The following is a 112,143-nucleotide window of genomic DNA, read 5'->3' as shown; positions in this document are numbered from 1 at the left end:
GTGCAGCAGGTTGCGAAGAGAGCCATGACCGACACTCCCGACGATCGAACCGGAGATGCCTCCGGTCTGTCGAAGCGCCAGGCATTCCATCGGCAGCACCGGCAACGGGCGGAGGAAGAGGCGCGGCGCCTGCTCGACGCCCGCGCCGAACAGGGTGGCCGCTGGCTGGACTGGGTCGCGGGCCAGCTCTACCTCCTGCGTCCGCCGGAATACGCGGCCATGGTGCGTCGCGAACTGCAGCGCCTGAGCGGCGACTGAAGCTGGCGAATTTGTCAGCGCGGATTGCAGTTTCGCCAGGAAACCCATGCCACTGGTAAGGTGGCGATCCCAGAAGATCAGAGGAGGCGGTATGCCTTTGAAGCAGTTTTCCAGTGCACTCGTTCTCGCGGCCCTGCTCGCCGGTTGCAGCAGCAACGGCGACGGCCCGTCCACCGAAGGCGCCAGCGTAGCCACCGGCAGCGCCAGCGCGCCCGCGGCCACCCCGGCAGCGGACGGCCGTTGCGACGCCAATGCGGTGCAGGCCTATGTCGGCAAGCAGGCTTCCGCGGCCATCGTTGAGGAGGCCCGCCGCGCCGCCGGAGCGGAAGTCGCCCGGGCGCTGCGCCCGCACGATGCGGTGACCATGGACTATAACCCGCGCCGGCTGAACATCGATGTCGACGACACGCTGGTGATCAAGCGCCTGTCCTGCGGCTGACCGCCCAGCCCCGAATACGAAGAAGCCCCGCATCGCGGGGCTTTCTCTTGGCCGTTCGACGAGGCCTCAGATGGCGGTACTGCGTAGGGCGGCGTTGGACTGGCTGACGGCGGTTTGCGGTTTTTCCTCGAGAATTGCCTGACGCTTGGCCTGGTATTCCTCGAACGACAGGCTGCGTCGGGCCAGGTCCTCCAGCGCCAGTTGCCTGACCTCGTCGCTGCTGTACGGGCGAGAGGGGTTGTAGTCGCTGGCGCAGCCGGCGAGGGCGAGGGAGAACAACAGTACGCTGATGAGTGCCTTGGCCATGACCGGCTCCTGGATTCGCTTTCCTGGGGGAATGGTCGAAAGGCTAACAACCGCGCCGCTGCGCTAGAAATCATCCTGCTCGATAGTGCTTATTCGTTCGGCTGAACGCGGGAAGAAGCGCTGCCGGCGGCGGCAGGCGCCAGCCGGGCCGTGGGGTGGACGACGCGATTGGCGCCGCCCGCCGGCATGTCCCGCGCTCGGCCGGGAGAACAAGCGGCAGGCCGCTGGGGCCTGCTCAGGCGGCGACTTGCGCAGGCTTGCCCAGCAGGCGGTCGACCAGGCTGCAGGCGGCGAGAGTGGCGACCGAGGGGATCAACCAGGCCAGGCCCTGTTCGGCCAGCGGCAGGTGCAGCAGCCATTGCGGGAAGTCCTGGCCCAGGCCCGCCGCCTTCAGGGCATCGAGCACGCCGAACGCCAGGGAAACCAGCATCACCGGGGCGAGGATGCGCGTCGCCGAATGCCAGAGGCCGATGCAGAAGCTCAGCGCCACCAGCACGATGCACGGCGGATAGATCGCGGTGAGCACCGGGATCGAGACCTGGATCAGCTTGGTCAGGCCGAGGTTGGAAACGATGAAGGAGAACCCTGCCAGGATGATCACCAGGCTGCGGTAGGACAGCGGCAGGCGCTGGCAGAAGTACTCGGCGCAGGCGCAGGTCAGGCCGACCGCGGTGACCAGGCAGGCCAGCGCGATAAGTCCCGCCAGGAACGAGCTGCCGAGGCTGCCGAAGGTATGTTGCACGTAGGCATGCAGGACCGCCGCGCCGTTGCTGGCGTCGGCGGCGATGGCATGGCTGCCGGCGCCGAGCCGGAACAGGCTGACGTAGACCAGCACCAGGCCGACACCGGCGATCAGCCCGGCGACGATGGCATAGCGGGTGATCAGCCGCGGCGACTGCACGCCGCGGGAACGGATGGCGTTGACGATGACAATGCCGAAGACCAGCGCGGCGAGGGTGTCCATGGTCAGGTAGCCGTTGACGAAACCCTGGGAGAACGCGGCCTGGGTGTACTCCGGCTGGGCCGTGCCGATCGGGCCGGCGGGCCAGAGGAAGGCGGCGACGCCGAGAATCGCCAGGGCAAGGATCTTCAGCGGGGCGAGGAAGCGTCCGACGGTGTCCAGCAGGCGACCGGGGTAGAGGGAGATGGCCAGGGCCAGAAGGAAGTACGCCAGGCTGTAGACGAACAGCGCCGTGCCGCTCTCGCCGAGCAGCGGCACCACGCCGACCTCGAAGGACACCGTGGCGGTGCGCGGAATGGCGAACAGCGGGCCGACCGCCAGGTAGCAGACCGCCGCCAGCAGGCCGCCGGCATACCTGCCGATCGGATGGCTGAGGGCGTCGACCGAACCGCCGACCTTAGCCAGGGCGATCACGGTGATCACCGGCAGCCCCACCGCGGTGATCAGGAAGCCCAGCGCCGCCAGCCACACATGGGGGCCGGACTGCAAGCCGACGATGGGCGGGAAGATGATGTTGCCGGCCCCGACGAACAGGGCAAAGGTCATAAAACCAAGCGCCAGGATGTCCCGGCCTTTCAAAGCGTTCATGCTGGAGAGGTACCGCGCTGCTCGAGGAAATTCACAGAAGGGTTTCCCGGGGGGTAGGGGAAACGGCACTCATCTGGATGGGACGAGCAGGGGAGGCGGCCGCCGTCCTTGTGGGAACCGGGCCGTAAGCTTGGCATGCTAACGAAAATGCCGTGGTCGCGGGATAGACATTGGTCTGGCTGTCCTTTTGTTGAAAAACGACGTCGCAATCAGAACAGTCCGTAGGCACTGGCGCCGGAGCGCTCCGCGTTCCTTGCCGCTTGCTGTCTTCCGCCCGCATCGGCGGCGCCATGCGGGGGGATGCCGGCGAACCCGGAGAGCGCCCGGAAAGCTTCCCGCGAACTTTTTGCAATCCGGCTGAAAGCCCCGGAATACAAGGGTTGCGGCGCTTTCGGAGGGTTACGTTTTCTGTAGGTATTCTTCACGAAAGATTGACGGATCGCCGAGCAGACTGCCGCCGTCGTCGAGTGCTGCCAGGGGCAACGCTGCGCACGGCAACCCGGAAGTCAGTGAAGATCCGTGCCCATGTCGAAAGCCCGCGCCGTCCGTCCCGAACTGCTGACCCTGCTGGTCAGCCTCGCCTTCCTGCTGTTCTACAACCTGCCGCTGTGGCAACGCCTGCTGGCGATCACCCCGGGGGGCTGGCAGGGCCTCGGCATGATGCTGGCGGTCGGCCTGATGATCGCCGCGATCTTCAACCTGGCGCTGACCCTGCTGGCGTTCCGCTGGCTGCTCAAGCCGGCGCTGACCCTGCTGATCCTGGCGGCCGCCGGTACCACCTACTTCATGACCCAGTACGGCGTGCTGATGGACGTCGGCATGCTGCGCAACGTCATGCAGACCAACCCGGCCGAGGTCGCCGACCTGCTTTCGCCGAAGCTCGCCGTCTACCTGGCGTTGCTTGGCGCGCTGCCGGTCTGGCTGCTGTGGCGCACGCCGGTGCGCTACCGGCCGTGGCCACGCGAGCTGCTGAGCAAGCTGCTGGTGGCGCTCGCCTGCCTAGCCCTGCTTGCCGGGGTGGCGCTGGCCAATTACCAGGGGCTGTCCTCGCTGTTCCGCAACAACAAGGAACTGCGCCTGCAGGTCACCCCGAGCAACCTGGTCGGCGCCGCCATCGGCTACGCCAAGGGCCAGGCCCAGGCCGCCAGCCAGCCGCTGCGGCCGATCGCCGTCGATGCCCGGCGCGCCGACCTGTGGCAGGGCCATGCGCGCAAGTCGCTGACCGTGCTGGTGGTGGGTGAGAGCGCGCGGGCACAGAACTTCGGCCTCAACGGCTACGCTCGCGAGACCAACCCGCGGCTGAAGGCCGAGGAGGGCCTGATCAACTTCTCCAACGTGCACTCCTGCGGTACCGAGACCGCGGTGTCGGTGCCCTGCATGTTCTCCAACCTGGGCCGCGCGGACTACAGCGACGCTCGCGCGCGCACCCAGGAAGGCCTTCTCGATGTGTTGCAGCGCGCAGGCCTGCGGGTCCTGTGGCGGGACAACCAGTCCGGCTGCAAGGGCACCTGCGACCGCGTCGCCTTCCAGGACCTGAGCGAGAGCAAGGATCCGGCCCTGTGCGACGGCGGCGAGTGCCATGACGAGATCCTCCTGCGCGACTTGCAGGCCTTCATCGACGGGCTGCAACAGGACACCGTGCTGGTCCTGCACCAGATGGGCAGCCACGGCCCGGCCTACTTCAAGCGCTATCCCAGGGAGTACGAGAAGTTCACCCCGGTCTGCGCCAGCAACGACTTCAGCGCCTGCTCGCGGGACAGCATCATCAACGGCTACGACAACACCCTGCTGTACACCGACCACGTGCTGGCCAGCCTGATCGACCTGCTGCGCAAGAACGAAGAGCGCATCGATACCGGCATGCTCTACCTCTCCGACCATGGCGAGTCGCTCGGCGAGTACAACCTCTACCTGCATGGCACGCCTTACCTGCTGGCGCCGGACCAGCAGAAGCACGTCGGCATGCTGGCCTGGTTCTCGCCCGGCTACCAGAGCGCCTTCGGCCTCGACAGTAGCTGCCTGCGCCAGCGCAGCAACGAGGAGCTGTCCCAGGACAACCTGTTCCACTCGATGCTCGGCCTGCTGGAAGTGCGCACCGGCGCCTACGATCCCGGCCTCGACCTGTTCGCCCCGTGCCGTGCGCCGGAGGTCCTGCAGGCGCTCAAGGCCGACGGCGGACGGGCGCTGTACTCCGAGGAAGCGTCTGGCCAGGAGCCGCCGGCTTCCTGATACGACTCGGCGAAAGGACTATTTCCTTCGCCTCGCGGAAGGGTAAGGTTCAGCCTCGGAACCCGCGAGGACGCCCATGGATCGCCACGCCCAACACCACCCCAGGAGCCGCGCCTGCGTGCTGCCCAACGGCCTGCGCCTGCACCTGGCGCATGATCCGGCGGCATCGCGCGCCGCTGCCTGGCTGCGGGTGGCGGCGGGCAGCCACGACGAGCCGAGCGCGCATCCCGGCCTGGCCCACTTCCTCGAGCACCTGTCGTTTCTCGGTGGCGCGGCGTTTCCCGGCGACGAGCGCCTGATGCCGTGGTTGCAGGTGCGCGGCGGCCAGGTCAACGCCAGCACCCGGGGCAGGACCACCGACTATTTCTTCGAGGTGACGGCGGAGCACCTTGGCGCCGGTCTGGCACGGCTGATCGACATGCTCGCCCGCCCCTTGCTGGACATCGATGCGCAACGGCGCGAGCGCGAAGTACTCGAGGCCGAATACCTGGCGCGCTCGGCCGACGAGCAGACCCTGATCGACGCGGCGCTGGCCCTCGGCCTGCCCGCCGGACACCCCCTGCGGCGTTTCGCTGCCGGGCGCCGCGACAGCCTGGCCCTGGAGAACGATGCGTTCCAGCGGGCCCTGCGCGAATTCCATGCCGCCCACTATCACGCCGGCAATTGCCAGCTATGGCTGCAAGGGCCGCAGGCACTGGACGAGCTGGAGAGGCTGGCGCAGCGTGCCTGCGCCGACCTGCCGGGGCGCGCGCCAGGCGCGAATCCGCCGCCGCCGCCGTTGCTGCCCTTCGCCGGCGAAGCGCTGGCGCTGCGCCTGCCGGGACCGCCGCGGCTGGTGCTGGGCTTTGCCCTCGACGCTTTGTGGGAGGCCGACGAACAGACCCTGCAGGCGTTCGCCGAATTGCTCGGCGATCGCTCGCCGGGCGGGTTGCTGGCGGCACTCGGCGAACAGGGCCTGGGCGAATCGGCGGCGCTGCGGGTGGTTCATCGGGACGCGCGGCAGGCGCTCCTGGCGTTGACCTTCGAACTGTTCGACGGCAGCGCGGCGGCGGCGCTGGAGGCGGCCTTTTTCGACTGGCTGGGCGACCTGCGCGACGATGCCGCCAGCCTGCTGGCGGCGCGCCGGCCGTTGCTGGCGGAGCCCACTGCACCGCTGGAGCGACTACGCCAGCGCGTTCTTGGCCTGCCAGCGGAGATTCGCCCGGCCTGCCTGGACGCGCTGCGCGCCGACCGTTGCCTGCGGCTGCACCTGGACAGCGAACTCGACGGTGCCGAAGCGCGCTGGTCGGCGGGCTTCCGCCTGAGTGTGGCGCCGGTTGCCGCAGCGCCGCCGCTGGCCGCGCAGCGGCATGCCTGGCGCTTCGAACTGCCGTTGCCGCCCAGTGCCGCCGCCGAGGGCGCGCTGTTCCTGCGCTGGCGCTTTCCCGGTGTGCCCGCACGGTCACGCTTCCTGGCGCTGCGCCAGGCGTTGCGTCCGCTGTGCGGCCAGGCGCGCCTGGGGGGAGTGGAGATGGGCCTGGAGGCGCTCGGCGAAGACTGGTCGCTGAGCCTGCTCGGTCCGCGCGATCGCCTCGAGGCCGCCGTGCGCCCGGCCCTGGCCCGGCTCCTCGCGGCGCCGCCCGACTGGCGCGCAAACGGCGAGCGTCTGTCCTCCGCCGAGCGGCGCCGCAGCGCCACTGGCCTGCCGATCCGGCAGTTGCTGGACGCCTTGCCCGGCCTACTCGGCGAGCCGCTGGCGGAGGTCGACGATTGGCGGCGGACGCGCTGGGACGCCTTGGTCATGCAGGCCGCGATGCCAGATCCCCGATGGATGCCCGGCCAGGCTGCCGGCGAGCGCCTGGAGCCTCTGCCGCCGAGGCCCGGACGGCATCGCCGCGAACTGGCCATGGACGGCGAGTCGGCGTTGCTGCTGTTCTGTCCGCTGCCCACGCAGGAGGTGCCGATGGAGGCGGCCTGGCGCTTGCTGGCGCGCCTGCACGAACCGGCCTTCCAGCGGCGCCTGCGCGACGAGCTGCAACTGGGCTACGCGTTGTTCTGCGGCTTCCGCGAGGTCGGCGCCCGGCGCGGCCTGCTGTTCGCCGCGCAATCTCCGCGTGCCTGCCCGGAACGCCTGCTGGAGCATATGGAGACCTTCCTCCAGCGCTCCGCCGAGGCGCTCGCGCAACTGCCGGCGCAACGCCTGGCCGGCCTGCGCGAAGCCCTCGCCGACGACCTGCGCCGAGCGCCGGGCAGCTTCGCCGAGCGAGCACGGCGCGCCTGGGCGGAGCACCTTGGCGGTGGCGCCGGTCGCTCCCGGCTGCTCGCCGAGGCCGCTCTCGGCCTGAGCGGCGACGACCTGCTCGCGGCCCAGGCCCGGTTGCTGGAGGCGCGCGGCGGCTGGTGGGTGCTTTCCAGCCGGCGCTGAAGCGAGCCACGCGGTAACTCGACGACAGCCTTGCCGGCGTCACTGCGGCGTTAGGTCGAAAGCCGCGCTGCTTCGGTGGCGCTCCCGCCGCGACCAAGGTTGCGCTACCGCCGGAGGAGCGCTGCCCGCGCCTTGCGCAGCGGCACCCACGCCCACCATGAAGAAGCGTCGAAGCAGGCCCAAGGAAGCGTATGGCCGGGCTTTCCCGGTTTCGATAATCGGCTCCGCCACGACCGGCCCGGTCGTTTCACCTCGCGGAGTGCGCCATGAACAAGAACAACACCGCCGTTCGCCGAATCCTGCCGCTGACCCTGGCCTCGCTGGGTGCCCTGGGCGGCCTGCAACCGGCCGCCGCCGATATCCTGCTGTACGACAAGGACGAGACCACCTTTTCCACCGACGGCTACTTCAATGCCTTCTACGTCAACAGCGACGTCGACCGCCAGGGCGAGACCTACGATCGCCGCCAGTCGCGGGTGAAGATGGGATTCCTGCCGAACTACATCGGCTTCAACTTCGGCAGGAAGGTCGACGAGCTGAGCCTCGGTGGTCGCGCTTCCTTCTGGGTGACCATCAACGACAGCGAGACCGACGGCACCGATACCGCCATCGACGTCCGTCAGTTCTACGGCACGGTCGCCGGCGACTGGGGCGAGGTGCTGATCGGCAAGGACTTCGGCCTGTTCTCGCGCTCGAACATCTTCCTCGACGAACTGCTGGCCGGTTTCGGCAACCCCAGCGACACCCTCGGCCTGGTGGACGGCAAGGGCGTCTCCTTCGGCAACATCGGCACCGGCTATCCGTACCCGTTCCCCACCTCGCAGATCACCTACCGCAACAACAACCTGCTGCCCGGCCTGCGCATCGCCGTGGGCATCCTCGACCCGATCGACTCCAACCAGATCGACAAAGATGCCAGCGACGGCCTCGACGACAAGGCCTACCAGGACAACCCGCGCTACGAGAGCGAGGTCAGCTACCAGTTCGACCTGGCCGGGGCGCAGGTCTACAGCTGGATCAACGGCGGCTACCAGACTTCGAAGAACACCAGCGACAGCGTCGACAGCGTGACTTCCAAGGGGGTCGGCTATGGCTTGCAGGTGAAGATGGGCGGCTTCTCCGTGACCGGTTCGGGGTTCACCGCCAAGGGCATCAATCCCTTCTTCACCAACAACGCCGGCGAAGCCGCGCTGCGCGAGGTGGACAGCCGCGGCGCATTGCTGCAGGGCTCGTATTCATGGGGCAAGAACCGCCTGGCGCTGTCCTACGGCAAGACCGTCGACGACGGCAACGGCCTGGGTTCCGCGGCCGACTACGAGAGTCGCGGCATCGCCTATTTCCGCACGATCAACGACAACCTCAAGCTGGTCGCCGAGCTGAACCGCTACCGGATCGACGGGCGCGACGGTGCCGCGCTCGACGAGGACACCGACACCGTGGCCCTCGGCGCCGTACTGAACTGGTGATACCGCTACTTTCGAAGGACCCCGCCGCGACCCAAGTAGGATAGGGGCCGCGGCGGCGCCCTTCGTAGAATGCTGGCGAGGCGGAACGACGGGGGAGCGGGCATGTACGAAGGGCAGGGGGAAGGGGTCTGCAGGGGCATGTCCAGCGCGCGCGACGTCGAAGTGGTGGCCCAGGACCTGGCGCGCCAGCTTATCCATCCGCACCTGGGCTTCGTGCTGTTCTTCTGTTCCGCGGAATACGACCTGCCGGCCCTTGCCGAGATGCTCGAACGCTACTTCGGCGGCATCGACCTGGTCGGCTGCACCACAGCCGGCGAGATCACTCCGGCGGGCTACGGGCGCGGCTGCGTCAGCGCGGTGGGCTTCGACGTGCGCAGCTTCGCCATCAGCAGCGCGCTGATCGACGAAATGGAGCGCTTCAGCCTGCTGGACGCGCAGCAGATGGTCGAGACCCTGGTGGCCGGCTGTCGCCGCGGCGGCCTGGCGCCGATCAAGGACCACAGCTTCGCCCTGACCTTGCTCGACGGCCTGTCCAGCCGCGAAGAGGTGGTGCTCGCCGCGCTTGGCGCGGCGCTCGGCGCGATCCCGCATTTCGGTGGCTCGGCCGGCGACGACCGCCACCTGACCCACACCCATGTCTACCACCAGGGCCAGTTCCATACCGGGGCGGCAGTGGTGGTGCTGGTCAACACCTGGCTGGACTTCGAGGTCTTCACCACCCATCACGTGGTGCCGCGCGCCGAAAAGTTGGTGGTGACCCGCGCCGACAGCGGCAGCCGGCGGGTCCACGAACTCAACGCCGAGCCGGCGGCGCTGGAATACGCCCGGCTGGTCGGGGTGGCACCGCAGGCGCTGGATTTCGCCCTGTTCTCCGCGCATCCGCTGGCGGTGCGGGTCGACGAACGCTATTACGTGCGCTCGATCCAGCAGGCCAACGAGGACCTGAGCCTGACGTTCTACTGTGCGGTGGAGAACGGCATCGTTCTCACCGCGATGAGCACCGGTCCGCTGTTGCCCAACCTGGAGGCGCAGTTCCGCCGCCTCCACGAGCGCCTCGGACCGCCGTTGCTGACCATCGGTTGCGACTGCTTCCTGCGGCGCCTGGAGCTGGAGGTCGGCGGTGACACGCAAGCTACCGCCGCGTTTCTCCGCAGCCAGCAGGTGATCGGCTTCAACACCTACGGAGAGCAATTCAATGGCATGCATATCAACCAGACCTTCACCGGGGTCGCCATTGGCCGACCCCGCGGAGGTGTCCGTCGCTGAGCTGCAGGCGCGGGTCGTCGCCCTCGAAGAAGAGCGGCACAAGTTGCAGCGGATCAACCAGGCGCTGATCGGACGCATCGAGTCGAGCGCTGCGCAGAGCGACGAGGCCTACGGTGCCTTCCAGTATTCCGTGGTGTTGGCCGAGCAGGTCCGCGAGCGCACCGACGCGCTGAGCCAGACGATGCTCGAACTGAAGGCCAGCAACCAGTTGCTCAGCGACGCTCGCCTGCGTGCCGAGACCGCCCACCAGCATCTGCTCGACGCTATCGAAAGCATCTCCGACGCCTTCGTCCTGTTCGATCCGCAGCAACGCATCGTGTTGTTCAACGAGCGCTTCCGCGCGCTGTGGATCGACAGCCGGGCGCGGATCGGTCCTGGCATGCGTCGCGCCGAACTGCACCGGCTGGCGCGTAGCGGCGGGCTGATCGTCGAGGAGCAGCGCGGCGGCGACCAGCAGACCCTGTACCGCCTGCGCGACGAGCGCTGGCTGCGGATGAGCGAGCGACCGACCCGCGACGGCGGGCTGGCGGTGCTCTACAGCGACGTCACCGAGATCAAGCTCAGCGAGACCGCGCGCCGCGAGCAGGCGCTGGCGCAGAAGTCGCACCTGTTGCAGCGGGCGGTGGACAATCTCTCCCAGGGCGTGGCGATGGTCGGTGCCGACGGCGTGCTGGAGTTGTGGAACCGGCGCTTCCTGGAGCTCTGCGGGCTGGCCCCGATCGCCGGGCACCGGGCCTTCGCCGAAGTCATGGCGGAGAGCGAATTGCCGTTGCTCACGCCGCGCAGCCAGGACTCCCAGGGGAGTCCGCTGAGCGCCCGCGAGCAGCGCCTGTTCGATGGCCGGGTGCTGGAGATCCGTACCCATGCGCTGCCCACCGGCGGCTTCGTCAACACCTTCACCGACATCACCGAACGCTATCGCCACGCCGAGGCGTTGCGCGCCAGCGAGCGCTGGATCCGCCTGATCACCGACCAGGTGCCGGCGCTGATCGCCTATCTCAGCGACGAACTGGTCTACGAATTCACCAACAAGGTCTACGAGGAGTGGTACCGCTGGCCCAGCGGCTCGATGCTCGGCCGCTGCCTGCGCGACGTGCATGGCGCCGAGCACTGCCGGCGCCTGGAGCCGTACTTCGAGCGGGCCCTGGCCGGCGAAAGCGTGACCTTCGAGATCGCCGAGACCGCGTTGTCCGGCGAGGAGCGCTACATGCAGCGCTCCTACGTGCCGAACCGCCAGGCCGACGGCCGGGTCGCCGGGCTGTTCGTGCTGATTCGGGATATCACCGAGCGCCGGCGGACCGCCGAGGCGCTGCACCAGGCCTACCAGAACCTCGAACAGCGGGTGCGCGAGCGGACCGCCGAGCTGACCACCCTCAACGACCAGTTCAAGCGCGAGATCCACGAGCGCAGCCAGGTCGAGGCGCGCCTGCGCGAGGCCAAGCGCGAGGCGGAACAGGCCAACCTGTCGAAGACCAAGTTCCTCGCGGCGGTCAGCCACGACCTGCTGCAACCGCTGAACGCCGCGCGGCTGTTCACCAGCGCCTTGCAGGAGCGCGGCAGCGCGGCGCGGGACAACGAGGCGCTGGTGAACAACATCAGCCATTCGCTGGAGGACGTGGAGAACCTGCTCGGCACCCTGGTGGACATTTCCAAGCTGGACGCCGGCGTGATCACCCCGGACATCGCCCCGTTCGAGCTTGGCGAACTGCTCGGCAACCTGGCCGCGGAGTACCGCCAGGTAGCCGCCAGCGAAGGGCTACGCCTGGACTTCGTGGCCTGCGGGGCGCTGGTCCGCAGCGACCAGCAACTGCTCGCGCGAATCCTCCGCAACCTGCTTTCCAACGCCATCCGCTATACCCCGCGAGGGCGCGTGCTGCTGGGTTGCCGCCGGCATCGGCAGCGCCTGTCGATCGAGGTCTGGGACACCGGGGTGGGCATCGCCGCCGACAAGCTCGGCGAGATTTTCCAGGAATTCAAGCGCGGCGAGTCACAGCGTTGTCACCAGGACCGCGGGCTCGGCCTGGGATTGGCGATCGTCGACAAGATCGCCCGCATGCTCGGCCACCGGGTCCGGGTCGGCTCGCTGCCGGGCAAGGGCTCATGCTTCGCCATCGAGGTACCGCTGGCCCGCCATGCCCCGCGCAGTCGCGCCGAGCCGCTGGCCAGCGCGGACGACCTGCGCGAGCGCCTGCGTGGTTCGCGGGTGTGGGTGCTGGACAACGATGCGGCGATCTGCGCAGGCATGCGCACGTTGCTCGAAGCCTGGGGCTGCCGGGTAGTGACGGCGCTGTCGGAGGAAGACCTGGCGCGACAGGTCGACAACTACCATGCCGAGGCCGACCTGCTGATCGTCGACTATCACCTCGACGACCAGCGCAACGGCGTCGACGCGGTCGCCGCGATCAACGCCCGGCGCGGCTCGCCGCTGCCGGCGCTGATGATCACCGCCAACTACAGCAACGAGCTCAAGCAGCAGGTCCGCGAGCTTGGCCATACCCTGATGCACAAGCCGGTGCGGCCGATGAAGCTGAAGACCGCGCTCTGCCACTTGCTGGAGCGCGAAGCCTCGGTCTGATTCAGGCGCCTTCGCGCGCCGCGCGGCCCAGGCGCGGGGCGAGGATCAGGGCGATCCCGCCGAGCACCGCCAGGGTCGCCGGCGGCAATCGCGGGGCGAGCGGCTCGCCGAGCAGCAGGGCGCCGCAGAGGGCGGCGAGCACCGGCACGCTGAGCTGCACCGAGGCGCCCTGGATCGCCGTCAGCCCCGGCAGTGCGCTGTACCAGACGGCGTAGCCGAGGCCGGAGGCGAGGGCGCCGGAAAGCAGGGCATAGGCCAGCCCGGCGCCGTCCAGCCGCAACTGTCCGTGGAATGCCAGGAGCAGCAGGGCGGCGAAGGCAAGGGCACGCAGGAAGTTGCCCGCGCTGACCGCCAGCGGATCGCCGCCGCCGCGGCCGAGCAGGGTATAGAGGCCCCAGGCGAGGCCGGACAGGAGCATCAGCAGGGCACCGCCCAGCGGCGGCGCGCTGGCTCCGGGGAGCAACAGGAACAGCAGGCCGCCCAGGGCCAGCAGGAAACCGAGCAGCGCCTGTCCGCCCAGCCGTTCGCCGCGCAGCAGGCCGGCCAGCAGCAGGGTGACCTGTACCGCGCCGAATAGCAGCAGCGCGCCGGTGCCGGCGTCCAGCTGCACGTAGGCGTAGGAGAACGCGGCCGCGTAGACGAACAGCGCCGCCGCCCCGCGCCAGCCGCCGCGCGCGGGCGTGGCCGGGCCCCGGCGCAGATGCAGCAGGATGGCGAGCATGAGGGCGCCGGAGAAGAGACGCAGGGCGGTGAAACTGACCGCGTCGATGGCGGTGTCCTTCAGCGCCGCGCGGCAGAGCAGCGAATTGCCGGCGAAGGCCAGCATCGCCAGGACAGTGAGCAGCAGGGTACGGCGGTCGGGCATCGGCGGGTCTCAGCGGCGCAGGTAGGCGGCGAAGTCGATGTCGCCGGCGCTGAGGATCGCCTGGACCCGGTTGTGTACCTTGAGCTTGCGCAGGATCGCCGAGACGTGCGCCTTCACCGTGGTCTCGGCGATGTCCAGGTTGTAGGCGATCTGCTTGTTCGACTCGCCCTTGGTCATCCGCTCCAGCACCAGCAGCTGCTTGCGGGTCAGGGCCTGGAGCAGTTCCGGGGAGATGCCGTGTTCTTCGTGGCCGCTGCGTCGCGGCGAACTCTTCTGGGTGCGGATCACGTCCGAGGGCAGGTAGACGTTGCCGTTGAGGATCTGCTCGATGGCTTCGGTCATCTGCGCGCGTGGCGAGGACTTGGTGATGAAGCCCACCGCGCCGTAGGTGATGGCCTGTAGCACCACCTGCTTGTCCTGCTCGGCGGAGACGATAACCACGGGAATGGTCGGGGCCTCGTTGCGCAGGTTCATCAGGCCGTTGAGGCCGTGCATGCCGGGCATGTTCAGGTCGAGCAGGATCAGGTCGAGGTCGTCGTGTTCCTGGGTCAGGCCCAGGGCGCTGTCGAGGTCGGCGGTTTCCATCACTTCGCTGCCGGGGAATCCGTCGGCGATGACATTGTGGATGGCCTCGCGGAACAGCGGGTGGTCGTCGGCGATCAGGATCTTGTACATGGCCTGCACCTCGTTATTGTCGTTATGGGCGGCTGGTGGCGGCTCGGGGCACGCGGGCGGATGCGAATGCGCTCACGGTAGCAGTCGTGGGCGCGATAGCCCAGCGGGCGGGCGTTCCGCCGCGCGCTGCCGGGGACGCGTCGCGGAGCGTCGGCGGCCGGGTAGGCGGAGAAGGCAAACTCGGTACTGCGGCGGGACCGCCGCAGGGTAGTCGGGCGCTACGCGGGGCAAGGCAAGGCGGGGCATGGCGGCTTCTCGTCGTTTCTTCTTGTATGCGTCATTACAGGGCAGGCGCGCTGCTTTGGAAATTCGACGTCCGGAGGGGTGAACCAGTACCAAAGTAGCAGGACCAGGCGCTTGCGCAGCGCTCCTGCTGCATCGGCGGCGCCCGCAAGGGCGGCTGGAGGCGGGTGGCCGCGCAAAAGTAGCGGCCCGGCAGTACCAAGGTAGTAGCACGCCGTGGCTCCGCGCGTCCTAGCATGTCTCGACAACGACAATGGACAGGAGTCGCCGCCATGCGCATCGCCGTCACCCTGGTGTTGCCCATCCTGCTGATCCTCAGCCTGCTCGGGTTCGATTTCCTCTATTCCCGCCACCTCGGCCAGGAAAGACCTGCCGCCTGCGCCGTCGGACAGGCCTGTCGGATCGCCCCCTGAGCCACGCCATGGATGACCTGCGACCCGCCGGCCCGGCGGAGTACCGCTGGCTGCTCGCCGTGCAGGAGCGCGAGCGGCGCTTGCTGGCCCAGGCGGTGCATGACGATATCGGCCAGTACCTGACGGGCATCCGCACCCAACTGTTGTTGCTGCGCTGCACGGCAGGCGACGGGCAGCCGGCGCTGGCACGCCTGGAGCGCTACTGCCAGGGGCTGGACGACAGCTTCCGCGCGCTGCTGCGCGGTCTACCGCCGCCGGCCCTGCAACGCCAGTCGCTGGACGAGGCGCTGCGCGCCTGCGTGGCGGACTGGCAGGAAGGCCAGGGCATCGCCTGCGAGCTGCGCCTGGGCGGTCCGCTGCCGCCCCTGGATGCGGCGGCCGGGACCCATCTCTACCGCCTGTTGCAGGAGGCGCTGAACAACGTCGCCCGGCATGCCGGCGCCAGCCGCGTGCGGATCCGCCTGCAATGCCGTGGCGGCTTTCTCTACCTGAGCGTACGCGACGACGGTCGCGGCTGCGCGGCGGACCCGGCACCCGGCTTCGGCCTGGACTCGATGCGCCAGCGCGCGCGCTGCCTGGGCGCTGAACTGAGCCTGCGCAGCCGTCCCGGACAGGGCCTGGCGTTGCGCCTGCGGATGCCGCTGGAACGCGACGACTGAGAGGAGAGGACGATGAAGATCCTGCTGGTGGACGATCATTTCGTGGTCCGCGAAGGGCTGGCCGCGCTGTTGCGCGGGCTGCTCCCCGACGTGGAGGTGAACGAGGCCGGCGACGGCGAAGAAGCCTTGCAGGCGGTGCAGCGGGAAATTCCTTCGCTGGTCATCGTCGATCTCGGCCTGCCGGGCATCAGCGGCCTGGAACTGACTCGCCGGCTGCGCCAGCGCCTGCCGCAGTTGCGCGTGCTGTTCTTCAGCCTCCACGACGAACTGGCCCTGGTGCGCCAGGCGCTGGATGCCGGTGCCCGCGGCTACGTGACCAAGCGCGCGGCGCCGACGGTGCTGCTGGAGGCGATACGGCGAGTGCTCGCCGGCCAGCTCTATCTGGAGCAGCCCCTGGCCACGCGCCTGGCCTGCCAGTCGTGGGAAGAGCAGGGCGGGGCAGCGTTGCGCGGGCTGACCCGTCGCGAGTTCGAGATCTTCCGCCTGCTCGCGCGTGGCCTGGCCCTGCGCGAGGTGGCCGAGCACCTGGGGGTAAGCGCCAAGACCGTGTCCAACCATGTCAGCCTGCTCAAGCAGAAGTTGCAGGTGAGTACCCAGGCGGAACTGGTGCACCGGGCCATCGACAGCGGCGTGCTGCGGCTGGGCCTGCCGCTGCCGCTCGCCGAGGAGGCTCGCGGCAGCCTCGGCTAGGGGGCCGTCGCTGCTGTCCGGCGCTTCACTGCCAGCCCGCGGGGCAATCCTTGCAACCCTGCATGTTGCTGCCCTGGAAGTTGCCGAAGCGCACCTTGCTGCCGCGCAGGTCGGCATCTTCCAGGTTGGCCTCGGCCAGCTTGACTTCCTGCAGGTTGGCGTCGCGCAGGTCGGCGCCCTTGAGATCGGCGCGGGACAGCCAGGTCATCTCCAGGTCGGCGGCGCGCAACGTGGCCTGGTGCAGGCGGCCGCCGCTGAGACGGGCGAACTCCAGGTAGGCGGCGGTGAGGTCGGCGCCTTGCCACTGGGCGCCCTGGGCGAACAGGCCCCAGGCCTGGATCGCCACCGCCCTGGCGCCGGAGAGGTCGGCGCCGCGCAGGTTGGCTTGCTGCAGGCTGGCGCGGGTGAGGTCGGCGCCACGCAGGTTGGCTTTTTCCAGGTTGGCCAGGTCGAGCCTGGCGTGACGCAGGTCGGCGCCGGAGAGATCGGCGCCGGCCAGGTCGATGCGGCCGAGGTCGAGGTTGCGCAGGTCGGCGCCGCGCAGGTCGGCCTTGGCGCAGCGCGCGCCGGGCTCCAGGCGGCAGCCGGCGATGACGCGGACGTCGTCGATGTCGTCGGCGGCCTGGGCCAGGCCGGCGCCGAGCAGGGCGGCGCAGAGGAGGAAGGTCTTCATCGGGATACTCCGCAGGCGGGGAAAGCCGCGCCTCGCAGGGCGCGGCGCGGGGATCAGCGGCTGGCGGTGCGGTTGTCCCAGCTGGGCAGCTTGAATACCCAGAAGGAACCGCCCTGGGCCACCGGCCGGGTCAGGTCGGCCATGTCGCCGCCCCACAGCGGCACGGCGCCGCCGTAGCCGACGGTCACGCCGAGGTACTGCTCGCCGTCCTGTTCCCAGGTGATCGGTGGCGAGACGATGCCGCTGCCGGTCTGGAATTTCCACAGCTCCTTGCCGCTCTTCGCGTCGAAGGCCTTGAAGTAGCCGTCGCCGGTGCCGGTGAACACCAGGTTGCCGGCGGTGGCCAGCACCCCGGCCCAGAGCGGCAGGTGTTCCTTGTGTTCCCAGACCACCTTGCCGCTGACCGGGTCCATGGCGCGCAGGCTGCCGACGTGGTCGTCGTACATGCGCTTGATCCGGAAGCCCATGCCAAGGTAGGCGCTGCCCTTCGTATAGCTGACCTCCTCGGTCCAGTAGTCTTCCTTCCAGTGGTTGGCCGGCACGTAGAACAGGCCGGTGTCCTGGCTGTAGGCCATCGGGTTCCAGTTCTTGCCGCCGAGGAACGGCGGCGATACTTCCACCGCCTTGCCATGCTTCTGCCCCGGTTCCGGCAGCGGCGGGCGCTGGCCCTCGCGCTCCACCGGGCGGCCGGTCTTCAGGTCGATGTGGCTGGCCCAGGTGATGTTGTCGACGAAGGGGAAGGCGTTCTGCAACTTGCCGTTGCTGCGGTCGACCACATAGAAGAAGCCGTTGCGGTCGGCGTGGGCGGTGGCCTTGACGATCTTGCCGTCCTTGGCCTTGTAGTCGAACAGCACCAGTTCGTTGTTGCCGGAGAAGTCCCAGGCGTCGTTGGGGGTGTGCTGGTAGAACCACTTCACCTCGCCGCTGCTCGGGTCCACCCCGACCTGGCCGGAGGTGTAGAGGCTGTCGTAGTCGTGCGGGTTGCCGCCCTTGGCGGTGCGCGCCCAGGTGTTCCACGGGCCGGGGTTGCCGGCGCCGACGATGATGGTGTTGGTCTCGGCGTCGAAGCTGGCGCTCTGCCAGGGAGCGCCGCCGCCGTGGCTCCACGACTCGACCTTGCCGGTCGGCGAGTTGCGATCGTCCGGCCAGGAGGGTGCCTTGACGTCGCCGGTCACCGTGCTGTCCTTGCCGTTCAGGCGGCCCATGTGGCCTTCGACGAAGGGACGCATCCAGATTTCCTCGCCGGTATCCGGATCGCGGGCGAACAGGCGGCCGACCACGCCGAACTCGTCGCCCGAACTGCCGTGGATCAGCAGGACCTTGCCGGTCTTGCCGTCCTTCACGATGGTCGGCGCGCCAGTCATGGTGTAGCCGGCGCCGTGATCGGCGAACTTCTTCTTCCACACCACCTTGCCGGTGTTCTTGTTCAGCGCCACCACCGAGGCGTCGAGGGTGCCGAAGAACACCTTGTCGCCATAGATCGCGGCGCCGCGGTTGACCACGTCGCAGCACGGGCGGATGTCGTCGGGCAGGCGGTGGTTGTAGGTCCACAGGCGCTTGCCGGTCTTCGCGTCGAGGGCGAACAGCCGCGAGTAGGATGCGGTCACGTAGATCACGCCGTCGCTGACGATGGCCTGGGACTCCTGGCCGCGCTGTTTCTCGTCGCCGAAGGAGTACGACCAGGCCGGGGTCAGCTTGAACACGTTGTCGGCGTTGACCTGCTTGAGCGGGCTCCAGCGCTGGGCGTGGGTGCCCATGCCGTACTGCAGCACGTCGCCGGTGGTCTTGTCGTCGTTGGCGATGTCCTCCCAGGTCACATCCTTGGCCAGCGCGGCGCCAGCGCTGCCCAGGGCGACGGCGAAGGCGAGGCAGTGCAGGCTCGGGCGCAGGAGGCCGGCAGGGGCGGGTGAGGTTCTTGTTGTCATGATCGGGTTCCCGTTTGGAGTGAGGGTCGAGAAACGGCAGGCCGCTGCTCGGGCCGCGGCGGCTTCATGGTGGAAGCGGGGCGCGCCGACGGGAACGGAAGATCGCCCGATTCGTCCGGGAAGACTTCCCGGACGGGGCATGACTTGGACTTGCTGCCAAAGCCCCGCGTAAGGCCTTCCGAGGCTCTACTCCGAAGGGAGTAGGCGAGGACGCCCAAAGCAGGATTCGGGCGCGCGGCGGAGCTTCCTAGGATGGCGATGAGCGCCGTTTGGCGCCCGTGCCTTGTCCTGTCTCCCCGGAGGAATGAAGTGATGAACAAGAACAACGCCTTGCGCGGCCTGCTGGTGCTGGCCGGTCTCAGCCTCTCGAGCCTGGCGCTGGCCCACGGCGATGTGACCCCCCAGGCAGTGGACACCAAGGGACTCGAGCCGCTGGGCAAGGAATGGCGCGACACCAACCCCTACCGCAAGCCCTACGCCAAGCACGACCTCGCCGTCGAGATCGGCGCCTCCGCCTACAACCAGAACTGCGCGCGCTGCCACGGCCTGGAAGCCAAGTCCGGCGGCATCGCCCCGGACCTGCGCCTGCTGGAGACCGGCGCCGAGGGCGACGAATGGTTCAAGGAGCGGGTCATCAACGGCGCGGTGCGCGATGGCGCGGTGTACATGCCGAAGATGGCCGACTTCATCAGCCAGGAAGGCCTCTGGGCGATCCGCAGCTATCTGGAAAGCGTGCACGTCGACGAGTGACGCGCCCGACCCTTCGCCGCCGACCGCGGCGCCCTTGCACGAGTCCGCCGCGCCACGGCGGAACGACCACACAGGAGAGCTTCGCCATGATCTACGCAGCGCCCGGAACCCCCGGTGCCGTCGTTACCTTCAAGCCTCGCTACGGCAACTACATCGGCGGCGAGTTCGTGCCTCCGGTCAAGGGCCAGTACTTCACCAACACCTCGCCGGTGAACGGCCAGCCGATCGCCGAGTTCCCCCGTTCCACCGCCGAGGACATCGACAAGGCCCTCGACGCCGCCCACGCCGCCGCCGACGCCTGGGGCCGCACCTCGGTGCAGGAGCGCTCGAACATCCTGCTGAAGATCGCCGACCGCATCGAGCAGAACCTGGAACTGCTCGCCGTCACCGAGACCTGGGACAACGGCAAGGCCGTGCGCGAGACCCTCAACGCCGACATCCCCCTGGCCGCCGACCACTTCCGCTACTTCGCCGGCTGCATCCGCGCCCAGGAAGGCTCCGCTGCCGAGATCAACGACAGCACCGTGGCCTACCACATCCATGAGCCGCTGGGCGTGGTCGGGCAGATCATCCCGTGGAACTTCCCGCTGCTGATGGCCGCCTGGAAGCTGGCCCCGGCGCTGGCCGCCGGCAACTGCGTGGTGCTCAAGCCGGCCGAGCAGACCCCGCTGGGCATCTGCGTGCTGCTGGAACTCATCGGCGACCTGCTGCCGCCGGGCGTGCTCAACGTCGTCCAGGGCTTCGGCAGGGAGGCCGGCGAGGCCCTGGCCACCAGCAAGCGCATCGCCAAGATCGCCTTCACCGGTTCCACCCCGGTCGGCTCGCACATCCTCAAGTGCGCGGCGGAGAACATCATTCCCTCCACCGTCGAGCTGGGCGGCAAGAGCCCGAACATCTATTTCGAAGACATCATGCAGGCCGAGCCGGCGTTCATCGAGAAGGCCGCCGAGGGCCTGGTGCTGGCCTTCTTCAACCAGGGCGAGGTGTGCACCTGCCCGTCCCGCGCGCTGGTCCAGGAGTCGATCTACCCGGCGTTCATGGAAGAGGTGCTGAAAAAGGTCAGGGCGATCAAGCGCGGCGACCCGCTGGACACCGAGACCATGGTCGGCGCCCAGGCTTCCCAGCAGCAGTACGAGAAGATCCTCTCCTACCTCGACATCGCCCAGCAGGAAGGCGCCGAGCTGCTCGCCGGCGGCAGCGTCGAGAAGCTCGAAGGCAACCTGGCCAGCGGCTACTACATCCAGCCGACCCTGCTCAAGGGGCACAACGGCATGCGCGTGTTCCAGGAGGAAATCTTCGGCCCGGTGGTCGGCGTCACCACCTTCAAGGACGAAGCCGAGGCCCTGGCCATCGCCAACGACACCGAGTACGGCCTTGGCGCCGGCCTCTGGACCCGCGACATCAACCGCGCCTACCGCATGGGTCGCGGGATCAAGGCCGGTCGCGTGTGGACCAACTGCTACCACCTGTACCCGGCCCACGCCGCGTTCGGCGGCTACAAGAAGTCCGGCGTCGGTCGCGAGACGCACAAGATGATGCTCGACCACTACCAGCAGACCAAGAACCTGCTGGTGAGCTACGACATCAACCCGCTGGGCTTCTTCTGAGCGGTCCTCAGCCGCCGCGGATCGCTCCGACCCGCGGCCTTTCCGCCAAGGCACCTGCGGGTGCGCTCGTCCCGCGTCCCGACGCGGCTTTCCCCATGGCGGGTTCTGGCGCGACGCGGCCCTGGCCGCGTCTTTTTTTTCGCCTCGCCGCCGCCCCTGCATGGACTAGGCTTCTGCCCTGCACCAGGGCGAACCAGGGGGGCGCAACGGCGTTCTCCCGGCGAACCTTGAGCGGGACAGGCAGTCCCTACCAAATCAGGGGGAAAACTCCTTCGAAAGTCTCATTCGGAGCGAGCCCCGCTGATGTTTAACTCGACCTGCCGGAATCGCCCGGCCCCACCAGAGAGGATCGACCCCATGTGGACCAAGCCCAGCTTCACCGACCTGCGTCTCGGTTTCGAAGTGACCCTCTACTTCGCCAACCGCTGATCCGTTCGGCCCCGGTCTTCCGGGGCCTCCCTCCAGCCCGCGGGGCAGACCCATGCACATCCGTATTCTCGGTTCGGCCGCCGGCGGCGGCTTCCCCCAGTGGAACTGCAACTGCCGCAACTGTCGCGGGGTCCGCGACGGCAGCGTAGCGGCCCAGCCACGCACGCAATCCTCCATCGCCCTGTCCGACGACGGCGAGCGCTGGATCCTCTGCAACGCCTCGCCCGACATCCGTGCCCAGATCGCCGCCTTCCCGGCCCTCCAGCCGGCGCGTCGGCCGCGCGATACGGCGATCGGCGCGATCGTCCTGCTCGACAGCCAGATCGACCACACCACCGGCCTGCTCAGCCTGCGCGAAGGCTGCCCGCACGAAGTCTGGTGCACGCAGATGGTCCACCAGGACCTCAGCGAAGGCTTCCCGCTGTTCCCCATGCTTTCCCACTGGAACGGCGGCCTGCGCCATCGGCCGATCGCCCTCGATGGCGAGCCTTTCGCCATTCCGGCCTGTCCGCGCCTGCGCTTCACCGCGATCCCCCTGCGCAGCAGCGCGCCGCCGTATTCCCCGCATCGCGGCGACCCCCATCCGGGCGACAACATCGGCCTGTTCGTCGAGGACCTCGATAGCGCCGGTACCCTGTTCTATGCGCCGGGCCTCGGCGAGGTGGACGAGGCGCTGCTCGAATGGATGCGCCGCGCCGACTGCCTGCTGGTGGACGGTACGCTCTGGCGCGATGACGAGATGCTGGTCTGCGAGGTCGGCGACAAGCTCGGCCGGCAGATGGGGCACCTGGCGCAGAGCGGGCCGGGCGGCATGCTCGAGGTGCTGGCGAAGGTGCCGGCCGCGCGCAAGGTGCTCATCCACATCAACAACACCAATCCCATCCTCGACACCGCTTCGGCCGAACGCGCCGAACTGGATGCCAGCGGCATCGAAGTGGCCTGGGATGGCATGCACATCCAGCTGTAGGGGGCCAACATGAGCCGTGCCGCCATGGATCGCGCCGAATTCGAACGGGCGCTGCGCGACAAGGGACGCTACTACCATATCCACCATCCGTTCCATGTCGCGATGTACGAGGGCCGTGCCAGTCGCGAACAGATCCAGGGCTGGGTGGCGAACCGTTTCTACTACCAGGTCAACATCCCGCTGAAGGACGCGGCGATCCTGGCCAACTGTCCCGACCGCGAGGTCCGCCGCGAGTGGATCCAGCGTATCCTCGACCACGACGGCGCCCCCGGCGAGGCGGGCGGCATCGAGGCCTGGCTGCGTCTGGCGGAAGCGGTGGGCCTGGAGCGCGAGCAGGTGCTGTCCGAGGAGCGGGTGCTGCCCGGCGTGCGCTTCGCCGTCGACGCCTACGTCAACTTCGCCCGTCGCGCCAGTTGGCAGGAGGCGGCGAGCAGTTCGCTGACCGAACTCTTCGCCCCGCAGATCCACCAGTCGCGGCTGGACAGCTGGCCGCGCCACTATCCGTGGATCGAGGCGGCCGGCTACGAGTATTTCCGCAGTCGCCTGGCCCAGGCCCGGCGCGACGTCGAGCACGGCCTGCGGATCACCCTGGAGCACTATCGGACCCGCGAGGCACAGGAACGCATGCTGGATATCCTGCAATTCAAGCTGGACGTGTTGTGGAGCATGCTCGACGCGATGAGCATGGCCTACGAACTCGAACGCCCGCCGTACCACACGGTGACCCGCGAGCGGGTCTGGCATCGGGGGCTGGCATCATGAGCCTGCCGTCGCTCGACAGCGTGCCGATGCTGCGCCGGGGCTTCCGCTTCCAGTTCGAACCGGCCCAGGACTGCCATGTGCTGCTCTACCCCGAAGGCATGGTCAAGCTCAACGACAGCGCCGGGGAAATCCTCAAGCTGGTCGATGGCCGCCGCGACGTGGCGGCCATCGTCGCGGCGCTGCGCGAGCGTTTCCCCGAAGTCCCCGGCATAGACGAAGACATCCTGGCGTTCCTCGAGGTGGCCCATGCGCAATTCTGGATCGAGCTGCAGTGAAAGCGTGGGGCCGCCGCTCTGGCTGCTGGCCGAGCTGACCTATCGCTGTCCGTTGCAGTGCCCGTACTGCTCGAACCCGCTGGAATTCGCCCGCGAGGGCGCCGAGCTGAGTACCGCGGAATGGATCGAGGTGTTCCGCCAGGCTCGCGAGCTGGGCGCCGCACAGCTCGGTTTCTCCGGCGGCGAGCCGCTGCTGCGCCAGGACCTCGCCGAACTGATCGAGGCAGGGCGCGGCCTGGGCTTCTACACCAACCTGATCACCTCCGGCATCGGCCTCGACGAGGCACGCCTGGCGCGCTTCGCCGAGGCCGGGCTGGACCACGTGCAGATCAGCTTCCAGGCCGCCGACGAAGAAGTGAACAACCTGCTCGCCGGCTCACGCAAGGCCTTCGCCCAGAAACTGGCGATGGCCCGCGCGGTGAAGGCGCACGGCTATCCGATGGTGCTCAACTTCGTCACCCACCGGCACAACATCGACAACATCGAGCGGATCATCCAGCTGTGCATCGAGCTGGAAGCCGATTACGTCGAACTCGCCACTTGCCAGTTCTACGGCTGGGCCGCGCTGAACCGTGCCGGGCTGCTGCCGACCCGCGCCCAACTGGAGCGCGCCGAGCGGATCACCGCCGAATACCGCCAGCGGCTGGCCGCCGAAGGCAACCCGTGCAAGCTGATCTTCGTCACCCCCGACTACTACGAGGAACGGCCGAAGGCCTGCATGGGCGGCTGGGCCAGCGTATTCCTCGACATCACCCCCGACGGCACCGCGCTGCCGTGTCACAGCGCGCGGCAATTGCCGGTGCAGTTTCCCAACGTGCGCGAGCACAGCCTGCGCCACATCTGGTACGAATCGTTCGGCTTCAACCGTTACCGCGGCGACGCCTGGATGCCCGAACCCTGCCGTTCCTGCGAGGAGAAGGAGAGGGACCACGGCGGCTGCCGCTGCCAGGCGTTCCTCCTCACCGGCGATGCCGACGCCACCGACCCGGTCTGCGCCAAGTCGGCACGGCACGACCTGATCCTCGCGGCCCGTCGCCAGGCCGAGGAGGCGCCGCTTGGCCTGGACGCGCTGACCTGGCGCAACCAGCGCGCGTCACGCCTGATCTGCAAGGCCTGAGGCAATGGTCGACTACGGCGGCTGGCCGAGCGACTGGAGCGCCGAGCGCGCGGTGGCCGCCGGGCGCGATTTCAGCGAGCTGAAGGCGGCCCATGGTGGGCTGGCCTGGGTGGAATTCGATCCGGCCAGCGCGCGCTCGCGCCTGTACCTGTGGCGCGACGGCGTGCTGGAGGAGCCCACCGCGCCGGACGGCTCGGTGCGCAGCCGGGTCTACGAGTACGGCGGCGGCGCCTGCTGCGTGACGCTCGACGGGCTGGCCTGGGTCGACGAAACCGACCAGCAGGTACGCCGCTGGCGAGCGGGCCGCGCAGCCCAAGTGCTGGGCGGCGGGGCGCAGTGTCGCTACGGCGACCTGGCCTACGTCGATGCCTGGGATGCCCTGCTGGCGGTGGAAGAGAGCCATGGGCCGACCGGGGTCGTGCATCGCATCGTGCGCCTGGACGCCGATGGCGCGCGCCGGGTGCTGGTCGAGGGCGCCGATTTCTACGCCGCGCCGCGTGCCGCCGGCCAGGGGCGGCGGCTGGCCTGGATCGAATGGGACCGTCCGCACCAGCCCTGGACCGAGACCCGCCTGGGCCTGGCGGAGAATGGGCGTACGCGCTGCCTGGCCGGAGCCGGAGGCGGCGAGTCGATCCAGCAACCACGCTTCGATCCCGCCGGCCGCCTTCACTGGCTGAGCGACCGCGACGGCTGGTGGCGTCCCTGCGCCGAGGTAGCGTTGGCCGGCCGCTTCGCCGATGCCGACCACGCTGGCGCGCCCTGGCAATTGGGCGCTTGCAGCTACCTGCCGCTGGGAGAGGGAAGGCTGCTGCTCAGTCGCGTCGAGGCCGGCGGCGGGCAACTGTTCCTGCGCGAAGCGGACGGCAGCGAGCGGCGCCTGGCCGCGGACTGGAACCGGTTCGCCGGACTGGCCGCGGATGCCCGGGCGTTCTACTGCATCGCGGCGGCGGCCGGGCGCCTGCCGGCGCTGCTGGCGATCCATCGCGACGAGCTGCGTGTCGAGGTGCTGCGTGGCGGCGAGCGACCGCTGGCGGAGGACGACCTGTCGCATCCGCAGGCCTTCGTCTATGGGCTGGGCAACGGCGAAAACGGCCACGGTTTCTTCTATCCGCCGCGCAATGCCCGCCGCCGCGTCGATCCCCGACGACCACCGCCGCTGCTGGTGTGGCTGCATGGCGGACCGACCTCGATGCATTCGCCGGCGTTCGATGCCGGCCTGCAGTTCTGGACCCAGCGCGGTTTCGCCGTGGCCGCGCTGAACTACCGGGGCAGCAGCGGCTACGGCCGCGCCTATCGGCAGCGCTTGCGCGGCCAGTGGGGGCGCCTGGAGTTGCGCGATATCGAGGCCGTGCTGGCGCAGCTGGACGCGGAGGGACGGATCGACCGCGCCCGGGTCTTCGTCCGTGGCGCCAGCGCCGGAGGCTACAGCGCGTTGCGCGCCCTGGCTTGCCTCGATGGCCTGCGCGGCGGCGCCAGTCTCTATGGGGTCAGCGATCCGTTGGCACTGGCGCGTTGCACCCACAAGTTCGAGGGTGACTACCTCGACTGGCTGATTGGCGACCCGCTGCGCCAGCGCCGTCGCTACCTGGTGCGCAGCCCGGTGCTTCAGGTCGGGCGTATCCGCGCGCCGGTAGTGTTCTTCCAGGGCGGGCTCGACGCGGTGGTGGTGCCGGAGCAGACCGAGGCGATGGTCGCCGGCCTGCGGCGCAGCGGCGTGCGCGTGGAGTGCCACCGCTATCCGCAGGAGCGCCACGGTTTCCGCCAGCCGGCCAATCGCGCCCATGCGCTGCTGGCGGAATGGCGCTTCTACCTGGGCCTGCTGGAGGATTGAAAGGGCCGCCAAGGTCGCATTGCAATAACCGACGAATGCAGTAGGCTGCCGGCAATGTCCGATAACAATAAGAATGGTCTGTCAGATGAGCCACGACCTCAGCCAACTGCGTAAATTCGTCTCGCCCGAGATCATCTTCGGCGCCGGCTGCCGGCACAGCGTCGCCAACTACGTGAAGACCTTCGGTGCGCGCAAGGTCCTGCTGGTCTCCGACCCCGGCGTGCTCGCCGCCGGCTGGGTCGCCGACATCCAGGCAAGCCTGGAGGGGCAGGGCATCGACTACTGCCTGTATACCGACGTTTCGCCCAACCCCCGGGTCGACGAGGTGATGCTCGGCGCCGAGTTCTATCGCAGCGAGGGCTGCAATGTGATCGTCGCGGTGGGCGGCGGCAGCCCGATGGATTGCGCCAAGGGCATCGGCATCGTCGCCGCCCATGGCCGCAGCATCCTCGAGTTCGAAGGCGTCGACCGGCTGCGGGTGCCGAGTCCGCCGCTGATCCTGATCCCGACCACCGCCGGGACTTCGGCGGACGTCTCGCAGTTCGTGATCATTTCCAACCAGGACGAGCGCATGAAGTTCTCCGTGGTGAGCAAGGCGGTTGTGCCTGACGTCTCGCTGATCGACCCGGAAACCACGTTGACCATGGATCCCTTCCTTTCCGCCTGTACCGGCATCGATGCACTGGTACACGCCATCGAGGCGTTCGTCTCCACCGGCCACGGGCCGCTGACCGATCCCCACGCGCTGGAAGCGATGCGCCTGATCGATGGCAATCTGGTACAGATGATCGCCAATCCCGGCGACATCGCCCTGCGCGAGAAGATCATGCTCGGGAGCATGCAGGCCGGGCTGGCCTTCTCCAACGCCATCCTCGGCGCGGTGCATGCCATGTCGCACAGCCTAGGCGGCTATCTCGACCTGCCCCACGGCCTGTGCAACGCGGCGCTGGTCGAACACGTGGTGGCGTTCAACTACAGCGCCGCGCCGGAACGCTTCAAGGTGATCGCCGAGACCTTCGGCATCGATTGCCGCGGTCTGACCCAGGGGCAGGTCCGCCAGCGCCTGGTGGACCACCTGATCGCCTTCAAGCACGCCGTGGGTTTTCACGAGAGCCTCGCCCTGCACGGGGTCGGCAGCTCCGACATTCCTTTCCTCTCGCGCCACGCGATGCAGGACCCGTGCATCCTTACCAACCCGCGCGAGTCGAGCCAGCGCGATGTCGAGGTGGTCTATGGCGAGGCCCTCTGAGCAGCAGCAGGAGGCCCTGGCCGGGTTACTCGGCCTGGGCAGCCACTCCGCGCGCAAGAGCCACTACCCGGAGCTGCTGGCGCGCCTGGAGGAGCTGGAGGCCGAGCGCAACCGCTACAAATGGCTGTTCGAGCACGCGGTGCACGGCATCTTCCAGGCCAGCCTCGGCCAGGGGCTGCGCGCCGCCAATCCGGCGCTGGCGCAGATGCTCGGCTACGACGATCCGCAACAGGTGCTCTGGTCGCTGGAGGACATGGCCGGGCAACTGTTCGTCGGCGGCGAGGCCGAGATGCGACGGATCCGCGCGCTGCTGCGCGAGCGCGGCGGCCTGTTCGGCTACGAGACGCGCCTCTGGCGCAGGGACGGCAGTCACATCGAGGTATTGATGAACCTGCTGCTCAGGCACGACGAGGAAGAATTGGTCGAAGGTTTCGTCGCCGACATCACCGAGCGGGTCCAGGCCCAGCAGCGCCTGCAGACCATGAACGAGGAGCTGGAGCGGCGGGTAGCCGAGCGCACCCACGAGCTGGAAGAGCTCAACCGCCAGTTGCGCCAGGCGCGCGACGCCGCCGAAGCCGCCAACCACAGCAAGGACAAGTACCTCGCCGCCGCCAGCCACGACCTGCTGCAACCGCTCAACGCGGCGCGGCTGCTGGTCGACACCCTGCGCGAACGGGGCCTGCCGGCCGCCGAACTGCAACTGGTGGAGCGCACCCACCTGGCCCTGGAAGGTGCCGAGACCTTGCTCACCGACCTGCTGGAAATCGCCCGGCTCGACCAGAGCGCGATCCGTCCGGACCTGGACGACTATTCCCTCGACGAACTGCTCGCTCCGCTGGCCTCGGAGTTCGAGGAAGTCGCGCGTGCCGCCGGCCTGGCCCTGCGTGCGCGGATCCCGCGACTGGCAGTGCGCACCGACGCGCGCCTGCTGTCGCGGATCCTGCGCAACTTGCTCAGCAACGCCTGCCGCTACACCGAGCGCGGCAGCGTGCTGCTGGGGGCGCGCCGGCGTGGCGGCAAGGTACGCCTGGAGGTGTGGGACACTGGCCGGGGCATCCCCGCCGACCAGTTGCAGGCGATCTTCCTCGAGTTCAACCAACTGGACGCCGGGCGCGCTTCCGAGCGCCGTGGCGTCGGACTCGGGCTGGCCATCGTCGACCGTATCGCCGGCATCCTCGGCTACCGCATCGAGGTGCATTCGACTCCAGGCCGAGGCTCGCTGTTCGCCATCGAGGTGCCGCTGGTCCGCAAGCCGGCGCGGCCAGCACCCGGCGAGGCGATTGCGCGGGTTTCGGCTGGTGATCCGCTGCCGGGACGGCGGCTGCTGGTGGTGGACAACGAGACCGAGATTCTCTTCAGCATGTCCGCGCTGCTCGGCCAGTGGGGCTGCGAGGTGCTTACCGCCACCGACCTGGAAGGCGCGCGCAAGGCGCTCGATGGCCGCGCGCCGGATGCGATCCTGGTCGACTACCACCTGGACCACGGCGCTACCGGTTGCCAGTTGCTGGGCGCCTTGCGCGAGGACTACGGCGCGGAGATCGCCGCGGTGATGATCACCGCCGACCGCAGCGACGATTGCCGCCGCGCGCTGGCCCGCCTGGGCGTGCCGCTGCTCAACAAGCCGCTGAAGCCCGGCAAGCTGCGCGCGGCCCTGAGCGCCTTGCTCGGCGAGCTCTAGAACGCGTACCGCCGCCTGGGACGGTGCACGCCCTAGCCGGGCCGGCGGCTGCGCCGGTGCAGTGCGACGGCCAGGGCCAGCCCGCCGAGCGAGGCCAGGCAGGCGAAGAGGAACATCGAGCGGAAGCCGAACAGGTTGGCGACGAAGCCCACCAGCGGCCCGGTGATGCCCAGCGACAGGTCGACGAACAGCGAGTAGGCGCCCAGCGCTGCGCCACGGTTGGAAGCCGGTACCAGGTTCACCGCTTCCACGCCGAACGCCGGGAACACCAGGGAGAAGCCGAAGCCGGTGAGGGCCGCGCCGGCCAGGCCGACCCAGGGATTCGGCGCGCTCCACAGCAACAGCAGGCCGAGGCTTTCGACGCCGAGGCAGATGATCGCCACGCGGAAGCCGCCGAGCCGGTTGATGCTATTGGCGAACAACAGCCGGGCGCCGATGAAGCAACCGCCGAAGGCACTCAGGCAGAGCACTGCGTTGGCCCAGCCACGGCTGGCGTAGTAAAGGGTGATGAAGGTGGCGATGGTGCCGAAGCCGATCGCCCCCAGCGCCAGGCCCATACCGTGCGGGGTGACCCGGCCGAGCACATGGTGGAACGGCAGTCGCTCGCCGTGCACCAGCGGCGCCGGCAACTTCGGCCAGGCCAGGGCGAAGCCGAGCGCCCCGAGCAGGACGATGGACGCGCCCATGCTCCACAGCCCCAGCCACTGCACCAGCAGCACCCCTAGCGGCGCCCCGAGGGCGATGGCGCCATAGCTGGCGATGCCGTTCCAGGAAATCACCTTGGCGGTGTGCGGCGCGCCGACCCGGCCGATGCCCCAGCCGATCGCCGCCGAGCCGACCAGGCTTTCCGCCGCGCCGAGTACCAGGCGGCCGACCAGCAGGCTGGCCAGGCTCAGCGCCGGCCAGCCCTGGATCGCCACCGAGAGCAGCATGAACAGCCCGCTCGCGGCGCTGCCGGCCATGCCGTAGAGCACTGCGCGCTTCGGCCCGAGGCCGTCGATGACGCGCCCGGCGTAGGGCCGGGCGAGCAGGGTGGCGAGGTACTGCAGGCTGATCACCAGGCCGGCCAGCACCGAGCCGTAGCCGAGGTCGTCGTGCACGTAGCCGGGCAGCACCGCCAGCGGGATGCCGATGGTCAGGTAGCCGATGAAGGTGAACATCACCACCGAGACGATCTGCAGGGTGACGTTCTGCCGGGCGCTGTCCTGCGCCGGCGGGGTGGGGCGGATATCGACGGACATGTGGGAAACGCGGTCGCAGTGGGTTGTCGCGGTCCGCCATGATGACCGTTGCAGATGACGAATGAAAGCAGGCTAACGGATTCGCCGGGCTATCGGCGACGCGCGGTGCCCGGCGCTAGCGCGTTCAGAGACGCTGGAAGAGACCCGGGTAATCGATCACCAGGCCCTGTTCGTCCACCAGCAGTACCGCTTTGAACGCGCTGCCTTCGAGGTTCTCGTAGAGGTAGTGGCTGGCGTCCAGGCGGGTGTATGCCTGGCGCATGCTACGCGGCTCCAGGGCCGGGGCCTCGATGTAGAGCGCGCGGATTTCCGCGCGATGGCCATCGGCCAGGCCCAGGCGGCGGATCGGGAAGGTGTTGGTGAAGGGGCTTGGCCAAATATCGATGTCCAGGCAACCGTCGAATGCCGGTAGCGCTTCGCCGTCGCCGTCCTGCCAGTGGCCGCGGCCATCGGCGAGCAGGTGCAGCTTGCGCACCCCGGTTTCGCTTTCGACGTGGAACACCGCCTCACGCAGATGCCAGTCGGCGTCCCAGCGCAGCCGGTAGTCCAATTGGTAGGGCAGGCCGCTGCGTTCGTCCGGCGCGCGCAACTGGCTTTCCGCCTGGTCGTCCTCCAGGCGCAGGGCCTCCCAGCTGGACGACGGCGAGCGCCACAGGCCGGCCCAGGTGTACAGACGGTCGCGACTCATGCGTCGAGTACCAGGCCGAGGCGCTGGCGCTTGGGCAGGCGCGCCACCACCAGTTGATGGGAACGGACCAGGGCCTCGCGCAACTCCGCCGCCTTCATCGGGTAGGGGCGGGCCATGACGATCCAGTGCGCGCGCGCCAGGTAGGGCGCCGGACGGATGCCGGGGCGGTCGACATAGCCGAGGAACAGCTCGCTGCCGACCTTGAAGGCCAGGCCGCCGTCCTTGTCGACGAAGTCGAGGATGGCGAACATCTTGTTGCCGGCCACCGAGAACACCCGGTTCGAACCCCACTTGAGGTCTTCCCGGGCGCCGGGCAGTTGCAGGCAGAAGGCGGCGATCTGGTCGGCGGTCATGGACGCTCCGGTGGCGGTTCAGTCGCGGAAATACACTTCCAGGAGATGGTAGCCGAACTGGCTCTTCAGCGGACCCTGGAGCACGCCAACGGGTTTCCTGAAGATGGCATTGTCGATGGACCTGACCATCTGCCCCGGGCGCACCTCGCCGAGGTCGCCGCCGCGCTTGCCGGACGGGCAGGTCGAATGCTTCTTCGCCAGCGTGGCGAAGTCCTCGCCCTTGGCCAGGCGCTGCTTCAGTTGCGCGGCCTCGGCTTCGGTCTTGACCAGGATGTGGCGGGCCATGGCGACGGGCATGGAATTACCTTTTGCGGTAGGACGGAACGCGCATTCTAGCCCAGGCTCGCCGCGGCTTCAGTCGCGCAGTTCGGCGAGGTCGCGATAAAGCTCCAGCGCCTGCGGGTTGGCCAGGGCGTCGGTGTTCTTCACCGGGCGGCCGTGGATCACGTTGCGCACCGCAAGCTCGACGATCTTGCCGCTCAGGGTGCGCGGGATATCGGCGACCTGGATGATCTTCGCCGGTACGTGGCGCGGCGTGGCGTTGGCGCGGATGGTCTGGCGGATGCGTTCGCGCAGCGGCTCGTCGAGTCGCACGCCGTCGCGCAGGCGGACGAACAGCAGCACACGCACATCGCCCTGCCAGTCCTGGCCGATGGCGATGGACTCGAGGACTTCCTCGACCTTTTCCACCTGGCGGTAGATTTCCGCGGTGCCGATGCGCACGCCGCCGGGATTGAGCACCGCGTCGGAGCGGCCGTGGATGACCAGCCCGCCGTGGGCGGTTTCCTCGGCGTAGTCGCCATGGGCCCAGACGCCGGGAAAGCTGGCGAAGTAGGCGTCGTGGAACCTGGTGCCATCCGGGTCGTTCCAGAAGCCCAGCGGGATCGACGGGAAATGCCGGGTGCAGACCAGCTCGCCCTTGCCGCTGGCGAGGCGGCGGCCGTCGTCGTCCCAGATTTCCACGGCCATGCCCAGCGCCTTGCATTGCAGTTCGCCGCGCCACACCGGCAGCACCGGGTTGCCGATGGCGAAGCAGGAAACGATGTCGGTGCCGCCGGAGATCGACGACAGGCAGAGGTCGCTCTTCAGCTCGCGGTAGACGTAGTCGAAGCTTTCGTGGGCCAGCGGCGAACCGGTGGAGAGCAGTGTCCTCAGGCTGTCCAGGCGGTGGCTGTGGCGCGGGCGCATGCCGGCCTTCTCGAGCGCCGCCAGGTACTTGGCGCTGGCGCCGAACACGGCGATGTCCTCGGCGTCGATGAGGTCCAGCAGGCGCTCGGGGCCGGGGTGGAACGGCGAGCCGTCGTAGAGCACCAGGCTGGCGCCCACCGCCAGACCGGAGGCCAGCCAGTTCCACATCATCCAGCCGCAGGTGGTGTAGTAGAACAGCCGGTCGCCGTCGCCCAGGTCGGTGTGCAGGCCGTGCTCCTTGAGATGTTGCAGGAGCACGCCGCCGGTGGCATGGACGATGCATTTGGGGACTCCGGTGGTGCCCGACGAATAGAGGATGTACAGCGGCTGCTCGAAGGGCACCGGGGTGAAGACCGGCTCGCCCTCGGCCTGGTAGAACCCGTCCCACAGCGCGACCTGCGCCTGGCAGCGGTAGTCCTGCGGCTGCGCCTGCGGACGGTCGTAGGGCACCACCAGCAGTTGCTCCAGGCCGGGCAGGCCGGCGAGCACCTCGTTGAGCTTGGCGGTCAGGTCCAGCGACTTGCCGGCGTAGCGGTAGCCGGCGCAGGCGATCAGCACGCGCGGTTCGATCTGGCCGAAGCGGTCGATTACGCCCTGGGTACCGAAGTCCGGCGAGCAGCTCGACCAGGTCGCGCCGAGGCTGGCGGTGGCGAGCATGCCGACCACGGTCTGCCAGGTGTTCGGCATCAGCGCGGCGACCCGGTCGCCGGGGCCTATGCCCAGGGCGGCGAGGCGCTTCTGCAGGCCCGCCACGTGACGGGCCAGTTCGGCGTGGCTGAGCACCTCGCGGCGACCGTCTTCGCTCACCGCGATCAGCGCCGGGGCATCATCGCGGCGGCGCAGCAGGTGTTCGGCGAAATTCAGCGTGGCGCCGGGGAACCAGCGCGCCGAGGGCATCTGCGCGCCTTCCTCGAGGACCGCACGCGGCGGTTGCTGGAAGCGCACCTCGAAGAAGTCGACGATGGCCTGCCAGAACGCCTCGCGCCGCTGCACGCTCCAGGCATGCAGCGCCGGGTAGTCGACCAGGCCGAGGGCGTGCCGCTGGTTGACGAAGCGTCGGAAGGCCTCCATGCGACTGGCGGCGATGCGTTCGGCGGAAGGGCTCCAGAGCGGTGCGGGCATGGCGTGTCCGTCCTTGTTGTTGTTCCGGGACATGCAGGAAGCATAACCGGACCCGCCGCTGCCTGCCTCACTCCGTGGACTGGTCCTGCGGCAGCGCCAGCGAGCGCCAGTCGGTGCCATGCAGCAGCACGTCGCTGAGGGCCTGGGCGGCGGTGGACAGCTTGTGCTCGCTCAGCCGCAGCAGGCCGACCCGTCGCTGCACCTGCGGCGCGTAGAGCGGCAGGCAGCGCGCGCCGAGTTCCTGCATCTGCTGGATGCACAGGGTCGGCACGGCGCTGACACCGAGTCCCTGGGCGACCATCCGCCCGACCGTGACCAGTTGGTGGCTCTCGAACGCCACCGGCAAGCGACCGTGCTCGGCGGCCACGCTTTCTTCCAGGAGCAGGCGCACCGCCGAGGGGCGTTGCAGGGTGATGAAGGGCTCGCCGAGCAGTTCGCGCCAACTGATCCGCTCCTGCCCGGACAGCGGCGAGCCGGTCGGCACCACGGCGACGAAGCGGTCGCTGTAGAACGGGGTGAACTCGAGGTTTTCCAGGGACTCCGGCTCGAAGGCGATGCCCAGCTCGACGCGTCGGTTGCGGACCATCTCCAGCACCTGCTCGTTGATCACGTCGTGCACCGCCACGTTGACCCGCGGGTGGCGTTCGCGAAAGGTCTTCAAGACCAGCGGCAGCAGGTTGCCGGCGAAGGAGGGCATGGCGGCGATGGAGACCTTGCCCAGTTGCAGGGTGAAGTGCTGGCGCAGCAATTCCTCGGTATTGTCCCAGTCGGCCAGCAGGCGCAGCGCCAGCGGCAGCAGGGTCTCGCCCTCGGGGGTGAGGCTGACGCTGCGGGTGGTACGTTCCAGCAGCGGACCGCCGAGGCTTTCCTCCAGGCTCTTGATCGCCAGGCTCAGGGCCGGCTGGGAGAGGTGCAGGCGTTCGCCGGCCTGGGCGAAGCTGAGGCTCTGCGCCACGGCGAGGAAGGCGCGCAACTGCTTGACGGTCATTTATTTGTTTTTCTCATCAATGGATTGGAAAAACAAACTTAACAAATCAGTCCGCAGCGGAGAAGCTCTGTGCGACCCGGCAGTCAGACTGCCGCACGCACAATCACAAGAGCCGGAAGAGGCACAGCAGCATGAGCGGACTCGACAAGCGAGTAGGCAGTTACGAAGAGGCCCTCGAAGGCCTGACCGACGGCATGACCGTCCTCGCCGGGGGCTTCGGCCTCTGCGGGATTCCCGAGAACCTGATCGCGGAAATCCGCCGGCGCGGGGTCAGGGACCTCACGGTGGTCTCGAACAACTGCGGCGTCGACGGTTTCGGCCTCGGCGTGCTGCTGGAAGACCGGCAGATCCGCAAGATGATCGCCTCCTACGTCGGCGAGAACGCCCTGTTCGAGCAACAACTGCTCAGTGGCGAGCTGGAAGTCGAACTGACCCCGCAAGGCTCGCTGGCAGAGAAGATCCGCGCCGGCGGCGCCGGCATCCCGGCCTTCTTCACCGCCACCGGCTACGGCACCCCGGTCGCCGAGGGCAAGGAGGCGCGCGAGTTCAATGGCCGCCACTACATCCTCGAACCGGCCATCACCGGCGACTTCGCCATCGTCAAGGGCTGGAAGGCCGACCATTTCGGCAACGTCGTCTATCGCCACACCGCGCAGAACTTCAACCCGCTGGTCGCCACCGCCGGGCGCATCACGGTGGTCGAGGTGGAGGAGATCGTCGAGCCCGGCGAACTGGACCCGACGCAGATCCACACCCCCGGCATCTACGTCGACCGGATCATCCAGGGTCGCTTCGAGAAACGCATCGAGAAACGCACGCTGCGCGCCTGACGGCGGCCGCTACAACGACAAGAGGTTTCCCCAGATGGCACTTACCCGCGAACAGATGGCGCAGCGCGTGGCGCGCGAATTGAAGGACGGCTACTACGTCAACCTCGGCATCGGCATCCCGACCCTGGTGGCCAACTACGTGCCGGAAGGCATCGACGTCATGCTCCAGTCGGAGAACGGCCTGCTCGGCATGGGCGCGTTCCCCAGCGAGGCGGAAGTCGACGCCGACATGATCAACGCCGGCAAGCAGACCGTGACCGCCCGCGTCGGCGCGTCGATCTTCGACTCGGCGCAGTCCTTCGCCATGATCCGTGGCGGCCACGTCGACCTCACCGTGCTCGGTGCCTTCGAGGTGGACGTGCGCGGCAACATCGCCTCCTGGATGATCCCCGGCAAGCTGGTCAAGGGCATGGGCGGCGCCATGGACCTGGTGGCCGGCGCCGAGAACATCATCGTCACCATGACCCACGCCTCCAAGGACGGCGAGTCCAAGCTGCTGCCGTACTGCACCCTGCCGCTGACCGGTTGCGGCTGCATTCGCAAGGTGCTCACCGACCTGGCCTACCTGGAGATCGAGGACGGCGCCTTCATCCTCCGCGAGCGCGCCCCCGGGGTCAGCGTCGAGGAGATCGTGGCGAAGACCGCCGGCAAGCTGATCGTCCCCGAGCACGTGCCGGAAATGAGTTTCTGAATCGCGGCCCGCGCGGCCGGCGCCTCCACGCAAGGCGCCGGCCGCGCGGACCGTCCTTTCCAGAGGGCGTAGGATAGGAGGCTGTCGCACCGTCTACGTCCACCCGCAGCGATTCGGCCCGGCCACGGGCGAATCCAGGAGAACCATCCATGCAAGACGTCGTCATCGTCGCCGCTACCCGTACCGCCGTCGGCAGCTTCCAGGGCTCGCTGGCCGGCATTCCCGCCCCCGAGCTGGGCGCCGCGGTAATCCGCCGCCTGCTCGAACAGACCGGTCTCGATGCCGGCCAGGTCGACGAAGTGATCCTCGGCCAGGTGCTCACCGCCGGGTCCGGGCAGAACCCGGCGCGCCAGGCGGCGATCAAGGCCGGCCTGCCGGTCGGCGTGCCGGCCATGACCCTGAACAAGGTCTGCGGCTCCGGCCTCAAGGCCCTGCACCTGGGCGCCCAGGCGATCCGCTGCGGCGACGCCGAGGTGATCGTCGCCGGCGGCCAGGAGAACATGAGCCTGGCGCCCTACGTCATGCCCGGCGCCCGCACCGGCCTGCGCATGGGCCATGCGAAGCTGGTCGACAGCATGATCGAGGACGGCCTGTGGGACGCCTTCAACGACTACCACATGGGCATCACCGCCGAGAACCTGGCGGAGAAGTACGGCCTGACCCGCGAGGAGCAGGACGCCTTCGCCGCCGCTTCGCAGCAGAAGGCCATCGCCGCCATCGAGGGCGGGCGCTTCCGCGACGAGATCACGCCGATCCAGGTCCCGCAGCGCAAGGGCGAGCCGCTGAGCTTCGATACCGACGAGCAGCCGCGCGCCGGCACCACCGTCGAGGCCCTGGCCAAGCTCAAGCCGGCCTTCAGGAAGGACGGCAGCGTCACCGCCGGCAACGCCTCCAGCCTCAACGACGGCGCCGCCGCGGTATTGCTGATGAGCGCAGCCAAGGCCAAGGCCCTGGGCCTGCCGGTGCTGGCGCGGATCGCCAGCTACGCCAGCGCCGGGGTCGACCCGGCGATCATGGGCATCGGCCCGGTCTCCGCCACCCGTCGCGCGCTCGACAAGGCCGGCTGGAGCCTGGAGCAACTGGACCTGATCGAGGCCAACGAGGCCTTCGCCGCGCAGTCCCTGGCGGTGGGTCGGGAACTGGGCTGGGATGCCGCCAGGGTCAACGTCAACGGCGGCGCCATCGCCCTTGGCCACCCGATCGGCGCGTCCGGCTGCCGGGTGCTGGTGACCCTGCTGCACGAGATGATCCGTCGCGACGCGAAGAAGGGCCTCGCCACCCTGTGCATCGGCGGCGGGCAGGGCGTCGCCCTGACCCTGGCCCGCGACTGATCCATCGACCTGCCGCTCGCGGCGTGATCGCGCCATGTCCTTTCGCGGGGGCATGGCGCGCTCGTGTCCAGGGAACGAGCGGCGGACGGCCTTGACCGTCCGACCGGCCCCGTACCGTTCCGCCCCTCGGGACGGCCGGGTGCCCAGGGAGCCGTAGCACACACAGGCGGCCCCGTAGTCCCCGAATAACAATAAAACCGAGAGAATCCGCGATGACCGCTATCCTTCCCATCCAAGAAAGCCGCTCCGCGCGCTTCGCCATGCGTTGCTCGAACTGGGCCGAGCGCTGGTTTCCCGACTCCTGGGTGTTCGCCGCCCTGGCCATCCTCATCGTCAGCCTGGCCGCGCTGGCCATGGGCGCCGGACCGACCGCCACGGCGAAAGCCTTCGGCGACGGTTTCTGGAGCCTGATCCCGTTCACCATGCAGATGGCCTTCGTGGTCATCGGCGGCTATGTGGTGGCCAGTTCAGGCCCCGCCTCGCGTCTCATCGACCTGCTCGCGCGGGTGCCGAAGAATGGCCGCTCGGCGGTCTGCTGGGTGGCGCTGGTGTCGATGCTCGCCTCGCTGCTCAACTGGGGCCTCAGCCTGGTCTTCGGCGGCCTGCTGGTACGCGCCCTGGCGCGCCGCAGCGACCTGCGCATGGACTACCGCGCCGCCGGCGCCGCGGCCTACCTCGGGCTGGGCGCGGTTTGGGCGCTGGGCCTGTCGTCGTCGGCCGCGCAGTTGCAGGCCAACCCGGCCAGCCTGCCACCGTCGATCCTGGCGATCACCGGGGTGATCCCCTTCACCGAGACCATCTTCCTCTGGCAGTCCGGGGTCATGCTGCTGGCGCTGATCCTGGTCTCGCTGGTGATCGCCTACATGACCGCGCCGAGCGCCGCCAGCGCCCGCGACGCCAAGGATTGCGGGGTCGACGTGAGCTTCACCGCTCCGGCCAGGCTGGCGCCGACCCGGCCCGGCGAGTGGCTGGAGCACAGCCCGTTGCTGATCATCCTGCTGGTACTGCTGGCCGGCGGCTGGCTGGTCCACGAGTTCTCGACCAAGCCGGCGATCCTGGCGATCTCCGGGTTGAACACCTATAACCTGCTGTTCCTGATGCTCGGCGCGTTGCTGCACTGGCGCCCGCGCAGCTTCCTCGACGCGGTGGCGCGCGCGGTGCCGACCACCACCGGGGTGCTGATCCAGTTCCCGCTGTACGGCTCGATCGCGGCGATCATGACCACGGTCAACGGCAGCGACGGCGAGACCCTGGCCCACCATATCTCGACCTTCTTCGTACAGATCGCCTCCCACGACACCTACGCGCTGCTGATGGGCGTGTACTCGGCGGTGCTGGGCTTCTTCATTCCCTCCGGCGGCGGCAAGTGGATCATCGAGGCGCCGTACGTGATGCAGGTGGCAAACGAGCTGCAATACCACCTCGGCTGGGCGGTGCAGATCTACAACGCCGCCGAGGCGCTGCCGAACCTGATCAACCCGTTCTACATGCTGCCGTTGCTCGGCGTGCTGGGGCTGAAGGCGCGCGACCTGATCGGCTTCTCGTTCGTCCAGTTGCTGGTGCACATCCCGCTGGTGCTGGTGCTGCTCTGGGCCCTGGGCAGCACCCTGGCGTACATCCCGCCGGTGATGCCGTAGCGCATCGGCGGACCGACCTGGCCCCGATAACTTCCTCTCCCTGAAGGGAGAAGGTTGGGGAGAGGGTAGCCGCGCCGGGAAACGAGGTATCGGCGGATAACGCCTGTGGCGTTATCCGCCCTACGCAATGGGGCGGGCGAACTCCGGATGGTTCCCTCTCCCTTCAGGGAGAGGGTCTGGGGAGAGGCTGGCCGCCCCGGCTACTGCGCCACCCAGCCGCCATCCATGTTCCAGGCCGCGCCGCGCACCTGGTCGGCGGCTTCGCTGCAAAGGAACAGCGTCAGTCCGCCGAGTTGCTCGGGGGTGACGAAGGCCAGCGAGGGTTGCTTTTCCGCCAGCAGGTCGTGTTCCGCCTGTTCGGGCGAGACGCCCTCGGCGATGCGCGCGTCGATCTGCTTCTGCACCAGCGGGGTCAGCACCCAGCCGGGGCAGATGGCGTTGCAGGTCACCGGCGTGCGCGCCGTTTCCAGCGCCACACTCTTGGTCAGGCCGAGCACGCCATGCTTGGCGGCGACGTAGGCGCTCTTCCCGGCCGAGGCGACCAGGCCGTGGGTCGAGGCGATGTTGACGATCCGCCCCCAGCCGCGCGCGAGCATCCCCGGCAGGGCCAGGCGGGTGGTATGGAACACCGAGGACAGGTTGATCGCGATGATCGCGTCCCAGCGTTCCGTGGGGAATTCCTGCACCGGCGCCACGTACTGGATGCCGGCGTTGTTGACGAGGATGTCGGCGCCGCCGAAGGTCCGCTCGGCGAAGGCCATCAGTTCGCCGATCTGCTCCGGGCTGGAGAGGTCGGCCGGGTGGTGCTCTGCGCGCACGCCGCGGGCGCGGACCTGCGCCAGTGCCGCGTCGACCTCGCCGAAGCCGTTGAGGAGCAGGTCGGCGCCGGCCTCGGCCAGGCTCAGGGCGATGCCCAGGCCGATGCCGCTGGTGGAACCGGTGACCAGGGCGGTCTTGCCTTTCAGGGTCATGCTGTTTCTCCCGCTGGATGAAAAAAGGGCGGATCAGACCAGGCCGGTGGCGTAGAACAGCCCGATGACGAAGAACACCGCCAGGGTCTTGATCAGGGTAATACCGAAAATGTCCTTGTACGCCTCCCGATGGGTCAGGCCGGTGACCGCCAGGAGGGTGATCACCGCGCCGTTGTGCGGCAGGGTATCCATCCCGCCGCTGGCCATGGCGGCGACCCGGTGGAGGACTTCCAGGGGGATCTGCGCGGCGTTGGCGGCGGCGATGAAGGTATCGGACATCGCCGCCAGGGCGATGCTCATGCCGCCCGACGCGGAACCGGTGATGCCGGCCAGCAGGGTGACGGTGATCGCTTCGTTGACCAGCGGATTGGGAATGCTCTTGAGCGCGTCGGCCAGCACCAGGAAGCCCGGCAGCGAGGCGATCACCGCACCGAAGCCGTATTCCGAGGCGGTGTTCATCGCCGCCAGCAGCGAGCCGGCCACCGCGCTGCGGGTGCCTTCGGCGAGGCGGCTGCGGATCGCCGCGAAGCCGCTCGCCAGCACCAGCAGGATGCCCAGCAGCAGGGCCGCCTGCACTGCCCAGATCGCGGTGAGCTTGCCGACCTCGGTTTGCAACGGCGTGGCCATGCCGGCCAGTTGCAGGGTATGGACCTGGCCGTACCATTGCGGGATCCAGTGGGTGAACAGCAGGTTGGCGACCCCGACCAGCACCAGCGGCGAGAGCGCCAGCCAGGGATTCGGCAGGCGCAGGTCATCGGCGGTCTCCGGCTCGTTGCGCAGGTCGCTGCCGTAGCCTTCGCCGTTGCGCCGCGCCTTGTTCGCCTGGCGTCGCAGGTAGAGCATGCCCACGGCGAAGACGAACAGCGCGCCGAGGGTGCCGAGCCAGGGCGCGGCCCAGGCGTGGGTGCCGAAGAAGGTCGAGGGGATGATGTTCTGGATCTGCGGGGTGCCGGGCAGCGCGTCCATGGTGAAGGAAAACGCGCCGAGGGCGATGGTCGCCGGAATCAACCGCTTGGGGATGTCGCTCTGGCGGAACATCTCCGCGGCGAACGGGTAGACCGCGAACACCACCACGAACAGCGAGACGCCGCCGTAGGTGAGCAGCGCGCAGACCAGTACGATCACCAGCATCGCCTGGCGGGTGCCGAGCAGGCGGATCGCCGCCGCGACGATGGAACGGGAGAAGCCGGCCAGCTCGATCAGCTTGCCGAACACCGCGCCAAGCAGGAATACCGGGAAGTAAAGCTTGATGAAACCGACCATCTTCTCCATGAACACCCCGGTGAAGGTCGGCGCGACCGCGCTGGGATCGGTGAGCAGGACGGCGCCGAGGGCGGCGAGGGGGGCGAACAGGATGACGCTGTAGCCCCGGTAGGCGGCCAGCATCAGCAGGCCCAGGGCGGCAAGGGCGATGATCACGCTCATCGGGCATATCTCCACGGCGCTGCGGGGCGCGCTTCGCATGGGGAAGGCGCTCCGGGCCTGTTTCTTGTTGTCGAACGGTGCGGGCACCGGCGTGACGGCCTGGAACGGGGCAGGGCCGTCGGAAAGGCACGTTGCGATAACCGTGCCAGGCCCCAGAATCGCGGTTTTCGTGGGCTGCGGCGAGACGAAGGGGAGCGTGGGGAATAGCGTTGTCTCAAAATGGAGACGTAATCGAGCGAAAGTTCCGTGGCTATGCAGGTCTCAGTTCGTCTCTATTTCGAGACGAGTCCCGCTATCGAGACGCATGCCCAGCGCCACGATCTTCTTGTACAGGGTCGAGCGACCCAGGCCCAGGCGTTTCGCCGCTTCCACCACATTGCCGGCACTCTGCGCCAGGGCCCGTCCGATCAGGTCGCGCTCGAAGGCTTCGCGGGCCTGTTGGAAATCCCCGACCGGCCTGTCGTCCGCCGCTCGAGGCAGCTCCGGCAGCGGTTGCAGGGGCCCCAGCGCCGCGCCGAGGGCGGCGGCGTCCAGCAACGGTTGGTCGGCCAGCAGCAGCGCGCGTTCCAGCACGTTGCGCAATTCGCGGACATTGCCCGGCCAGGCATGCCGGGCGAGCAGCGCCAGGGCGTCGTCGCCGAGTTCGTGGAGACGGCCGTGGTCGAGGCTGTCGAGGATCGACTCGCAGAGCGCCGGGAGGTCGTCCAGGCGCTGGCGCAACGGCGGGATCTCGATCGGCAGGACGTTCAGCCGGTAGTAGAGGTCAGCGCGGAAACGGCCTTCGCGCATCGCCTGCTGCAGGTCGATGGAAGTGGCGGCGACCAGGCGGATGTCGCTGCGGATCACTTCGTTGGAACCCACCGCTTCGAACTCTTTCTCCTGTAGCACGCGCAACAGCTTGCCTTGCAAGGCCAGCGGCATGTCGCCGATCTCGTCGAGGAACAACGTGCCGCCCTGGGCCACCTGCAACTTGCCTGGCCGGCCCTTGCGCTCGGCACCGGTGAAGGCCCCCGGGGCGGTACCGAAGAATTCGGCCTCCAGCAGGCTTTCCGGGATCGCCGCGGCGTTCACGCTGACGAAGGCCTTGTGCGCCCGCGGCGAAGCGCTGTGGATGGCGTGGGCGAGCAGTTCCTTGCCGGTGCCGGTCTCGCCGAGCAACAGCACCGGCGCTTCGCTGGCCGCGCCACGACGGGCGCGGCGCTTGACTTCCAGGCTGGCCGGACTGGTGCCGACGAAGTGGCTGAAGCTGTACTTGGCCTGGCGCGCCTGCAATTGCGAGCGGGTCGAGGCCAGTTCGCGCTGCATGCTCAGGTAGCGGGTCACCAGCGGCGACAGCGAACGCAGTTCGTCGAGCAGGGCGAAGCCGATGGCGCCGATCACTTCGCCGGCGTCGTCGTGGATCGGCAGGCGCATCACCACCAGCGGGTCCTTCGCGCTGTCCATCATGTCCAGCAGGATCGGCTTGCCGCTGCCTACCACTTCGCGCAGCAGGCTACCGGGGATCACGCTTTCGCAGGGCCGGCCGATGGCCTGCGCCGGGTCGGCGAGGCCGAAACGCTGGGCGTAGCGCTGGTTGATCCAGACGATGCGGGCCTCGCGGTCGACGATCACCGTGCCTTCGCTGGAGCCTTCGACGATCTCGAACAGCGAACGGATCGCCTGCTGGCGCACGCGTTGGTAATCCTGGAGGCTGTCGGCGTCGTTCATCGGCGGCTCCTGCGGCGGACGGCGAAACGGCCCGCCACTGTAGCCGGGAAGCCGCTCGCGGTGAAGGCTCAGGATTCCTCGACGGCCAGCGCGGCGGCGCTTTCCCGCTGCGCCTGGGCGGCGGGCGAGCGGACCTGGAGGATCAGTAGCGCGGCGAGCCCGGCGGGAATCGCCGCAAGCATGAAGATGTTCTCCACGGATATGTGCATGCCCAGCAGCAGGCTGCCGAACAGTGGGCCGAGGATCGAACCGAAGCGGCCCACGCCCAGCGCCCAGCCGGTGCCGGTGGCGCGTACCTGGGCCGGGTAGAAGTTGCTGGCGAAGGCGTTCAGGGTCAACTGCCCGCCGATGATGCAGAAGCCGGCGGCGAAGACGAACGCCAGCAGCCAGCGCGGCTGGTCGTGGTTGAGGCCGAGGAGCAGGGTGAACAGCGCGGCGCCGGCGAGAATCGCCGCCAGCAGGCGGACCTTGCTGCGCAGGCGGTCGGCGAGCCAGGCAAGGAGCATCGCGCCGAGGGTGCCGGCGAAGAGGAACATCGAGGTCGCCAGGTTCGCCGCATTGCGTGTCAGGCCGCTTTCCTGGAGCAGCGAGGGCAGCCAGCTGACCATGAAGTAGAGCAGGATCAGGCTGACGAAGAAGGTCGCCCAGAGCAGCAGGGTCGGCCGCGCGTAACCGTGGCGGAACAGCTCCAGCACGGTCAGGCTTGCCGCCGGCTCGGCGTCGGCCTGGGCCGGCGGCGGCTGCCAGCCCGGCGCCATACGCTTGCTGAGCTGGCGCAGGCGGGCATAGGGCGGTGCGTCGCGGAGCAGGCGCGGCAGCGACTCCGGGAGGAACAGGAGGAGGAAGGGGAACAGCAGCAACGGGGTGACGCCGCCGGCGAGGAACACCGCCTGCCAGCCGAAGCCGTCCATGAAGGCGGCGGCGACGAAACCGCCGGCGGCGCCGCCGAAGGAGAAACCGCAGGCCGCCAGGGTGACCATCAGGGTACGCAGGCGCGGTGGCGAATACTCGGCCATCAGCGCCATGGCACTGGGCATCGCCCCGCCCATTCCGATGCCGCAGACGAAGCGCGCCAGCATCAGGCTTTCCAGGGAACCGGCGAAGACCATCAGGACGGTCAGGCTGGCGTAGATCAGCACGCAGCAGAGCAGCACCCGGCGGATGCCGAAGCGGTCCGCCAGCGGCGTCACCAGCAGCGAACCGACGGTCAGGCCGAACAGGTTGGCGCTGAACACCGGGCCGAACGCGGCCTTGTCCAGGCCCCATTCCTGGGCCAGGGTCGGCACCACGTAGCCGAGCACCTGGGCATCGTAGCCATCGGTGACCAGCAACAGGGCGAGGAGCAGCAGCAACAGCCACTGGTAGCGGGACACGGGGCGCGCGTCGAGCGCCGCGCGAAAGCTGGCGATCTGGTTGTGCATCGCAAGGTACCTGAGGTTCTTATTGGTGATGGGGCGTCCGGCGGACGCCCCCCTTTATCTTCAGGAGCGGGACTCTGCGGTCCCTCAGGCGGCCGGGGTGTCCGGCTGGTTGGCCGGATGGGCCTGGCGGAACGCCGGATGGGCGGCGGCCAGGTCGGCGACCCGGCGGATCCGTGGCCAGGCGTCCAGCGCCACGCCGAAGCGCTCGGCGGCGTAGAGCTGCGGGACCAGGTAGACGTCGGCCAGGCCCGGCCGGTCGCCGAAGCACCAGCCCTGGTCGCCGATCAGTTGCTCGACGGCGGCGAGACCCTGGCCGACCCAGTGGCCGATCCACTGCCGGACCTGCTCTTCGTCGTGGCCCCACTGACGCAGCAGGTTGAGCACGCTGGCGTTGTGCAACGGGTGGATGTCGCAGCCGACCAGCGCCGCGACTCCGCGCTCGCGGGCGCGGCGCAGCGGATCGCTGGAGAGCAGGGCGGGTTGCGGGTAGCGCTCCTCGAGGTACTCGATGATCGCCGGCGACTGGATCAGCAGCTCGCCCTCGTCGACCTGCAGGGCCGGTACGCGGCCCTGCGGGTTGAGCGCCAGGTAGGCGGGTTGGCGGTGTTCGCCGCCGTCGCGGACCAGGTTGACCGGCAGCGACTGGTAGTCCAGCCCCTTCAGCGCCAGGGCGATGCGCACCCGGTAGGAGGAGGTGGAACGGTAGTAGGTATAGAGCTTCATCCGCGCGCCCCCGGAAGGGCCGCGAGCACCTTGCCGCGACATTCGCCGAAACCGATCGAGACATGTCCCTCGCGCTTGCAGCGGGCGCGGAGGATGACCTCGTCGCCGTCCTCGAGGAAGCGCCGGGTCTCGCCGGAGGCCAGTTGCACCGGCTGCTTGCCGCCAGCGGTGATCTCCAGCAGCGAGCCGAACTGGCCGGGCTCGGCGCCGGACAGGGTGCCGGAGCCGAACAGGTCGCCGGGCTGCAACTGGCAGCCATTGACGCTGTGGTGGGCGACCATCTGCGCCACCGTCCAGTACATGCTCAGGCTGTTGCTCAGGGTCAGGCGCTGCGGCGGCAGGCCTTTCTCGCGCAGGCCCTCGGTGAGCAGCAGGACCTCCAGCTCGATGTCGAAGGCGCCGTGGGCCTGGTCGTTGTCGTCGTAGAGATACGGCAGCGGCCGCGGGTCGCCTTCGGGGCGCGCTGGCTGGGCACGGCGGAACGGCTCCAGGGCTTCGGCGGTGACCACCCAGGGCGAGACGCTGGTGATGAAGCTCTTCGACAGGAACGGGCCGAGCGGTTGGTATTCCCAGGCCTGGATGTCGCGCGCCGACCAGTCGTTGAGCAGGCAGAAGCCGGCGATGTGCTCGGCGGCGCGGGAAACCGGGATGGCTTCGCCGAGGGCGTTGCCCTGGCCGATCCAGATGCCCAGCTCCAGTTCGTAGTCCAGGCGCGCGCAGGGGCCGAACACCGGCTCGCTGGCGCCGGCCGGCAGGGTCTGGCCGTTGGGCCGGCGCACTTCGCTGCCGGAGACGCGCACGGTCGAGGCGCGGCCGTGGTAGCCGATGGGCACGTGCTTGTAGTTGGGCAGCAGTGGGTTGTCCGGGCGGAACAGCTTGCCGACGTTCTCGGCATGGCGGATGCCGACGTAGAAGTCGGTGTAGTCGCCGATCCTGGCCGGTAGGTGCATTTGGCACTCGGCGGCCGGATGGAGCAGTTCCGGGCGCTCCGCGGCGCCTTCGCCGAGCAGCTCCAGCAGGCGCTGGCGCAGCGCCACGCGGGCCGGCTTGCCGAGGGCGAAGAAGGCGTTCAGCGCGCCGCCGCGGGTGGCTTCGGCGGCTTCGCCGGCGGCACCCTCGAACAGCCCGGCGGCCAGCGCCGCGTCCAGGTCGAGGATCGAGTCGCCGATGGCCACGCCGCAACGCGGGCTCAGGCCGGCACGGCTGAAGATGCCCAGCGGCAGGTTCTGCAGGGGAAAGTCGGCATGCCCATTGGCGGAGGCGACCCAGCTACGAGTGGGGGTTGGCTGGTTCATGGGGTTATCTCCGTTGCGGGTTGAAGGTGGATACGAGCGACGCCCAGCAGGCATCGTAGTCATTCTGCAGGGCCGGCGTCTCGAGGGCGGCACGGCTCGGCCGGAGGACCTGGCTGGTCTCGAACATGAAGGCCATGGTCTGGTCGATCCTGTGCGGCTTGAGGTCGGCGGCGATGGCCTTGTCGCAGCTTTCCGCGTCCGGGCCGTGGGCGCTCATGCAACTGTGCAGCGAGGCGCCGCCGGGCACGAAGCCGCCGGCCTTGGCGTCATAGGCGCCCTGGATCAGGCCCATGAATTCGTTCATCAGGTTGCGGTGGAACCATGGCGGACGGAAGGTGTTCTCGGCCACCATCCAGCGCGGCGGGAAGATCACGAAGTCGATGTTGGCCAGGCCGGGGACGCTGGTGGGGGAGGTCAGCACGGTGAAGATCGACGGGTCCGGGTGGTCGAAGCTGACCGTGCCGATGGTGTTGAAGCGGCGCAGGTCGTACTTGTAGGGCACGTTGTTGCCGTGCCAGGCGACCACGTCCAGCGGCGAGTGGTCAAGCTCGCAGGCCCACAGTTCGCCGAGGTATTTCTGCACCAGTTGCAGCGGCTGGCGGCTGTCCTCGTAGCGCGCCACCGGGGTCAGGAAGTCGCGCGGATTGGCCAGGCCATTGCTGCCGATCGGGCCGAGGTCGGGCAGGCGCAGCGGCGCGCCGTGGTTCTCGGCGATATAGCCGCGTGCCTCCCCGTCGAGCAGCTCGACGCGGAACTTCATCCCGCGCGGGATCACCGCGATCTCCAGCGGTTCGACTTGTAGCGCGCCGAGTTCGGTGCACAGGCGCAGACGGCCCAATTGCGGGACCAGCAGCAGTTCGCCGTCGGCGTCGTAGAAGCAACGCTCCATCGAGCGGTTGGCCAGGTACTGGTAGATGCTCACGCCGGCGGGCTTGTCGCCGGGCGCGTTGGCGGCCATGCGCAGCAGGCCGTCGAGGAAGTCGGTGGGCTGCTCGGGCAGTGCCAGCGGGTCCCAGCGCAGGCGGTTGGGAGTCGGCGCATCCAGTTCGGCACCGGCGATCTGTCGTTCCAGGCGGCGGAACGGCGGATGCTTGGCCGACGGCGTGATGCGGTACAGCCAGGTGCGCCGGGCCTCGCTGCGAGCCATGGTGAAGGCGGTGCCGGAGAGCAGTTCGGCGTACAGGCCGTAGGGCGCTTTCTGCGGGGAGTTCTGGCCGACCGGCAGGGCGCCGGGGAGCGCTTCGCTGCTGAATTCGTTGCCGAAGCCCGATTGATAGGCGAGGGCAGTGGAGTCGAGGTTCATCTGAGGCCTCCGGGGAGTGGGGGCAGCTTGCCGCCGATCCGCCGGGGACCTGGCACGCTGGCTGCGTTATTTTTATCGTAATTCAATTACGCATAACGTAATTTGAGTGGAAGGCAGCGTCAAGCTATAACGTCGGCCCCGCCCGCAGGAACCCGCGTCCATGGAAAAGAACAGCAGTCCCGCCGAAACCTCCGGCAAGCAGAAGGTCCGCTCCGCCGAAGTCGGTACCGATATCCTCAAGGCCCTCGCCGAACTCTCCCCGGCGACCTCGCTGTCGCGCCTGGCGGAGCATGTGGGGATGCCGGCGAGCAAGGTCCATCGCTATCTGCAGGCATTGATCGCCAGCGGCTTCGCGGTCCAGGACGCCTCCACCAATCATTACTCGCTGGGGCGCGAGGCCCTGCGCGTGGGCCTGGCGGCGCTGGACAGCATGGACGTGCTGAAGAGCGCCGCCGCGCCGCTGGCCGAGCTGCGCGACGTGCTCAACGAGACCTGCTTCCTCGCCGTCTGGGGCAACCGTGGCGCCACCGTGGTACAGGTGGAACAGGCGGTGCGCGCGGTGACGGTGGTCACCCAGGTCGGCTCGGTGCTGCCGCTGCTCGGTTCGTCCACCGGCCTGGTGTTCGCCGCGTTCCTGCCGGAACGCGAGGTGGCCGAGCTGCGCGAGGAAGAGTTGGCCGGGCGCGCCGACCATCCGCTGGCCGACCCGGCGGCCTACGCGGTGCTCCTGGAGGGCATCCGCGCGCGCGGCCTGCATGCGATCCATGGGCTGCTGATGCCTGGGGTGGAGGCGCTCTCGGCACCGGTGTTCGACGCCCGCGGGCGGGTGGCGGCGGTGCTCACGGTGGTCGGCCCGGCGAGCATCTTCCAGGCCGAGGAGCAGGGGCCGGCGGCGGAACGGCTGCTTGCGACGACTCGGGCTATCAGTTGGCGGATGGGGTATGACGGCACCCAGGGTGGATGATGCAGTCTCCGAGCCTGAGGGTGATGTCAGGTAGGGCGGATAACCGCCCGCGGTTATCCGCCGCTTCTCAGGCCTTGGCCAGCAACGCCTTCGCCGCTCGCGATCCGTTGCTCTTGCCGAGCACCGCGCAGATGCGCTGGCCGGCGTCGACCAGGGCGTGCATGTCGACCCCGGTATGGATCTCCAGGCCGTTCAGCAGGTAGAGGACGTCTTCGCTGGCGACGTTGCCGGTGGCGCCCTTGGCGTAGGGACAACCGCCGAGGCCGGCCACCGAGCTGTCGAATACCGCGACGCCTTCCAGCAGGCTGGCGTAGATGTTCGCCAGGGCCTGCCCGTAGGTGTCGTGGAAGTGCCCGGCGAGGCGCTCGCGGGGAACCTCGCTGGCCACCGCCTCGATCAGCCGGCGGGTGGCACCGGCGGTGCCGACGCCGATGGTGTCGCCCAGGGACACTTCGTAGCAGCCCATCTGCTGGAGTTCGCGGGCGACCCAGGCGACCTGGCGCGGATCGACATCGCCGTCGTAGGGACAGCCGAGCACGCAGGAAATGTAGCCGCGCACCCGCACCTGGTGCTGGCGCGCCGCCTCCAGCACCGGTACGAAGCGCTCCAGGCTGTCCTTGATCGAGCAGTTGATGTTGCGCTGGGAGAAGGCTTCCGACGCGGCGGCGAACACCGCCACTTCCTTCACCCCCGACTCCAGCGCCGCCTCGAAGCCTTTCAGGTTCGGCGCAAGCGCCGCGTAGGTCACGCCGGGACGCTGGCGGATGCCGGCGAACACCTCGGCCGAGCCGGCCATCTGCGGCACCCACTTGGGCGAGACGAAGCTGCCCACTTCGATGTAGTCCAGGCCGGCGGCGCTCAGGTCATCGACCAGGCGGATCTTGTCGGCCACCTCGATCGGCTGTTTCTCGTTCTGCAGTCCGTCGCGCGGACCGACTTCCACCAGGCGGACCTTCTTCGGCAGGTTCATGCTGTTCCTCGTCTTGGCTGTCAGGCCTGGTTCTCGTCCAGCTCCACCAGCGGCGTGCCTTCCTCTACCAGTTCGCCCTCGCTGCAATACAGCGCCTTCACTACCCCGGCGTGGGGCGCGCGGATGCTGTGTTCCATCTTCATCGCCTCCAGCACCACCAGGGCGGTGCCGGCTTCGACCGTCTGGCCGGGCTCGACCAGGACCCGCACGATACTGCCGTTCATCGGCGCGCTCAAACCACCCTGGTGGGCATGGGCGGCCTCGGCCTCGGCGATCGGGTCGACGGCTTCGATGGCCAGCAGTTCGCCCTCCCATTCGAGGAACAACTGGCGTCCGCGGCGCAACGCCGCCGAGCGACGGGTGACACCGTCCACCCGGCTGACCAGGTCGTCGCCGTCCAGGCGATACTGGCTGGGGCTGGCGTGGCGCAGGCGGACGCAGCGGCGTTCGTCGCGGCAGCGCAGCATCAGGTCGGCCTCCCGCGCCAGGGCGCTGCGCCAGCCGTCGTTGCGGCTCCACGGCGAATGCGGGTCGTCGTCGCGACGGTGGCCCGGTTCGCTCTGCAGCCAGGCTTCGGCGGCGGCTTGCCAGAAATGCTCCGGCAGCGCTTGCGGCGCCGGCAGCAGGTCGTCTTGGTGGCGCGCGATGAAACCGGTGTCCAGTTCGGCGGCGGCGAACGCCGGATGGCCGAGGATGCGGCGGAGGAACGCCAGGTTGGTGCGCAGGCCGCCGACCGAGGTTTCCGCCAGCATCGCCAGCAGGCGCTGGCGGGCTTCCTCGCGGGTTTCGCCCCAGGCGATCAGCTTGGCCAGCATCGGGTCGTAGAACGGCGAGACCTCGTCGCCTTCGCGTACCCCGCTGTCGACCCGCCGGCCGGGGCCGGCGCCCGCTTCGCGGTATAGCATCAGGCGGCCGCTGGCGGGGAGGAAGTCGCCCTCGGGGTCTTCCGCATAGAGCCGTACTTCGATGGCGTGGCCGTTCAGCGGTACCTGTTCCTGCGTCAGCGGTAGCGCCTCGCCGCGAGCGACGCGGATCTGCCAGGCGACCAGGTCGAGGCCGGTGATGGCCTCGGTGACCGGGTGTTCCACCTGCAGGCGGGTGTTCATTTCCATGAAGAAGAACTGGCCGCGTTCGTCGAGGAGGAATTCGACGGTACCGGCGCCGACGTAGCCGATCGCCTGCGCCGCGCGTACCGCGGCCTCGCCCATGGCCCGGCGCAGTTCCGCGCCGAGACCGGGGGCGGGGGCTTCCTCGACGACCTTCTGGTGGCGGCGCTGGATCGAACAGTCGCGTTCGTTGAGGTACAGGCAGTGGCCATGGCGGTCGGCGAATACCTGGATCTCCACGTGGCGCGGCTTCAGCAGGTATTTCTCCACCAGCATACGCGCGTCGCCGAAGGCGGCCTTGGCCTCGCGCTGGGCGGAGGAAAGGGCCTCGGCCAGCTCGGCCTCGCGCTCCACCACCTTCATGCCCTTGCCGCCGCCGCCAGCGGCGGCCTTGAGCAGCACCGGGTAGCCGATGCGCCCGGCTTCCCGGCGGAAAGTCTCGAGGTCCTGGGCTTCGCCGTGATAGCCGGGCACCAGCGGCACGCCGGCTTCTTCCATCAGCGCCTTGGCGGCCGACTTGCTGCCCATGGCGTCGATGGCCGCCGCCGGCGGTCCGAGGAAGAGCAGGCCGGCTTCCTCGCAGGCGCGGGCGAAGTCGGCGTTCTCCGAGAGGAAGCCGTAGCCGGGGTGGATCGCCTGGGCGCCGCTGGCGAGGGCGGCGGCGATGATCCTGTCGCCGCGCAGGTAGCTGTCGGCGGGCTTGGCGCCGCCCAGGTCGACGGCGATGTCGGCTTCGGCGACGTGGCGGGCGTGGCGGTCGATGTCGCTGTGCACGGCGACGCTGCCGATGCCGAGGGCGCGCGCGCTGCGCATCACCCGGCAGGCGATCTCGCCGCGGTTGGCGACCAGGAGGCGCTGGATGCTGCGGTAGTCCGGGTTCATGCGTCGTTTCTCCAGGCGGGCGTGCGTTTCTCCAGGAAGGCGCGCAGGCCTTCCTGGCCTTCCGGGCTGATGCGGATGCGGGCGATGGCCGCCTCGGTGTAGCGGCGCAGCGCCGGGCTCAGCTCGGCGGCCTCGACCTCATGGTAGAGCGCCTTGCAGGCGACCAGGGCGCGCGGGCTGTTTTGCAGCAGGTTGGCGATCCAGGCCTCGGCCTGGCTTTCCAGTTCGGCGGCGGGACAGCTTTCGCTGAGCAGGCCCAGTTCGCTGGCGCGGCGTCCGTCGAAGCGCTCGGCGGTCAGCGAATAGCGCCGCGCGGCGCGCTGGCCGATGGCCTTGACCACGAACGGGGCGATGGTCGCCGGGATCAGGCCGATGCGTACCTCGGACAGGCAGAAGGTCGCGTCGTCGCTGCCGATGGCCATATCGCAGCAACTGACCAGGCCGACCCCGCCGCCGAACACCGCGCCCTGGACCACCGCCAGGGTCGGCTTGGGCAGGTTGTAGAGATGGGTCATGAGTTCGGCGATGCGCTGGGCGTCGGCCAGGTTGCCCTGGTAGTCGAGGTCCACCGACTGCTGCATCCAGGCCAGGTCGGCACCGCCGCAGAAGTGCCGGCCACGGCCGCGCAGCACCAGCAGGCGGACCTGCGGGTCGCTGCCGACGCGATCGATGGCCTGCAACAGTTCGTCGATCACGACGGCATTGAAGGCGTTGTTCTTTTCCGCCCGGTCCAGCCACAGGGTGGCTACGCCGCGCGGGTCGATCTCAAGCTGGATGGTCTGGAATTCGCTCATGCTGGTCTACTCGTCACATGCGGAACACGCCGAAGGCGGTCGGCTCGATGGGGGCGTTGAGGGCGGCGGAAAGCGCCAGGGCGAGCACCTCGCGGGTCTGCGCCGGATCGATCACGCCGTCGTCCCACAGTCGCGCGCTGGAGTAGTAGGGATGGCCCTGATGCTCGTACTGTTCGAGGATCGGCGCCTTGATCTTCGCCTCCTCTTCGACGCCGAGCTGCTGGCCGGCGCGCTCGGCCTGCTCGCGCTTGACCTGGGCGAGCACCCCGGCGGCCTGTTCGCCGCCCATCACGCCGATCCTCGCGTTCGGCCACATCCACAGGAAGCGCGGGTCGTAGGCGCGTCCGCACATGCCGTAGTTGCCGGCGCCGAAGCTGCCGCCGATCAGCACGGTGAACTTCGGCACCCGCGCGCAGGCCACCGCGGTCACCAGCTTGGCGCCGTGCTTGGCGATGCCGCCAGCCTCGTACTTCTGGCCGACCATGAAACCGGTGATGTTCTGCAGGAACAGCAGCGGGATGCCACGCTGGCAGGCCAGTTCGATGAAGTGCGCGCCTTTCTGCGCAGCCTCGGCGAAGAGGATCCCGTTGTTGGCCAGGATGGCGATCGGATAGCCGTGCAGGTGGGCGAAGCCGCAGACCAGGGTGGTGCCGAACAGCGCCTTGAACTCGTCGAACTCGGAGCCGTCCACCAGTCGTGCGATCACTTCGCGCACGTCGTAGGGCTGCTTGCTGTCGGCGGGAATCACCCCGTACAGCTCCTCGGCGGGGTACAGCGGCGCGCGCGGTGCACGGCATTGCAGCTGGCCCTGCTTGCGCCAGTTGAGGTTGGCGACGCAGCGGCGGGCGATGGCCAGGGCATGGTCATCGTCCTCGGCATAGTGGTCGGCGACCCCTGAGACCTTGCAGTGCACGTCGGCGCCGCCAAGTTCCTCGGCGCTGACCACCTCGCCGGTAGCGGCCTTCACCAGCGGCGGCCCGGCGAGGAAGATGGTGGCCTGTTCGCGCACCATCACGGTCTCGTCGGACATCGCCGGCACATAGGCTCCGCCGGCGGTGCAGGAGCCCATGACCACGGCGATCTGCGGGATGCCGCGGGCACTCATGTTGGCCTGGTTGAAGAAGATCCGGCCGAAGTGCTCGCGGTCGGGGAACACCTCGTCCTGGCGCGGCAGGTTGGCGCCGCCGGAGTCCACCAGGTAGATGCATGGCAGGCGGTTTTCCAGGGCGATGGCCTGGGCCCGCAGGTGCTTCTTCACGGTCAGCGGATAGTAGGTGCCGCCCTTCACCGTGGCATCGTTGCCGACGATCATGCATTCCACCCCTTCGACCCGGCCGATCCCGGCGACGATGCCGGCGGCGGCGACCTCTTCGCCGTAGACTTCGTGGGCGGCGAGGGCGGAAAGCTCGAGGAACGGCGAGCCGGGGTCGAGCAGGCGGTTGATGCGTTCGCGCACCAGCAGCTTGCCGCGCGCGCTGTGCCGGGCCTGGGCGGCGCTACCGCCGCCTTCGTGGATGCGGCCGAGGAGGGTGCGCAGGGCGTTGACCTGTTCCAGCATGGTCGCGGCGTTGGCCGCGAACTCGGCGGAGCGTGGATTGATCTGGGTGTGCAGGATGGCCATGGCGGTGGCTCCGTGTCGAGGTGGGCGGAAGCGGTTGGCGCCCGCTCCCGACCTGGCGATGCGCCTGTCGATGCAATGGAATGCCCTCTCCCTGGCGGAAAAGGGCCGGGAAGAGCGAGGCTTCAGCGGGTTTCGTTGAACAGCTCGCGGCCGATCAGCATGCGGCGGATCTCGCTGGTGCCGGCGCCGATCTCGTAGAGCTTGGCGTCGCGCAACAGGCGGCCGGTGGGAAACTCGTTGATGTAGCCGTTGCCGCCGAGGATCTGGATCGCGTCCAGGGCCATCTGGGTGGCGCGCTCGGCGCTGTAGAGGATCACCCCGGCGGCGTCCTTGCGGGTCGTCTCGCCGCGGTCGCAGGCGGCGGCCACGGCGTACAGGTAGGCGCGGCTGGCGTTGAGGGCGGTGTACATGTCGGCCACCTTGCCCTGGACCAGCTGGAATTCGCCGATGCTCTGGCCGAACTGGCGGCGGTCATGGATGTACGGCACCACCACGTCCATGCACGCCTGCATGATTCCCACCGGGCCGCCGGAAAGCACCACGCGCTCGTAGTCGAGGCCGCTCATCAGTACCTTGACCCCGCCGTTGATCGCGCCGAGGACGTTCTCCTCGGGTACCTCGACGTCCTGGAAGATCAGTTCGCAGGTGTTCGAGCCGCGCATGCCCAGCTTGTCCAGCTTCGGCCCGCGACTGAAGCCTTTCCAGTCGCGCTCGACGATGAACGCGGTGATCCCGTGCGCGCCCTTGTCCGCGTCGGTCTTGGCGTAGATCACATAGGTATGGGCATCGGGACCGTTGGTGATCCACATCTTGCTGCCGTTGAGAACGAAGCGGTCGCCGACCCGGTCCGCGCGCAGCTTCATCGAGACCACGTCGGAGCCGGCGTTGGGTTCGCTCATCGCCAGCGCACCGATGTGTTCGCCGGATACCAGGGCCGGCAGGTAGCGGGCCTTCTGTTCGGCGTTGCCGTTGCGCTTGATCTGGTTGACGCAGAGGTTGGAATGCGCGCCATAGGAGAGCGCCACCGAAGCCGAGGCCCGGCTGATCTCTTCCATGACCACGGCGTGGGCCAGGTAGCCCAGTGCCGAACCGCCGTACTCCTCGTCGACGGTGATGCCGAGCAGGCCCATCTCGCCGAACTTGCGCCACATGTCCATGGGGAACTGGTTGTCCTGGTCGATCTGCGCGGCGCGCGGCTGCAGTTCGGCGGCGACGAAGCCGCGCACCTGGTCGCGGAGCATGTCGATGGTTTCGCCGAGGGCGAAGTTGAGGCTGGGATAGGTCATGCTTTCACCTGTAATTGTGCTTGTCCGGTTTAAAGCTTTGAATGAGGTTTATGTTTCAACTGTATGTTTATTATAGCTTTTGATAAGCGCCGCTCGACAGCGCTCCTCGGCAGTATCCAGTTCCAGCTGCATCTGTTCGATGTCCAGCAACTGTTGTTCCAGCTGGGCGCGGCGCTCGGCGATCTTCTCCAGCATGGTGTTCAACTGCTTCTGGTTGCCGCTGCTCGGGTCCGGGTCGTAGAGCTCGATCAGTTCGCGGCATTCGGCGAGGGAAAAACCGATGCGCTTGCCGCGCAGGATCAGCTTCAGGCTGACCTTGTCGCGCGGCGAATAGATGCGTTCCTGGCCGCGTCGCTCGGGGGAGAGCAGGCCTTGCTCCTCGTAGAAGCGGATGGCGCGGGTGGTGATGTCCAGTTCGCGGGCGAGATCGGAGATGGTGTAGGTGGTGGACATGCGCAGGCACCTGCTTGTTTACCTTTACGTTAACGTAAAGCTGCACCGAAATCCTGTCAACGCCTGGAACGGGGGAAAAATGACAGCCGTGAAAGATGCTTGTCAGAAATATTTAATCGGCGCCTCATGAAAGGGCACGGATGGCTCTGTTCTGCTTCGCCGAACACTGTGTTTCTCGGAGGAGTCGTAACGATGAGTCGGCTGATGACCTACAGGACGCTGCTGGCTTGCCTGCTCGCCGCGTTGCTTGCGCTGCTGGTGGCGGGCCAGCAGCAGCGCGCGTTCGAGCGAATCTGGTTCAAGCTGGAGCAGCGCTACGGCGGCGATGTTGCGCGCGAGAACGCCCTGCGCCTGGCCGACTATCGGGTCGATATCGAAGCCCGCGTGCTGGGCGCGGAGTCCAACGTGTCGGCGCTGTCCTTCGACCCCAGCCGGCGCAGCCTGGTCAGCGTGACCAACCAGGACCCGCATTTCCTCGAGCTGTCGCTGGACGGCGAATTGCTGCGACGCATCCCCCTGCGCGGTTTCCAGGATCCGGAGGCTATCGAGTACATCCGGCCCGGCGTCTACGTGGTCGCCGAGGAGCGTCGCCAACGCCTGGTGGAGATCCATGTCGACGCCGACACCCGGGTGATCGACATCGACGATCCGCGCAACGCCCGGAAGTTCTCCCTGGGCAGTGCAAACAAGCGCAACAAGGGCTTCGAGGGGTTGGCCTACGACCCGCTGCGCGAGCGCCTGTTCGTGGCCCGGGAAAAGGCGCCGGTGGGCATCATCGAGGTAAACGGCTTCTTCAACGACCGCGGCGAGGCGCTCGACCTGAGTGTCGGCGGCGACCCGCAGCGCGATCGCGGGTTGTTCCTCACCGATCTGTCGAGCCTCTACTACGACAAGGCCAGCGATCACCTGCTGGTGCTTTCCGACGAGTCGCGGGTGGTCATCGAACTGGATCGCGCCGGGGATCCGCTCGGCAGCCTGACCCTGCGTGGCGGCAACCATGGCCTGACGGACGACGTGCCGCAGGCCGAAGGGTTGGCGATGGACGACCGGGGCAGCCTGTACGTGGTCAGCGAGCCGAACCTGTTCTACCGCTTCAGCCGAGCGCTGCCAGCGGCCGACTAGGGCGGGAAAAGGACGGCGGAATTCAGGCTTGCGCGCCGGATAGCGCCGGCGCGTAGCCGATCATCTGTCGCAGCAGCGGGTCGGTGAACTGCTGTTGCCAGTCGTCCAGCTTGCCCCGAAGGTCGGGGCCGTTGGCCGGAACGATGGGGGCCGCGCGCGGCTGCCGAGGCGTCGGCGGACAGGCGCCGAGCAGCCCGACGCACAGTGCCAGGGTGGGGAGCGAGAGTTTCGCTAGGGGCATCAGGCTTGCTCCGTCGGGATCCGGGGCGAGGTGCCGGTGCGCGGCGCCTTGCGTAACCGGAACAGGCGCCCGACCACCAGGAAGAACAGCGGTACCAGGAACACCGCGAGTACCGTGGCGGTGACGATCCCGCCGAGCACCCCGGTGCCGATGGCGACCTGGGCGCCGGAACCGGCGCCGCTGGAGAGCGCCAGCGGGACCACGCCGAAACCGAACGCCAGCGAGGTCATGACGATCGGTCGCAGGCGCAGGCGCGCGGCCTCCAGGGTCGCCTGCAGCAGGCTCATGCCTTCCTGGTAATGGTCCTTGGCCACCTCGATGATGAGGATGGCGTTCTTCGCCGAGAGGCCGATGATGGTGATCAGGCCGACCTTGAAGTAGATGTCGTTGGGCAGGCCGCGCAGGCTCACCCCGAGCAGTGCGCCGAGTACGCCCAGCGGCACCACCAGGATCACCGCCAGCGGGATCGACCAGCTTTCGTAGAGGGCGGCCAGGGCGAGGAACACGATCAACACCGAGAGGGCGAACAGCGCCGGCGCCTGGGCGCCGGACAGGCGTTCTTCGAAGGACTGGCCGGACCACTCATGGGCGATGCCCTCGGGCAGGCCCTGCATCAATTGCTCCATCGCCTGCATGGCTTCGCCGCTGCTGTAGCCCGGCGCGGCCTGGCCCTCGAGGTTGAACGAGGGATAGCCGTTGTAGCGGGTCAGTTGCGGCGGGCCGAGGGTCCAGGCGGCCTTGGCGAACGTCGCCAGCGGGACCATCTCGCCCTGCTCGTTGCGCACGTGAAGCCGGCCGATGTCGTCGATGCCCAGGCGCTTGGCGCCGTCGGCCTGGACCACCACCTTGCGCACCTGGCTGCCGTGCATGAAGTCGCCGATGTAGTCCGAGCCGAACATCACCGCCAGGGTGGTGTTGATCTCGTCCATGCTCACGCCGAGGGTCTCCGCCTTGCGCCGGTCGATGTCCAGGCGGATCTGCGGCGCCTCGCCCTGGCCGGCGAACATCACGTTGGCCAGGCGCGGGTCCTCGGCGGCGCGCGCCAGCAACTGGTCGCGGGCCTTGACCAGGGCCTCGTAGCCAACCCCGCCACGGTCCTGCAGGCGGAAGTCGAAGCCGCTGGTGGAACCCAGGTCCGGCAGCGGCGGCGAGTTCATCGCATACACCGTACGGTTGGGCAGGCCGGCGAAGCGCTGGTTGATGCGCTCGACGATGGCGCCGACGTGCTGGCTGGCCTCCCGGCGTTCCGACCAGTCCTTCAGGGTGGCGAAGATCATCGCCGAGCTGGTGCCGTCGCCGTACAGGCTGAAGCCGCCGACCGCATAGGCGTAGGCCACCGGTTCGTGCTCCGCCAGGTAGCGCTCGACGTCGCCGACGTTGGCCATGGTCTCCGCCATCGGCGTGCCTTCGGGCTGCATCACCATGATCATGAAGTCGCCCTGGTCCTCTTCCGGCAGGAACGCCTGCGGCAGGCGCACGAAGAGCAGGGCGACCACGCCGATGACCAGGGCGTAGACCAGCATCCAGCGGATCGGCCGGGCGAGGATGCCGGCCACCGCGTTGCGGTAGCGTCCGGTCAGGCGCAGGAAGGCGCGGTTGAACCAGCCGAAGAAGCCGCGCTTCTCATGGTGGTCGGCGTCGATCGGGCGCAGCAGGGTGGCGCACAGGGCCGGGGTCAGCGACAGCGCGAGGAACGCCGAGAAGCCGATGGAGACCGCCAGGGTCACCGCGAACTGGCGGTAGATGTTGCCCACCGCGCCGCTGAAGAACGCCATCGGCACGAACACCGAGACCAGCACTACGGTGATGCCGACGATGGCCCCGCTGATCTGGCGCATCGCCTTGACCGTGGCGTCGTGCGGCGACAGGCCTTCCTCGGCCATCAGCCGCTCGACGTTCTCCACCACGATGATCGCGTCGTCCACCAGGATGCCGATCGCCAGGACCATGCCGAACATGGTCAGCACGTTGATCGAGAAGCCCAGGCCGAGCATCACCGTGAAGGTGCCCAGCAGGGCCACCGGCACCACCAGTGTCGGGATCAGGGTGGCGCGGAAGTTCTGCATGAACAGGTACATCACGGCGAACACCAGCAGCATCGCCTCGAGCAGGGTGCTGACCACCTTCCTGATCGAGATCTCGACGAACGCCGAGGTGTCATAGGGGATGTTGTAGCTCACGCCCTCCGGGAAGTAGCGCGACAGCTCGTCGAGGGTGGCGCGGATGCGCTTGGCGGTGGCCACCGCGTTGGAGCCGGGCGCCATCTTCACCGCCAGGCCGGTGGCGGTCATCTGGTTGACCCGCGAGACGAAGCCGTACTCGCTCTGGCCGAACTCGACGCGGGCCACGTCGCGCAGGCGGATCGCGCCGCCGTCGGCGCGGATGCGCAGCGGAATTTCGCCGAACTGCTCGGGCGTCACCAGGGTGTCGTCGACCTTCACCGTGGCGCTGATCGGCGCCGAGTCGGGGACCCCGAGGTTGCCGATGTCGCCCACGGTGAGGCGGGCGTTGTGCCGGCGCACGGCGTTGACCAGGTCGCTGGCGCTGAGGTTCATCGAGGTCAGCTTGGCCGGGTCGGGCCAGATGCGCATGGCGTACTCGGCGCCCCAGGTCTCGACCTTGCCCACGCCCTCCACCCGGCGCAGCGCCTGCAACACGTTGGACGAGGCGATCTCGCCCAGCTCCATGGCGTCGTAGCGGCCGCTGGAGGAGGTAAGGGTAACGATCAGCTGGATGCTGTCCGCCGCCTTCTCCACGTAGATGCCGTCGCGCCGCACCGATTCGGGCAGGCGCGACTCGACGATCTTCAGGCGGTTCTGCACTTCCACCGCGGCGAGGTCGGCGTTCACGCCCTGGCGGAAGGTCAGGGTCAGCGAGGCCTGGCCGGTGCTGCTGGTGGCCTTGGTGTAGAGCAGGCCGGGCGCGCCGTTCATCTCGCGCTCGATGATCGCGGTCACCGCTTCCTCGACCACCTTGGCCGAGGCGCCGGGATAGCTGGCGCTGACGTTGACCACCGGCGGCGCGATGTCCGGGTACTGGGCGACCGGCAGGAAGCGGATCGCCAGGACCCCGGCGAGTACGATCAGCAGGGAGATCACCCAGGCGAAGACCGGCCGGTCAATGAAGAAACGAGCCATTCGTAGCGTTCTCCGTCACTGGCCCGCCGGCGAGGCGGCCAGCGGTGAGGGGGCGTCGGCGCTGGCCGGCTGGCGGACCACCGCCTGGACGCTGGAGCCGGCGGCATGCTGGGCGGCGTTCTCGACGATCACCCGCTCGCCGCCCTTGAGCCCGCGGCTGATGATCCAGTCGCGGCCCTGCAGGGTGTCGGCGCGGACCTCCACGTCTTCCACCACGCCCTGTGGGTTGACCACCTTGACCACGGCGGACTGGGCGGTACGGATCAGCGCGTCGCGCGGGACGGTGATCGCCTGCGGGTTCACCGCGCGCTGCAGGCGCACCTGCACGTAGCCGCCGGGCAGCAATTCGCGATGCGGATTGCGGAACAGGGCACGCATGGCGATGGTGTCGGTGCCGGGGTCGACCGCCAGGTCGGAGAACAGCAGCTCGCCGGCCAGCGGGTACTCGCTGCCGTCGGCCAGGACCAGGCGCACGGCGATGTCCTTGTCGGCGACACCCTTCACCTGGCCTTCGCGGATCGCCCGCTGCATGGCGGCGACTTCGCCGGCCGGCTGGGAGAAGTTCACGTAGATCGGATCGATCTGCTCGACGCGGGTCAGCGGTGTCGGCGAGTCCTCGCCGACCAGCGCGCCTTCGGTGACCAGCGCGCGCCGCGCGCGGCCGTCGATCGGCGCGGTGACCGTGGCGTAGCCCAGGCGCAGGCGGGCCTGCTCCAGTTCGGCCTTGGCCGAGGCGATCTGCGCCAGGGCCTGGCGCGCGTCGGTCTGCGCTTCGGTGTACTCGCGTTCGCTGATGGCGCGGTCCTTGATCAGGTCGGCGTAGCGCTTGAGCTTGTCGGCCGCCGCCGCGTGGCTGGCCTCGGCCCGGGCCAGGGCGCCGCGGCTGATGTCCAGGGCCGCCTTCAAGGGCGCAGGGTCGATCTGGAACAGCACGGTGCCGGCGCGGACGTCCTGGCCTTCCTCGTACAGGCGACGGGTGACGATGCCGGCGACGCGGGCCCGCACTTCAGCCTGGCGGTACGCTTCCAGGCGTCCGGGCAGCTCGCTGGTGATGCCGATAGGCGCCGGCCTGGCGACGATCACGCCGACCTCGGCGGGGGCCTCCGCAGTCTTCCCGGCGTCCGCTGCTTCTTCGCAGCCCAGCAGGAATAGGGCGACCAGGGCCGCCAGCAGCCCGCGCAGCGAGCCGGTCCATTGGATGTGCATGGGTGTCCCTCGATTCGTGAACTCGCGAGCTTGCCCGGGAAAGGGCACCGCAACTCACGAGCGGCGCGACAGTAGCATATAATCAATCATGAGTGATTAATTAATTGGCGTTTCTGTAACATATCCTTATGATCTGCGGCGCCTTTCCCTTGTGAGGACGTTCAGTGGCCAGGAAAACCAAAGAGGAATCCCAGAAAACCCGCGACGGCATACTCGATGCCGCCGAGCGGGTTTTCCTGGAAAAGGGCGTGGGCACTACTGCCATGGCCGACCTGGCGGACGCCGCCGGGGTTTCTCGCGGTGCGGTCTACGGCCACTACAAGAACAAGATCGAGGTCTGCCTGGCGATGTGCGACCGCGCCTTCGGCCAGATCGAGGTACCCGACGAAAACGCCAGGGTGCCGGCGCTGGATATCCTCCTGCGCGCCGGCATGGGCTTTCTCCGCCAGTGCTGCGAGCCCGGTTCGGTGCAGCGGGTGCTGGAGATCCTCTACCTCAAGTGCGAACGCAGCGACGAGAACGAGCCGCTATTGCGCCGCCGCGAGCTGCTCGAGAAGCAGGGGCAACGCTTCGGCCTCCGGCAGATCCGCCGGGCGGTGGAGCGCGGCGAACTGCCGGCGCGGCTGGACGTCGAGCTGGCCAGCATCTATCTGCAATCGCTCTGGGACGGCATCTGCGGCACCCTGGCCTGGACCGAGCGCCTGCGCGACGATCCCTGGAACCGCGCCGAACGCATGTTCCGCGCCGGCCTCGACAGCCTGCGCAGTTCTCCCTACCTGTTGCTGGCGGACGCCTGAGGGCGTCAATCGTCCGCCATCAGGTGCCTGCGCTGGTCCTCGGCGCCGGCGACCACCAGCCGCTGGGCGTCTTCCTCGCTGATGTGCAGGCGCTTGCCGTCGATGTAGAGCACCGACAGGCGCGCCTCGGCGTCGGTACCGATGCGCAGGCTGTCGACCGGCGCGCGATGCCGGCTGCCTTCGATCTCCACGCTGCAGATGCCTTGTTCCGAATCGATTTCGATGGACATGGGAACCTCCCGTTTTCTCCGCCTACCTTGGGTGGACCCCGGGCATCCGCGCGGGTTCTGTCACGGTAGCTTCACGCCAGCGTCACGCGCCTGCCACCGCGCTTGGCTGCAATCGTCCGCAGAGAGAGGGCGAGGCCAGCGGAGGACGACGCCATGCGGCTATGCGTGATTGGTGCGGGCTATGTGGGACTGGTGACGGCGGCCTGTTTCGCCGAGATGGGCAACCAGGTGCGTTGCGTGGAGCGTGACCGCGAGCGGGTCGCGCGGCTGAGACGCGGCGAGATGCCGATCTACGAACCGGGCCTGGAAAGCATCCTGCGCGATCAGCTGGACGCCGCCCGCCTGACCTTCACCGCCAGCCTGGCGGAAGGCCTGGCCGACGCCGAAGTGGTGTTCATCGCCGTCGGCACGCCGTGCGGCGAGGACGGCTCGGCCGACCTCAGCCACGTGATGGCGGTCGCCGAGCAACTTGGCGCGCAACTGCGCCAGGCCTGCATCGTGGTCAACAAGTCGACCGTGCCGGTGGGCACCGCCGAACGGGTCGAAGAGATCATCCGCCTGGGCCTGGCGCGCCGGCGCAAGCGCTTCCGGGTGGCGGTGGCGAGCAATCCGGAGTTCCTCAAGGAAGGTTCGGCGGTGGACGACTTCAGGCGCCCGGACCGGGTCATCATCGGCAGCGCCGAGACGCAGGCCGGGGAAACCCTGCGCCAGCTCTACGCGCCGTTCCTGCGCAATCACGAACGGGTCCTGCTGATGGGGCGCCGCGAGGCCGAGTTCAGCAAGTACGCGGCCAATGCCTTCCTCGCCACCAAGATTTCCTTCATGAACGAGATGGCCGGGCTGTGCGCCCTCACCGGCGTCGACATCGAGGACGTGCGCCGCGGCATGGGTAGCGACAAGCGCATCGGTACCCATTTCATCTACGCCGGCTGCGGCTACGGCGGCTCGTGCTTTCCCAAGGACGTCCGCGCGCTGATCCGCAGCGCCGAGCAACAGGGCTTCGACAGCCAGATACTGCGTGCGGTGGAAGCGCGCAACGCGCGGCAGAAGGAACTGCTCTTCGAGACCCTCGGCGAACTGTTCCAGGGACGCTGGCAAGGGCGCACGGTGGCGCTCTGGGGGCTGGCCTTCAAGCCGGGTACCGACGACCTGCGCGAGGCGCCGAGCCTGGTCCTGCTGGAGGCGCTGCTGCGCCACGGGGTGCGGGTCAGGGCCCATGACCCGGTGGCCAACGCCGGGGTCGCGGCACGCTATCCGGACGCGCTGGCGTGCGCCCAGTTGACGCTCCACGACTCGCCCTACGCGGCCGTCGAGGGCGCCGATGCCCTGGTGCTGGTGACCGAGTGGAAACAGTTCCGCCAGCCGGACTTCCAGAAAATCCGTGGATCCATGCGAACTCCCCTGTTGGTCGACGGTCGGAATCTCTACGCACCGGCGCGGATGGCGGAACTGGGCTTCATCTACCAGGGCATAGGACGTCCAAGGGCCGGGCATTGTAAGGCGAGCGCAGCCTGATTAGACTGCGCGCCATCCGCATACTTCGTCCATGTCGAAGGATTCTCATGATCAAGAAATGTCTTTTCCCGGCCGCCGGTTACGGCACCCGTTTCCTCCCCGCCACCAAGGCCATGCCCAAGGAAATGCTGCCGGTGGTGAACAAGCCGCTGATCCAGTACGCGGTGGAGGAGGCGCTGGAAGCCGGCCTTTCCGAGATCGGCATCGTCACCGGCCGCGGCAAGCGTTCGCTGGAAGACCACTTCGACATCAGCTACGAGCTGGAACACCAGATCCGCAACACCGACAAGGAAAAGTACCTGGTCGGCATCCGTCGGCTGATCGACGAGTGCACCTTCGCCTACACCCGCCAGGTGGAGATGAAGGGCCTCGGCCACGCCATCCTCACCGGTCGTCCGCTGATCGGCGACGAGCCGTTCGCCGTGGTCCTGGCCGACGACCTGTGCCTGAACCTCGAAGGCGACAGCGTGCTGAAGCAGATGGTCAAGCTGTACAACCAGTTCCGCTGCTCCATCGTGGCGATCCAGGAAGTGCCGCCGGAAGAGACCAACAAGTACGGCGTGATCGCCGGCGAGATGATCCGCGACGATATCTTCCGGGTGAACACCATGGTCGAGAAGCCGAAGCCGGAAGAGGCGCCGTCGAACCTGGCGATCATCGGCCGCTACATCCTGACCCCGGACATCTTCGACCTGATCGAGCAGACTGAACCGGGCAAGGGCGGCGAGATCCAGATCACCGATGCCCTGATGAAGCAGGCCCAGGACGGCTGCGTGCTGGCCTACAAGTTCAAGGGCAAGCGTTTCGACTGCGGCAGCGCCGAGGGTTACATCGAGGCGACCAACTTCTGCTACGAAAACCTCTACAAGACCGGCAAGGCTCACTGAGCCTCGCCGTTCCCGATGAAGAATGCCGCGTCCCCGATGGGGGCGCGGCGTTTTTCGTATGAGGCGAACGGCCATGGGGGGTATCCGCCCTACCTGAGCTGTCGGCGGGCGTGGCGTTGTTGGCGTCGGGCCAATAACCCCGCCAGCCTGGCCTGGGCCACGCGGCGCCTCCGCGCCCGGTCAGGGAATCGGCAGCGCCTCGGAACCCGGGCCCAGCGGCTGGCCGTAGCTGAACTCCACATAGTTGCCCGCGGGATCGCGCAGGCCGCAGTAGTAGCCGACCGGATAGGGCTCGTCGCGCGGCGCCCAGACCAGGCAGCCGGCGGCCTCGGCGCGGCGCGCCAGATCGTCTACCGCGGCGCGGCTGGAGAGGGCGAAGCCGAAATGACTGTAATCGTCGCTGGCCAGGTTGCGCGGCTGGCCGCCGGGCATGATGACGAAGATGAAGCGTTGTTCCTGGCCGGGTTCGGCCATCCAGACGATCTGCGAGCCTTTGCCGGGGCGCCGGTGGATCACCCGCATGCCGCAGAAGGTTTCGTAGAAGGCGATGCAGGCGTCGAGGTCGGGGACGTGCAGCGCCAGGTGGGTGAGGGTGGGGGACATCGCGCTTACCTCCACGGACAAGCATAGCCCATCGCCTGCCAGGCCCTGCGCTGAGCCGTTTCGACAGGTTTCTGCGTCGATCCGGCGGGAGCCGACGCTGGTGAATGGGTTATGCTGGAACGCATCTGATCCAGGAGTAGGAACATGTCTTTCGATTTCGATCTGTTCGTCATCGGCGCCGGCTCAGGGGGTGTACGCGCCGCCCGCTTCGCCGCCGGCTTCGGTGCCCGTGTCGCGGTGGCGGAGAGTCGCTACCTGGGTGGCACCTGCGTCAACGTCGGCTGCGTGCCGAAGAAGCTGCTGGTCTATGGCGCGCATTTCAGCGAGGACTTCGAGCAGGCCCGGGCCTATGGCTGGAGCGCCGGCGAGGCGCAGTTCGACTGGGCGACCCTGATCGGCAACAAGAACCGCGAGATCCAGCGGCTCAACGGGATCTACCGCAACCTGCTGGTGAACAGCGGGGTGACCTTGCTCGAAGGTCACGCCCGTCTGCTCGATGCGCACAGCGTCGAGGTGGACGGCCAGCGCTTCAGCGCCAAGCACATTCTCGTTGCCACCGGTGGCTGGCCGCAGGTGCCGGACATTCCCGGCAAGGAACACGCGATCACCTCCAACGAAGCGTTCTTCCTCGAGCGCCTGCCGCGCCGCGTGCTGGTGGTCGGCGGCGGCTACATCGCCGTCGAGTTCGCCTCGATCTTCAACGGGCTCGGCGCCGAGACCACCTTGCTCTACCGTCGCGACCTGTTCCTGCGCGGCTTCGACCGCAGCGTCCGCGAGCATCTGCGCGACGAATTGGGCAAGAAGGGCCTGGACCTGCAGTTCAACAGCGACATCGCCCGTATCGACAAACAGGCCGATGGCAGCCTGGCCGCGACCCTCAAGGACGGCCGGGTGCTGGAGGCGGACTGCGTGTTCTACGCCACCGGGCGGCGGCCGATGCTGGACGACCTGGGCCTGGAAAACACAGCTGTGAAGCTGACCGACAAGGGCTTCATCGCGGTCGACGAGCACTACCAGACCAGCGAGCCGTCGATCCTCGCCCTCGGTGACGTGATCGGTCGCGTCCAGTTGACCCCCGTGGCGCTGGCCGAGGGCATGGCGGTGGCACGGCGATTGTTCAAGCCGGAGGAGTATAGCCCGGTGGACTACAAGTTGATTCCCACCGCGGTGTTCAGCCTGCCCAACATCGGCACCGTCGGCCTGACCGAGGAGGAGGCGCTGAGCGCCGGGCACAAGGTGAAGATCTTCGAGAGCCGCTTCCGGCCGATGAAGCTGACCCTTACCGACGACCAGGAAAAGACCCTGATGAAGCTGGTCGTGGATGCCCACGACGACAGGGTGCTGGGTTGCCACATGGTCGGCGCCGAGGCCGGCGAGATCCTCCAGGGTATTGCGGTGGCGATGAAGGCCGGGGCGACCAAGCAGGCGTTCGACGAGACCATCGGCATCCACCCGACCGCGGCGGAAGAGTTCGTCACCCTGCGCACGCCGACGCGCTGAGCCGCATCTGAACGAAGAAGCCGGCCCCTGGGCCGGCTTCTTTCATTTTCGCGCTCAGCGCGAGGGGGCCTCGGCCAGCGCCGCCGCTGCGTCGTCGCGGCGCCTGGCGTAGCGTTGCGCGAGCACCGCGCAGACCATCAGCTGGATCTGGTGGAACAGCATCAGCGGCAACACCATCGGCCCCACCGCACTGGTGGCGAACAGCACCTTGGCCATGGGCACGCCGGTGGCCAGGCTCTTCTTCGAACCGCAGAAGACGATGGTGATCTCGTCTTCCTTGCTGAAGCCCAGGCGTCGCGCCAGCACCGTGGTCAGCACCAGGGCCAGGGCGAGGATCACGCAGCAGGCGACGGTCAGGCCGAGCAGCGCCAGCCAGGGTACTTCGTGCCACAGGCCCTGGATCACCGCAGCGCTGAAGGCGGTGTAGACCACCAGCAGGATCGAGCCCTGGTCGACATAGCGCAGCACCGGTTTGTTGCGCTCCACCCAGGTGCCGATCCAGCGCCGCAGGACCTGGCCAGCGATGAAGGGTACCAGCAGTTGCAGGGTGATCTTGCCGATGGCGTCCAGCGCGTTGCCGGTCTCGCCTTCGGCGCCGAGCAGCAGCTTGACCAGCAGCGGGGTAAGGAATACGCCGAGCAGGCTCGACACGGAAGCGCTGCATACCGCTGCCGGCACGTTGCCGCGCGCCAGCGAGGTGAAGGCGATGGAGGATTGCACCGTGGCCGGCAGGGCGCAGAGGAACAGGATGCCGAGGTACAGCTCCGGGGTGACCATCGGCGACAGTGCCGGTTTCAGCGCCAGGCCGAGCAGCGGGAACATCACGAAGGTGCAGGCGAACACCAGCAGGTGCAGGCGCCAGTGGGTCATGCCGGCGATGATCGCCTGGCGCGACAGCTTGGCGCCGTGGAGGAAGAACAGCAGGCCGATGCCGATGTTGGTCACCCATTCGAAGACCACGGCGGTCTGGCCGCTGCAGGGCAGGAAAGTGGCGAGAAGGACGGTGGCGATCAGCGCCAGGGTGAAGTTATCCGGAAGGAAACGCGGTCGGGACATGGGCACGCTCTGCAGGATCGGGGGAACACATGGCAGTCTTCTGGCTGCCTGGCGAACCTGCACTGTAGCCATGGGCTGGGCGACCGGCTAACGCCAGAAGGCCAGCCGATGACGCCGAATGGACAGGGCGGCCGCCGCGCCGCCCCGAGGGGCTCAGACGACGCTGGCCAGCAGCGGCTCGCTGACGCTGGGACGGACCTTGCCGGCATGGGGAGAGAACTCCAGGCGGACGGCGAGCACGGTGACCAGCGAGCGCAGCTTCTCCGCGATCACGCTGGCGCGGTGCTGGCTGAGGCCGGGGAAGGTCAGCAGCAGGCGGATCTTGTGGTCCTCGCGGTCGGCGCGAACCCGCTCCGGGGTGAAGGATTGCACGGCGAACAGGTTGAGCACCCGGCACAGCAGGTCCGGATCGGCCATGCCCTCGATATGGAAGATCGACAGGGTCTCGGTATCTGCGCAGGAGGTTTCCCAGACGTTCGGGCGGATCACCTGGCGTTCTTCGCCGTCAGGGTGTTTGGCCAGGAAAAGGGGGGCGAGGGTTGACATGTGACGCTCCAGGCAGTGTTTCGACGAGAGAAATTCTCCCAGAGGCGTGCCGGATTTTTTCTCCTGTTTTTGCGTGATTTTGCGCTATATGTGCATACTTGATTCCTATATTTTTCTTTGTAGGGAATATTTATGTCCATTCCATTGGATATCTACGATCAGCGTATTCTTGCGTTGCTGCAGGAGGAATCCTCGCTTTCCACCGCCGAGATCGCCGAGCGCATCGGACTTTCCCAGTCGCCCTGCTGGCGGCGCATCCAGCGCCTGAAGGAGGAGGGGGTGATCCGCAAGCAGGTGACCCTGCTCGACCGCAAGAAGATCGGCCTGAATACCCAGGTATTCGCCCAGATCAAGCTCAACGCCCATGGGCGCAAGAACCTCACCGATTTCGCCGAGGCGATGCACCAGTTTCCCGAGGTGCTGGAGTGCCACGTACTGATGGGCGCGGTGGACTTCATGCTGCGTATCGTCACCCGCGATATCGAATCCTACGAACGCTTTTTCTTCGAGAAACTGTCGGCGGTGCCGGGCATCCAGGAAGTGAACTCCATCGTCGCCTTGTCGGAAATCAAATCCACCACTACCTTGCCCCTGCTCGCTCCCTGAGCCTTCCCGGAGAACGCCTGCCCATGACCATCAGCAAGACCAAGTCCAGCTTCTACCGCCGCCTCTACGTCGCCTACCTGATCGACAGCGGCACCGCCAGCGTGCCGGAGATCATGGCCGCCACCGGCATGCCCCGGCGTACCGCACAGGACACCATCGCCGCGCTGGAGGAACTGGACATCGTCTGCGAGTTCGAGCAGCGGGAGGGTGCGCGCAACCACCAGGGCGGCTATGTCATCCGCGACTGGGGGGCGGTACGGCGGGAGTGGGTGGTCGAGCAGCATCGGCGAATCGCGGCGGCGCTGGAGTATCCGGCGGAATGAGCCACGCGCTGGCGGCCACATGCATATAAAAGAAGGAGGGGCTCAAACTGCCTCCCCTCCCGAGCATGCGTTCTTCAGATGCCGCTCTGTTCCAGGGTGGCCTGGCGGGCGCGCTGGGCCAGCTCCTCGGCGGGCTGGACGCTGCTGCCGGCGGTAGGCGGCGGTGCCGGCATATGCGGCTTGAGGTAGGCCGCCAGGCTGACGCCGCAGTAGACCAGCAGGGCCATGGCGATCAGCGCCTTGTATGGGTCGATGTCGGAACGGCGCTTGCAGACCATACAGATATGCCCTTCGCTGGCTGGGCGTTCGCCACAGTTGCGACAGCGGATCATGCCTTCCTCCCGCCGGATTTTCCCGCCTGCCAGAACGCCAGCGAGGCTTCCTCGCGGGCCTGCTCGGCGCTCAGGCCGATATCCTTCAGTTCCGCCGCTTCCAGGTCCAGCAGCGCGCGCCGGGTCAGCTGGCGTTGCCGGGCCAGGCGATAGCCGCGACGCAGGGCCTGCGCCAGGTTGTCCATCGCGGCGAGTGGGAAGGGGCCATCGAGGCGTTGGCGGCGCTCGGATTTCGCACTGAGTCGCGTCATGCTGCGTACTCCATATTGATCGGCTGGACGACGGAGATAGAATGGCCATCGCGCGCTGTTCCGTACAGGTCCAGAAAAGGTGGGTTGACTGCATACAGATCAAGCGCTCCCCGGCCTGAATGGTGGATTTCGCCACCATCTGTACCGGTCCCGCTTTCGCTCACCCTGGAGTCCCGCTCATGACCCTTTATCTGCAACTCGCCGAGACCCTCGGTTCGCGCATCGAACAGGGCCTCTACCGTCCGGGCGACCGGCTGCCCTCGGTGCGGGCCATGAGCATCGAGCACGGCGTCAGCCTGAGCACCGTGCAACAGGCATACAGGCTGCTGGAAGATCGCGGGCTGGCCGAGCCGCGGCCGAAGTCCGGCTATTTCGTCCCGGCCGCGCGACAGATGCCGCCGCTGCCGGCGATCGCCCGCCTGGCCCAGCGGCCGGTGGAAATCTCGCAATGGGAGCAGGTGCTGGCCCTGGTCAGCACGGTACCGCGGCCGGACGTGGTCCAGCTCGGCCGCGGCATGCCGGACATCTCCAGCCCTTCGCTGAAACCGCTGACCCGCAGCCTGGCCCGGCTCAACCGCCACGCCGACGCCCGTGCGCTGGCCTACGACGGGATCCACGGCTCGCCGTTGCTGCGCGAGGAAGTCGCCCGCCTGTTGGTGGACTCCGGCTGTCGGGCCACCGCCAGCGACGTGGTGATCACCACCGGCTGCCACGAGGCCCTGTCGGTGAGCATCCGCGCGGTGTGCGAACCGGGCGATATCGTCGCGGTGGAGTCGCCGAGCTTCCATGGCGCCATGCAATCGCTGAAAGGCCTCGGCATGAAGGCCCTGGAGATCCCCACCGATCCGGTCAACGGCATCAGCCTGGAAGCCCTCGAACTGGCGCTGGAACAGTGGCCGATCAAGGCCATCCAGGTGACCCCGAACTGCAACAACCCGCTCGGCTACATCATGCCCGAGTCGCGCAAGCGGGCGCTGCTGGCCCTGGCCCAGCGCTACGACGTGGCGATCATCGAGGACGATGTCTATGGCGACCTGGCCTACACCTATCCGCGCCCGCGCACCATCAAGTCGTACGACGACGATGGCCGGGTGCTGCTCTGCGGGTCGTTCTCCAAGGTCCTGGCGCCGGGCCTGCGGATCGGCTGGATGGTACCCGGGCGCTACGCCGACCGCGTGCTGCACATGAAGTACATCAGTACCGGCGCCAGCGCCCTGCAACCGCAACTGGCGATCGCCGAGTTCATCGGCAACGGCCACTACGAGCCGCACTTGCGGCGCATGCGCGCCCAGTACCAGCGCGGACGCGACCTGATGATCGACTGGGTGGCGCGCTATTTCCCGGAGGGCACCCGCGCCAGCCGGCCCCAGGGCGGTTTCCTGCTCTGGGTCGAACTGGACGAGGCGTTCGACACCCTGCGCCTGGACAAGGCCTTGCGCAACCGCGGCGTACAAGTCGCGGTGGGCTGCATCTTCTCCGCTTCCGGCAAGTACCGGAACTGCCTGCGGATGAACTACGCGGCGTTGCCGACCCCGGCCATCGAGCAGGCGGTCAGGCGAGTAGGGGAGAGCGCTTGCGAGCTGCTGGAGCCTTGCGAGGCCTGAGCGGCAGTCGTGCTTTCGACGCAGTCGACGATTGCACAAATAGCAAATGCTAATCATTCGCATTGTTTGCTAGAGTTGCCTGATGCATGCATCCGCCGGCGCCGCTGGGCGCCGGTCACCAGGAGACCATCGTCATGTCGCAACCCGCCTATCGTCTGTTCAATGTCGAACTCAAGCGCCGCGAGCAACTCAGCCCGGCGCTGACCCGCTTCGTCTTCGGCGGCCCGGAGGTCGCCGAGATGAAGACCCTGGCCGCCGACCAGCGGATCAAGATCTTCTTCCCCGATGCCAGCGGCCAGCCGCCCAGCCTGCCCGGTGGCAGCGAGTGGTACCAGGCCTATCGCAGCGTCGAGCCGGCTCGCCGGCCGCCGATGCGTACCTACACCATCCGTGCGCTGCGCGCCGAGCAGGAGGAGGTCGACGTGGAGTTCGTCCTCCACGGCGAGAACGGCCCGGCCTCGGCCTGGGCGACCCACGCGCGGATCGGCGACCGCCTGCAACTGGCCGCGCCCAACCGGCAATACGGCGATGACCCCGGCGGCTACGAATGGAAGCCGCCGGCTGGCGTCCGCCATATCCTGCTGATCGCCGACGAAACCGCCTTGCCCGCGGTGGCGGGAATTCTCGAGGAGCTGGCCGGCGAAGCCGAGCCGCCGGTGGTCGAGGCCTTTCTCGAGGTGCCGGGAGAAGCCGACATCCTCGACCTGCCGGCGATTCCCGCTGCGCGCCTGCACTGGCTGCCGCGCCACCAGGCCGGCATCCATTCGCGCAACGGCGAGCGGATGATCGAGGCGGCGCGCCAGGCGCGGCTGCCGGAGCGCGAGGTGGCGGGTGGTGCGGCCCAGGAGCTGGAGGACATCGATATCGACGAGGAGATCCTCTGGGAACTGGCGAGCCCCGAGAGCGGCAGTTTCTACGCCTGGGTCGCCGGCGAGTCGGCGGCGGTGATGGCGATCCGGCGCTACCTGGTGCAGGAGCGCGGTATCGACAAGCGTCATCTGACCCTGATGGGCTATTGGCGCCTGGGCAAGGTGTTCGACTGATGGGCCGCTTCGTCGGGAAACAGGCGGACGGCTACGAGACGCGGATCGGCCGCCTGTTGCCGGGCTACGAGTTGCTGCACCTGCTCAGTCGCGCGCAGTTGCTGGCCCGTCTGCCGGAACGGGCGCGCCTGCTCAGCGTCGGCTGCGGCGCCGGCGGCGAACTGGCGGAGCTGGCCGGGTTGCATCCAGGCTGGCGTTTCGTCGCGGCGGACCTGTCGGCCGACATGCTCGCCCTGGCCCGCCAGCGCTGCGCCAGGCTCGGCCTGCTGGAGCGGATCGAGCTGCACTGCGGCGACGTCGCCGGGCTACCGCCTGCGCCGCCTTGCGATGCGGCGCTGGTCCTGCTGGTGCTGCATTTCCTGCGCGGCGACCAGGCCAAGCGGCGCTTTCTCGAGGCGGTCGCCGAGCGTCTGGCGCCAGCGGCGCCGTTGCTGCTGGCCAACCTGATGGAAGCCCGGGACGCCTTCGAACGTCCGGTGCAGGCCGAGGCCTGCCGCTTGGCCGGGCTTTCCCCGGAGGACAGCGACGGCATGCTGCAACGCTTGCGCGAGGATTTCGATCCGTTGTCCGAGCAGCGCCTCGGCGAACTGCTGGAAGACACCGGCTTCGTCCTGCCCAGCCGCTATTTCCAGGCCGTGGGCTACCAGGCCTGGATCGCCTTCCGCGCCGGCTGAGGATGCCTCAGGCGAGGCGCGCCTGCGGCGTGATCTGGCGTGGGTCGGTCAGCAGCTCCAGCAGCGCCGGGCGTCCGCTTTCGCGGGCGCGGCGGAACGCGGCGGGGAAGTCGGCGCTGCATTCCACTCGTTCAGCGTGGGCGCCGAAGGCTCGCGCCAGGGCGACGAAGTCGGGGTTGTCCAGGCGGGTGGCGGATACCCGCCCGGGATATTCGCGTTCCTGATGCATGCGGATGGTGCCGAGCATGCCGTTGTTGACCACGATCACCACCGGCGTCGCGCCGAACTGCGCGGCGGTCGCCAGCTCCTGCGGATACATCATGAAACAGCCGTCGCCGGCGAAGCACACCACGCTGCGCTGCGGATCGCGCAGGCTGGCGGCGATCGCGGCGGGCAGGCCGTAGCCCATGGCGCCGTTGGTCGGCGCCAACTGCGTGCGGGCCTGGCGATAGCGGTAGAAGCGATGCACCCAGACGGCATAGTTGCCGGCACCGTTGGCGATCACCGCGTCGTCCGGCAGGTTTTCGCTGAGGTACGCGACCACGGACGCCAGGTCGACGCCCTGGATGGCGGGGTCGCTCGCGGCCGGGGTCGAGTAGGCCAGGTAGTCGGCATGGGCGGCTTCGCGCCAGTCCTGCCAAGTGCTCGAGGGCAACGGCGCGAGGTCGGCCAGGGCCTCGGCGAAGGCACACGGGGTGGCCTGGATCGGCAGTCGCGCCAGGTAGACGCGGTTCAGTTCCGCGCTGTCCGGATGCACGTGGATCAGCGTCTGCGCGGGGGCCGGACTACGCACCAGGCTGTAGCCAGCGCTCGGCGTTTCGCCCAGGCGCGCCCCGACCACCAGCAGCAGGTCGGCCTGGCGCAGCCGCTCCAATAGCGCCGGCGCCGCGCCGAAGCCCAGTTGTCCGGCGTAGTGCGGGTCACGGTTGTCGAACAGGTCCTGGCGACGGAACGAGGTGGCCACCGGCAGGCCATTGGCCTCGACGAAGGCGCCTAGCCGTTTCCTGGCGGCACTGTCCCAGCCGCTGCCGCCAAGTACCAGCAGGGGGCGCCTGGCGTTCGCCAGCAGTTCGCGCAGTTCCGCCATCGCCGTGGCGCCCGGCCGCCCCGGAAGCACCCTTGGCTCTGGCGCATCGGCGACCTGCGCGGAACCGAAGAGGATTTCCTCGGGCAGGGCGACCACGACCGGGCCCGGTCGGCCCGAGGTGGCGACGCTGAAGGCGCGGCCGACGAGCTCCGGGATGCGTTCGATACGGTCGATTTCCACGGCCCACTTGGCCAGGCCCGAGAACATCTGCACGTAGTCGACTTCCTGGAACGCCTCGCGGCCCTTGAAGGCGCTTTCCACCTGGCCGACGAACAGGATCATCGGCGTCGAGTCCTGCTGCGCCGTGTGCACGCCATTCGCCGCATGGGTGGCACCGGGGCCGCGGGTGACGAAGCAGATGCCTGGTCGGCCGGTCAGCTTGCCGTAGGCATCGGCCATGTTCGAGGCGGCACCCTCGTGGCGGGTGACGATGCTGCGGATGCCGTCGGCGTCGTGCAGCGCGTCGAGCACCGGCAGGTAGCTTTCCCCGGGGATGCAGTAGACGGTATCGACGGCATTGCGCCGCAATGCCTCTACCAGGATCTGCCCGCCGTTGCGCTGGGGAAGGGAGTCGGACATGAGGGCCTCGCTGCGCACGTTGTGATTGCCCCGATCTTCGGCCCAAAGCACGTCCGCGCCAAGCGACCTTTCTTCGCGAGTTCATTCCCGTGGCGCATGAACCCTCGTTCTTCGTTCCGGGGGAGGCCCCTTTCAGCGCTTCATCTGGACGAGAAGGGGACTGGAGCGTCATCGCAACGGGTCTCCTCTAGGCGGATCGGAGAGCGCGGTTTTCCGCTCGTTTCTCCATCTTCTCCTCAATTATGTCTATGTAACTATTTCCTCTAGCAAAAAGGATTGTTCTTACATTATTTATAAATTTTCTTTGTTAGTTTTTCCTCGAGCAGTGCTGTTTGGCGGCTTCCTGAGGGGAAGATTTTTGCTGGGGCGCTGAGATAGAGGACGAGTTGTTGTTTGGTCGTCGGTAAGTTTCGGCTTTTTGTCTTTTAGTCCGATGGGCAAGGGTACCAATGAGCAGGGAGGTTTTTAGGGTGAAATTTTTATCCGGTTTCTGGGAGCGCCGTCGTGCGAATGGCACTCCTCTAGTGTGTATCGAAGAGCGTGGCAGTGGTGCAGGCGAATTCTCGTCGGTGTCCCGTAGGGTTGAAACTGCTCCTGACGTACGTAGCGTTGCGTCTGCAGATCCGGAGCAGTGGATACATTCCCAGGAGTACGAGCTTTCTTTCTGGAAGGATAAATGGCCCTATCGCCATCTGTCTGTCGAGGAACTACAAGAGGCCCGGCATAAGGATGCAATGTGGTTTCTTGGGAAGATGGGGTTCACGTACGGATCCTCGCATTATCGCTACGAAGGTTTTGAAGGTAAGGTTTTGGAAGTAGGTAGTGGGCCGATCGGCTTTTTCGAGAAGGTCGAAGGCGTGACAGTGACTGCCCAGGACTCATTGATGGGGCTGTATGCAGAGAATCTTCCATTCTCGATTCTCGGGGAAAGAGGTTCTTCTTGTTATATAAGGGATGGTGTTGCCGATATAGAGAGTACGTTCGATTTCGTCGTTTGCTCAAATGTGCTTGACCATACGGCCGACTGGATCCAATTCCTGATTGACTGTGTGGGCAGGTTGAGGACGGGCGGTGAGTTACTGTTGGTGACTGACTCTCGCGGAGTTCCAGCAATCGGGCATACACAGATATTCAGCCATGATCAACTGGTTCGTGTCTTGGAGTTGCTGGGGGCAAAGCAGTTCAAGGTGAAAGCCGTCGAGCGGGAGGATGGCGGTCACTGTGACTATCGTCATTATTTTCGGGTGATTTTCTAAAGTGCTCCCCGTCAATTGCTTTGCCTGGGCGGGCGCCAGGTTTACGCGTGTTTATCCAGGCTAGATAGAAGGGAGATGGTTGCTATCAGGTACTGCATCGATAGTAGCCTGGCTGTCAGCCGGATAGCGGCTGCTCCGGAGCATCTGGTGGGCCATATAGCCGCCCGCCGCGAGTTTGTATGAACCCTGCAAGGGGCTGCATGCAGAGGTCATGCCGTCAGCGACTGACATCGATCAAATCAGCCACCACTTGAACAGGAAGAAGAACGCCATGCCCAGCAGCATGCTCGCCAGGGTATTGCGGGTATAGAGCACCAGCGCCACGGTGACTGCGCCGCTGACCAGGTAGGGATTGTCGTAGCCGAGGTCGATGCGGCCTTCTGGCATGAACACGATGGGGCCGCAGATCGCGGTGAGCATGCCGGGCACGGCGAAACCGAGGAACTGCCGCAGGTTGCTGCCGAGGCGGATCGGCAGGCGCGGTTCGAGGAACAGGTAGCGGTTGAGGAAGACGATCGCGCCCATCCCGAAGATCACTGCCCAGACCATGGCGCCTCCCGATACAGCTTGTTGCAGATGAAACCGGCGGCCATCCCGGCGAGACCGGCGAGGACCAGCGCCGAACTCCATTGCCAGTGGCTGAACAGCACCGAGCAGAACAGCGAGGTGGCCACGCAGACCAGCGTCGGTACGTTGCGCACCAGCGGCGCGACCAGGGCGATGAAGGTGGCGGCGATGGAGAAATCCAGGCCCAGGTGTTCGAGACCGGGAATGCTGCGGCCAAGCAGGATGCCGGCGAGGGTGAACAGGTTCCAGGCGATATAGAAGGTCAGGCCGACGCCGAGGGCGTACCAGCGGTTGAAGTTGCGCCGGTCGTGCTGGCTGGCGAGGGCGAAGAACTCGTCGGTGAGCAGGAAGCCCAGGCCGATCCGCCAGCGTCCCGGCAGAGGTGACAGGACCGGCCGCAAGCTCATGCCGTAGAGCAGGTGCTGCGAGGTCAGGAGGAGGGTGGTGAAGATGATCGAAAAGAACCCGGCACCGCCCTTGAGCATGCCGATCGCCACCAACTGGGCGGCGCCGGCGAAGACGATGGCGGACAGGCCCTGGCCCTCGGCCGGGGTGAGGTTGGCTTCGATGGCCATCGATCCCGCCAGCAGCCCCCAGGGCGCGACGGCCAGGGACAATGGGAGGATGGCGACGGCGCCGCGGAGAAAGGCTTGGCGGGGCAGGTCGTGGGCAGTCATGGGGGCATGGCGGTGGTGAACGTCGGTCCAGCATGCCAGCAGGCGCATCGGGCTGGCTTGAACGATCTTGCTCTTCGTATCCGTTATCCACGCAGGCGAAAGCGGCCGGTGTCCTTCCTTATATAAGGAGGACGGGCAGGGCAGGCGGCGGACGAGCGAGGGCCGCTCGAGGGCGCTGCGAAGAATCGAGGGAGAGAAGAACCGGAGCGGAGCTAACGCGGATGCTGACCGATCTTGTGGCCGCGGAACTTGGCGCCGAGGGACGGCTGGTAGGACATGGAACACCCGGTTTATTGCTGTTGTAGGGTTGGCACAGCTTAGCCTTGTTCAATTTTTCGTACAACGGAGCCTGTAAAATATCTGCTGCACCAGGTTGAACACCTTGCCTGGCCTGGCTTTGGCCGCTTTCGCGATGCGCTGGAAGGCCCTGTCTACGGCCATTTCGCCGGCCGCGAGGGCGACGAGAGGGCTATTGACAACAAATTGGCTTTCCGATTGACTCTGGCTCCAGCCCCCGCATGATTGAAATTTTTAACAAAAAAGGTGTTGCATCATGTCGGTACCCCTGCGTGCCGTTCAGCTCACTGAGCCGAGCCTGTTCCTTCAGGAACATCCCGAGGTCCAGTTCGTCGACCTTCTGATTTCAGACATGAATGGCGTGGTTCGCGGCAAGCGAATCGAACGCAACAGTCTGCCCAAAGTCTTCGAAAAAGGTATCAACCTTCCCGCTTCCCTGTTCGCCCTCGATATCACCGGCTCCACCGTAGAGAGTACCGGCCTGGGTCTCGACATCGGCGACGCCGACCGGATCTGCTACCCGATCCCCGGCACCCTCTCCATGGAACCCTGGCAGAAGCGGCCGACCGCGCAACTGCTGATGACCATGCATGAGCTGGAAGGTGATCCCTTCTTCGCCGACCCCCGCGAAGTCCTGCGCCAGGTGGTGGCCAGGTTCACCGAGATGGAACTGACCATCGTCGCCGCCTTCGAGCTGGAGTTCTACCTGATCGACCAGGAGAACGTGAACGGCCGGCCGCAGCCTCCGCGCTCGCCGATCTCCGGCAAGCGTCCGCAGTCGGTGCAGGTGTACTCCATCGACGACCTCGACGAATACGTCGAGTGCCTCCAGGACATCATCGACGGCGCCCGCGCCCAGGGCATCCCGGCCGACGCCATCGTCGCCGAATCCGCACCGGCGCAGTTCGAGGTCAACCTGCATCACGTCGCCGACCCGATGAAGGCCTGCGACTATGCGGTGCTGCTCAAGCGCCTGATCAAGAACATCGCCTACGACCACGAGATGGACACCACCTTCATGGCCAAGCCCTATCCGGGCCAGGCCGGGAACGGACTGCACGTACACATCTCGCTGCTCGACAAGCACGGCAACAACATCTTCACCAGCGAGGATCCCGAGCAGAACGCCGCATTGCGCCATGCGATCGGCGGCGTGCTCGAGACCCTGCCGGCCTCCATGGCCTTCCTCTGCCCGAACGTCAACTCCTACCGCCGCTTCGGTTCGCAGTTCTACGTGCCGAACGCGCCGAGCTGGGGCCTGGACAACCGCACCGTGGCCCTGCGCGTGCCCACCGGCAGCCCGGACGCGGTACGCCTGGAACATCGCGTCGCCGGCGCCGACGCCAACCCCTACCTGCTGCTGGCCTCGGTGCTTGCCGGGGTGCACCACGGGCTGACCAACAAGGTCGAGCCGGGCGCGCCGATCGAAGGCAACTCCTACGAGCAGATGGAGCCGAGCCTGCCGAACAACCTGCGCGACGCCCTGCGCGAACTGGACGACAGCGAGATCCTGGCGAAGTACATCGATCCGAAGTACATCGACATCTTCGTCGCCTGCAAGGAAAGCGAGCTGGAGGAGTTCGAGTACTCGATCTCCGACCTCGAGTACAACTGGTACCTGCACACCGTGTGAGCATGGGCGGGCGGCTCCGGTCCGGCGCCGCCCGCCCGTTCTTCCGTCGAGGTTCCCACCCTTGCTGAAGGTAGACGGCGGCAAGCCTGCGGTTTCCGCCCGTCCGCCTTCCTTTGCTGTGCATTAGAAAAAGAAGAAATCGAGGCAAGCATACCCATGTCGAATCCTCCCCCCACCGCAGAACGAACCCAGCTTCGCAAGTCCCTCAAGCTGTGGCAGATCGTCATGATCGGGTTGGCCTACCTGACCCCGATGACCGTCTTCGACACCTTCGGCATCGTATCCGGGATTTCCCAGGGACACGTGCCCACCGCCTACCTGCTGGCCCTCGCCGGCGTGCTGTTCACCGCGATCAGCTACGGCAAGCTGGTCCGCCAGTTCCCCACCGCAGGCTCGGCCTATACCTACGCGCAACGGGCGATCAATCCCCATGTCGGCTTCATGGTCGGCTGGTCGTCGCTGCTGGACTACCTGTTCCTGCCGATGATCAACGCACTGCTGGCGAAGATCTACCTGACCGCATTGTTCCCCGAGGTCGCCCCGTGGATCTGGGTGGTGATGTTCGTGCTGATCATGACCCTCATCAACATCAAGAGCGTGAACCTGGTCGCCAATTTCAACACCGTCTTCGTGCTGGTCCAGCTGGCGATCATCGTGGTCTTCATCGGCCTGGTGATCCATGGCCTGAACAACGGGGAGGGGACCGCCACGGTGCTCAGTACCCAGCCGTTCTTCTCCGAGCACGCGCATCTCTCGGCGATGGTGGCGGGGGCGACGATCCTCTGCTTTTCCTTCCTCGGTTTCGACGCGGTGACTACGCTGTCCGAGGAAACCCGCGACGCCGGCAGGGTGATCCCGCGGGCGATCTTCCTCACCGCGCTGTACGGCGGGGTGATCTTCATCACCGTGTCGTATTTCCTGCAGTCCTATTTCCCGACCAACGTACGCTTCAAGGAACCCGACGCGGCGCTGCCGGAAATCGCCCTGTACGTCGGCGGCAAGCTGTTCCAGTCGATCTTCCTCTGCGCCACCTTCATCAATACCCTGGCGTCGGGCCTGGCCTCCCAGGCCAGCGTGTCGCGCCTGCTGTACGTGATGGGGCGGGACAACGTGCTGCCGGAGCGGATCTTCGGCTTCGTCCATCCGAAATGGCGTACGCCGTCGATCAACGTGCTCATCGTGGGCATGGTGGCGCTCTCGGCGATCTCCTTCGACCTGGTGACCGCGACCGCGCTGATCAATTTCGGCGCCCTGGTGGCCTTCACCTTCGTCAATCTCTCGGTGATCGTGCATTTCTATGTGCGCGGCGGGCGCAACCGCAGCCTCAAGGAGCATTTCCACTACCTGGTCCTGCCATTGCTCGGCGCGGCCATCGTCGCGGTGCTCTGGCTCAACCTGGAAAGCACCTCGCTGGTGATGGGGCTGATCTGGGCCGGGCTGGGCTTCGGCTACCTGTTCTACCTGACTCGCAGCTTCAGCCGTCCGCCGCCGCGCTTCCAGGAGAGCGAGCTGAGCCCGACCCAGTGAGGCGAGCGGTGAATGGATTCAGCGGAAATGTGAAGGAAAAAGATTGGTAATCTTCACGAAATTTTCACGGTGACGGGTCAATCATGGACCCATGGCTAACGGACTAGCCCCCCATCTGAAGCCCGCCTCATGGCGGGCTTTGGCTATCTGCAGACAGCGAATTTCGCGTTTTCCCTCCTTTTCACAGGGATTTCCGGCCTCCCGGCTGGCAATGCGCCTGCGACGACATGTCCGAATCCAGACAGAATTGGACGCCCCCAAAAAGCGCAGACACGGCTAGAATCCACGCCGTCCCGATCCGGTTCGATGGCCGTGGCGGGGGAGCCCGGTATCCGCTGGTCGGTGTTTCCTGTGGTGCTGCGCGTCCTTCCCTAGACTACCCGGCTCGCTCGAACCATCCCTTCGCGGGGGCGGAACGGCACAGGGTCGTTCGGCATGGAAGCTGCCTGGGCCGGCCTTCGACACACCTATAAGAGTAGAAATCTGCATGACATACCCTGAACGTCCCCTGCTTCATCTGCTGACGCGTACCAGCCTGGTGGGCCAGATCATCGTCGGCCTGATCGCCGGCCTGCTGCTCGCCAGCTTCTTCCCGGCCGCCGCGCTCAAGGTCGGCTTCATCGGCAAGGTCTTCGTTTCCGCGCTGAAGGCCGTCGCGCCGGTACTGGTGTTCGTCCTGGTGATGGCATCCATCGCCAACCACAAGCAAGGCCAGCAGACCCATATCCGGCCGATCCTGCTGCTGTACCTGGTCGGCACCTTCAGCGCCGCGGTGGTGGCGGTGATCGCCAGCTTCGCCTTCCCCTCGAGCCTGGTGCTGGCCAGCCATCCGGGCGAGATGTCGCCTCCGGGCGGCATCGCCGAGGTGCTCCAGTCCCTGCTGCTGAGCGTGGTGGACAACCCGGTCAACGCCCTGATCTCGGCCAACTTCATCGGCATCCTGGCCTGGGCCATCGGCCTCGGCATCGCCTTCCGCCACGCCAGCGATACCACCCGCAACCTGCTCTCCGAGCTGTCCAACGGCGTCTCGCTGATCGTCAAGGTGGTGATTCGCTTCGCCCCGCTGGGCATCTTCGGCCTGGTCGCCTCGACCTTCGCCGAGTCCGGCGTCGAGGCCCTGAAAGGCTATGCCCACCTGCTGGTGGTGTTGCTCGGCTGCATGCTGTTCGTGGCCTTCGTGGTCAACCCGCTGATCGTGTTCCTGAAGATCCGCCGCAATCCCTATCCGCTGGTGCTGACCTGCCTGCGCGAAAGCGGCATGACCGCGTTCTTCACCCGCAGCTCGGCAGCCAATATCCCGGTCAACCTGCAGCTCTGCGAGCGCCTTGGCCTGCACGAAGACACCTATTCGGTATCGATCCCGCTGGGCGCGACCATCAACATGGCTGGCGCGGCGATCACCATCACCGTGCTGACCCTGGCAGCGGTGCATACCCTGGGCATCGCCGTGGACGTACCGACCGCGATCCTGCTCAGCGTGGTGGCGTCGATCTGCGCCTGCGGCGCGTCCGGCGTGGCCGGCGGTTCGCTGCTGCTGATCCCGCTGGCCTGCAGCCTGTTCGGGATTCCCAGCGAGGTGGCGATGCAGGTGGTGGCGGTAGGCTTCATCATCGCGATCCTCCAGGACTCCGCGGAGACCGCGCTGAACTCCTCGACCGACGTGCTGTTCACCGCAGCCGCCTGCGAGGCGGAAGAGCGCAAGGCGAGCGCCGCCTGATTCGATCCCTGGGTCACGGAAGAAACCGCCTTCGGGCGGTTTCTTCGTTTCGCCCCGGCGTGCTTTGACCTGTGCGCCGCGCTGCGGCCTAATGGTCGCCCGTCCTTCCCGAGTTGCCGCATGTCGTCTCCTTCCTTGCCCGATGCCAGTCTCCGCGCCAGCACCCTGCATCTGCCGGCCGGTCCCTGGAGCACCGTGCTCGACTGTCTCTGCGCGCGTTTCCCGGCCATCGACCGTGACACCTGGCTGGCGCGCATGCAGCGGGGCCGGGTGCTGGACGCCGAGGGGCGTGCGCTGGGCCCGCAGGCGGCATATCGCGAAGGCCTGCGTGTGCACTACTTCCGCGAGTTGCCGGTGGAGGCACCGATTCCTTTCGAGGCGCGCATCCTGTACCGCGACGAGCATCTGCTGGTGGCGGACAAGCCGCACTTCCTGCCGGTGATGCCGGCCGGCGGCTACGTCGAGCAGACGCTCCTGGCGCGGCTGGCCCGCAGCACCGGCAATCGCGACCTGGTGCCGCTGCACCGGATCGACCGGCATACCGCCGGGCTGGTGCTGTTCTCGACCAATCCCGGCAGCCGCGGGCGCTACCAGGCGCTGTTCCGCGAGCGGCGCATCGACAAGTGCTACGAAGCGATCGCTCCGGCCTTGCCGCAACTGGACTTCCCGTTGCTGCGCAGGACCCGCCTGGTGCCCGGCGAGCCGTTCTTCCGCATGCGCGAAGGCGAGGGCGAGCCGAACAGCGAGACGCGCATCGAGGTCGTCGAGCGCAACGGCCGCTGGTGGCGCTACCGGCTGTATCCGGTGACCGGCAAGAAGCACCAGCTGCGCGTGCACCTCGCGGCACTCGGCGCGGGTATCCAGAACGATGGGTTCTATCCCGAGCTGCTGGACGCCGAGGGCAGCCCCGACGACTACCTGCGGCCGCTCAAGCTGCTGGCCAGGGGGCTGCGCTTCGACGACCCGCTGAGCGGGGAGAGGCGTACGTTCGAATCCGGGCTGCGGCTCGATTGGCAGGTGTAGGCGACAGGCTCGCCAGCGGAATGCTGGCGTACGTCGCCGACCCGGAGCGCATGGCGCGTTTCTATGAACAGGCGCTCGGCCTGGAGGGCTGCGCGGGCGAGTAGAAGGATCGCCCGCTGGTGCGGCTGGACGCGCCCGCCGGAGCGGGCGCGGGTCGCTCAGGGACGCTTGTCCAGCTTGACCACCAGGCGCAGTTGCTCGACGCAACCGCGGCTCTGCTCGATCAGTTTGCCGAACTCGGCGCTGTTGATCTCGTCGTGGTTGAGCCAACTGGTCTTCTGCACTTCCCGATAACGATAGTGGTAGCCGCCATCCTTGGCCGGTTCGGCCTGCAGGTCGATGTCGAACCAGGGACTGCGGATCTCGCAACTGTGCGCCGGCTCGTCAGTCTTGCCGCCGGACAGGCTGATGTCGTAGGAGGTGATCTGCGGTTCGCCCAGGTACAGCTCGGCCAACTGGCCTTCGCTACGGTACTTGGCGAAGGCATCCCACTGGCTGGCCAGGTCCTGGCGGTTGTAGAAATACTCTCCGCCGAGCCGGTCGAGGGCGCGGCGGTCGGTAAGCCTGGCACTGATCGTATAGCTGGGCGGCAGCACGAACTGGCTGTCGTCGCGCTCCAGCACGCAGTCGCTGCCTTCCTTGGCGAAGTTGCGGCACAGGTCCTGGTCGGTGCTGGTGCGGCCGCGCTGGCGATCGGCGACGCTGAGCTGCATCAGCGGCGCGTTGGAAAGCTCCACGCGCGACTCGACCCGGGCTTCGCCGTCATGGGTGTAATGCTCGCTGCGGGTCACGCGCAGGGTGTCGCCGGGCGCTTCCAGGGGAATCTCGTCGCGCCGCACCTTGCCGTCGGCGCCCAGCACCAGCGCCCAGCGCTGCTGGATGTCGGGCATGATGCGGCCGGGAGCGAACACCGGGTTGGTCGGGTCCAGCCACCAGGTCTTGCCGTCCACCTCGGCGCGGACGATGGCATGGTTCGGCGCGTACATGCCGGGCACCAGCAGGTCCCAGACCACGTCGCCGCGGCTGACCAGGGTCGGTTCGGCCTTGATCCCGGCGGCCTTGAGCATGGCGCCGAGGAGGATCGCCAGGTCCTTGCAGTCGCCGTAGCCATTGCGCTCGATCTCCGCCAGGGAGAAGGGCACGTAGCCGCGCTCGCTGGCGCGCCAGTCGCCCAGGTAGCGGTAGGTGTCGTTGATGTACTGCATCAGGCCGGCGACCTGCTCGCGGGCCGGCTTGCCCTTCACCGCGGCGACGGCCGCCGCGGCGCCCTTGGGCAGCTCCGCGGCGAGGATCTCGTTGTAGCGCGCGGCGAACGGGCCGAAGTTGTCCTGCAGGTCCAGCGAACTGCCCAGCTCCAGGCGCGGGGTATGGCGCAGGTAGGCGTTGCCGGCTTCGTTGATGTAGTTGGTGTATTGCGGCTTTTTCAGGCTGACCTTGAGGGTCTTCTTGTCGGCGCTCTGTTCGATGCGATAGGCGTCCATCAGCTCGCTGCGCACGAAGATCGGCCGCTCGGCCTTGAACTCGGCGACGAAGCGGTCGTCGCGCACCGGCATCGGTGGGCGGCTGAGAATGTAGTGGAACTGGGTGCTCAGCGGCTTGGCGGTGAAGTGCTCGCGCAGGGTGTAGCTGATGCGGGTGCCGACGCGCAGGTTGGGGAACGCCAGGGAGGTCTGGCGTTCGCGCAGGAAGCCCTGGTCCGGGTTCGGCGCGGTGCGCGTATCGATCTGCGACTGGTCCAGCGGCACCGGCTTGCCGCCGGGCTGGGTCAGCTCGGCCTTCTCCACGATCAGGCTGTCGGTCTCCGCGTAGCTGCGATCGATGCGCGAGAGCATCTCGCGGCCGCTCGGCTTGAGGATGGTGAAGCTGTAGGTGCTCACGCAATCGGTGCTGTTGTCGGCGTTGAACTGGCAGCGGAACTCGGTTTCGCCGGCCAGCGGCGCCTCGGCGATCGGTTGCAGTGCGGCGAGGGCCGGGGTGGCGGCGCAGAAGACGCTGGCGGCGAGGAAGGAAGGGGAGAAGGGATGACGGGGCATCGGTGCCTCAGGATGAAACGTTTGAGCGGAGCTCCCAGGCGTCGCCTGGCGCATGGGGGCGCCGGGCGATAGCCGGGGAGATGGACCCTGAATGATAGGTTTTATCAATTCCGCATGTCGACCGGCGGGTCCGGTTATGTGCGGAATGTCGCCGTTGCGATCTTTTCGCCGGCTTCATTTGCCGGGCTTTGCCGTTCTGTGGCAGGAGCACGCCTGTTCCTGGCGCTCCGGAACCGGGTCGTAGCCGCCGGGGTGCCAGGGGTGGCAGCGCAGCAGCCGGCGCGCGCCGAGGTAGCCGCCTCGCAGCGCGCCATGCACGCGGATGGCTTCCAGGGTGTAGTGCGAGCAACTGGGGTAGAAGCGGCAGCGGGGACCGATCAGCGGGCTGATTGCGTACTGGTAGAAGCGGATCAGCCCGATCAGCAGGAACTTCATGGCGAGCCCTCGGCGGGGTTGCGGCGGCGAGCGGGCATTGTAGCGCCGTTGTCGGTCCTCAAGGAGCATTCTCCGCCGCGCAATAAAGGGTCCGCCCGTCGACGAGGCTGCGAGCAGTCGCCAGGCGGCCGCGCAGGCCGGGTTCTTCCGGCGCCAGCGTGCCTTCGCGCCAATCGCCTCCGCGCAACGGAATCAGCGCCGAACGGCCGTAGCCCGGGCAGTACGCCTCGGCGTCGCCCTCCAGATAGTCGACGCCGTCCAGGGTCAGCTCGCCGACATTCCAGCGCGCGCCGAGGTAGGCCTGGCGGAACGGCCCGTCGGCAAGGACGTAGAAGCCCCCGCGCACCTCGCTGGCCGCCGTGGCGAAGCCGATGGTGCGTCGCGGTTGCGGGATCACCAGCAGCGGTCGCCGTGGGTCGGCGAAGGCCTCCTGCAACTCGACCAGGCGCTGGCGGGTGGCGCCCATCTCGCGCCGGTAGCGCTCGCCGCGCGCCCGCGCGTCGTCGGGAAGTTCGCTCCAGGTCGGAGGCTGGTCGCGCAGCAGGTAGTCCAGCGGCCAGGTGCCGGCCGTCGCGGCTTCCTTCCAGTCCGCGTCGTCGTCGCGCAGGTCCAGCAGCACTCCGGCCAGCGCGCCGATCTCGTAGGCTTCGCTGTCGACGCCGACGCCGATCTCGTTGGCATCGTAGAAGGCCAGGGCGTACTCCCGCAGCGCCTGCCGATAGCGTTGCGGATCCTCGGCGAAATCGGTGCGGTAGCGCGCGGCGGCGGCCATCTCGATGTAGCGCGCGGTGCCTTCGCTGAGATCGACCTGCGCCGCCAGCCGGCTTTCCTCGGGAGCCGCTTCGCGCCAGCGGCGCAGCCAGCCCTGGGCGTCGCTCAGGTAGCTGTCGCGCTGCCCGGGCGTGCGCAGGGCCTGGAGCAGCGACTGGAACAGGGCATAGCGGTATTCCCGCGGGCGCGGGTCGAGCGTGGCCAGGTCGCCGCGATAGCCACCGGGCTTGCGCAGGCCCGGCCAGTCTTCCTGGGCGTAGCGATGGAAGGCTTCGTGCGGGCCGATGGCGGCCAGCGTCTCGCTATTGCCGGTATTGCTCCGCAGGTGCGCGGCGCTGATCTGCAGCAGCACCGCCGGACGGCCCCGGTAACGCGGAAAGGCATAGCTCAGGTCGAGATCCGGGTCGCTGTCGCCCGCCGCCGTGGTGCGCTGCGCGCGGCCTTCGGCATCGGCGACCCAGGTACTGCGGCCATCGCTGTAGAGGAAGGCCTTGTCGGCCATCCGCCAGCCGGGCCAGAGTCGTTCGCTGTGCTGGCCGACGGCATGGACATAGGCCAGGTAGCGGCGGGCGAACGACTCGCTGTCCGTCGCCGCGGCGGGAAGGGACAGGGCAAGCAGGAGCAGGGGCAGGGCTCGGGTCATGGCGGGTACGGTTGCGCAAGGTCGGTCGGGGCGACGAAGGTATGCCGCCGCTTCCCGATTGACCGTCGCGGCCGCTGCCGCGTTCCCCTAGGCGGTGTTGCGCGCCCGCGCCAGGTCGCGCAGCGGCGGGGCGCCGAACAGCCGGCTGTACTCGCGACTGAACTGCGATGGGCTTTCGTAGCCGACCCGGTAGCCGGCGGCGGCCACTTCCAGGCCCTCGCTGAAGATCAGCCGGCGCGCTTCCTGCAAGCGCAGCTGCTTCTGGTACTGCAACGGGCTCATCGCGGTCACGGCCTTGAAGCGGTGGTGCAGGGTCGAGGGGCTGAGGTTGACCACCTGGGCCAGTTGCTCGATGCGCAGCGGCTTGCCGTAGTTCTGGTTGATCCAGTCGATGGCGCGGGTGATGCGGTGGGCCTGGCTGTCGGCGATGGCGATCTCGTGCAGGCGCTGGCCCTGGCCGCTGCGCAGCAGCCGGTAGAAAATCTCGCGGAGGATCAGCGGCGCCAGCATCGGGATGTCGCGCGGGCTGTCCAGCAGATGGATCAGGCGCAGCACCGCATCCAGCAGGCTGGCGTCGATACGGTCGACGTAGAGGCCACGGTCGCCGCGCCGGCTGGCCACTTCCATGGGCCCGGCGTCGGAGATCAGCTGGGTGATTTCCGCAGGGTCGATATCCAGCCGGACGCAGAGGTAGGGCGCGTCCGGCGAGGCGTCGATCACCTGGCCGGCCAGCGGCAGGGTGACCGAGACCACCAGGTAGTGCAGCGGATCGTAGATATAGCGTTCCTCGGCCAACTGCACCTCCTTGCGGCCCTGGGCGATGATGCACAGGGCAGGTTTGTGCATGCCGCGCGCCGGCAGGGTGGGGCCGTCGGCGCGAATCAGGGCGAGGGGGTCGACGGCGGTGCCGTAGACACCGTCGCTGGGACAGTGCTTGAGCAGCAACTGCGCCAGTTCGCTCTGGCGCTGGCGCAGTTCGGCGGGGAGATCGACGGAAAGAAGCGGGGTGTTTTCGCTCATGCGGGGACTCGCGGGGGAAACCTTCCCAAGACTAGCGCGCGCCGCGGCGGCAGGCACTCATCGCGATGCGCGTTGGCAGGATCAGGCAAGCATTCGCCAGGAACAGGCAAGCCAGCTCGTCGCACGGGGCGCAAGCGGATGAGAAAAAACCGGAACGCGGCAGTTTCAGGCAAGAACCCGACAGTATCCGTCTACCGATTCCCCGCGCCATCCCCCTAATCTGGCTGGCATGGCGGAATCTCCGTCATGCCGATGGGAAACACATGCAGGGGGACACACCTATGTCAAATCAACAGGCCAGACTGTCATCGGGCGGCATGTCGCCGGAGCGCGCGCCGGGTGCCTTCCGTTCGCGGCCGGTGCGCGACGGCGCGCTGGTCCCCGAGGCGCCTTCCCGTTCGCCTTCCGGCCCTGCCGCGGGCGGCACGCTGGCGCGGCGGACCCATCCCGGCAACTGGTAATCGGAGGCAGGGCACATGCGTCACCCTTACACCCCACAGCGGCCGGCCGGCGTCTTGGCGCCGCCGGCCCTTCCACTTCTGGTGCCGCTTGCGCAGCGGCGAATCCATGTCGAGGAGGCAGAGAGCATGCCAGCGTTCAATCGGGCCAGTCACCTGGTCAGCATTCGCGCCCGCAGCGGCCAGTCGCACCGCCTCGGCCTGCGCCTGCAAGAGCTGGCGCAGGCGGGCCAGGCCGCGCCCGGTTGCCTGCGCTACGAACTGCGCCAGGCGGACGGGGACTCCGACCTGTGGTTGTTGCACAGCGAGTGGAGCGATGACGCGGCCATGCAGGCGTACCTGGCCGGCGACGCCCAGCGGGTCTTCGCCGAGGTGCTCTGGCAAGCGCTGGCGGCGACCCTGGACGTGCAGGAGCGGCCGTTCTGAAACCGGGCGGGCGGATGACGCGGCGCGGCGTCCGCCCGTCCCCCTTGTTCTGGCGTCTCAGCGACCCGGCGCGACCGGCGACTGGTCCGCTCGTTCGTCTTCGACGTCGCGATGTCGCTCGAAGGCGGTCGCCGGCGAGCCATCGGCATTGACCTGCAACACCGCGCGCGGACGGCCGTCCTCGCCAATGAATACCTGGCCGATCCCGGCGCTGTTCCACAGGCGCTCGCCGGCCTGGCTGTGCTGCGGAACGCGCGGGCGGATTTCCAGGCTGCGCCGCTGGGTCAGCCAGTTCAGCGGCGACCAGGGCGCATAGAGCCAGCGGTTGAGGCGGTCGAACCAGTCCAGCAGGCGTCGCGGGAATTCGTTCTTGATCCCGCTGCTGGTGATCTGCCAGAGCCGGGGCCCGTGCTCGCGGTGGCGAATCCGGATGTCGTAGACGAAGGAGTAATGCACGTCGCCGGAAAGGATCAGGTAGTTACCCGGCGTGCGCGAGTGGCGGAAGATGTTCATCATCACCGAGGCCGCGCCGCGATGGGCCATCCAGTTTTCCGCATCGACCAGCAGCGGCTGGCCGATCCAGCTGAAGAGCTTCTGCACGCCCTCGATCAGCTTGACCCCGAACATCGGCGCCGGCGACACGATGATCGCCGCCTTTTCGCCGAGCAGGTCCTGCTGGAATTCACTCAGTGCCTCCCAGTCCATCAGCCCGGAGGGCCGGCCCAGGTTGCGCTCGCTACGCCAGCGGCGGGTGCGCGTGTCGAGGACGATCAGGGTCGGGCTGCCAGGCAACCGGTAGTGCCAGTGCTGGAAGTCGAGCAGGGCATCGAGCAGGCGGTCCTGCTCGGCGCAGGGCAGCCGGCCGTCTGCCGCGGCACCCTCCATCAGGGCCGCGACCGGCGCCAGCCATTCGCCGCAATGCTGCGGGTCGTTGCCCCAGCCCTGGCAGAGCAGGTAGGCGAGCAGGGCGTTGCCGATGATCCGCCGGGAGAACGGATGGCCGTAGGCGGTCAGCTCCCAGCGTGCTGAAAGGTTCCAGTCGTCGGTGATGTCGTGGTCGTCGAAGATCATCAGCGACGAGATATGCGCCAGCGCCCGCGCCACGCGGGGCAGGCCATCGCGGAAGGCTTCGATGTGCCGGCGCTCGCCGGCGAAGCGCTGCGCGTGCCGCGCATCCAGCCCCGGTGGCGGTTCCAGCCTGACCAGGCGCCAGGGCGCCGGCGACCAGACCAGCAGGTACATCGCCAGCACCTCGGCCAGGCCGACCAGATGGTTGTGGGCGTTGGCCGAGGTGAAGATCGGCTTCTTCACCCCGCCGAAGAAGCGCTCGCGCAGGGCTTCGTTGGACTCGAAGGCGGGCAGCAGGTCCTCGCGCCGGTAGTAGGTGGCCGGGTGCGCGTAGAGTGCCTCGCTGTCGTTCACCAGTGCGCCTTCCAGGTGTTCGCCGTACAGGCCGAGGCGGTGGATCAACCCATGGATGGCCACCAGCATCGGCCCGGCGACGTCGTCGGCGTAGACCTGGTCGCCGCTCATCATCAGCAACGCCGGGCGGCTTTCGGCCTGCAGCAGGTTTTCCTCCAGCAGCCGGTCGACCTGCAGCAGGCCATCGGCCGCTGGGTGATGCGGCTTGCGGCAGGAGCCGTGGAGCAACTGGTCGATACGTGGCTTGAGCACCAGGCTGGCGCGCTGGCGACCGGGGTAGAGCAGATGCGGTGCCCATTCGGCGATTCCCGCAGGCTCCCGGCCGTCGGCGGCGAGGCGCAGGTCGTAGTCGACCAGGCGGGCGCAGGGCAACGGCGGGTCGAGCGCGACATCCAGCAGGTGCAGCCAGGCATGGGTGCCGATGCGGATGGCCGAGTGGGTTCCTTCCGCGAGGCGGACCCGACGCTCCGCCTCGCCTTCGCTGGCGAGGATCAGTTCGATGGTCGTCGGGCATGACGTGGCCAGCCAGAACACCAGGCGTCCGGGCTCTGCGCGGCGCAGCAGGGGACCGGCCAGGACCAGGGGCAGGGCTTCGTCAGGCGGGGTGTCGTTGGGGAGCGAGGCGGACATTGGTACGGGCGTTGTCGACGCGGCGAAACAAGCTGACGAGTATGCCGCTTTCGGCGGATCGCGGCGTTGCCATTTCGTAAGGAATGACGACAGTCGACGCGGGATGGCGATCTTCTAATGCCAAAAAGTTAAGTACACCTTAATTAATATTCTTTTTTGCGTTCGGGCTTCTGCGGCATATTGCCTTCCGCGCAGGCCCGGCGGCCTGCCATCGCTGTTTGCGGGAGGGACACGTGCAATCCGACGTCGGCGCCGCCTCCCGCCGATCAAGGTTTCGCCTGCCACCCCGACGCCCGGTGGCGCAGGCCCGTAGCACGAGAGTGCGGAATGGGCATGGATCAGACACGCAATCGCCTCGTCGGCCTGATGTTCCAGAACGACTATTCCTGGCTGAGCGGGCGCCTGCGGCGCTACCTCGGCTGCCCCCACAGCGCCGAGGACATCGCCTCGGAAACCTTCCTCAAGGTCCTTGCCCTGCCGGACCCGGCAAGCATCCGCGAGCCGCGCGCGCTGCTCACCACCATCGCCCGCCGGCTGATGTACGACGGCTGGCGGCGCCAGGACCTGGAACGCGCCTACCTGGAAAGCCTGGCCGGGCTTCCGGAGGCCCTCGCGCCGTCCGCCGAGGAGCAGGCCCAGGTGGTGGAAACCCTGCTGCGCCTGGAGCGCATGCTCGCCGGGCTGTCGCCGAAGGCCCGCGCCGCCTTCATCCATAGCCAGATCGGCGGACTGACCTACGTGGAGATCGCCTGCTTGCTGGAGGTTTCCGTCAGCCGCATCCACCAGTACATGGTCGAGGGCTTCAAGCAGTGCTACCAGGTGCTTGCCGAATGAGCCAGGGAAGGCGAGAACGCATCCTCGACGAAGCGGCGCAGTGGATGGCGCTGCTGCAATCCGGCCATGCCGGCGCCGAGGAGCGCCGGGCGTTCCAGCAGTGGCGCCAGGCCGATGCCGAGCACGGTGCGGTGTTCGACCGGCTCAGCCTGGGCTTGCAGTCGTTTCGCAACGAGCCCCTGCACGGCTTGCGCGCCGAGCAATTGATCGGAGCCCTCGAGGCGCCGTCCGCTCGTCGCCGGTTTCTCCAGCGCAGCCTCGCCCTGGCGGCGTTCGGCGTGGCGACGCTGGCGCTGGGGCGGATCGGCATCGTCGGCTTCCCCTGGCCCGGCGACCTGTACACCGGCACCGGACAACGCCAGAGCTTCCGCCTGGAGGATGGCAGCCAACTGGTGCTGGACGCGCGCAGCCGGGTACGCCCCGAATTCGATGGCTACCGGCGTCGCCTGCGCTTACGCGAGGGCCGCCTGCTGGTTGACGTGGCACGGGATCCGGCGCGGCCTTTCGTCGTCGACACCGGGCGTGGCCAGGTCGAGGCGCAGGGAACCCGCTTCCAGGTCAGCGATGACGGCGCCAGCTCGCGAGTGGTGGTGCTCGAGTCGCGGGTGCGGATCACCACTGCCGACGGACGGCAATGCCTGTTGGAGCGCGGCCAGAGCGCCCGTTTCGACGCCTCGGCGATTCTCGCCCGAGGTCCTGCCGAAGGCGGCGAGAGCGCCTGGCTGGATGGCCGGCTGGAGGTCCGCGACCGCCCGCTGGGGGAGGTGCTGGAAGCGTTGCGCGCCTATCGCCGCGGCATCATCAGCGTCGCCGACGACGCGGCGGCGCTGCGCGTCAGTGGCATCTACCCGCTGGACGACAGCGGCGTGGCGCTGGCATTGCTGGAGCAGAGCCTACCGATCCGGCTCGACTACCACGGGCCCTACTGGGTCAGCATCGCCAGCCGCTGAGGCGCGCGCCCGGCGGCGAGCCGGGCGGCGCGACGCTTCAGAACGGCTTGGTCGGCAGGTACTTGCCGTCGAGGGTGATCACCGCCCGCGAGCCGCCTTCCGGGTCCTCGACCTTCTTGATGTCCAGCTTGAAGTTGATCGCGCTGATGATGCCGTCGCCGAACTGTTCGTGGACCAGCGCCTTCAGGGTGCTGCCGTAGACTTGCAGCATCTCGTAGAAGCGATAGATGGTCGGGTCGCTGGGAATGCCGCCGGGAATGCTGCCGCGCAGCGGGATGCTTTGCAGCAGGAGCACCGCGTCGTCGTCCAGGCCGAGTTGGGCGGCGACCTTGCGCGCCGCCGCCTCTGGCAGGGCATGCTGGCCGAGCAGGGCGGCGGTGACGAAGGTCAGGGCGAGACCGGTGCCGTCGGCCAGGTCCTGCCAGGACAGGCCCAGGCGGGCCTTGTTCAGGACCACGGTCTCGGCCAGTTGCTGGCGCGCGTTGGGGGACACTTGGCTGTGTTGCATGAGATGACTCTCCTTGCGGGTGGTTGTGAGGGAAGGGATTCAGGCGACCGCCTGCCCGGGTTCGCCGCCTACCGCGCGCACTTCGGGATGCTCGGCGAGGGAGACGAAGCGCCGGCTGGCGCCGTCGAGGGCGTCGATGCGGCCGCTTTCGATGTCGTAGACCCAGCCGTGCAGGTTCAGCCGACCCTGCTCCAGGGCGCGGGCGACGCAGGGGTGGGTGCGCAGGTTGGCCAGTTGGGCGATCACGTTGTGCCGCACCAGGGCGTCCAGCCGCGCCGCCTCGGAGGCGTGTTCGTGGGCGCTGTTCATCGCCCGTGCGGCCTCGGCGTGGTGCAACCAGCCGGCCACCGCCGGCAGCTGGTCGAGACAGGCGCAGGAAGCGATGGCGCCCATCGCGCCGCAGTCCGAGTGGCCGCAGACCACGATGTCGCCGACCCCGAGCACCGCCACCGCGTATTCCACCGAGGCGCTGACCCCGCCGGGCTGCGGCCCGTAGCCGGGGACGATGTTGCCGGCATTACGGATCACGAAGAGTTCGCCGGGCTCGCGCTGGGTCAGCAGTTCGGGGACCACCCGGCTGTCCGAGCAGGCGATGAACAGTGCCTTGGGGGCTTGCCGGGTGGCCAGGGACTTGAACAGTTGCGAGCGCGCCGGGTAGGCGTCGCGCTGGAAGCGGAGAAAGCCGTCGATGATGTCACGCATGGCGCTGGGCTCCTGGCCGTCGAATGGTGGGGCCAGGATGCGCGGATTGAGCCATAGGGTCCAAGACCGGTTTATTATTCCAGTCATTGGTCTGGTCTATAGTTGGATGTTTCCATGCTGCTTCGCCACCTGCGCTACCTGCTCGCTGTCGCCGAGCATCGCAACTTCACCCGCGCCGCCGAGGCGCTGCACGTTTCGCAGCCGACCCTGTCGCAGCAGGTGCGGCAACTGGAAGAGCAACTGCGCGTGCAATTGCTCGACCGCTCCGGCAGGAGCGTGCGTCCCACCGATGCCGGCGAGCTGTACCTGCTTCATGCGCGGCGTGCCTTGCGCGAGCTGGAAGCGGCGCAACGAGCGATCCACGAGGTGCGCGACCTCAGTCGCGGCCGCCTGCGCCTGGGCATGACGCCGACCTTCACCTGCTATCTGGTGGGCGCCCTGGTGGATCCGTTCAATCAGCGCTATCCGGGCATCGAGTTGAGCCTCGAGGAGTTGCCCCAGGACGCCCTGGAGGCGGCGCTGATCGACGATCGCCTGGACCTTGGTGTGGCCTTCAGCGAGCCGGGTTCGGTGGAGATCGACAGCCAGCCGCTCTACCTGGAGCGCCTGGGCCTGGTGCTGGGGGCGGAACACCCGGCGGCGGACGCGCCGCTGGCCGCCGCAGCGCTGGCGGAGTTGCCGTTGGCGTTGTTGCGCGACGACTTCGCCACGCGCCGGCACATCGACGCTTACCTGCGCCAGCAAGGGGTGACGGCGCGGGTGGCGCTGGAGGCGAACTCGATCAGCGCCATCGTCGACGTGGTTCGCCGCGGAAGACTGGCCAGCATCCTGCCGGAGGCGGTGGCGCGCCAGCAGGCCGGGTTGCGCTGCGTGGCGCTGCGGCCGGCGTTGCCGACCCGCCAGGTAGCGCTGTTCTGGCGCCAGGGCAGCCACCCCGGTGCCGCGCGCCTGGCCTTCCAGGCCCTGGCGCTGGAACTCGGCGCCGAGCTGGGCGACGCCTGAGCGGGATCAGCCGCGACTCGGCTGCAACGCCGCGGGTTCCTCACGGCGCAGCCGCAAGGCCAGGGCGGCGCCGAACAGGGCGAGCAGGGCGCTGAGCGCGGTCACCCATTCGATGCCGCGCGCCTGGCTGGCCAGCAGGCTGGCGGCATCGGCGCCGCGCACCTGGGCGTTGGCCAGCGCCACCAGCAGGGCCAGGCCGAGCGCGCCGCCGATCTGCTGGGTCATCGAGGCCATCCCCGAGGCGACGCCCTGTTCGGCGGGATCGACGCCGCTGGCGGCGCTCACCCACATGGCGGTCCAGGTCATGCCCTGGCCGATGCTGAGGATCACGATGGCCGGCAGCAGCGCCAGGAAGCCGCGCCCCAGCGGCAGGCACGCTGCCAGCAGGCCGAGCCCGAGTGCGCCCAGCAGCAGGCCGGCGACCAGCGTCGCGCGTGCCCCGTGGCGGGCCAGCAGGCGCTCGGCGACGCGGATACCGAGGGTGCAGAGCAGAGTCGCCGGGAGGAACGCCAGGCCGGTCTGCAACACGCTGTAGCCGTACACCGACTGGAAGTAGATGGCCAGGAAGTAGTACTGCACGCCGTAGCTGCTCATGAAGATCGCGGTCAGCAGCATCGCCACCTGCAGGTTGCGGTTGCCCAGCAGGCGCAGCGGCATCAGCGGGTCGCGGCTGTAGTGTTCGATGGCGAGGAACGCCAGTAGCAGCGGGACGGAAAGGTAAAGTCCGAAACGTACCGAGGGCGCATCCCAGCCCGACTCGGGGCCCTGGACCAGGGCGAAGACCAGCAGGGTGGCGCCGGCGGTGACCGTCAGCGCGCCGGCCAGGTCGAAGCGCCGACCGCGCTGGCGCCGGGCGTCGGCCGGGATCAGGCGCAGGGCGAGCAGCGCCGCGGCGCCGGCCAGCGGCACGTTGACCAGGAAGATCGAGGCCCAGCCGAACAGCTCGGTGAGCGCGCCGCCGAGCGCCGAGCCGAGGGCCAGGCCGAACGCCGAGGCGATGCTCCAGATCGCCAGGGCACGATTGCGCGCCGGGCCCTCGGCGAAGTGATTGCCGATCAGCGCCAGGGTCGCCGGGAACAGCAGCGCGCCACCCAGGCCCTGCACGGCGCGGGCGAGGATCAACGGCAACTCGCTCTGGGCCAGGCCGCCCGCGAGGGAGGCGAGGGCGTACAGGCTTTGCCCGAGGACGTACATGCGGCGCCGGCCGAGCAGGTCGGTGGCGCGCCCGCCGAGCAGGAGGAAGCCGCCGAAGGCCACCGTATAGGCGCTCACCACCCATTGCAGGCGTTGCGCCGAAAAATCCAGCGCCCGGCTGATTTCCGGCAGGGCGACGAACACGATGGTGGCGTCGAGGGCGATGATCAGTTGCGCGCAGGCGAGCAGGGCGAGCATCCAGTTGGAAGGGGCGGCACGGTCCGTCACGGCGGGACTCCTGGTCTGGGTTGGGCGCGGCCAGTGTTTCTCATGCTGGAATCGTGATAAATAGCCTCTCCGTCCTTTCACTGATGAAAATAATCATCGATGAGATCGCCATGGACCTGAATGCCGTCAAGTTGCTCGCCCGCGTGGCCGAGACCCGTAGCTTCACCCAGGCCGCCGTTTCTCTCGGTCTGACCCAGTCCGGCCTGTCGCGCGCCATCGGCCGGCTGGAAGCCGAACTCGGCGTGCGTCTGCTGCACCGCACCACCCGCAGCGTCAGCCTGACCCCGGACGGCCAGCTGTTCTACGAGCGCTGCGCACCCTTGCTGGCGGAACTGGAGGAAGTCGAGAAGTTGCTGGTGGACCGCCAGTGCGCGCCGAGCGGTCCGCTGAAGATCACCACCCCGCAGGCGCTCGGGCGGATCGTGATCATGCCGGTGCTGCGCGAACTGACGCGGCGCTACCCGCAATTGCAGATCGAGGCGGCGATGACCGATCGCCTGGTCGACCTCACCGAGGAAGGCTTCGACGCCGCCGTGCGTCTCGGTCGGGTCGGCGACGTGCGCCTGATCGCCCGGCCATTGGCGGCGTTGCGCTGGGTCACGGTGGCGTCGCCGGAATACCTGCGCAGTCACGGCACGCCGGAGCGCCTGGAGCAACTCGCCGGGCACAACTGCCCGACGGTGCGCGACCTGCACACCGGCAAGCTGCTGGAATGGCAGTTCCAGCGCGACGGCCAGCCGCTGAGCCTGGCGGTGCGCGGCGACCTGGTGCTGGACGTGGCCGACGCGCTGGTCGACGCGGCGCTGGTCGGCCAGGGCATCGTCCAGGTGATGGGCTTCATGGCCGAGGAGGCGATCCGCCGGCGTCGACTGGTACGCATCCTCCAGCCGTTCGAACCGCCGCTGTGCCCGGTGTCGCTGATCTACCCGCCGTCGCGGCAGTGCTCGCTGAAGATCGGCGCGCTCTACGAGGAACTGAAGAGCGCGCACTGGTGCGGGGCGCTGACATACTGACCCGAGGGCGGCAGGGCGGATAACGCCGTGTTCGGACCGGCGGATAGCCGCAGGCGGCTATTCGCCCTACACGGGGCAAGGCCGGTAGCCGAGCTTGGGGGTGATTTTGGGGTAGGGCGAATAACGCCGGAGGCGTTATCCGCCGATACGCCGTGCCTGAACCGGCGGATAGCCGCAGGCGGCTATTCGCCTTACGCGGGGCAAGGCCGGTAGGGGAGCTGGGGAAGATTGTCGGGTAGGGCGAATAACGCCGGAGGCGTTATCCGCCGATACGCCGTGCCTGAACCGGCGGATAGCCGCAAGCGGCTATTCGCCCTACGCGGGGTAAGGCTGGTAGCGGAGCTGGGGGAAGATAGTCGGGTGGGGCGAATGACGCCGGAGGCGTTATCCGCCGCTATGCCTATTCGCCCGCGCTTATAAGCTCAGAACAAAGCGTTCCAAGCCTGCCCTGCAAATCTCCCGCGCTCATCGCTCATCCCCTGGAAACCATGTTTTCGGGGGGAACCGAACGATGCCGCACCATGCTCCATCCACACGCCTGCCTTCCAGCCTGGCCCTGGCCGCGCTGCTCGCGGCGGCCCTGGCCGCGCCGCCGGAGGCACGTGCGGAGACGCCCGCGCCCGCCGCCAAGGCGCTCACCTTCGACGTCGCCGCCGGCCCGCTGGACCAGGTGCTGCTGGGCATCTCGCGACAGAGCGGCTTGCTGATCTCCTTCGAGCAGTCGCTGGTGCGCGGCCGGCAGGCGCCGGCGGTGCGCGGTCCGCTGAGTGTCGACCAGGCCCTGGAACAGGCCCTGCGCGGTAGCGGCCTGCAGTTCCGCCGTTCCGAGCGCGGCGCGGTGATTTCCGCCGCGCCGCTGCGCGCGGCCGTACCGGCGGCGAAGGTGCAGCCGCTGGCGGCGAAAGCGGAGCAGACCCTGGAGCGGGTGGTGGTGACCGGCTCGCGGATTCCCCGCGCCCAGCAGGAAGGGCCGTCGCCGGTCACGGTGATCAGCAGCGAGGAAATCCAGAACCGTGGCTACCGCAACGTCTTCGAGGCCTTGCAGACGCAGACCCAGAACACCGGCATGACCCAGGGCGAGGACTACGGCAACACCTGGCAACCGGCGGCCAACGCCCTCAACCTGCGCGATCTCGGCCCCAACCACACGCTGGTGCTGATCAACGGCCGGCGCGTCGCCGACTACCCGACCGCCTATGGCGGCTCGGTGAACTTCACCAACCTGGCGAACATCCCGGCGGTCATGATCGACCGCATCGAGATCCTCAGCGGCGGCGCCTCGGCGATCTACGGCTCGGATGCCATCGCCGGGGTGGTCAATATCGTCCTGAAGAAGAAATTCGATGGCGTCGACGTCAACCTGCGCGCCGGCACCACCGAGCGCGGCGGCGGCGACAACCAGCGCCTGCAACTGGTCGGCGGCGGCGCGACGGGCGACTTCGAAGGCCTGTTCGGCCTGCAGGTCGAGCAGCGCCAGCCGGTCTGGGCCAACCAGCGCGGTTTCATGGACAGCTACCCGGACGGCAACAACGTCGGCTACCGGCTGAATCCGCAGAGCGGACGCTACCTCGGCGACGCCTCTTGCGCCGGCCTCGGCGGCCTGTTCGGCGGCAACGTGGCGCCGGTGCCGGGCGCCAGGGGTGGCTATCGCTGCATGACCGACCAGTACTACAACAACTACTGGACCCTACAGACCAAGAAGGAAAACTACGACGGCTACGCCGGCGGCACCTGGCACCTGAGCGACAGCGGCAAGCTGTTCGCCGACCTGCTGTTCGGCTTCGACCACCTGCAGAACAATACCCGCGGGCCGTCCTTCACCTCGCCGGACTTCATCAATGCCTCCAGCGGCGACCTGGAGCGCTGGTACCGGCTGTTCTCGCCCGAGGAGATCGGCGGCAAGAGCAGCAACAACAGCAAGTGGCGCGAGGTGTCCTGGACCGGCACCCTCGGCTACAGCGACCGCGTCGCCAATACTTCCTGGGAATACGAACTGGCCGCGACCCGCTCCGAGTACCACAGCGACCGCACTACCCGCTACACCCCGGCGGCCGGGATCCTCGACCTGTACCTGGGCCGCAAGCTCGGCGAACGCGACGGCTACCCGGTCTACGATCCCGATCCGGCGCGCCTCGGACGTCCGCTGAGCGAGGAAGAGTGGCGCAGCCTGCGGCGCAACGTGACCCAGCACAGCGAGTCCTACTCGCAGACCTACAGCTTCACCGGCAACGGCGAGCTGTTCGACCTGCCTGCCGGCCCGGTGGCCTTCGCCGGCGTGCTGGAGGTGGGCAAGCAGGGCTACAGGATCCGTCCCGACTCGCAATACAACGACGGCTCTCTCTACAACGTCTCCAAGGCCAGCAGCTCCGGCGGCTCGCGCGACCGTTACGCCGCCGGCGGCGAATTCAGCATCCCGCTGCACGACACGCTGCTGGCGTCCGCCGCCGGCCGCTGGGACCAGTACAGGTTCAGCGGTCGCACCGAGGAGCAGACCACCTACAACCTGGGGCTGGAGTGGCGCCCGCTGACCAGCCTGCTGCTACGCGGCAGCTACGGCACCAGCTTCCGCGCGCCGGACCTGAACTACATCTACCAGGCCGACGCCAACGGCTACTACCCGGCGCAGAAGGACTACTACGGTTGCGAGAAAGGCGTCGACGGCGCCTGCAAGAACGGCCGGGTCGACTACGTGCAGAGCGGCACGCCCGACCTGAAGTCCGAGCGCGGGCGCTACTGGAGCTACGGCTTCGTCTGGTCGCCGTCGAGCAGGTTCGACTTTTCCGCCGACTACTACCACATCCAGATCGATGACCTGCTGACCACCCTCGATCCGGACAAACTGCTGCGCGACGAGGCGGCCTGCCGCAGCGGCGGGCTCGATCCGGACTCGGCGCAGTGCCGCGACACCCTGGCGCGGGTCGAGCGCAACGCCGGCGACGCCAGCGTCGACCCGAATCGCCTGAACAAGGTCTACGTCAATGCCATCAACGCGGCCAAGGAGCGCACCAGCGGCATCGACCTGCGCAGCAACATCCGCTGGGGCGCCGGCGACTACGGCGCCTTCTCCTCGACCCTCGGCTACACCCTGGTGTTGTCCCACGACTACAAGCAGTCCGACGACTACCCCAGCGAGAACCAGCGCGACAGCCTCGACTCCCACGACTGGCGCAGCAAACTCAACGCCAGCCTGACCTGGGACTACGCACAGTTCACCTCGACGCTCTTCGCGGTGCGCTACGGCAGCGTTACCAACGCCGCTGGCAGCGGGCGCCTGAGCCCGTGGACGGTGTTCAACGCCAGCGCCCGCTACCGGCTCAACGAACGCGCCAGCGTCGGCCTGACGGTGAACAACCTGCTCGACCAGATCAAGGAGGACGACTCCGATGGCTGGCCGTACTATCCCACCGGCAACTACGACGCCATGGGCCGCCAATGGTGGCTGGACTTCAGCTATCACTTCGGTGGTTGAGCCATGCCCGGACGCATCCTGGTCTTCGCCTGCTGCCTGCTCGCCAGCCTGGCTCGCAGCGAGCCGCGCCATGCCATCACGCTCTACGACGAGCCGGCGAAATATCCGCCGGGTTTCCAGCACTTCGACTTCGTCGACCCGCAGGCGCCCAAGGGCGGCAGCCTGCGGCGGATGGAAAGCGGCAGCTTCGACACGCTGAACCCCTTCGCCAACCGCGGCACGCCGATCAGCATGACCCAGGCCGCGCTGATCTACGAAACCCTCGGCTTCCAGTCACTGGACGAGCCGTTCACCGAATACGGTTACCTGGCGCGCTACATCGAGAAAGCCCCGGACAACAGCTGGGTGCGTTTCCATATCGATCCGCGGGCGCGCTTCAGCGACGGCGTGGCGGTCACCGCCGAGGACGTGAAGTTTTCCTTCGATAGCCTGGTCGAGCAGGGCAGCCCGTTCTGGCGCGCCTACTACAAGGAGGTCCGCGAGCCGGTGGTGGAGGATCGCCTGCGCATCCGCTTCGATTTCCGTCATGCCGGCAACCGCGAACTGCCGCTGGTGCTGGCCCAGCTCTACGTGCTGCCCAGGCATTGGTGGCAGGGACGCGACTTCAACCGCAGCAGCATGCGGCCGCCGCTGGGCAGCGGACCTTACCGGCTGGAGAAGGCCGAGGCGGGGCGTTCGGTGAGCTACCGGCGCAACCCCGACTGGTGGGCTCGCGACCTGCCGGTCGGGCGTGGCCTGTACAACTTCGAGCGGATCCGTTTCGACTACTACCGCGACAGCGGCGTGGCCTTGCAGGCGTTCAAGGCCGGGCAGGCCGACATCAATGTCGAGACCAGCGTCAAGGCCTGGAGCAGCGGCTACGACTCGCCGGCCCTGCGCGATGGCCGGTTGCGCCAGGAGAGCTTTCCCTACCCGTACCCGGCCAGCCTCCAGGGCCTGGTGTTCAACCTGCGCCGGCCGCTGTTCGAGGACCGCCGGGTACGCCAGGCGCTGAGCCTGCTGTTCGACTTCGAATGGACCAACCGGCAGCTCTTCGGCGGTCGCTACAAGCGCCTGCGCAGCTATTTCGACAACTCGGAGATGGCCGCCCGCGGCCTGCCCGGCGCCGACGAGCTGGCCTTGCTGGAGCCGCTGCGCGGGCAAATCCCCGAGGAGGTCTTCGGCCAGGCCTACGCTCCGCCGGTGAACGACGGCAGCGGCGATATCCACGAGCGCCTGGTGCAGGCCTACCGCCTGCTCGGCGAGGCCGGCTGGCATGCCGTCGACGGGCGCCTGCTGGATACCGCCGGACGGCCGCTGCGCTTCGACCTCCTGCTCCAGGGCAAGGGCCTGGAGCGCGCGCTGCTGCCGTTCCAGCGCAACCTGGTGCGGATCGGCATCGATATGCGCCTGCGCCAGGTGGACGCTTCGCAATACATCGAGCGCATACGTGCGCGGGACTACGACATGATCGTTTCGAGCTTCTCCCAGTCCAATTCGCCGGGCAACGAGCAGTACAGCTTCTGGCATTCCTCCAGCTACGCCGATCCCGGCGGCTACAACCGCATCGGCCTGAAGGACCCGGCCATCGACCGGCTGGTCCAGGCGGTGGTCGAGGCCGACTCGCGGGCCGCCCTGGAAACCGCCGTGCGCGCCCTCGACCGGGTGCTGCAATGGGGCTACTACCTGATCCCGACCTGGTATTCCGACGAGGTCTGGATCGCCAGCTGGAATCGCTTCGGCCGACCGCCGCAGGCGCCGCGCTACAGCCTGGGGCTGAACACCTGGTGGGAAGTCCGCGAGCGGGCCGCGCCGAGCCGGGAGGCGCAGTGACATGGGCGGCTACCTGTTGCGCCGCCTGGCGCTGATCCTGCCGACCCTGCTGGGCATCCTGCTGATCAACTTCGCCATCGTCCAGGCCGCACCCGGCGGGCCGGTGGATCAGGCCATCGCGCGCCTGCAGGGCGTCGACGGCGGCGGTCCGCTGGGGCGTGGCGGGGAGGGTGGGCATGGCGCTCTGGAACCGCAGCGCCACGGCGAGACCGGCATCGATCCGCAGCTGGTGGCCGCCCTGGAGCGCCAGTACGGCTTCGACAAGCCGCCGCTGCAACGGCTCTGGCTGATGCTGTCGAGCTACGCCCGGCTGGATTTCGGCGAGAGCTTCTACCGCGACGCGCGGGTCATCGACCTGATCGCCGAGAAGCTGCCGGTCTCGCTGTCCCTGGGCTTGTGGGCGACACTGATCACCTACCTGGTGTCGATTCCCCTGGGGGTGGCCAAGGCGGTGCGCCACGGCAGCGCCTTCGACCTGTGGAGCAGCGCGCTGGTGGTGGTCGGCTATGCGGTGCCCGGCTTCCTCTTCGCCATCGTCCTGATCGTGCTGTTCGCCGGCGGCAGCTACCTGGACTGGTTCCCCCTGCGCGGCCTGGCTTCCGAGGGCGCCGAGCGCCTCGGCCCGCTGGCGCGCTTCGCCGATTACCTCTGGCACCTGGCGCTGCCGGTGGGTTCGCTGGTGGTCGGCGGTTTCGCCACCCTGACCCTGCTGACCAAGAACAGCTTCCTCGACGAGATATCCAGGCAGTACGTCGCCACCGCTCGCGCCAAAGGGCTCAGCGAGCGCCGGGTGCTCTACGGCCATGTGTTCCGCAACGCCATGTTGCTGGTGGTGGCCGGGCTGCCGGCGGCGCTGGTCTCGGTGTTCTTCACCGGGTCGCTGCTGATCGAGGTGCTGTTCTCCCTCGACGGCCTCGGCCTGATGGGCTACGAAGCGGCGCTCGGCCGCGACTACCCGGTGGTGTTCGGCAGCCTGTTCATCTTCACCCTGCTCGGGTTGCTGGTGAAGCTGGCCGGCGACCTGGCCTACAGCCTGGTCGACCCGCGCATCGACTTCGCCGCGAGGAGACAGTGAGATGGCCATCGTCCTTTCCCCGCTGCACCGCCGCCGCCTCGCCGCGTTCCGCGCCAACCGCCGCGGGCGCCTGGCGCTGCGGCTGTTCCTCGCGCTGTTCGTCACCTGCCTGTTCGCCGAGCTGATCGCCAACGACCGCCCGCTGCTGCTGGAATACCGTGGCCAGTGGTTCCTGCCGGTGCTGCGGGACTATCCGGAAACCGCCTTCGGCGGCGAGCTGCCGTTCCCGCCGGACTACCGCGGCCGCTTCATGAGCGAACGCATCGCCCGCGACGGCTGGGCGCTGTGGCCGCCGATCCGCTTCGACGCGCGCAGCATCAACTACGCGCGCCCGGCGCCGGCGCCGCCCTCGGCGGAGAACTGGCTGGGCACCGACGACCAGGGCCGCGACGTGCTCGCGCGGGTGATCTACGGCCTGCGCCTGTCGATCCTCTTCGCCCTCGGCCTGACCCTGGCCTCGTCGTTGCTGGGAATCTGCGCCGGCGCGGTGCAGGGCTACTACGGCGGCTGGATCGACCTGTTCGGCCAGCGCTTCATCGAGGTCTGGTCGGGTCTGCCGATGCTTTACCTGCTGATCATCCTCGCCAGCCTGGTGCAGCCCGGGGTCGGCTGGCTGCTGGCGATCATGCTGCTGTTCTCCTGGACCAGCCTGGTCGACGTGGTTCGCGCCGAGTTCCTGCGCGGTCGTCACCTGGAGTACGTCAAGGCGGCGCGGACCCTCGGCCTCGGCGACGCCGGGGTGATGTTCCGGCACATCCTGCCCAACGCCATGGTCGCGACCCTGACCTTCCTGCCGTTCCTGCTCTGTGGCGCGGTGACCACCCTGACCGCCCTGGACTTCCTCGGTTTCGGCCTGCCGCCCGGCTCGCCGAGCCTTGGCGAACTGGTCGGGCAGGGCCGTGACAACCTCCAGGCGCCCTGGCTCGGGCTGACCGTGTTCGTGGTCCTGGCGACCTTGCTCAGCCTGCTGGTGTTCATCGGCGAAGCGGTGCGCGACGCCTTCGATCCGAGGACATGAGATGAACCGGGAACTGTTGCGAGTGGAAAACCTGAGCGTCGCCTATGGCGACACGCAGGTCGTGAAGGGGATCGACTTCAGCCTGCGCGCCGGCGAGACCCTGGCCCTGGTTGGCGAGTCCGGCTCCGGCAAGTCGCAGACCGCCCACGCCCTGCTGCGCCTGCTGCCGGGCGCGGCGCGCCTGGGCGGCAGCGTGCGCCTGGACGGCGAGGAACTGCTCGCCCTGTCGCCGCAGGCATTGCTGGCGATTCGTGGGCAGCGCATCGGCATGGTGTTCCAGGAGCCGATGACCTCGCTCAATCCATTGCAGCGCATCGGCCGCCAGGTCGGCGAGGGCCTGCGCCTGCATCGCCGCCTGCGTGGCGCCGCGCTGCGCGGGCGGGTACTGGAACTGCTCGAACTGGCCGGCCTCGAGCAGCCGCGACGCCTGCTCGAGGCCTATCCGCACCAGCTCTCCGGCGGCCAGCGACAGCGAGTGATGCTGGCCATGGCGCTGGCTTGCGAGCCGCAACTGCTGATCGCCGACGAACCGACCACAGCTCTCGACGTCACCGTGCAGAAACGCCTCCTGGAGCTGCTGCAAAGCTTGCAGCGACGGCTGGGCATGGGGATCCTGCTGATCAGCCACGACCTCAACCTGGTGCGCCGGGTCGCCGATCGGGTCTGCGTGATGCGCGATGGCCAGATCGTCGAGGAGAACGCCTGCGAGACGCTGTTCCGCTCGCCCCGGCATCCCTACACGCGCCTGCTGATCGAGGCCGAGCCGGGTGGGCTGGCGGAGCCGGTGGCGTGCCGCGAGACCTGCCTGGAGGTGCGCGCGCTGAGCCTCGACTACCCCGCGCCCGGCGGCTGGCTGCGCCGGCGCGCGGGACTGCGCGCGGTGCACGAGGTCAGCCTGCGGCTGCGCCGTGGCAGCACCCTGGGGATCGTCGGCGAAAGCGGTTCGGGCAAGTCCTCCCTCGGCCAGGCGCTGCTGCGCCTGTTGCCGGCCGAAGGGCAGATCCTGTTCCAGGGCGAGCGCCTCGACCGGCTGCACGGCAAGCGCCTGTTGCCATTGCGCCGGCAGTTCCAGGCGGTGTTCCAGGACCCCTACGGCAGCCTCAACCCGCGCCTTAGCGTGGAACAGATCGTCGGCGAAGGCCTGCGTATCCATGGCATCGGCGATGCCGGCGAACGCCGCGCGCGGGTGCTGGAGGCACTGCGCGAGGTCGGTCTCGACGAGCCTTGCCTGGAACGCTATCCCCACGAGTTTTCCGGCGGCCAGCGCCAGCGCATCGCCATCGCCCGCGCGCTGGTGCTGAAGCCGGCGCTGATCCTGCTCGACGAACCGACCTCGGCGCTCGACCGCAGCGTGCAGTGCCAGGTGGTCGAGCTGCTGCGTCGGTTGCAGCGTCGCCACGGGCTGAGCTACCTGTTCATCAGCCACGACCTGGCCGTGGTACGCGCCCTGGCCCACGACATCCTGGTGCTCAAGGACGGCCGGGTGGTGGAGCAGGGCAGCGCCGCTGCGCTGTTCAGCCAGCCGCGCCACCCCTATACCCGCGAGTTGCTCGGAGCGATACCCGCGCTGCGCCTGGAAGAGCATCTGCGGGTGGCCGGGCTGGGAATCTGAGGCGGGAAACCATGCTGACTCTAAGGATGTTCCGAAAGGTTCTTTCCAGACGCCCCGGCGCTTTTCTTAAGATCGGCCTGCGGGCCCGTCAGGGACAAGGAGCCATGTCGGCTTCCGGGTCCGTCCGATCGATTGGGGGAATGCGATGAGTTCGTTACCGTTGTACTTCGATTACGCCGCCACCACGCCCGTGGACGAGCGCGTGATCCGGGCCATGGTGGAGTGTCTCGGCTACCAGGCGTGTTTTGGCAATCCCGCGTCGAATTCCCATGCCTACGGCCGCCAGGCGCGGCGGGCAGTGGAGCGGGCCAGGGAGCAGGTGGCCGCGCTGGTCGGCGCCAGCGCCGGGCAGATCGTCTGGACTTCCGGCGCCACCGAATCCAACAACCTGGCCCTCAAGGGCGTGGCCCAGGCGCTGGACGCACCCGGCCACCTGATCACCAGTCGCCTGGAGCACAAGGCGGTGCTGGACACCGTGCAGCAACTTGCCGATGACGGCTGGAGCGTGACCTGGCTGGCGCCCGGCACCGATGGCCTGATCCGGCCGGAACAGGTGGAGGCGGCCTGGCGCGCCGATACCCGCCTGGTGTCGCTGATGCGGGTCAACAACGAACTCGGCACCCTGACCGACATCGCCGCCATCGGCGAACGGGTGCGCGAGCGCGGCGCGCTGTTCCACGTCGACGCGGCGCAGGCCAGCGGCAAGGTGGCGATCGACCTGGGCCGCCTGGCGGTGGACCTGATGTCGTTCTCCGCACACAAGACCTACGGGCCCAAGGGCATCGGCGCGTTGTACGTCGGGCCGCGCGCCGAGCGGCGGCTGAAGGCGCAGATCCACGGCGGCGGACACGAGCAGGGCCTGCGTTCCGGGACCCTGGCGACCCACCAGATCGTCGGTATGGGCGAGGCCTTCGCCCTCGCCGGCGAGCTTTTCGAGGAGGAGGGCAGGCGCATCGCCGGACTCCAGCGGCGTCTGCTGGAGGGGCTGGCGCAGATCGACGGCTGGCGCCTGAACGGCAGCGCCGACGCACGCATCGCGCATACCCTGAACCTGACCTTCGACAACCCGGCCTTTGTCCCCCAGGCACTGGAGTCCAGCCTGGCGGTGTCCAGCACCTCGGCCTGCAACTCGGCGCGGCCGGCGCCGTCCCACGTGCTTCTCGCCCTCGGCCACGATGCCGCCAGCGCTGGCCGCAGCGTGCGCCTGAGCCTCGGTCGCTACACCCGCGAGGCCGACGTCGACGCGGCGGTGGCCGCCCTCAAGGCCGCGGCGGATAGTGGCGCGCCGGCGTGGCAGCCGTTCCTCGGGGTATCCAGGGCAGGCTGAGCGGCCGGCTCGACCCGCCCTCGCCGAAGCCAGGGGCTGCGGATAACCGCGAAGCGGTTATTCGCCCTGCGGCTCCAGGGGCTTTTCGTCTTTGCCGCCATTTCCCGGCAATGTGCGCTTGGCGGATCATCCAGGTTGGGTATCATGCGTCGCCATTCCCATCCACCGCCGACGGAAGTCAGGCTTTGCCTGCGTGAGCCCAATGGACGATCTCTCCCCCGATTCCGCCTTGCCGCCTGCCGGCAGCGCCCAGGACAACGACGCGCCGCGCCAGTTGGTGGTCTGCATCGACGGAACCTCGAACCGCTTCGGCGACCAGCCGACCAACGTGGTGCGCCTCTACCGCTCGCTGTCGCGCGATCCGCGCAGGGTGCTGGCCTACTACGACCAGGGCGTCGGCACCTTCGGCCTGAAGGAAACCCTGTTCGAGTGGCAGAAGTTTCCCTCGCGGATCGCCGGCCTGGCCTTCGGCTGGGGGCTCAAGCGCAACGTCGAGGGCGCCTATCGCTTCCTCGCCGAGCACTACCGGCCCGGCGACCAGATATTCCTCTTCGGCTTTTCCCGCGGGGCCTACGCGGTGCGCGTGCTGGCCGCGATGCTGCGCGCGGTGGGCCTGATCGATGCGCATCAGCCGCACCTCTTCGACTACGCCTGGACCCTGCTCACCACCCGCATGCCGCCCCGCGACGAAGACAAGCGGGCCGGCACGCGTCGCCGCGGACCGGACTTCGGCCTGCTGGGACGCTTCCGCAAGGTCTTCGGCCGGCAGGTGAAGGTGCATTTCCTCGGCCTGTTCGACACCGTGACCTCGGTGGGCTGGGTCTACGACCCGCTGACCGTGCCGTATTCCTCGAACAACGAAATGGTCGACGTGGTCCGCCAGGCCCTGGCCATCGACGAATGCCGCTGCTTCTTCCGGCAGAACCTCTGGTTCGGCGAGAAGGACCGCAAGTCCGACGTGTTGCAGGTGTGGTTCCCCGGCATGCACTCCGATGTCGGCGGTGGCTATGCGCCGAAGGACTCGCGGCTGGCTCTGGTGGCCTTTACCTGGATGCTCGGCGAGGCGCTGGAGGCCGGCCTGCATGTCGACCCGGCGCGCAGCCGCGACCAGTTGCGCGCACGTTCGAAGCAGGGCCCGGACCCGACCGCGCCGATCCTGCCGGTGATGACCCGGCCCTGGCGCCTGGCCGAGTGGCTGCCGCTGCTGGTCTGGGACCGCCGCAGCGGCAACCGCGCCTGGCGCTGGTCGCGTGGCCGGCCGCGCTCGCGGCCGCTGGAACCGGTCGGGCAGGAAACCCGGGTCAAGCTGCACCGTTCGGTGCAGCGGCGGCTGGACGAATGCCCCGACTACCGGCCGTGCAACCTGCCAGCGCTGGAACGCTGCGACCTCATCGACGATTCGCCGTTGCTCGACGGCTACCGCTAGCGGCTGGCCGCGATCGCGTTCAGAACCACATGCGGATACCGGCGACGAAGCGCGCCTCGTCGTCGTCCTCGCCCTCGGCGCGGGCCAGGTCGGCGCTGTTGCCGTAGGAGCGGTTCCAGGTCACCCCGATGTAGGGCGCGAACTCGCGACGGATCTCGTAGCGCAGGCGCAGGCCCAGCTCGCTATCGGCAAGGCCCGAACCGATGCCGTGGGCGGGATCGTTCCTGCCGTACAGGTTGACCTCGGCGCTGGGCTGGAGGATCAGCCGGTTGGTCAACAGGATGTCGTACTCGCCCTCCAGGCGCAGCGCGCTCTGGCCGTTCTCGCCGAGGAAGGCGGTGACTTCCGCCTCGAAGTCGTAGAGCGCCAGGCCCTGCACGCCGAACGCCGCCCAGGTCTGCGGCGAGCCGGGCTTGAAATCCTGGCGCACGCCGGCGACCAGGTCCCACCAGGGACCGATGGCGTGCCCGAACAGCGCCTGGACCTCGGCGTCCTCGGTCTTGCCGTCGAGCCGTTCGCCTTCGCTGCGCAGCCACAGGCGGTTGATGTCGCCGCCGATCCAGCCGCTGGCGTCCCAGGCCAGCGCGCTGCCGTCGTCGGCGTCCTGGTATTCCAACTGGTCGAGCAGGAAGAAGCTGTTCAGCGCGCTGTCGTGCACCTTGTGCCCCTCCAGCGGCGGAAAGGCGGCACGGCGGTCGGCCTCGGTCGGCACCGGGATCGGCGTACGGCTCTGGCTGGGCGCGGCCTGCGCCGGAGGTTGCCGCGCAGCGCGGCTCATCCCCGGCATCCGGCCATGGTCCATTCCCTGGTGCTCCATGGGCTGTGCCGGGGCGGGCGATGCGGCGCCGTGGTCCATCCCCGGCATCCGGCCATGCCCCATCCCCTGGTGGTCCATGGGTTTCGCCGGGGCGGAGGTCCTCTGGCCGTGGTCCATGCCAGGCATCGCGCCGTGGTCCATGGCCGAGTGGTCCATGCCATTGTCCTGCGCGGCCTCGACGGGATTCGGCAGGCCCAGCAGCAGACCCAGGGCGAGGGCACCGCCGGCCAGGCGGGCGGGTTTCGGCTGGCGGCTCATGCGTTGTCTCCTTCGTCTACCCGCACTTCGCGGAACATGCCCATCTCCATGTGGAACAGCAGGTGGCAGTGATAGGCCCAGCGTCCCAGGGCGTCGGCGGTGACCCGGTAGCTGCGGCGGGTGCCCGGCGGCATGTCGATGGTGTGCTTGCGCACCAGGAAATTGCCTTGCTCGTCCTCCAGGTCGCTCCACATGCCGTGCAGGTGGATCGGGTGGGTCATCATGGTGTCGTTGACCAGGACGATCCGCAGGCGCTCGCCGTAGGTCAGGCGTAGCGGCTCGGCGTCGGAGAACTTGATGCCGTCGAAGGACCAGGCGAACTTCTCCATGTGCCCGGTCAGGTGCAGCTCGATGGTGCGCCCCGGTTCGCGGCCGTCCGGGTCGGCGAAGCGGCTGCGCAGGTCGGCGTAGGTCAGCACCCGCCGCCCGTTGTCGCGCAGCCCGAGGCCGGGGTCGGCGAGCTTCGGTGTCGGCGTCATGGTCTGCATGTCGACCAGCGGGTTGCCGTCCTCCGAAGCCGGATGGGACTGCATCGGCATGGTGTCCATGCCCATCCTGGAGTGGTCCATGCCGGCCATCTTGGAGTGGTCCATGCCGTTCATGTCCATGCCGGCCATCTTCGAATGGTCCATGCCATTCATGTCCATGCCCGACATCTTCGAATGGTCCATCTCGCTGGCGGGCCTCGTCGCCGCGCCATGCCCCATGGCGCCGTGGTCCATGCCGCCCATGCC

General features: G+C 68.1%; 99 protein-coding genes (1 of these 99 only partly in view). 52 read left to right on the top strand and 47 right to left on the bottom strand.

The annotated features are described in order from the left end of the window. Positions 1-24 precede the first annotated feature (24 nt). A complete protein-coding gene (locus tag ACI766_RS15895) occupies positions 25-258 on the top strand; it encodes a hypothetical protein (protein ID WP_003111311.1) in 234 nt (77 codons plus the stop codon). Between the two features lie 91 nt (positions 259-349). Further along, a complete protein-coding gene (locus tag ACI766_RS15890; RefSeq protein WP_003113470.1) occupies positions 350-697 on the top strand; it encodes an I78 family peptidase inhibitor in 348 nt (115 codons plus the stop codon). Between the two features lie 66 nt (positions 698-763). Here ACI766_RS15890 and ACI766_RS15885 read toward each other — a convergent pair whose 3' ends face one another. Continuing rightward, on the bottom strand, positions 764-1,003 hold the full coding sequence (locus ACI766_RS15885) for a hypothetical protein (RefSeq protein WP_003088496.1): 240 nt from the start codon (positions 1,001-1,003) through the stop codon (positions 764-766). A 235-nt stretch (positions 1,004-1,238) separates the two neighbouring features. After that, entirely contained in the window at positions 1,239-2,552 is a 1,314-nt protein-coding gene (brnQ, locus tag ACI766_RS15880; protein ID WP_003113469.1) for a branched-chain amino acid transport system II carrier protein, read from the bottom strand. A 525-nt stretch (positions 2,553-3,077) separates the two neighbouring features. Here brnQ and ACI766_RS15875 point away from each other — a divergent pair. The 5 genes from ACI766_RS15875 (at position 3,078) to nahK (ending at position 12,492) form a co-directional block, all read left to right on the top strand. Continuing rightward, entirely contained in the window at positions 3,078-4,781 is a 1,704-nt protein-coding gene (locus tag ACI766_RS15875; RefSeq protein WP_003144414.1) for a phosphoethanolamine transferase, read from the top strand. A 76-nt stretch (positions 4,782-4,857) separates the two neighbouring features. After that, on the top strand, positions 4,858-7,185 hold the full coding sequence (gene pqqF / locus ACI766_RS15870) for a pyrroloquinoline quinone biosynthesis protein PqqF (RefSeq protein ID WP_003144412.1): 2,328 nt from the start codon (positions 4,858-4,860) through the stop codon (positions 7,183-7,185). 266 nt (positions 7,186-7,451) lie between these two features. After that, positions 7,452-8,651, top strand: a complete 1,200-nt coding sequence (locus tag ACI766_RS15865) for a porin (RefSeq protein ID WP_003107001.1) — start codon at positions 7,452-7,454, stop codon at positions 8,649-8,651. 102 nt (positions 8,652-8,753) lie between these two features. Then, positions 8,754-9,917, top strand: coding sequence for a nitric oxide-sensing protein NosP (gene nosP, locus ACI766_RS15860; RefSeq protein WP_003106998.1), 1,164 nt, complete (start codon positions 8,754-8,756; stop codon positions 9,915-9,917). Further along, entirely contained in the window at positions 9,847-12,492 is a 2,646-nt protein-coding gene (gene nahK / locus ACI766_RS15855) for a hybrid sensor histidine kinase/response regulator NahK/ErcS' (RefSeq protein ID WP_003119141.1), read from the top strand. Before nosP ends, nahK begins: the two co-directional genes overlap by 71 nt. 1 nt (position 12,493) lies before the next feature. Here nahK and ACI766_RS15850 read toward each other — a convergent pair whose 3' ends face one another. Continuing rightward, a complete protein-coding gene (locus tag ACI766_RS15850) occupies positions 12,494-13,357 on the bottom strand; it encodes a DMT family transporter (RefSeq protein ID WP_016851709.1) in 864 nt (287 codons plus the stop codon). Between the two features lie 9 nt (positions 13,358-13,366). Continuing rightward, the gene (gene agmR / locus ACI766_RS15845) at positions 13,367-14,032 is read right to left on the bottom strand and encodes a response regulator AgmR (RefSeq protein ID WP_003107754.1); all 666 of its coding nucleotides are present in this window, start codon (positions 14,030-14,032) and stop codon (positions 13,367-13,369) included. A 515-nt stretch (positions 14,033-14,547) separates the two neighbouring features. On the opposite strand from agmR, the gene ACI766_RS15840 reads away from it, so the two are divergent. The 3 genes from ACI766_RS15840 to ACI766_RS15830 are packed head-to-tail and all read left to right on the top strand — an operon-like array spanning position 14,548 to position 16,037. Continuing rightward, a complete protein-coding gene (locus tag ACI766_RS15840) occupies positions 14,548-14,688 on the top strand; it encodes a hypothetical protein (RefSeq protein WP_003088510.1) in 141 nt (46 codons plus the stop codon). An 8-nt stretch (positions 14,689-14,696) separates the two neighbouring features. Next, positions 14,697-15,347 carry a sensor histidine kinase gene (locus ACI766_RS15835; protein ID WP_003107757.1) on the top strand — a complete coding sequence of 217 codons (651 nt, stop codon included), beginning with the start codon at positions 14,697-14,699 and terminating at the stop codon, positions 15,345-15,347. A gap of 12 nt (positions 15,348-15,359) precedes the next feature. Continuing rightward, on the top strand, positions 15,360-16,037 hold the full coding sequence (locus ACI766_RS15830; RefSeq protein WP_003124732.1) for a response regulator transcription factor: 678 nt from the start codon (positions 15,360-15,362) through the stop codon (positions 16,035-16,037). Positions 16,038-16,062: 25 nt separating this feature from the next. On the opposite strand, the gene ACI766_RS15825 is transcribed toward ACI766_RS15830, so the two are convergent. Then, on the bottom strand, positions 16,063-16,710 hold the full coding sequence (locus ACI766_RS15825) for a pentapeptide repeat-containing protein (RefSeq protein WP_003088520.1): 648 nt from the start codon (positions 16,708-16,710) through the stop codon (positions 16,063-16,065). Between the two features lie 53 nt (positions 16,711-16,763). After that, the gene (gene exaA / locus ACI766_RS15820; RefSeq protein WP_003088524.1) at positions 16,764-18,635 is read right to left on the bottom strand and encodes a quinoprotein ethanol dehydrogenase; all 1,872 of its coding nucleotides are present in this window, start codon (positions 18,633-18,635) and stop codon (positions 16,764-16,766) included. A gap of 312 nt (positions 18,636-18,947) precedes the next feature. On the opposite strand from exaA, the gene pedF reads away from it, so the two are divergent. The 10 genes from pedF (at position 18,948) to ACI766_RS15770 (ending at position 29,300) form a co-directional block, all read left to right on the top strand. Further along, entirely contained in the window at positions 18,948-19,385 is a 438-nt protein-coding gene (gene pedF, locus ACI766_RS15815) for a cytochrome c-550 PedF (protein ID WP_003107652.1), read from the top strand. 86 nt (positions 19,386-19,471) lie between these two features. Beyond that, entirely contained in the window at positions 19,472-20,992 is a 1,521-nt protein-coding gene (locus ACI766_RS15810; RefSeq protein ID WP_003117412.1) for an aldehyde dehydrogenase family protein, read from the top strand. A 357-nt stretch (positions 20,993-21,349) separates the two neighbouring features. After that, the gene (gene pqqA / locus ACI766_RS15805) at positions 21,350-21,421 is read left to right on the top strand and encodes a pyrroloquinoline quinone precursor peptide PqqA (RefSeq protein ID WP_003106462.1); all 72 of its coding nucleotides are present in this window, start codon (positions 21,350-21,352) and stop codon (positions 21,419-21,421) included. Between the two features lie 52 nt (positions 21,422-21,473). Continuing rightward, on the top strand, positions 21,474-22,388 hold the full coding sequence (gene pqqB / locus ACI766_RS15800) for a pyrroloquinoline quinone biosynthesis protein PqqB (protein WP_003106464.1): 915 nt from the start codon (positions 21,474-21,476) through the stop codon (positions 22,386-22,388). 9 nt (positions 22,389-22,397) lie between these two features. Continuing rightward, positions 22,398-23,150, top strand: coding sequence for a pyrroloquinoline-quinone synthase PqqC (pqqC, locus tag ACI766_RS15795; RefSeq protein WP_003111679.1), 753 nt, complete (start codon positions 22,398-22,400; stop codon positions 23,148-23,150). After that, positions 23,147-23,425: a pyrroloquinoline quinone biosynthesis peptide chaperone PqqD gene (gene pqqD / locus ACI766_RS15790; protein ID WP_003088542.1), complete on the top strand. Its 279-nt coding sequence runs from the start codon at positions 23,147-23,149 to the stop codon at positions 23,423-23,425. The genes pqqC and pqqD overlap by 4 nt, the downstream gene beginning before the upstream one ends. Next, positions 23,397-24,542, top strand: coding sequence for a pyrroloquinoline quinone biosynthesis protein PqqE (gene pqqE, locus ACI766_RS15785; RefSeq protein WP_003119136.1), 1,146 nt, complete (start codon positions 23,397-23,399; stop codon positions 24,540-24,542). Before pqqD ends, pqqE begins: the two co-directional genes overlap by 29 nt. Before the next feature lie 4 nt (positions 24,543-24,546). After that, positions 24,547-26,373, top strand: coding sequence for an alpha/beta hydrolase family protein (locus ACI766_RS15780; RefSeq protein WP_023123282.1), 1,827 nt, complete (start codon positions 24,547-24,549; stop codon positions 26,371-26,373). 85 nt (positions 26,374-26,458) lie between these two features. Further along, positions 26,459-27,622, top strand: a complete 1,164-nt coding sequence (gene ercA / locus ACI766_RS15775; RefSeq protein WP_003088548.1) for an alcohol dehydrogenase-like regulatory protein ErcA — start codon at positions 26,459-26,461, stop codon at positions 27,620-27,622. Then, positions 27,606-29,300 (top strand): NahK/ErcS family hybrid sensor histidine kinase/response regulator, encoded by a 1,695-nt coding sequence (locus ACI766_RS15770; RefSeq protein WP_003106469.1) that lies wholly within the window; start codon positions 27,606-27,608, stop codon positions 29,298-29,300. The genes ercA and ACI766_RS15770 overlap by 17 nt, the downstream gene beginning before the upstream one ends. A 32-nt stretch (positions 29,301-29,332) precedes the next feature. Here ACI766_RS15770 and ACI766_RS15765 read toward each other — a convergent pair whose 3' ends face one another. From ACI766_RS15765 to ACI766_RS15740, 6 genes are all read right to left on the bottom strand, one after another. After that, positions 29,333-30,541: an MFS transporter gene (locus tag ACI766_RS15765; protein WP_003113497.1), complete on the bottom strand. Its 1,209-nt coding sequence runs from the start codon at positions 30,539-30,541 to the stop codon at positions 29,333-29,335. Between the two features lie 124 nt (positions 30,542-30,665). Further along, entirely contained in the window at positions 30,666-31,229 is a 564-nt protein-coding gene (locus ACI766_RS15760) for a putative glycolipid-binding domain-containing protein (protein WP_031673619.1), read from the bottom strand. Then, positions 31,226-31,582 (bottom strand): MmcQ/YjbR family DNA-binding protein, encoded by a 357-nt coding sequence (locus tag ACI766_RS15755; protein WP_003111913.1) that lies wholly within the window; start codon positions 31,580-31,582, stop codon positions 31,226-31,228. Before ACI766_RS15755 ends, ACI766_RS15760 begins: the two co-directional genes overlap by 4 nt. An 18-nt stretch (positions 31,583-31,600) precedes the next feature. Next, positions 31,601-31,879, bottom strand: a complete 279-nt coding sequence (locus tag ACI766_RS15750) for a peptidylprolyl isomerase (RefSeq protein WP_003088559.1) — start codon at positions 31,877-31,879, stop codon at positions 31,601-31,603. A 57-nt stretch (positions 31,880-31,936) separates the two neighbouring features. Continuing rightward, positions 31,937-33,892, bottom strand: a complete 1,956-nt coding sequence (locus tag ACI766_RS15745; protein WP_003117414.1) for an acetoacetate--CoA ligase — start codon at positions 33,890-33,892, stop codon at positions 31,937-31,939. A gap of 67 nt (positions 33,893-33,959) precedes the next feature. Next, positions 33,960-34,880, bottom strand: a complete 921-nt coding sequence (locus tag ACI766_RS15740; RefSeq protein WP_003088564.1) for a LysR family transcriptional regulator — start codon at positions 34,878-34,880, stop codon at positions 33,960-33,962. 131 nt (positions 34,881-35,011) lie between these two features. Between ACI766_RS15740 and ACI766_RS15735 the strand changes: the two genes are divergently transcribed. From ACI766_RS15735 to ACI766_RS15720, 4 genes are all read left to right on the top strand, one after another. Next, positions 35,012-35,710, top strand: a complete 699-nt coding sequence (locus ACI766_RS15735; RefSeq protein ID WP_003088566.1) for a CoA transferase subunit A — start codon at positions 35,012-35,014, stop codon at positions 35,708-35,710. A 34-nt stretch (positions 35,711-35,744) separates the two neighbouring features. After that, complete coding sequence (locus tag ACI766_RS15730) at positions 35,745-36,401, top strand: CoA transferase subunit B (protein ID WP_003088567.1); 657 nt, start codon at positions 35,745-35,747, stop codon at positions 36,399-36,401. Positions 36,402-36,550: 149 nt separating this feature from the next. Beyond that, on the top strand, positions 36,551-37,732 hold the full coding sequence (locus ACI766_RS15725) for an acetyl-CoA C-acetyltransferase (protein ID WP_003121716.1): 1,182 nt from the start codon (positions 36,551-36,553) through the stop codon (positions 37,730-37,732). A 212-nt stretch (positions 37,733-37,944) separates the two neighbouring features. Then, a complete protein-coding gene (locus ACI766_RS15720; protein WP_003088572.1) occupies positions 37,945-39,369 on the top strand; it encodes a short-chain fatty acid transporter in 1,425 nt (474 codons plus the stop codon). Between the two features lie 200 nt (positions 39,370-39,569). Here the strand turns inward: ACI766_RS15720 and bdhA are convergent, their stop codons facing one another. The 7 genes from bdhA to hmgA all read right to left on the bottom strand — a co-directional run bounded on the left by bdhA (position 39,570) and on the right by hmgA (position 48,214). Beyond that, positions 39,570-40,340 carry a 3-hydroxybutyrate dehydrogenase gene (gene bdhA / locus ACI766_RS15715; RefSeq protein WP_023085197.1) on the bottom strand — a complete coding sequence of 257 codons (771 nt, stop codon included), beginning with the start codon at positions 40,338-40,340 and terminating at the stop codon, positions 39,570-39,572. A 33-nt stretch (positions 40,341-40,373) separates the two neighbouring features. After that, positions 40,374-41,765 (bottom strand): GntP family permease, encoded by a 1,392-nt coding sequence (locus ACI766_RS15710; RefSeq protein ID WP_003088575.1) that lies wholly within the window; start codon positions 41,763-41,765, stop codon positions 40,374-40,376. Between the two features lie 261 nt (positions 41,766-42,026). Then, on the bottom strand, positions 42,027-43,472 hold the full coding sequence (hbcR, locus tag ACI766_RS15705) for a sigma-54-dependent transcriptional regulator HbcR (protein WP_019726134.1): 1,446 nt from the start codon (positions 43,470-43,472) through the stop codon (positions 42,027-42,029). Positions 43,473-43,540: 68 nt separating this feature from the next. Next, positions 43,541-44,893, bottom strand: coding sequence for an MFS transporter (locus tag ACI766_RS15700; protein WP_003121714.1), 1,353 nt, complete (start codon positions 44,891-44,893; stop codon positions 43,541-43,543). Positions 44,894-44,977: 84 nt separating this feature from the next. Beyond that, positions 44,978-45,616 carry a maleylacetoacetate isomerase gene (gene maiA / locus ACI766_RS15695; RefSeq protein ID WP_003100402.1) on the bottom strand — a complete coding sequence of 213 codons (639 nt, stop codon included), beginning with the start codon at positions 45,614-45,616 and terminating at the stop codon, positions 44,978-44,980. Further along, on the bottom strand, positions 45,613-46,911 hold the full coding sequence (gene fahA / locus ACI766_RS15690) for a fumarylacetoacetase (protein ID WP_003100400.1): 1,299 nt from the start codon (positions 46,909-46,911) through the stop codon (positions 45,613-45,615). The genes maiA and fahA overlap by 4 nt, the downstream gene beginning before the upstream one ends. A 4-nt stretch (positions 46,912-46,915) precedes the next feature. After that, positions 46,916-48,214: a homogentisate 1,2-dioxygenase gene (gene hmgA / locus ACI766_RS15685; RefSeq protein ID WP_003100397.1), complete on the bottom strand. Its 1,299-nt coding sequence runs from the start codon at positions 48,212-48,214 to the stop codon at positions 46,916-46,918. Positions 48,215-48,374: 160 nt separating this feature from the next. Between hmgA and ACI766_RS15680 the strand changes: the two genes are divergently transcribed. After that, the gene (locus tag ACI766_RS15680) at positions 48,375-49,178 is read left to right on the top strand and encodes an IclR family transcriptional regulator (RefSeq protein WP_003111362.1); all 804 of its coding nucleotides are present in this window, start codon (positions 48,375-48,377) and stop codon (positions 49,176-49,178) included. 67 nt (positions 49,179-49,245) lie between these two features. Here the strand turns inward: ACI766_RS15680 and liuE are convergent, their stop codons facing one another. The 6 genes from liuE to liuR all read right to left on the bottom strand — a co-directional run bounded on the left by liuE (position 49,246) and on the right by liuR (position 56,290). Continuing rightward, a complete protein-coding gene (gene liuE / locus ACI766_RS15675; RefSeq protein ID WP_003100393.1) occupies positions 49,246-50,148 on the bottom strand; it encodes a bifunctional 3-hydroxy-3-isohexenylglutaryl-CoA lyase/hydroxymethylglutaryl-CoA lyase in 903 nt (300 codons plus the stop codon). A 20-nt stretch (positions 50,149-50,168) separates the two neighbouring features. Continuing rightward, complete coding sequence (gene liuD, locus ACI766_RS15670) at positions 50,169-52,136, bottom strand: methylcrotonyl-CoA carboxylase subunit alpha (RefSeq protein ID WP_412828459.1); 1,968 nt, start codon at positions 52,134-52,136, stop codon at positions 50,169-50,171. Continuing rightward, positions 52,133-52,930, bottom strand: coding sequence for a gamma-carboxygeranoyl-CoA hydratase (locus ACI766_RS15665; RefSeq protein ID WP_003088598.1), 798 nt, complete (start codon positions 52,928-52,930; stop codon positions 52,133-52,135). The genes liuD and ACI766_RS15665 overlap by 4 nt, the downstream gene beginning before the upstream one ends. A 13-nt stretch (positions 52,931-52,943) precedes the next feature. After that, positions 52,944-54,551: a methylcrotonyl-CoA carboxylase subunit beta gene (liuB, locus tag ACI766_RS15660; protein ID WP_003100387.1), complete on the bottom strand. Its 1,608-nt coding sequence runs from the start codon at positions 54,549-54,551 to the stop codon at positions 52,944-52,946. 122 nt (positions 54,552-54,673) lie between these two features. After that, a complete protein-coding gene (gene liuA, locus ACI766_RS15655; RefSeq protein ID WP_058157852.1) occupies positions 54,674-55,837 on the bottom strand; it encodes an isovaleryl-CoA dehydrogenase in 1,164 nt (387 codons plus the stop codon). Positions 55,838-55,885: 48 nt separating this feature from the next. Then, positions 55,886-56,290: a liu genes transcriptional regulator LiuR gene (gene liuR / locus ACI766_RS15650; protein ID WP_033942851.1), complete on the bottom strand. Its 405-nt coding sequence runs from the start codon at positions 56,288-56,290 to the stop codon at positions 55,886-55,888. 192 nt (positions 56,291-56,482) lie between these two features. Here liuR and ACI766_RS15645 point away from each other — a divergent pair, with 192 nt between their 5' ends. Then, complete coding sequence (locus ACI766_RS15645) at positions 56,483-57,412, top strand: SdiA-regulated domain-containing protein (protein WP_003088602.1); 930 nt, start codon at positions 56,483-56,485, stop codon at positions 57,410-57,412. A 22-nt stretch (positions 57,413-57,434) separates the two neighbouring features. Here the strand turns inward: ACI766_RS15645 and ACI766_RS15640 are convergent, their stop codons facing one another. From ACI766_RS15640 to mexX, 3 genes are read right to left on the bottom strand one after another with little or no spacing between them, the layout of a single operon-like run. Further along, positions 57,435-57,653, bottom strand: coding sequence for a hypothetical protein (locus tag ACI766_RS15640; RefSeq protein ID WP_003110687.1), 219 nt, complete (start codon positions 57,651-57,653; stop codon positions 57,435-57,437). After that, positions 57,653-60,790: a multidrug efflux RND transporter permease subunit MexY gene (gene mexY, locus ACI766_RS15635; RefSeq protein ID WP_023103818.1), complete on the bottom strand. Its 3,138-nt coding sequence runs from the start codon at positions 60,788-60,790 to the stop codon at positions 57,653-57,655. The genes ACI766_RS15640 and mexY overlap by 1 nt, the downstream gene beginning before the upstream one ends. Before the next feature lie 15 nt (positions 60,791-60,805). Further along, positions 60,806-61,996, bottom strand: a complete 1,191-nt coding sequence (gene mexX, locus ACI766_RS15630) for a multidrug efflux RND transporter periplasmic adaptor subunit MexX (RefSeq protein ID WP_003118551.1) — start codon at positions 61,994-61,996, stop codon at positions 60,806-60,808. Positions 61,997-62,160: 164 nt separating this feature from the next. Here mexX and amrR point away from each other — a divergent pair, with 164 nt between their 5' ends. Next, on the top strand, positions 62,161-62,793 hold the full coding sequence (gene amrR, locus ACI766_RS15625) for a TetR family transcriptional regulator AmrR (RefSeq protein WP_003088626.1): 633 nt from the start codon (positions 62,161-62,163) through the stop codon (positions 62,791-62,793). Between the two features lie 5 nt (positions 62,794-62,798). Here amrR and ACI766_RS15620 read toward each other — a convergent pair whose 3' ends face one another. Further along, the gene (locus ACI766_RS15620; RefSeq protein ID WP_003088627.1) at positions 62,799-63,023 is read right to left on the bottom strand and encodes a DUF3203 family protein; all 225 of its coding nucleotides are present in this window, start codon (positions 63,021-63,023) and stop codon (positions 62,799-62,801) included. Between the two features lie 153 nt (positions 63,024-63,176). Here ACI766_RS15620 and ACI766_RS15615 point away from each other — a divergent pair, with 153 nt between their 5' ends. After that, positions 63,177-64,538, top strand: coding sequence for a UDP-glucose 6-dehydrogenase (locus ACI766_RS15615; protein WP_003118550.1), 1,362 nt, complete (start codon positions 63,177-63,179; stop codon positions 64,536-64,538). A 47-nt stretch (positions 64,539-64,585) separates the two neighbouring features. Next, entirely contained in the window at positions 64,586-65,425 is an 840-nt protein-coding gene (galU, locus tag ACI766_RS15610) for a UTP--glucose-1-phosphate uridylyltransferase GalU (protein ID WP_003088639.1), read from the top strand. A gap of 180 nt (positions 65,426-65,605) precedes the next feature. On the opposite strand, the gene ACI766_RS15605 is transcribed toward galU, so the two are convergent. Further along, complete coding sequence (locus tag ACI766_RS15605; RefSeq protein WP_003100368.1) at positions 65,606-66,028, bottom strand: VOC family protein; 423 nt, start codon at positions 66,026-66,028, stop codon at positions 65,606-65,608. A gap of 144 nt (positions 66,029-66,172) precedes the next feature. On the opposite strand from ACI766_RS15605, the gene gorA reads away from it, so the two are divergent. Next, on the top strand, positions 66,173-67,528 hold the full coding sequence (gene gorA, locus ACI766_RS15600) for a glutathione-disulfide reductase (protein WP_058170351.1): 1,356 nt from the start codon (positions 66,173-66,175) through the stop codon (positions 67,526-67,528). A 54-nt stretch (positions 67,529-67,582) separates the two neighbouring features. Here gorA and ACI766_RS15595 read toward each other — a convergent pair whose 3' ends face one another. Beyond that, positions 67,583-68,584, bottom strand: coding sequence for a bile acid:sodium symporter family protein (locus ACI766_RS15595; protein WP_003121709.1), 1,002 nt, complete (start codon positions 68,582-68,584; stop codon positions 67,583-67,585). Positions 68,585-68,737: 153 nt separating this feature from the next. Continuing rightward, complete coding sequence (locus ACI766_RS15590) at positions 68,738-69,130, bottom strand: hypothetical protein (RefSeq protein ID WP_003088646.1); 393 nt, start codon at positions 69,128-69,130, stop codon at positions 68,738-68,740. Positions 69,131-69,262: 132 nt separating this feature from the next. Between ACI766_RS15590 and ACI766_RS15585 the strand changes: the two genes are divergently transcribed. Further along, positions 69,263-69,736, top strand: coding sequence for an Lrp/AsnC family transcriptional regulator (locus ACI766_RS15585; protein WP_003100361.1), 474 nt, complete (start codon positions 69,263-69,265; stop codon positions 69,734-69,736). A 23-nt stretch (positions 69,737-69,759) separates the two neighbouring features. Beyond that, entirely contained in the window at positions 69,760-70,059 is a 300-nt protein-coding gene (locus tag ACI766_RS15580; protein WP_003118549.1) for a winged helix-turn-helix domain-containing protein, read from the top strand. 74 nt (positions 70,060-70,133) lie between these two features. On the opposite strand, the gene ACI766_RS15575 is transcribed toward ACI766_RS15580, so the two are convergent. Together ACI766_RS15575 and ACI766_RS15570 are read right to left on the bottom strand one after the other, a co-directional pair. Further along, on the bottom strand, positions 70,134-70,391 hold the full coding sequence (locus ACI766_RS15575; RefSeq protein ID WP_016851700.1) for a hypothetical protein: 258 nt from the start codon (positions 70,389-70,391) through the stop codon (positions 70,134-70,136). Next, a complete protein-coding gene (locus ACI766_RS15570; RefSeq protein ID WP_003100355.1) occupies positions 70,388-70,642 on the bottom strand; it encodes a DUF1127 domain-containing protein in 255 nt (84 codons plus the stop codon). Before ACI766_RS15570 ends, ACI766_RS15575 begins: the two co-directional genes overlap by 4 nt. A gap of 179 nt (positions 70,643-70,821) precedes the next feature. Here ACI766_RS15570 and ACI766_RS15565 point away from each other — a divergent pair, with 179 nt between their 5' ends. The 3 genes from ACI766_RS15565 to ACI766_RS15555 all read left to right on the top strand — a co-directional run bounded on the left by ACI766_RS15565 (position 70,822) and on the right by ACI766_RS15555 (position 73,963). After that, the gene (locus tag ACI766_RS15565) at positions 70,822-72,246 is read left to right on the top strand and encodes a PLP-dependent aminotransferase family protein (protein WP_003088661.1); all 1,425 of its coding nucleotides are present in this window, start codon (positions 70,822-70,824) and stop codon (positions 72,244-72,246) included. A gap of 134 nt (positions 72,247-72,380) precedes the next feature. Continuing rightward, positions 72,381-73,289 carry a siderophore-interacting protein gene (locus ACI766_RS15560; RefSeq protein ID WP_004349552.1) on the top strand — a complete coding sequence of 303 codons (909 nt, stop codon included), beginning with the start codon at positions 72,381-72,383 and terminating at the stop codon, positions 73,287-73,289. After that, a complete protein-coding gene (locus ACI766_RS15555) occupies positions 73,289-73,963 on the top strand; it encodes a class I SAM-dependent methyltransferase (RefSeq protein ID WP_023086315.1) in 675 nt (224 codons plus the stop codon). The genes ACI766_RS15560 and ACI766_RS15555 overlap by 1 nt, the downstream gene beginning before the upstream one ends. A gap of 7 nt (positions 73,964-73,970) precedes the next feature. On the opposite strand, the gene ACI766_RS15550 is transcribed toward ACI766_RS15555, so the two are convergent. Continuing rightward, positions 73,971-75,629: a thiamine pyrophosphate-binding protein gene (locus tag ACI766_RS15550; RefSeq protein ID WP_023086314.1), complete on the bottom strand. Its 1,659-nt coding sequence runs from the start codon at positions 75,627-75,629 to the stop codon at positions 73,971-73,973. A gap of 734 nt (positions 75,630-76,363) precedes the next feature. Here ACI766_RS15550 and ACI766_RS15545 point away from each other — a divergent pair. After that, positions 76,364-76,885: a class I SAM-dependent methyltransferase gene (locus ACI766_RS15545; protein ID WP_031628225.1), complete on the top strand. Its 522-nt coding sequence runs from the start codon at positions 76,364-76,366 to the stop codon at positions 76,883-76,885. A 234-nt stretch (positions 76,886-77,119) separates the two neighbouring features. Here the strand turns inward: ACI766_RS15545 and ACI766_RS15540 are convergent, their stop codons facing one another. After that, positions 77,120-77,434, bottom strand: coding sequence for an AzlD domain-containing protein (locus ACI766_RS15540; RefSeq protein WP_003088669.1), 315 nt, complete (start codon positions 77,432-77,434; stop codon positions 77,120-77,122). Further along, positions 77,419-78,129 carry an AzlC family ABC transporter permease gene (locus ACI766_RS15535; RefSeq protein WP_003162262.1) on the bottom strand — a complete coding sequence of 237 codons (711 nt, stop codon included), beginning with the start codon at positions 78,127-78,129 and terminating at the stop codon, positions 77,419-77,421. The genes ACI766_RS15540 and ACI766_RS15535 overlap by 16 nt, the downstream gene beginning before the upstream one ends. Before the next feature lie 553 nt (positions 78,130-78,682). On the opposite strand from ACI766_RS15535, the gene ACI766_RS15530 reads away from it, so the two are divergent. From ACI766_RS15530 to ACI766_RS15515, 4 genes are all read left to right on the top strand, one after another. After that, on the top strand, positions 78,683-80,059 hold the full coding sequence (locus ACI766_RS15530; RefSeq protein WP_023104300.1) for a glutamine synthetase family protein: 1,377 nt from the start codon (positions 78,683-78,685) through the stop codon (positions 80,057-80,059). Positions 80,060-80,215: 156 nt separating this feature from the next. Beyond that, entirely contained in the window at positions 80,216-81,586 is a 1,371-nt protein-coding gene (locus ACI766_RS15525; protein WP_003106497.1) for an APC family permease, read from the top strand. 487 nt (positions 81,587-82,073) lie between these two features. Then, complete coding sequence (sstT, locus tag ACI766_RS15520; RefSeq protein WP_003114881.1) at positions 82,074-83,303, top strand: serine/threonine transporter SstT; 1,230 nt, start codon at positions 82,074-82,076, stop codon at positions 83,301-83,303. Positions 83,304-83,423: 120 nt separating this feature from the next. Continuing rightward, positions 83,424-84,326: an RluA family pseudouridine synthase gene (locus ACI766_RS15515; protein ID WP_003106501.1), complete on the top strand. Its 903-nt coding sequence runs from the start codon at positions 83,424-83,426 to the stop codon at positions 84,324-84,326. A 158-nt stretch (positions 84,327-84,484) separates the two neighbouring features. Here the strand turns inward: ACI766_RS15515 and ACI766_RS15510 are convergent, their stop codons facing one another. From ACI766_RS15510 to cmrA, 4 genes are all read right to left on the bottom strand, one after another. After that, positions 84,485-86,359, bottom strand: a complete 1,875-nt coding sequence (locus ACI766_RS15510) for a DUF3857 domain-containing transglutaminase family protein (protein WP_023086312.1) — start codon at positions 86,357-86,359, stop codon at positions 84,485-84,487. Positions 86,360-86,533: 174 nt separating this feature from the next. Continuing rightward, entirely contained in the window at positions 86,534-86,794 is a 261-nt protein-coding gene (yidD, locus tag ACI766_RS15505) for a membrane protein insertion efficiency factor YidD (protein ID WP_023086311.1), read from the bottom strand. A 58-nt stretch (positions 86,795-86,852) separates the two neighbouring features. Continuing rightward, on the bottom strand, positions 86,853-88,208 hold the full coding sequence (locus ACI766_RS15500) for a hypothetical protein (protein ID WP_023086310.1): 1,356 nt from the start codon (positions 88,206-88,208) through the stop codon (positions 86,853-86,855). 87 nt (positions 88,209-88,295) lie between these two features. Beyond that, on the bottom strand, positions 88,296-89,228 hold the full coding sequence (gene cmrA, locus ACI766_RS15495) for an AraC family transcriptional regulator CmrA (RefSeq protein WP_003118542.1): 933 nt from the start codon (positions 89,226-89,228) through the stop codon (positions 88,296-88,298). A 587-nt stretch (positions 89,229-89,815) separates the two neighbouring features. Between cmrA and ACI766_RS15490 the strand changes: the two genes are divergently transcribed. Continuing rightward, positions 89,816-90,112: an antibiotic biosynthesis monooxygenase family protein gene (locus tag ACI766_RS15490; RefSeq protein ID WP_003118540.1), complete on the top strand. Its 297-nt coding sequence runs from the start codon at positions 89,816-89,818 to the stop codon at positions 90,110-90,112. 57 nt (positions 90,113-90,169) lie between these two features. On the opposite strand, the gene ACI766_RS15485 is transcribed toward ACI766_RS15490, so the two are convergent. Continuing rightward, positions 90,170-92,164, bottom strand: a complete 1,995-nt coding sequence (locus ACI766_RS15485) for an alkaline phosphatase D family protein (RefSeq protein ID WP_023086309.1) — start codon at positions 92,162-92,164, stop codon at positions 90,170-90,172. Positions 92,165-92,491: 327 nt separating this feature from the next. Between ACI766_RS15485 and ACI766_RS15480 the strand changes: the two genes are divergently transcribed. Further along, positions 92,492-92,998, top strand: coding sequence for a sigma-70 family RNA polymerase sigma factor (locus tag ACI766_RS15480; RefSeq protein WP_003114876.1), 507 nt, complete (start codon positions 92,492-92,494; stop codon positions 92,996-92,998). Next, positions 92,995-93,948, top strand: a complete 954-nt coding sequence (locus tag ACI766_RS15475; RefSeq protein ID WP_034003748.1) for a FecR family protein — start codon at positions 92,995-92,997, stop codon at positions 93,946-93,948. The genes ACI766_RS15480 and ACI766_RS15475 overlap by 4 nt, the downstream gene beginning before the upstream one ends. Before the next feature lie 37 nt (positions 93,949-93,985). Here ACI766_RS15475 and cynS read toward each other — a convergent pair whose 3' ends face one another. Together cynS and cynT are read right to left on the bottom strand one after the other, a co-directional pair. Then, on the bottom strand, positions 93,986-94,456 hold the full coding sequence (gene cynS / locus ACI766_RS15470; RefSeq protein WP_003088707.1) for a cyanase: 471 nt from the start codon (positions 94,454-94,456) through the stop codon (positions 93,986-93,988). 39 nt (positions 94,457-94,495) lie between these two features. After that, a complete protein-coding gene (cynT, locus tag ACI766_RS15465) occupies positions 94,496-95,158 on the bottom strand; it encodes a carbonic anhydrase CynT (RefSeq protein ID WP_003107081.1) in 663 nt (220 codons plus the stop codon). A gap of 114 nt (positions 95,159-95,272) precedes the next feature. Between cynT and cynR the strand changes: the two genes are divergently transcribed. Then, a complete protein-coding gene (gene cynR, locus ACI766_RS15460; protein WP_003114874.1) occupies positions 95,273-96,160 on the top strand; it encodes a transcriptional regulator CynR in 888 nt (295 codons plus the stop codon). 6 nt (positions 96,161-96,166) lie between these two features. Here cynR and ACI766_RS15455 read toward each other — a convergent pair whose 3' ends face one another. Next, a complete protein-coding gene (locus ACI766_RS15455; RefSeq protein WP_043884908.1) occupies positions 96,167-97,552 on the bottom strand; it encodes an MFS transporter in 1,386 nt (461 codons plus the stop codon). A 140-nt stretch (positions 97,553-97,692) separates the two neighbouring features. Between ACI766_RS15455 and ACI766_RS15450 the strand changes: the two genes are divergently transcribed. The 8 genes from ACI766_RS15450 to ACI766_RS15415 all read left to right on the top strand — a co-directional run bounded on the left by ACI766_RS15450 (position 97,693) and on the right by ACI766_RS15415 (position 110,334). Beyond that, positions 97,693-98,595, top strand: coding sequence for a LysR family transcriptional regulator (locus ACI766_RS15450; protein WP_003107805.1), 903 nt, complete (start codon positions 97,693-97,695; stop codon positions 98,593-98,595). 511 nt (positions 98,596-99,106) lie between these two features. After that, positions 99,107-102,064 carry a TonB-dependent receptor gene (locus ACI766_RS15445; RefSeq protein WP_034010715.1) on the top strand — a complete coding sequence of 986 codons (2,958 nt, stop codon included), beginning with the start codon at positions 99,107-99,109 and terminating at the stop codon, positions 102,062-102,064. A gap of 3 nt (positions 102,065-102,067) precedes the next feature. Then, positions 102,068-103,876, top strand: coding sequence for an extracellular solute-binding protein (locus tag ACI766_RS15440; RefSeq protein WP_087824003.1), 1,809 nt, complete (start codon positions 102,068-102,070; stop codon positions 103,874-103,876). Between the two features lies 1 nt (position 103,877). Beyond that, entirely contained in the window at positions 103,878-104,951 is a 1,074-nt protein-coding gene (locus ACI766_RS15435) for a microcin C ABC transporter permease YejB (protein WP_023086306.1), read from the top strand. A gap of 1 nt (position 104,952) precedes the next feature. Continuing rightward, complete coding sequence (locus ACI766_RS15430) at positions 104,953-105,969, top strand: ABC transporter permease (protein ID WP_003103639.1); 1,017 nt, start codon at positions 104,953-104,955, stop codon at positions 105,967-105,969. 1 nt (position 105,970) lies between these two features. Continuing rightward, positions 105,971-107,581, top strand: coding sequence for an ABC transporter ATP-binding protein (locus ACI766_RS15425; RefSeq protein ID WP_034010721.1), 1,611 nt, complete (start codon positions 105,971-105,973; stop codon positions 107,579-107,581). Positions 107,582-107,726: 145 nt separating this feature from the next. Then, on the top strand, positions 107,727-108,908 hold the full coding sequence (locus tag ACI766_RS15420) for an aminotransferase class V-fold PLP-dependent enzyme (RefSeq protein WP_003120247.1): 1,182 nt from the start codon (positions 107,727-107,729) through the stop codon (positions 108,906-108,908). A 202-nt stretch (positions 108,909-109,110) separates the two neighbouring features. Further along, positions 109,111-110,334, top strand: coding sequence for a DUF2235 domain-containing protein (locus ACI766_RS15415; protein ID WP_003088736.1), 1,224 nt, complete (start codon positions 109,111-109,113; stop codon positions 110,332-110,334). A 19-nt stretch (positions 110,335-110,353) separates the two neighbouring features. On the opposite strand, the gene ACI766_RS15410 is transcribed toward ACI766_RS15415, so the two are convergent. Further along, on the bottom strand, positions 110,354-111,409 hold the full coding sequence (locus ACI766_RS15410) for a copper resistance protein B (RefSeq protein WP_023131119.1): 1,056 nt from the start codon (positions 111,407-111,409) through the stop codon (positions 110,354-110,356). Further along, positions 111,406-112,143 carry the 3' end of a copper resistance system multicopper oxidase gene (locus tag ACI766_RS15405; protein WP_087823895.1) on the bottom strand. Its footprint extends 1,107 nt past the window's final position, so only the last 738 of its 1,845 coding nucleotides appear in the window; its start codon lies beyond the right edge, outside the window — the gene reads right to left on this strand; the stop codon is at positions 111,406-111,408. The genes ACI766_RS15410 and ACI766_RS15405 overlap by 4 nt, the downstream gene beginning before the upstream one ends.

The sequence above is a fragment of the Pseudomonas sp. DL genome, from assembly GCF_047199225.1.
In the GTDB taxonomy this organism is placed as follows: Bacteria; Pseudomonadota; Gammaproteobacteria; order Pseudomonadales; family Pseudomonadaceae; genus Pseudomonas; species Pseudomonas aeruginosa.
The sequence above is the reverse complement of the archived record's forward strand: the minus strand, read 5'-3'. Positions and strand labels throughout refer to the sequence as shown.

Excerpts from the sequence above, each read along its gene's own strand:
- ACI766_RS15895 (WP_003111311.1), top strand. The coding sequence starts at position 25 with ATGACCGACACTCCCGACGATCGAACCGGAGATGCCTCCGGTCTGTCG.
- ACI766_RS15890 (WP_003113470.1), top strand. The coding sequence starts at position 350 with ATGCCTTTGAAGCAGTTTTCCAGTGCACTCGTTCTCGCGGCCCTGCTC.
- ACI766_RS15885 (WP_003088496.1), bottom strand. The coding sequence starts at position 1,003 with ATGGCCAAGGCACTCATCAGCGTACTGTTGTTCTCCCTCGCCCTCGCC.
- brnQ (WP_003113469.1), bottom strand. The coding sequence starts at position 2,552 with ATGAACGCTTTGAAAGGCCGGGACATCCTGGCGCTTGGTTTTATGACC.
- ACI766_RS15875 (WP_003144414.1), top strand. The coding sequence starts at position 3,078 with ATGTCGAAAGCCCGCGCCGTCCGTCCCGAACTGCTGACCCTGCTGGTC.
- pqqF (WP_003144412.1), top strand. The coding sequence starts at position 4,858 with ATGGATCGCCACGCCCAACACCACCCCAGGAGCCGCGCCTGCGTGCTG.
- ACI766_RS15865 (WP_003107001.1), top strand. The coding sequence starts at position 7,452 with ATGAACAAGAACAACACCGCCGTTCGCCGAATCCTGCCGCTGACCCTG.
- nosP (WP_003106998.1), top strand. The coding sequence starts at position 8,754 with ATGTACGAAGGGCAGGGGGAAGGGGTCTGCAGGGGCATGTCCAGCGCG.
- nahK (WP_003119141.1), top strand. The coding sequence starts at position 9,847 with ATGGCATGCATATCAACCAGACCTTCACCGGGGTCGCCATTGGCCGAC.
- ACI766_RS15850 (WP_016851709.1), bottom strand. The coding sequence starts at position 13,357 with ATGCCCGACCGCCGTACCCTGCTGCTCACTGTCCTGGCGATGCTGGCC.
- agmR (WP_003107754.1), bottom strand. The coding sequence starts at position 14,032 with ATGTACAAGATCCTGATCGCCGACGACCACCCGCTGTTCCGCGAGGCC.
- ACI766_RS15840 (WP_003088510.1), top strand. The coding sequence starts at position 14,548 with ATGCGCATCGCCGTCACCCTGGTGTTGCCCATCCTGCTGATCCTCAGC.
- ACI766_RS15835 (WP_003107757.1), top strand. The coding sequence starts at position 14,697 with ATGGATGACCTGCGACCCGCCGGCCCGGCGGAGTACCGCTGGCTGCTC.
- ACI766_RS15830 (WP_003124732.1), top strand. The coding sequence starts at position 15,360 with ATGAAGATCCTGCTGGTGGACGATCATTTCGTGGTCCGCGAAGGGCTG.
- ACI766_RS15825 (WP_003088520.1), bottom strand. The coding sequence starts at position 16,710 with ATGAAGACCTTCCTCCTCTGCGCCGCCCTGCTCGGCGCCGGCCTGGCC.
- exaA (WP_003088524.1), bottom strand. The coding sequence starts at position 18,635 with ATGACAACAAGAACCTCACCCGCCCCTGCCGGCCTCCTGCGCCCGAGC.
- pedF (WP_003107652.1), top strand. The coding sequence starts at position 18,948 with ATGAACAAGAACAACGCCTTGCGCGGCCTGCTGGTGCTGGCCGGTCTC.
- ACI766_RS15810 (WP_003117412.1), top strand. The coding sequence starts at position 19,472 with ATGATCTACGCAGCGCCCGGAACCCCCGGTGCCGTCGTTACCTTCAAG.
- pqqB (WP_003106464.1), top strand. The coding sequence starts at position 21,474 with ATGCACATCCGTATTCTCGGTTCGGCCGCCGGCGGCGGCTTCCCCCAG.
- pqqC (WP_003111679.1), top strand. The coding sequence starts at position 22,398 with ATGAGCCGTGCCGCCATGGATCGCGCCGAATTCGAACGGGCGCTGCGC.
- pqqD (WP_003088542.1), top strand. The coding sequence starts at position 23,147 with ATGAGCCTGCCGTCGCTCGACAGCGTGCCGATGCTGCGCCGGGGCTTC.
- pqqE (WP_003119136.1), top strand. The coding sequence starts at position 23,397 with ATGCGCAATTCTGGATCGAGCTGCAGTGAAAGCGTGGGGCCGCCGCTC.
- ACI766_RS15780 (WP_023123282.1), top strand. The coding sequence starts at position 24,547 with ATGGTCGACTACGGCGGCTGGCCGAGCGACTGGAGCGCCGAGCGCGCG.
- ercA (WP_003088548.1), top strand. The coding sequence starts at position 26,459 with ATGAGCCACGACCTCAGCCAACTGCGTAAATTCGTCTCGCCCGAGATC.
- ACI766_RS15770 (WP_003106469.1), top strand. The coding sequence starts at position 27,606 with ATGGCGAGGCCCTCTGAGCAGCAGCAGGAGGCCCTGGCCGGGTTACTC.
- ACI766_RS15765 (WP_003113497.1), bottom strand. The coding sequence starts at position 30,541 with ATGTCCGTCGATATCCGCCCCACCCCGCCGGCGCAGGACAGCGCCCGG.
- ACI766_RS15760 (WP_031673619.1), bottom strand. The coding sequence starts at position 31,229 with ATGAGTCGCGACCGTCTGTACACCTGGGCCGGCCTGTGGCGCTCGCCG.
- ACI766_RS15755 (WP_003111913.1), bottom strand. The coding sequence starts at position 31,582 with ATGACCGCCGACCAGATCGCCGCCTTCTGCCTGCAACTGCCCGGCGCC.
- ACI766_RS15750 (WP_003088559.1), bottom strand. The coding sequence starts at position 31,879 with ATGCCCGTCGCCATGGCCCGCCACATCCTGGTCAAGACCGAAGCCGAG.
- ACI766_RS15745 (WP_003117414.1), bottom strand. The coding sequence starts at position 33,892 with ATGCCCGCACCGCTCTGGAGCCCTTCCGCCGAACGCATCGCCGCCAGT.
- ACI766_RS15740 (WP_003088564.1), bottom strand. The coding sequence starts at position 34,880 with ATGACCGTCAAGCAGTTGCGCGCCTTCCTCGCCGTGGCGCAGAGCCTC.
- ACI766_RS15735 (WP_003088566.1), top strand. The coding sequence starts at position 35,012 with ATGAGCGGACTCGACAAGCGAGTAGGCAGTTACGAAGAGGCCCTCGAA.
- ACI766_RS15730 (WP_003088567.1), top strand. The coding sequence starts at position 35,745 with ATGGCACTTACCCGCGAACAGATGGCGCAGCGCGTGGCGCGCGAATTG.
- ACI766_RS15725 (WP_003121716.1), top strand. The coding sequence starts at position 36,551 with ATGCAAGACGTCGTCATCGTCGCCGCTACCCGTACCGCCGTCGGCAGC.
- ACI766_RS15720 (WP_003088572.1), top strand. The coding sequence starts at position 37,945 with ATGACCGCTATCCTTCCCATCCAAGAAAGCCGCTCCGCGCGCTTCGCC.
- bdhA (WP_023085197.1), bottom strand. The coding sequence starts at position 40,340 with ATGACCCTGAAAGGCAAGACCGCCCTGGTCACCGGTTCCACCAGCGGC.
- ACI766_RS15710 (WP_003088575.1), bottom strand. The coding sequence starts at position 41,765 with ATGAGCGTGATCATCGCCCTTGCCGCCCTGGGCCTGCTGATGCTGGCC.
- hbcR (WP_019726134.1), bottom strand. The coding sequence starts at position 43,472 with ATGAACGACGCCGACAGCCTCCAGGATTACCAACGCGTGCGCCAGCAG.
- ACI766_RS15700 (WP_003121714.1), bottom strand. The coding sequence starts at position 44,893 with ATGCACAACCAGATCGCCAGCTTTCGCGCGGCGCTCGACGCGCGCCCC.
- maiA (WP_003100402.1), bottom strand. The coding sequence starts at position 45,616 with ATGAAGCTCTATACCTACTACCGTTCCACCTCCTCCTACCGGGTGCGC.
- fahA (WP_003100400.1), bottom strand. The coding sequence starts at position 46,911 with ATGAACCAGCCAACCCCCACTCGTAGCTGGGTCGCCTCCGCCAATGGG.
- hmgA (WP_003100397.1), bottom strand. The coding sequence starts at position 48,214 with ATGAACCTCGACTCCACTGCCCTCGCCTATCAATCGGGCTTCGGCAAC.
- ACI766_RS15680 (WP_003111362.1), top strand. The coding sequence starts at position 48,375 with ATGGAAAAGAACAGCAGTCCCGCCGAAACCTCCGGCAAGCAGAAGGTC.
- liuE (WP_003100393.1), bottom strand. The coding sequence starts at position 50,148 with ATGAACCTGCCGAAGAAGGTCCGCCTGGTGGAAGTCGGTCCGCGCGAC.
- liuD (WP_412828459.1), bottom strand. The coding sequence starts at position 52,136 with ATGAACCCGGACTACCGCAGCATCCAGCGCCTCCTGGTCGCCAACCGC.
- ACI766_RS15665 (WP_003088598.1), bottom strand. The coding sequence starts at position 52,930 with ATGAGCGAATTCCAGACCATCCAGCTTGAGATCGACCCGCGCGGCGTA.
- liuB (WP_003100387.1), bottom strand. The coding sequence starts at position 54,551 with ATGGCCATCCTGCACACCCAGATCAATCCACGCTCCGCCGAGTTCGCG.
- liuA (WP_058157852.1), bottom strand. The coding sequence starts at position 55,837 with ATGACCTATCCCAGCCTCAACTTCGCCCTCGGCGAAACCATCGACATG.
- liuR (WP_033942851.1), bottom strand. The coding sequence starts at position 56,290 with ATGTCCACCACCTACACCATCTCCGATCTCGCCCGCGAACTGGACATC.
- ACI766_RS15645 (WP_003088602.1), top strand. The coding sequence starts at position 56,483 with ATGAGTCGGCTGATGACCTACAGGACGCTGCTGGCTTGCCTGCTCGCC.
- ACI766_RS15640 (WP_003110687.1), bottom strand. The coding sequence starts at position 57,653 with ATGCCCCTAGCGAAACTCTCGCTCCCCACCCTGGCACTGTGCGTCGGG.
- mexY (WP_023103818.1), bottom strand. The coding sequence starts at position 60,790 with ATGGCTCGTTTCTTCATTGACCGGCCGGTCTTCGCCTGGGTGATCTCC.
- mexX (WP_003118551.1), bottom strand. The coding sequence starts at position 61,996 with ATGCACATCCAATGGACCGGCTCGCTGCGCGGGCTGCTGGCGGCCCTG.
- ACI766_RS15620 (WP_003088627.1), bottom strand. The coding sequence starts at position 63,023 with ATGTCCATCGAAATCGATTCGGAACAAGGCATCTGCAGCGTGGAGATC.
- ACI766_RS15615 (WP_003118550.1), top strand. The coding sequence starts at position 63,177 with ATGCGGCTATGCGTGATTGGTGCGGGCTATGTGGGACTGGTGACGGCG.
- galU (WP_003088639.1), top strand. The coding sequence starts at position 64,586 with ATGATCAAGAAATGTCTTTTCCCGGCCGCCGGTTACGGCACCCGTTTC.
- ACI766_RS15605 (WP_003100368.1), bottom strand. The coding sequence starts at position 66,028 with ATGTCCCCCACCCTCACCCACCTGGCGCTGCACGTCCCCGACCTCGAC.
- gorA (WP_058170351.1), top strand. The coding sequence starts at position 66,173 with ATGTCTTTCGATTTCGATCTGTTCGTCATCGGCGCCGGCTCAGGGGGT.
- ACI766_RS15595 (WP_003121709.1), bottom strand. The coding sequence starts at position 68,584 with ATGTCCCGACCGCGTTTCCTTCCGGATAACTTCACCCTGGCGCTGATC.
- ACI766_RS15590 (WP_003088646.1), bottom strand. The coding sequence starts at position 69,130 with ATGTCAACCCTCGCCCCCCTTTTCCTGGCCAAACACCCTGACGGCGAA.
- ACI766_RS15585 (WP_003100361.1), top strand. The coding sequence starts at position 69,263 with ATGTCCATTCCATTGGATATCTACGATCAGCGTATTCTTGCGTTGCTG.
- ACI766_RS15580 (WP_003118549.1), top strand. The coding sequence starts at position 69,760 with ATGACCATCAGCAAGACCAAGTCCAGCTTCTACCGCCGCCTCTACGTC.
- ACI766_RS15575 (WP_016851700.1), bottom strand. The coding sequence starts at position 70,391 with ATGATCCGCTGTCGCAACTGTGGCGAACGCCCAGCCAGCGAAGGGCAT.
- ACI766_RS15570 (WP_003100355.1), bottom strand. The coding sequence starts at position 70,642 with ATGACGCGACTCAGTGCGAAATCCGAGCGCCGCCAACGCCTCGATGGC.
- ACI766_RS15565 (WP_003088661.1), top strand. The coding sequence starts at position 70,822 with ATGACCCTTTATCTGCAACTCGCCGAGACCCTCGGTTCGCGCATCGAA.
- ACI766_RS15560 (WP_004349552.1), top strand. The coding sequence starts at position 72,381 with ATGTCGCAACCCGCCTATCGTCTGTTCAATGTCGAACTCAAGCGCCGC.
- ACI766_RS15555 (WP_023086315.1), top strand. The coding sequence starts at position 73,289 with ATGGGCCGCTTCGTCGGGAAACAGGCGGACGGCTACGAGACGCGGATC.
- ACI766_RS15550 (WP_023086314.1), bottom strand. The coding sequence starts at position 75,629 with ATGTCCGACTCCCTTCCCCAGCGCAACGGCGGGCAGATCCTGGTAGAG.
- ACI766_RS15545 (WP_031628225.1), top strand. The coding sequence starts at position 76,364 with ATGTGGTTTCTTGGGAAGATGGGGTTCACGTACGGATCCTCGCATTAT.
- ACI766_RS15540 (WP_003088669.1), bottom strand. The coding sequence starts at position 77,434 with ATGGTCTGGGCAGTGATCTTCGGGATGGGCGCGATCGTCTTCCTCAAC.
- ACI766_RS15535 (WP_003162262.1), bottom strand. The coding sequence starts at position 78,129 with ATGACTGCCCACGACCTGCCCCGCCAAGCCTTTCTCCGCGGCGCCGTC.
- ACI766_RS15530 (WP_023104300.1), top strand. The coding sequence starts at position 78,683 with ATGTCGGTACCCCTGCGTGCCGTTCAGCTCACTGAGCCGAGCCTGTTC.
- ACI766_RS15525 (WP_003106497.1), top strand. The coding sequence starts at position 80,216 with ATGTCGAATCCTCCCCCCACCGCAGAACGAACCCAGCTTCGCAAGTCC.
- sstT (WP_003114881.1), top strand. The coding sequence starts at position 82,074 with ATGACATACCCTGAACGTCCCCTGCTTCATCTGCTGACGCGTACCAGC.
- ACI766_RS15515 (WP_003106501.1), top strand. The coding sequence starts at position 83,424 with ATGTCGTCTCCTTCCTTGCCCGATGCCAGTCTCCGCGCCAGCACCCTG.
- ACI766_RS15510 (WP_023086312.1), bottom strand. The coding sequence starts at position 86,359 with ATGCCCCGTCATCCCTTCTCCCCTTCCTTCCTCGCCGCCAGCGTCTTC.
- yidD (WP_023086311.1), bottom strand. The coding sequence starts at position 86,794 with ATGAAGTTCCTGCTGATCGGGCTGATCCGCTTCTACCAGTACGCAATC.
- ACI766_RS15500 (WP_023086310.1), bottom strand. The coding sequence starts at position 88,208 with ATGACCCGAGCCCTGCCCCTGCTCCTGCTTGCCCTGTCCCTTCCCGCC.
- cmrA (WP_003118542.1), bottom strand. The coding sequence starts at position 89,228 with ATGAGCGAAAACACCCCGCTTCTTTCCGTCGATCTCCCCGCCGAACTG.
- ACI766_RS15490 (WP_003118540.1), top strand. The coding sequence starts at position 89,816 with ATGCCAGCGTTCAATCGGGCCAGTCACCTGGTCAGCATTCGCGCCCGC.
- ACI766_RS15485 (WP_023086309.1), bottom strand. The coding sequence starts at position 92,164 with ATGTCCGCCTCGCTCCCCAACGACACCCCGCCTGACGAAGCCCTGCCC.
- ACI766_RS15480 (WP_003114876.1), top strand. The coding sequence starts at position 92,492 with ATGGGCATGGATCAGACACGCAATCGCCTCGTCGGCCTGATGTTCCAG.
- ACI766_RS15475 (WP_034003748.1), top strand. The coding sequence starts at position 92,995 with ATGAGCCAGGGAAGGCGAGAACGCATCCTCGACGAAGCGGCGCAGTGG.
- cynS (WP_003088707.1), bottom strand. The coding sequence starts at position 94,456 with ATGCAACACAGCCAAGTGTCCCCCAACGCGCGCCAGCAACTGGCCGAG.
- cynT (WP_003107081.1), bottom strand. The coding sequence starts at position 95,158 with ATGCGTGACATCATCGACGGCTTTCTCCGCTTCCAGCGCGACGCCTAC.
- cynR (WP_003114874.1), top strand. The coding sequence starts at position 95,273 with ATGCTGCTTCGCCACCTGCGCTACCTGCTCGCTGTCGCCGAGCATCGC.
- ACI766_RS15455 (WP_043884908.1), bottom strand. The coding sequence starts at position 97,552 with ATGCTCGCCCTGCTCGCCTGCGCGCAACTGATCATCGCCCTCGACGCC.
- ACI766_RS15450 (WP_003107805.1), top strand. The coding sequence starts at position 97,693 with ATGGACCTGAATGCCGTCAAGTTGCTCGCCCGCGTGGCCGAGACCCGT.
- ACI766_RS15445 (WP_034010715.1), top strand. The coding sequence starts at position 99,107 with ATGCCGCACCATGCTCCATCCACACGCCTGCCTTCCAGCCTGGCCCTG.
- ACI766_RS15440 (WP_087824003.1), top strand. The coding sequence starts at position 102,068 with ATGCCCGGACGCATCCTGGTCTTCGCCTGCTGCCTGCTCGCCAGCCTG.
- ACI766_RS15435 (WP_023086306.1), top strand. The coding sequence starts at position 103,878 with ATGGGCGGCTACCTGTTGCGCCGCCTGGCGCTGATCCTGCCGACCCTG.
- ACI766_RS15430 (WP_003103639.1), top strand. The coding sequence starts at position 104,953 with ATGGCCATCGTCCTTTCCCCGCTGCACCGCCGCCGCCTCGCCGCGTTC.
- ACI766_RS15425 (WP_034010721.1), top strand. The coding sequence starts at position 105,971 with ATGAACCGGGAACTGTTGCGAGTGGAAAACCTGAGCGTCGCCTATGGC.
- ACI766_RS15420 (WP_003120247.1), top strand. The coding sequence starts at position 107,727 with ATGAGTTCGTTACCGTTGTACTTCGATTACGCCGCCACCACGCCCGTG.
- ACI766_RS15415 (WP_003088736.1), top strand. The coding sequence starts at position 109,111 with ATGGACGATCTCTCCCCCGATTCCGCCTTGCCGCCTGCCGGCAGCGCC.
- ACI766_RS15410 (WP_023131119.1), bottom strand. The coding sequence starts at position 111,409 with ATGAGCCGCCAGCCGAAACCCGCCCGCCTGGCCGGCGGTGCCCTCGCC.